At 70.6% G+C, this 113,129-nt stretch carries 105 protein-coding genes and 2 tRNA genes (2 of these 107 running past the window's edge); 54 read left to right on the top strand and 53 right to left on the bottom strand.

The window, feature by feature from the left end; genetic code table 11:
• Both ASE01_RS00835 and ASE01_RS00830 read right to left on the bottom strand, forming a co-directional pair.
• Positions 1-435: the 5' portion of a beta-propeller domain-containing protein gene (locus tag ASE01_RS00835; protein ID WP_056747845.1), read on the bottom strand. 1,608 nt of this gene lie to the left of the window's left edge; only the first 435 of its 2,043 coding nucleotides appear in the window; its start codon is at positions 433-435; its stop codon lies off the left edge, out of view.
• Positions 432-956, bottom strand: a complete 525-nt coding sequence (locus ASE01_RS00830; RefSeq protein WP_056747843.1) for a sigma-70 family RNA polymerase sigma factor — start codon at positions 954-956, stop codon at positions 432-434. The genes ASE01_RS00835 and ASE01_RS00830 overlap by 4 nt, the downstream gene beginning before the upstream one ends.
• 96 nt (positions 957-1,052) lie before the next feature.
• Between ASE01_RS00830 and ASE01_RS00825 the strand changes: the two genes are divergently transcribed.
• The gene (locus ASE01_RS00825) at positions 1,053-2,243 is read left to right on the top strand and encodes a saccharopine dehydrogenase family protein (RefSeq protein WP_056747840.1); all 1,191 of its coding nucleotides are present in this window, start codon (positions 1,053-1,055) and stop codon (positions 2,241-2,243) included.
• Positions 2,244-2,396: 153 nt separating this feature from the next.
• Here ASE01_RS00825 and ASE01_RS00820 read toward each other — a convergent pair whose 3' ends face one another.
• The 3 genes from ASE01_RS00820 to ASE01_RS00810 all read right to left on the bottom strand — a co-directional run bounded on the left by ASE01_RS00820 (position 2,397) and on the right by ASE01_RS00810 (position 5,821).
• Positions 2,397-3,065, bottom strand: a complete 669-nt coding sequence (locus ASE01_RS00820) for a hypothetical protein (protein WP_056747838.1) — start codon at positions 3,063-3,065, stop codon at positions 2,397-2,399.
• A 355-nt stretch (positions 3,066-3,420) separates the two neighbouring features.
• Positions 3,421-4,068 (bottom strand): sortase domain-bontaining protein, encoded by a 648-nt coding sequence (locus ASE01_RS00815; RefSeq protein ID WP_056747836.1) that lies wholly within the window; start codon positions 4,066-4,068, stop codon positions 3,421-3,423.
• Positions 4,069-4,144: 76 nt separating this feature from the next.
• The gene (locus ASE01_RS00810) at positions 4,145-5,821 is read right to left on the bottom strand and encodes a sigma-70 family RNA polymerase sigma factor (protein ID WP_056747834.1); all 1,677 of its coding nucleotides are present in this window, start codon (positions 5,819-5,821) and stop codon (positions 4,145-4,147) included.
• Positions 5,822-6,046: 225 nt separating this feature from the next.
• Here ASE01_RS00810 and ASE01_RS00805 point away from each other — a divergent pair, with 225 nt between their 5' ends.
• The 3 genes from ASE01_RS00805 (at position 6,047) to ASE01_RS00795 (ending at position 8,565) form a co-directional block, all read left to right on the top strand.
• Positions 6,047-7,480 carry an NtaA/DmoA family FMN-dependent monooxygenase gene (locus ASE01_RS00805; RefSeq protein ID WP_056747832.1) on the top strand — a complete coding sequence of 478 codons (1,434 nt, stop codon included), beginning with the start codon at positions 6,047-6,049 and terminating at the stop codon, positions 7,478-7,480.
• A gap of 39 nt (positions 7,481-7,519) precedes the next feature.
• Complete coding sequence (locus tag ASE01_RS00800; protein ID WP_056747830.1) at positions 7,520-7,975, top strand: nuclear transport factor 2 family protein; 456 nt, start codon at positions 7,520-7,522, stop codon at positions 7,973-7,975.
• 101 nt (positions 7,976-8,076) lie between these two features.
• Positions 8,077-8,565 (top strand): beta-class carbonic anhydrase, encoded by a 489-nt coding sequence (locus ASE01_RS00795; protein ID WP_056747828.1) that lies wholly within the window; start codon positions 8,077-8,079, stop codon positions 8,563-8,565.
• 287 nt (positions 8,566-8,852) lie between these two features.
• Here the strand turns inward: ASE01_RS00795 and ASE01_RS00790 are convergent, their stop codons facing one another.
• Positions 8,853-10,106 (bottom strand): hypothetical protein, encoded by a 1,254-nt coding sequence (locus ASE01_RS00790; protein WP_056747826.1) that lies wholly within the window; start codon positions 10,104-10,106, stop codon positions 8,853-8,855.
• On the bottom strand, positions 10,103-10,951 hold the full coding sequence (locus ASE01_RS00785; protein WP_056747823.1) for an LLM class F420-dependent oxidoreductase: 849 nt from the start codon (positions 10,949-10,951) through the stop codon (positions 10,103-10,105). The genes ASE01_RS00790 and ASE01_RS00785 overlap by 4 nt, the downstream gene beginning before the upstream one ends.
• Before the next feature lie 68 nt (positions 10,952-11,019).
• On the opposite strand from ASE01_RS00785, the gene ASE01_RS00780 reads away from it, so the two are divergent.
• From ASE01_RS00780 to ASE01_RS00720, 13 genes are all read left to right on the top strand, one after another.
• Complete coding sequence (locus ASE01_RS00780; protein ID WP_056747822.1) at positions 11,020-11,610, top strand: TetR/AcrR family transcriptional regulator; 591 nt, start codon at positions 11,020-11,022, stop codon at positions 11,608-11,610.
• A 1-nt stretch (position 11,611) separates the two neighbouring features.
• Positions 11,612-12,856, top strand: coding sequence for a cytochrome P450 (locus ASE01_RS00775; RefSeq protein ID WP_056747820.1), 1,245 nt, complete (start codon positions 11,612-11,614; stop codon positions 12,854-12,856).
• Positions 12,856-13,641: an SDR family oxidoreductase gene (locus ASE01_RS00770; RefSeq protein WP_056747818.1), complete on the top strand. Its 786-nt coding sequence runs from the start codon at positions 12,856-12,858 to the stop codon at positions 13,639-13,641. Before ASE01_RS00775 ends, ASE01_RS00770 begins: the two co-directional genes overlap by 1 nt.
• A complete protein-coding gene (locus ASE01_RS00765) occupies positions 13,638-15,002 on the top strand; it encodes a cytochrome P450 (RefSeq protein WP_056747815.1) in 1,365 nt (454 codons plus the stop codon). Before ASE01_RS00770 ends, ASE01_RS00765 begins: the two co-directional genes overlap by 4 nt.
• Positions 14,999-15,211, top strand: a complete 213-nt coding sequence (locus ASE01_RS00760) for a ferredoxin (protein WP_056747812.1) — start codon at positions 14,999-15,001, stop codon at positions 15,209-15,211. Before ASE01_RS00765 ends, ASE01_RS00760 begins: the two co-directional genes overlap by 4 nt.
• Positions 15,212-15,214: 3 nt before the next feature.
• Positions 15,215-15,868, top strand: coding sequence for a hypothetical protein (locus ASE01_RS00755; RefSeq protein WP_056747811.1), 654 nt, complete (start codon positions 15,215-15,217; stop codon positions 15,866-15,868).
• On the top strand, positions 15,865-17,325 hold the full coding sequence (locus ASE01_RS00750) for an aldehyde dehydrogenase (RefSeq protein ID WP_056747809.1): 1,461 nt from the start codon (positions 15,865-15,867) through the stop codon (positions 17,323-17,325). The genes ASE01_RS00755 and ASE01_RS00750 overlap by 4 nt, the downstream gene beginning before the upstream one ends.
• A 119-nt stretch (positions 17,326-17,444) precedes the next feature.
• Positions 17,445-18,194 carry an SDR family oxidoreductase gene (locus ASE01_RS00745; RefSeq protein ID WP_056747807.1) on the top strand — a complete coding sequence of 250 codons (750 nt, stop codon included), beginning with the start codon at positions 17,445-17,447 and terminating at the stop codon, positions 18,192-18,194.
• Between the two features lie 19 nt (positions 18,195-18,213).
• Positions 18,214-19,077: an NAD(P)-dependent oxidoreductase gene (locus ASE01_RS00740; protein ID WP_056747806.1), complete on the top strand. Its 864-nt coding sequence runs from the start codon at positions 18,214-18,216 to the stop codon at positions 19,075-19,077.
• Positions 19,077-19,487 (top strand): carboxymuconolactone decarboxylase family protein, encoded by a 411-nt coding sequence (locus tag ASE01_RS00735; RefSeq protein WP_056747804.1) that lies wholly within the window; start codon positions 19,077-19,079, stop codon positions 19,485-19,487. Before ASE01_RS00740 ends, ASE01_RS00735 begins: the two co-directional genes overlap by 1 nt.
• A 62-nt stretch (positions 19,488-19,549) precedes the next feature.
• The gene (locus tag ASE01_RS00730; protein WP_056747803.1) at positions 19,550-20,287 is read left to right on the top strand and encodes a 4'-phosphopantetheinyl transferase family protein; all 738 of its coding nucleotides are present in this window, start codon (positions 19,550-19,552) and stop codon (positions 20,285-20,287) included.
• Between the two features lie 16 nt (positions 20,288-20,303).
• Positions 20,304-20,573 carry a hypothetical protein gene (locus tag ASE01_RS00725; protein ID WP_056747801.1) on the top strand — a complete coding sequence of 90 codons (270 nt, stop codon included), beginning with the start codon at positions 20,304-20,306 and terminating at the stop codon, positions 20,571-20,573.
• Positions 20,570-20,851 carry a PQ-loop repeat-containing protein gene (locus tag ASE01_RS00720; RefSeq protein ID WP_056747799.1) on the top strand — a complete coding sequence of 94 codons (282 nt, stop codon included), beginning with the start codon at positions 20,570-20,572 and terminating at the stop codon, positions 20,849-20,851. The genes ASE01_RS00725 and ASE01_RS00720 overlap by 4 nt, the downstream gene beginning before the upstream one ends.
• Positions 20,852-20,964: 113 nt before the next feature.
• On the opposite strand, the gene ASE01_RS00715 is transcribed toward ASE01_RS00720, so the two are convergent.
• Positions 20,965-21,040 (bottom strand) — tRNA-Arg (locus ASE01_RS00715).
• Positions 21,041-21,331: 291 nt separating this feature from the next.
• Here ASE01_RS00715 and ASE01_RS00710 point away from each other — a divergent pair.
• Genes ASE01_RS00710 through ASE01_RS00705 form a run of 3 tightly spaced genes read left to right on the top strand, consistent with a single transcriptional unit; the run spans position 21,332 to position 24,177 of the window.
• Complete coding sequence (locus ASE01_RS00710; RefSeq protein ID WP_082605693.1) at positions 21,332-22,672, top strand: LCP family protein; 1,341 nt, start codon at positions 21,332-21,334, stop codon at positions 22,670-22,672.
• A 19-nt stretch (positions 22,673-22,691) separates the two neighbouring features.
• Complete coding sequence (locus tag ASE01_RS24890; RefSeq protein ID WP_200958707.1) at positions 22,692-22,862, top strand: hypothetical protein; 171 nt, start codon at positions 22,692-22,694, stop codon at positions 22,860-22,862.
• Positions 22,863-22,899: 37 nt separating this feature from the next.
• Positions 22,900-24,177: an LCP family protein gene (locus tag ASE01_RS00705; protein ID WP_235535817.1), complete on the top strand. Its 1,278-nt coding sequence runs from the start codon at positions 22,900-22,902 to the stop codon at positions 24,175-24,177.
• A gap of 81 nt (positions 24,178-24,258) precedes the next feature.
• Here the strand turns inward: ASE01_RS00705 and ASE01_RS00700 are convergent, their stop codons facing one another.
• Genes ASE01_RS00700 through ASE01_RS25480 form a run of 3 tightly spaced genes read right to left on the bottom strand, consistent with a single transcriptional unit; the run spans position 24,259 to position 25,740 of the window.
• Positions 24,259-24,600, bottom strand: a complete 342-nt coding sequence (locus ASE01_RS00700; RefSeq protein WP_056747792.1) for an MscL family protein — start codon at positions 24,598-24,600, stop codon at positions 24,259-24,261.
• A gap of 58 nt (positions 24,601-24,658) precedes the next feature.
• Positions 24,659-25,318, bottom strand: a complete 660-nt coding sequence (locus ASE01_RS00695; protein ID WP_082605692.1) for an SAF domain-containing protein — start codon at positions 25,316-25,318, stop codon at positions 24,659-24,661.
• Positions 25,319-25,377: 59 nt separating this feature from the next.
• Entirely contained in the window at positions 25,378-25,740 is a 363-nt protein-coding gene (locus ASE01_RS25480) for an FmdB family zinc ribbon protein (protein ID WP_082605691.1), read from the bottom strand.
• 73 nt (positions 25,741-25,813) lie between these two features.
• Here ASE01_RS25480 and ASE01_RS00685 point away from each other — a divergent pair, with 73 nt between their 5' ends.
• The gene (locus ASE01_RS00685) at positions 25,814-28,543 is read left to right on the top strand and encodes a penicillin acylase family protein (protein ID WP_235535816.1); all 2,730 of its coding nucleotides are present in this window, start codon (positions 25,814-25,816) and stop codon (positions 28,541-28,543) included.
• 162 nt (positions 28,544-28,705) lie between these two features.
• Here the strand turns inward: ASE01_RS00685 and ASE01_RS00680 are convergent, their stop codons facing one another.
• A complete protein-coding gene (locus ASE01_RS00680; RefSeq protein WP_157537024.1) occupies positions 28,706-29,299 on the bottom strand; it encodes a 5-formyltetrahydrofolate cyclo-ligase in 594 nt (197 codons plus the stop codon).
• 29 nt (positions 29,300-29,328) lie between these two features.
• Between ASE01_RS00680 and ASE01_RS00675 the strand changes: the two genes are divergently transcribed.
• The 9 genes from ASE01_RS00675 (at position 29,329) to ASE01_RS00635 (ending at position 38,080) form a co-directional block, all read left to right on the top strand.
• Positions 29,329-30,729, top strand: coding sequence for a UTP--glucose-1-phosphate uridylyltransferase (locus ASE01_RS00675; RefSeq protein WP_056748551.1), 1,401 nt, complete (start codon positions 29,329-29,331; stop codon positions 30,727-30,729).
• Positions 30,722-31,915 (top strand): gephyrin-like molybdotransferase Glp, encoded by a 1,194-nt coding sequence (glp, locus tag ASE01_RS00670; RefSeq protein WP_056747780.1) that lies wholly within the window; start codon positions 30,722-30,724, stop codon positions 31,913-31,915. The genes ASE01_RS00675 and glp overlap by 8 nt, the downstream gene beginning before the upstream one ends.
• A gap of 1 nt (position 31,916) precedes the next feature.
• On the top strand, positions 31,917-32,393 hold the full coding sequence (gene moaC / locus ASE01_RS00665) for a cyclic pyranopterin monophosphate synthase MoaC (protein ID WP_056747777.1): 477 nt from the start codon (positions 31,917-31,919) through the stop codon (positions 32,391-32,393).
• Entirely contained in the window at positions 32,390-32,869 is a 480-nt protein-coding gene (locus ASE01_RS00660) for a molybdenum cofactor biosynthesis protein B (RefSeq protein WP_056747775.1), read from the top strand. Before moaC ends, ASE01_RS00660 begins: the two co-directional genes overlap by 4 nt.
• Entirely contained in the window at positions 32,866-33,510 is a 645-nt protein-coding gene (locus tag ASE01_RS00655) for a GNAT family N-acetyltransferase (RefSeq protein WP_235535815.1), read from the top strand. Before ASE01_RS00660 ends, ASE01_RS00655 begins: the two co-directional genes overlap by 4 nt.
• 236 nt (positions 33,511-33,746) lie before the next feature.
• A complete protein-coding gene (locus tag ASE01_RS00650) occupies positions 33,747-34,667 on the top strand; it encodes a hypothetical protein (protein WP_056747771.1) in 921 nt (306 codons plus the stop codon).
• Between the two features lie 37 nt (positions 34,668-34,704).
• Positions 34,705-35,133: a hypothetical protein gene (locus ASE01_RS00645; RefSeq protein ID WP_056747769.1), complete on the top strand. Its 429-nt coding sequence runs from the start codon at positions 34,705-34,707 to the stop codon at positions 35,131-35,133.
• Positions 35,134-35,204: 71 nt separating this feature from the next.
• Positions 35,205-35,280, top strand: a tRNA-Ala gene (locus tag ASE01_RS00640).
• 196 nt (positions 35,281-35,476) lie between these two features.
• A complete protein-coding gene (locus tag ASE01_RS00635) occupies positions 35,477-38,080 on the top strand; it encodes an EAL domain-containing protein (protein WP_082605689.1) in 2,604 nt (867 codons plus the stop codon).
• A 94-nt stretch (positions 38,081-38,174) separates the two neighbouring features.
• Here the strand turns inward: ASE01_RS00635 and ASE01_RS00630 are convergent, their stop codons facing one another.
• The 6 genes from ASE01_RS00630 to ASE01_RS00605 all read right to left on the bottom strand — a co-directional run bounded on the left by ASE01_RS00630 (position 38,175) and on the right by ASE01_RS00605 (position 45,632).
• On the bottom strand, positions 38,175-38,777 hold the full coding sequence (locus tag ASE01_RS00630; protein WP_056747765.1) for a hypothetical protein: 603 nt from the start codon (positions 38,775-38,777) through the stop codon (positions 38,175-38,177).
• A 168-nt stretch (positions 38,778-38,945) separates the two neighbouring features.
• Positions 38,946-39,791 carry a universal stress protein gene (locus ASE01_RS00625; protein WP_082605688.1) on the bottom strand — a complete coding sequence of 282 codons (846 nt, stop codon included), beginning with the start codon at positions 39,789-39,791 and terminating at the stop codon, positions 38,946-38,948.
• Positions 39,788-41,431, bottom strand: coding sequence for an AAA family ATPase (locus ASE01_RS00620; RefSeq protein WP_082605762.1), 1,644 nt, complete (start codon positions 41,429-41,431; stop codon positions 39,788-39,790). The genes ASE01_RS00625 and ASE01_RS00620 overlap by 4 nt, the downstream gene beginning before the upstream one ends.
• A gap of 140 nt (positions 41,432-41,571) precedes the next feature.
• The gene (locus ASE01_RS00615; protein ID WP_157537023.1) at positions 41,572-42,618 is read right to left on the bottom strand and encodes a hypothetical protein; all 1,047 of its coding nucleotides are present in this window, start codon (positions 42,616-42,618) and stop codon (positions 41,572-41,574) included.
• A 541-nt stretch (positions 42,619-43,159) separates the two neighbouring features.
• Positions 43,160-44,071, bottom strand: a complete 912-nt coding sequence (locus ASE01_RS00610; RefSeq protein ID WP_056747758.1) for an ATP-binding cassette domain-containing protein — start codon at positions 44,069-44,071, stop codon at positions 43,160-43,162.
• Between the two features lie 19 nt (positions 44,072-44,090).
• The gene (locus tag ASE01_RS00605) at positions 44,091-45,632 is read right to left on the bottom strand and encodes a YfcC family protein (protein WP_056747756.1); all 1,542 of its coding nucleotides are present in this window, start codon (positions 45,630-45,632) and stop codon (positions 44,091-44,093) included.
• 155 nt (positions 45,633-45,787) lie between these two features.
• Between ASE01_RS00605 and ASE01_RS00600 the strand changes: the two genes are divergently transcribed.
• The 3 genes from ASE01_RS00600 to ASE01_RS00590 are packed head-to-tail and all read left to right on the top strand — an operon-like array spanning position 45,788 to position 48,953.
• Positions 45,788-47,011, top strand: coding sequence for an arginine deiminase (locus ASE01_RS00600; RefSeq protein ID WP_056747754.1), 1,224 nt, complete (start codon positions 45,788-45,790; stop codon positions 47,009-47,011).
• A 3-nt stretch (positions 47,012-47,014) separates the two neighbouring features.
• Entirely contained in the window at positions 47,015-48,016 is a 1,002-nt protein-coding gene (argF, locus tag ASE01_RS00595; RefSeq protein WP_056747751.1) for an ornithine carbamoyltransferase, read from the top strand.
• A 1-nt stretch (position 48,017) separates the two neighbouring features.
• Positions 48,018-48,953 carry a carbamate kinase gene (locus tag ASE01_RS00590; protein ID WP_056747749.1) on the top strand — a complete coding sequence of 312 codons (936 nt, stop codon included), beginning with the start codon at positions 48,018-48,020 and terminating at the stop codon, positions 48,951-48,953.
• A 16-nt stretch (positions 48,954-48,969) separates the two neighbouring features.
• Here ASE01_RS00590 and ASE01_RS00585 read toward each other — a convergent pair whose 3' ends face one another.
• The 8 genes from ASE01_RS00585 to ASE01_RS25120 form a co-directional block, all read right to left on the bottom strand.
• Positions 48,970-49,461, bottom strand: a complete 492-nt coding sequence (locus ASE01_RS00585) for an OsmC family protein (RefSeq protein WP_157537022.1) — start codon at positions 49,459-49,461, stop codon at positions 48,970-48,972.
• A gap of 77 nt (positions 49,462-49,538) precedes the next feature.
• Positions 49,539-50,093 (bottom strand): flavodoxin family protein, encoded by a 555-nt coding sequence (locus ASE01_RS00580; protein ID WP_056747745.1) that lies wholly within the window; start codon positions 50,091-50,093, stop codon positions 49,539-49,541.
• Positions 50,090-50,935, bottom strand: a complete 846-nt coding sequence (locus ASE01_RS00575; protein ID WP_056747742.1) for a universal stress protein — start codon at positions 50,933-50,935, stop codon at positions 50,090-50,092. The genes ASE01_RS00580 and ASE01_RS00575 overlap by 4 nt, the downstream gene beginning before the upstream one ends.
• Before the next feature lie 11 nt (positions 50,936-50,946).
• Entirely contained in the window at positions 50,947-51,852 is a 906-nt protein-coding gene (locus tag ASE01_RS00570) for a universal stress protein (protein ID WP_056747740.1), read from the bottom strand.
• A gap of 4 nt (positions 51,853-51,856) precedes the next feature.
• A complete protein-coding gene (cydD, locus tag ASE01_RS00565; RefSeq protein ID WP_082605686.1) occupies positions 51,857-55,249 on the bottom strand; it encodes a thiol reductant ABC exporter subunit CydD in 3,393 nt (1,130 codons plus the stop codon).
• A complete protein-coding gene (gene cydB / locus ASE01_RS00560) occupies positions 55,249-56,271 on the bottom strand; it encodes a cytochrome d ubiquinol oxidase subunit II (protein WP_056747739.1) in 1,023 nt (340 codons plus the stop codon). Before cydB ends, cydD begins: the two co-directional genes overlap by 1 nt.
• Positions 56,272-56,286: 15 nt before the next feature.
• Positions 56,287-57,717, bottom strand: a complete 1,431-nt coding sequence (locus ASE01_RS00555) for a cytochrome ubiquinol oxidase subunit I (protein WP_056747737.1) — start codon at positions 57,715-57,717, stop codon at positions 56,287-56,289.
• Positions 57,718-57,873: 156 nt separating this feature from the next.
• Complete coding sequence (locus ASE01_RS25120; RefSeq protein ID WP_414858521.1) at positions 57,874-58,869, bottom strand: Acg family FMN-binding oxidoreductase; 996 nt, start codon at positions 58,867-58,869, stop codon at positions 57,874-57,876.
• Positions 58,870-58,989: 120 nt separating this feature from the next.
• Here ASE01_RS25120 and ASE01_RS25115 point away from each other — a divergent pair, with 120 nt between their 5' ends.
• Positions 58,990-59,667, top strand: coding sequence for a response regulator (locus ASE01_RS25115; RefSeq protein WP_268788641.1), 678 nt, complete (start codon positions 58,990-58,992; stop codon positions 59,665-59,667).
• A gap of 12 nt (positions 59,668-59,679) precedes the next feature.
• Here ASE01_RS25115 and ASE01_RS00540 read toward each other — a convergent pair whose 3' ends face one another.
• Positions 59,680-60,087, bottom strand: a complete 408-nt coding sequence (locus ASE01_RS00540; RefSeq protein ID WP_082605683.1) for a pyridoxamine 5'-phosphate oxidase family protein — start codon at positions 60,085-60,087, stop codon at positions 59,680-59,682.
• A gap of 157 nt (positions 60,088-60,244) precedes the next feature.
• Here ASE01_RS00540 and ASE01_RS00535 point away from each other — a divergent pair, with 157 nt between their 5' ends.
• The 3 genes from ASE01_RS00535 to ASE01_RS00525 all read left to right on the top strand — a co-directional run bounded on the left by ASE01_RS00535 (position 60,245) and on the right by ASE01_RS00525 (position 65,217).
• On the top strand, positions 60,245-61,966 hold the full coding sequence (locus tag ASE01_RS00535) for a GAF domain-containing sensor histidine kinase (protein WP_056747731.1): 1,722 nt from the start codon (positions 60,245-60,247) through the stop codon (positions 61,964-61,966).
• Between the two features lie 156 nt (positions 61,967-62,122).
• A complete protein-coding gene (locus ASE01_RS00530; RefSeq protein ID WP_056747729.1) occupies positions 62,123-62,575 on the top strand; it encodes a pyridoxamine 5'-phosphate oxidase family protein in 453 nt (150 codons plus the stop codon).
• Entirely contained in the window at positions 62,575-65,217 is a 2,643-nt protein-coding gene (locus tag ASE01_RS00525) for a bifunctional GNAT family N-acetyltransferase/acetate--CoA ligase family protein (RefSeq protein ID WP_157537021.1), read from the top strand. The genes ASE01_RS00530 and ASE01_RS00525 overlap by 1 nt, the downstream gene beginning before the upstream one ends.
• 228 nt (positions 65,218-65,445) lie before the next feature.
• Here ASE01_RS00525 and ASE01_RS00520 read toward each other — a convergent pair whose 3' ends face one another.
• Both ASE01_RS00520 and ASE01_RS00515 read right to left on the bottom strand, forming a co-directional pair.
• Entirely contained in the window at positions 65,446-66,285 is an 840-nt protein-coding gene (locus tag ASE01_RS00520; RefSeq protein WP_200958705.1) for an alpha/beta hydrolase, read from the bottom strand.
• A gap of 53 nt (positions 66,286-66,338) precedes the next feature.
• Complete coding sequence (locus ASE01_RS00515) at positions 66,339-66,626, bottom strand: putative quinol monooxygenase (RefSeq protein ID WP_056747726.1); 288 nt, start codon at positions 66,624-66,626, stop codon at positions 66,339-66,341.
• A gap of 77 nt (positions 66,627-66,703) precedes the next feature.
• Here ASE01_RS00515 and ASE01_RS00510 point away from each other — a divergent pair, with 77 nt between their 5' ends.
• Positions 66,704-67,306: an ABATE domain-containing protein gene (locus ASE01_RS00510; RefSeq protein WP_056747724.1), complete on the top strand. Its 603-nt coding sequence runs from the start codon at positions 66,704-66,706 to the stop codon at positions 67,304-67,306.
• Complete coding sequence (locus tag ASE01_RS00505; protein ID WP_056747722.1) at positions 67,306-67,947, top strand: pyridoxamine 5'-phosphate oxidase family protein; 642 nt, start codon at positions 67,306-67,308, stop codon at positions 67,945-67,947. Before ASE01_RS00510 ends, ASE01_RS00505 begins: the two co-directional genes overlap by 1 nt.
• A gap of 106 nt (positions 67,948-68,053) precedes the next feature.
• Here ASE01_RS00505 and ASE01_RS00500 read toward each other — a convergent pair whose 3' ends face one another.
• From ASE01_RS00500 to ASE01_RS00480, 5 genes are all read right to left on the bottom strand, one after another.
• A complete protein-coding gene (locus ASE01_RS00500; RefSeq protein ID WP_162260253.1) occupies positions 68,054-68,716 on the bottom strand; it encodes a helix-turn-helix transcriptional regulator in 663 nt (220 codons plus the stop codon).
• Positions 68,717-68,988: 272 nt separating this feature from the next.
• A complete protein-coding gene (locus tag ASE01_RS00495; protein WP_056747719.1) occupies positions 68,989-69,711 on the bottom strand; it encodes a GAF and ANTAR domain-containing protein in 723 nt (240 codons plus the stop codon).
• Between the two features lie 51 nt (positions 69,712-69,762).
• Positions 69,763-70,467 (bottom strand): GAF and ANTAR domain-containing protein, encoded by a 705-nt coding sequence (locus ASE01_RS00490; RefSeq protein WP_157537020.1) that lies wholly within the window; start codon positions 70,465-70,467, stop codon positions 69,763-69,765.
• Between the two features lie 250 nt (positions 70,468-70,717).
• Positions 70,718-70,984: a metal-sensitive transcriptional regulator gene (locus ASE01_RS00485; RefSeq protein WP_414858523.1), complete on the bottom strand. Its 267-nt coding sequence runs from the start codon at positions 70,982-70,984 to the stop codon at positions 70,718-70,720.
• A complete protein-coding gene (locus ASE01_RS00480; protein WP_235535813.1) occupies positions 70,981-71,367 on the bottom strand; it encodes a DUF302 domain-containing protein in 387 nt (128 codons plus the stop codon). Before ASE01_RS00480 ends, ASE01_RS00485 begins: the two co-directional genes overlap by 4 nt.
• Before the next feature lie 131 nt (positions 71,368-71,498).
• On the opposite strand from ASE01_RS00480, the gene ASE01_RS00475 reads away from it, so the two are divergent.
• The 4 genes from ASE01_RS00475 (at position 71,499) to ASE01_RS00460 (ending at position 79,463) form a co-directional block, all read left to right on the top strand.
• A complete protein-coding gene (locus ASE01_RS00475; protein ID WP_056747709.1) occupies positions 71,499-73,664 on the top strand; it encodes an MMPL family transporter in 2,166 nt (721 codons plus the stop codon).
• 42 nt (positions 73,665-73,706) lie between these two features.
• On the top strand, positions 73,707-74,093 hold the full coding sequence (locus tag ASE01_RS00470) for a carboxymuconolactone decarboxylase family protein (protein ID WP_056747707.1): 387 nt from the start codon (positions 73,707-73,709) through the stop codon (positions 74,091-74,093).
• Between the two features lie 192 nt (positions 74,094-74,285).
• Positions 74,286-76,862 (top strand): LuxR C-terminal-related transcriptional regulator, encoded by a 2,577-nt coding sequence (locus tag ASE01_RS00465; protein WP_082605680.1) that lies wholly within the window; start codon positions 74,286-74,288, stop codon positions 76,860-76,862.
• 87 nt (positions 76,863-76,949) lie between these two features.
• The gene (locus ASE01_RS00460) at positions 76,950-79,463 is read left to right on the top strand and encodes a helix-turn-helix transcriptional regulator (RefSeq protein ID WP_157537019.1); all 2,514 of its coding nucleotides are present in this window, start codon (positions 76,950-76,952) and stop codon (positions 79,461-79,463) included.
• Positions 79,464-79,482: 19 nt separating this feature from the next.
• Here the strand turns inward: ASE01_RS00460 and ASE01_RS00455 are convergent, their stop codons facing one another.
• The 3 genes from ASE01_RS00455 to ASE01_RS00445 are packed head-to-tail and all read right to left on the bottom strand — an operon-like array spanning position 79,483 to position 80,989.
• Positions 79,483-79,947, bottom strand: a complete 465-nt coding sequence (locus ASE01_RS00455) for a hypothetical protein (protein ID WP_157537018.1) — start codon at positions 79,945-79,947, stop codon at positions 79,483-79,485.
• 8 nt (positions 79,948-79,955) lie between these two features.
• Positions 79,956-80,558 carry a hypothetical protein gene (locus tag ASE01_RS00450; protein ID WP_056747698.1) on the bottom strand — a complete coding sequence of 201 codons (603 nt, stop codon included), beginning with the start codon at positions 80,556-80,558 and terminating at the stop codon, positions 79,956-79,958.
• Positions 80,555-80,989, bottom strand: coding sequence for a hypothetical protein (locus ASE01_RS00445; protein WP_056747695.1), 435 nt, complete (start codon positions 80,987-80,989; stop codon positions 80,555-80,557). Before ASE01_RS00445 ends, ASE01_RS00450 begins: the two co-directional genes overlap by 4 nt.
• A 171-nt stretch (positions 80,990-81,160) precedes the next feature.
• Here ASE01_RS00445 and ASE01_RS00440 point away from each other — a divergent pair, with 171 nt between their 5' ends.
• Positions 81,161-81,814 carry a DUF6629 family protein gene (locus ASE01_RS00440; RefSeq protein ID WP_157537017.1) on the top strand — a complete coding sequence of 218 codons (654 nt, stop codon included), beginning with the start codon at positions 81,161-81,163 and terminating at the stop codon, positions 81,812-81,814.
• Here ASE01_RS00440 and ASE01_RS00435 read toward each other — a convergent pair.
• From ASE01_RS00435 to ASE01_RS00410, 6 genes are all read right to left on the bottom strand, one after another.
• Complete coding sequence (locus tag ASE01_RS00435; RefSeq protein WP_082605679.1) at positions 81,808-83,238, bottom strand: sugar transferase; 1,431 nt, start codon at positions 83,236-83,238, stop codon at positions 81,808-81,810. The genes ASE01_RS00440 and ASE01_RS00435 overlap by 7 nt on opposite strands.
• Positions 83,235-83,735, bottom strand: coding sequence for a glycosyltransferase (locus ASE01_RS00430; RefSeq protein WP_157537016.1), 501 nt, complete (start codon positions 83,733-83,735; stop codon positions 83,235-83,237). The genes ASE01_RS00435 and ASE01_RS00430 overlap by 4 nt, the downstream gene beginning before the upstream one ends.
• Positions 83,735-84,184 (bottom strand): polysaccharide biosynthesis protein, encoded by a 450-nt coding sequence (locus ASE01_RS00425; protein WP_056747686.1) that lies wholly within the window; start codon positions 84,182-84,184, stop codon positions 83,735-83,737. Before ASE01_RS00425 ends, ASE01_RS00430 begins: the two co-directional genes overlap by 1 nt.
• Positions 84,185-84,294: 110 nt before the next feature.
• Positions 84,295-84,981 (bottom strand): response regulator, encoded by a 687-nt coding sequence (locus ASE01_RS00420; protein ID WP_056747684.1) that lies wholly within the window; start codon positions 84,979-84,981, stop codon positions 84,295-84,297.
• Positions 84,978-86,420: a sensor histidine kinase gene (locus ASE01_RS00415; RefSeq protein ID WP_056747681.1), complete on the bottom strand. Its 1,443-nt coding sequence runs from the start codon at positions 86,418-86,420 to the stop codon at positions 84,978-84,980. Before ASE01_RS00415 ends, ASE01_RS00420 begins: the two co-directional genes overlap by 4 nt.
• Before the next feature lie 259 nt (positions 86,421-86,679).
• Positions 86,680-92,142, bottom strand: a complete 5,463-nt coding sequence (locus ASE01_RS00410) for a PKD domain-containing protein (RefSeq protein ID WP_056747679.1) — start codon at positions 92,140-92,142, stop codon at positions 86,680-86,682.
• A gap of 251 nt (positions 92,143-92,393) precedes the next feature.
• Here ASE01_RS00410 and ASE01_RS00405 point away from each other — a divergent pair, with 251 nt between their 5' ends.
• From ASE01_RS00405 to ASE01_RS24200, 5 genes are read left to right on the top strand one after another with little or no spacing between them, the layout of a single operon-like run.
• Positions 92,394-93,854, top strand: coding sequence for a hypothetical protein (locus tag ASE01_RS00405; RefSeq protein WP_157537015.1), 1,461 nt, complete (start codon positions 92,394-92,396; stop codon positions 93,852-93,854).
• Complete coding sequence (locus ASE01_RS00400; protein ID WP_056747673.1) at positions 93,841-95,352, top strand: polysaccharide biosynthesis C-terminal domain-containing protein; 1,512 nt, start codon at positions 93,841-93,843, stop codon at positions 95,350-95,352. Before ASE01_RS00405 ends, ASE01_RS00400 begins: the two co-directional genes overlap by 14 nt.
• Positions 95,349-96,224, top strand: a complete 876-nt coding sequence (locus tag ASE01_RS00395) for a sulfotransferase family protein (RefSeq protein WP_056747671.1) — start codon at positions 95,349-95,351, stop codon at positions 96,222-96,224. Before ASE01_RS00400 ends, ASE01_RS00395 begins: the two co-directional genes overlap by 4 nt.
• Complete coding sequence (locus ASE01_RS00390) at positions 96,221-97,462, top strand: hypothetical protein (protein ID WP_056747669.1); 1,242 nt, start codon at positions 96,221-96,223, stop codon at positions 97,460-97,462. The genes ASE01_RS00395 and ASE01_RS00390 overlap by 4 nt, the downstream gene beginning before the upstream one ends.
• Before the next feature lie 9 nt (positions 97,463-97,471).
• A complete protein-coding gene (locus ASE01_RS24200) occupies positions 97,472-98,644 on the top strand; it encodes a hypothetical protein (protein WP_056747667.1) in 1,173 nt (390 codons plus the stop codon).
• A 27-nt stretch (positions 98,645-98,671) separates the two neighbouring features.
• Here the strand turns inward: ASE01_RS24200 and ASE01_RS00380 are convergent, their stop codons facing one another.
• The 4 genes from ASE01_RS00380 to ASE01_RS00365 form a co-directional block, all read right to left on the bottom strand.
• Complete coding sequence (locus ASE01_RS00380; protein WP_056747663.1) at positions 98,672-100,105, bottom strand: cellulase family glycosylhydrolase; 1,434 nt, start codon at positions 100,103-100,105, stop codon at positions 98,672-98,674.
• A gap of 170 nt (positions 100,106-100,275) precedes the next feature.
• Positions 100,276-101,184 (bottom strand): glycosyltransferase family 2 protein, encoded by a 909-nt coding sequence (locus tag ASE01_RS00375; RefSeq protein ID WP_056747661.1) that lies wholly within the window; start codon positions 101,182-101,184, stop codon positions 100,276-100,278.
• Entirely contained in the window at positions 101,181-101,933 is a 753-nt protein-coding gene (locus ASE01_RS00370; protein WP_056747659.1) for a CDP-alcohol phosphatidyltransferase family protein, read from the bottom strand. The genes ASE01_RS00375 and ASE01_RS00370 overlap by 4 nt, the downstream gene beginning before the upstream one ends.
• Positions 101,930-103,969, bottom strand: coding sequence for a hypothetical protein (locus ASE01_RS00365; RefSeq protein ID WP_157537014.1), 2,040 nt, complete (start codon positions 103,967-103,969; stop codon positions 101,930-101,932). Before ASE01_RS00365 ends, ASE01_RS00370 begins: the two co-directional genes overlap by 4 nt.
• A 137-nt stretch (positions 103,970-104,106) precedes the next feature.
• Here ASE01_RS00365 and ASE01_RS00360 point away from each other — a divergent pair, with 137 nt between their 5' ends.
• Positions 104,107-104,961: a hypothetical protein gene (locus ASE01_RS00360; protein ID WP_056747656.1), complete on the top strand. Its 855-nt coding sequence runs from the start codon at positions 104,107-104,109 to the stop codon at positions 104,959-104,961.
• Entirely contained in the window at positions 104,939-105,637 is a 699-nt protein-coding gene (locus tag ASE01_RS00355) for a response regulator transcription factor (RefSeq protein WP_157537013.1), read from the top strand. Before ASE01_RS00360 ends, ASE01_RS00355 begins: the two co-directional genes overlap by 23 nt.
• A 20-nt stretch (positions 105,638-105,657) precedes the next feature.
• Here the strand turns inward: ASE01_RS00355 and ASE01_RS00350 are convergent, their stop codons facing one another.
• Together ASE01_RS00350 and ASE01_RS23745 are read right to left on the bottom strand one after the other, a co-directional pair.
• A complete protein-coding gene (locus ASE01_RS00350; protein ID WP_056747654.1) occupies positions 105,658-108,306 on the bottom strand; it encodes a hypothetical protein in 2,649 nt (882 codons plus the stop codon).
• A 145-nt stretch (positions 108,307-108,451) separates the two neighbouring features.
• The gene (locus tag ASE01_RS23745; RefSeq protein ID WP_056747652.1) at positions 108,452-109,153 is read right to left on the bottom strand and encodes a TetR/AcrR family transcriptional regulator; all 702 of its coding nucleotides are present in this window, start codon (positions 109,151-109,153) and stop codon (positions 108,452-108,454) included.
• A gap of 109 nt (positions 109,154-109,262) precedes the next feature.
• On the opposite strand from ASE01_RS23745, the gene ASE01_RS24195 reads away from it, so the two are divergent.
• Together ASE01_RS24195 and ASE01_RS00335 are read left to right on the top strand one after the other, a co-directional pair.
• Positions 109,263-109,754 (top strand): hypothetical protein, encoded by a 492-nt coding sequence (locus ASE01_RS24195; protein WP_056747650.1) that lies wholly within the window; start codon positions 109,263-109,265, stop codon positions 109,752-109,754.
• 67 nt (positions 109,755-109,821) lie between these two features.
• Complete coding sequence (locus ASE01_RS00335; RefSeq protein ID WP_056747648.1) at positions 109,822-110,490, top strand: RsmD family RNA methyltransferase; 669 nt, start codon at positions 109,822-109,824, stop codon at positions 110,488-110,490.
• On the opposite strand, the gene ASE01_RS00330 is transcribed toward ASE01_RS00335, so the two are convergent.
• Complete coding sequence (locus ASE01_RS00330; protein WP_056748548.1) at positions 110,474-111,049, bottom strand: class I SAM-dependent methyltransferase; 576 nt, start codon at positions 111,047-111,049, stop codon at positions 110,474-110,476. The genes ASE01_RS00335 and ASE01_RS00330 overlap by 17 nt on opposite strands.
• Before the next feature lie 259 nt (positions 111,050-111,308).
• Here ASE01_RS00330 and ASE01_RS00325 point away from each other — a divergent pair, with 259 nt between their 5' ends.
• Positions 111,309-111,773 (top strand): nuclear transport factor 2 family protein, encoded by a 465-nt coding sequence (locus tag ASE01_RS00325; protein WP_056747646.1) that lies wholly within the window; start codon positions 111,309-111,311, stop codon positions 111,771-111,773.
• 9 nt (positions 111,774-111,782) lie between these two features.
• Here the strand turns inward: ASE01_RS00325 and ASE01_RS00320 are convergent, their stop codons facing one another.
• The 3 genes in view from ASE01_RS00320 to ASE01_RS00310 are tightly spaced (each overlapping or abutting the next) and all read right to left on the bottom strand, a layout consistent with a single transcriptional unit that may run on beyond the window.
• Positions 111,783-112,562: an SDR family NAD(P)-dependent oxidoreductase gene (locus tag ASE01_RS00320; RefSeq protein WP_056747644.1), complete on the bottom strand. Its 780-nt coding sequence runs from the start codon at positions 112,560-112,562 to the stop codon at positions 111,783-111,785.
• Entirely contained in the window at positions 112,559-113,041 is a 483-nt protein-coding gene (locus tag ASE01_RS00315; protein ID WP_056747642.1) for a nuclear transport factor 2 family protein, read from the bottom strand. The genes ASE01_RS00320 and ASE01_RS00315 overlap by 4 nt, the downstream gene beginning before the upstream one ends.
• A protein-coding gene (locus ASE01_RS00310; protein ID WP_056747640.1) for a TIGR03619 family F420-dependent LLM class oxidoreductase crosses the window boundary here: on the bottom strand, positions 113,038-113,129 show its end. 763 nt of this gene lie beyond the right edge of the window; the window shows 92 of its 855 coding nt (coding positions 764-855); its start codon lies off the right edge, out of view; its stop codon occupies positions 113,038-113,040. Before ASE01_RS00310 ends, ASE01_RS00315 begins: the two co-directional genes overlap by 4 nt.

Raw genomic sequence — 113,129 nt, 5'->3', positions numbered from 1 at the left:
GCTGTCGAAGGCCTGGTCGCGCAGTGAGTTCCTGGCGGCTCCGCTCAACTCCGAGGAGTCACGGATGACGTCGCCGGACTCGAGGTGGGCGTACTCGATCGGCCCGCCGCCCCAGCCGTACGGCCCGACCAGCTCCTTGCCACGCTCGACGTACGTCGTCAGCAGCTCGTCACACGACTTCGCCGGCTCCAGGTCGGCCTGGAAGGCGGCGTGGCGGGGCAGCTCGTCGGCTCCGGGTGTGCCGGGACCGCCGCCGTTGACCAGCGTGCCGGCGACGAAGGCGCCCGCCAGTCCAGTGACGGCGCCAGCGGTGAGGACGGGCCGGAGGAACAGCCGACGGCGGCGTCGCTTCTCGCCCGCCGCGGCGGCGAGGATCGCCGTCACCGGTGCGCGATCGACGGGGTAGTCGTCCCAGAGGTTCTCGAGGTCGGTCACTTGGTACCTCCGGTGAGGTCGAGGAGATGGTCGTCGGCGGCGAGGTGGGCCAGCGCGCGGGACAGGCGGCTCTTGACCGTCCCGGCAGGCACCCCGAGTGCTTCAGCGGTCTGCTTCTCCGTCAGCTGGACGAAGTAGCGCAGCACGACCACGTCGCGGTTGGGCTTGGTGAGGGAGCCGAGGGCGCGATGGACGGCGTCCGCGACGGCGACCCGCTCACTGGCGTCGCCCGCGACCGGTGCGCGCCGCTCGAGGATCGCCGGGTCGTCGTACTGCCGGTCCTTCCACCACCGCGTGCGTCGCACGTCGCGCAGGCAGTTGAGGAGCATCCGGTAGACGTAGGCATCGCGGTTCTCGGCGTTGTTCACCCGCTCCCAGCCGGTGTAGCAGCGCACCAGCGTCGTCTGCGCCAGGTCCTCGGCCTCGTGCGGCCGGGCGCCCAGGAAGACGGCGGCGCGCACCAGCGTCGGCCAGCTCTGCTCGACGTAGTCGGCGTAGGCCGACTCGTGCTGTGGTTCCACTGGTGCTCCGTCGTCAGGTGTCGTGTGCTGAACCTATGACGGGGTCACACGGCCGTGAGGTTCCATCGGTTCGCCACCTTTGCAAGAGTGGCACCCATGGTTGACACTCCGCGTCCGTACGACATCGTCCTGTTCGGTGCCACCGGCTTCACCGGTGGCCTGACCGCCGACTACCTCGCAGCTGCCGGGGAGAAGGACCTGAAGTGGGCGATCGCGGGGCGCAACGAGCAGAAGCTCGAGACCGTCCGCCGACGTCTGGCCGACATCAACCCGGCCCTCTCCGACCTGCCGCTCCTGGTCGCCGACGCCGGTGACGCCACCGCGTTGGCGGAGGTGGTCGCCACGACCGAGGTGGTGGCGACCACCGTCGGTCCCTACATCGAGTACGGCGGCCCGCTGGTCGCCGCGTGCGCTGCGGCCGGCACGGACTACGTCGACCTGACCGGGGAGCCCGAGTTCGTCGACCGGTCCTACGTCGAGCACAACGCGACTGCCGAGGGTTCCGGTGCGCGGATCGTGCACTCCTGCGGCTTCGACTCCATCCCGCACGACCTCGGCGCCTACTTCACCATCCGCGAGCTGGCCAACGAGCTCGGGGGCGAGATCACCGCGCCGGTCACGATGCGCGGCGTCGTGCGATCGAAGGCCGGCTTCTCGGGCGGCACCTTCCACTCCGCGCTCACCGCGTTCTCCCGGGCCCGCCAGATGAAGGAGGCCGCCGGTGCACGGCGCAAGCTGGAGCCCCGTCCCGAGGGCCGCCGGTCCCGGGCCTCGGTCGGCAGGCCCGGCCGCGACGGCGACCTGGGCTACTGGCTGCTGCCGCTCCCGACGATCGACCCGTTCGTGGTCGCCCGCAGCGGAGCCGCGCTGCCGTCGTACGGCCCGGCGTTCACCTACTCCCACTACGCCGGGATGAAGACGCTGAGGTACGCCGCGGGCGGCGCCGTCGGCGTCACCGGACTGACCCTGGCCTCGCAGGTGCCGCCGGTGCGCAACGCGCTGCTGAAGCGGGTGCCGCAGGGCGAGGGCCCTTCGGAGAGCCGCCGCGAGAAGTCCTGGTTCACCGTCGACTTCGTCGCCGAGTCCGCCGGCACCAAGGTCCACACGCGGGTGTCCGGCGGCGACCCGGGCTACTCCGAGACCGCGAAGATGCTGGCGGAGTCGGCACTCTGCCTGGCGCGGGACGAGAACCCCAACGTCTCGGGCCAGGTCACGACCGCGACCGCCATGGGCGACGCGCTTCTCGCCCGGCTGCAGCGGGCGGGGATGAGCTTCGAGCGGCGCTGAGCGCAAGCATCGGCCAGGAAGTCGCGCCCTGAGAGCCCGACCTGGCCGACACGAAACTGACGACGGCCGACCGGGAGTCCCGGTCGGCCGTCGCCCTGTGATGCTGCGCCCCACTCGCAGCTCACGTCTCCTCGGACGAGGAGCGCGGGCTGATCAGCCCTGCGCCTTCGTCATCCGGCGACGAGCGAGCACGGAGCCCGCAGCAGTGACCACGCCGCCGCCAGCCAGCACCCAGAGCAGGCTCATGCCCTGCTCGTCGTCAGCCGCGTCGGACGCCGTACCAGCGTCGATCCGGTTCGGGACCTCGACGTCGCCGGCGACCTCGCCGCGGACCTCGTCGGACGGGACCTCGTCGGCGGGCGCGTCGGCCGGGACCTCGTCGGCCGGAACGTCCTCGGGTGCGTCCTCGGGGGTGTCGCCCGGGTTCGGGCCGGCCTTGTCGTCCGGGCCCTGCGGGTCGTCGTCGCCCTCGGGGTTGGTGATGTCGTCGGGGCCGTGCGGCTTCGGGTCGTCACCCTTCGGGTTGGCGATGTCGTCGGGACCCTGGGGCTTGGGGTCCTGGTCGTCCTTCGGGTTGGCGATGTCGCCGGGACCCTGCGGCTTCGGGTCAGGCTTCGGCTCCGGCTGGGCGATCTCGCCGGGGCCCTGGGGCTTCGGCTCGGTCGGCTCGGGGGTGGCGATGATCAGGCCCGGGTTGGGGTCGTGGACCGGGCTGTCGGCCTGGGCCACACCGAAGCCGGCGAGGACGATCGCGCTGGCCGCGAGCGGGCCGGCGACGATCAGGCGGAGGGCGGTGCTGGTGCGGGTGCTGGTGGCGTTCATGTCTGCTCCTTGGTTGGTGGGCCGGTGGTGACCCGTTTGCTTCGTTGTGGGTAGGAGCAGCCCGCACGGCGTACCTTGCAGTTTTCTCGGAAAGTTCGTGGAATCTTTTTCGGGGGCGGCGGTGGGGTCCTCGGCAGCGCTGCAACACGCTGTCCACCTGACTGCCCGACGGTTGACGCCGAAAAAGGGTCGTTGCAGCGGCGTGGGAGATACGGGAAGCGCTGGGTGGTACGGCGGACAGCGTGTTGCAGCGGGCGCGGAGCCGGGAACAGCGTGTGACAGCGCGCCTGAGCTCCGCGCCGCACCAGAGCAGTGCGGCCGGGAGACGAGCCGATCGCGCCGCCGACGCCGGCCGTCAGCGCACGGAAACGCCCGGCAGGGCGACCAGGTGTGCGTAGACGACCGTGTTGTCGGGGTAGCCGCCCTGCGGGAGGCGCTTGCCGCCGCAGGTGATGAGGCGCAGCAGCGGCTCGGAGGTCGCGGGCCAGATCCGGTCGTAGGGCAGGGCTTCCTTGGGGACGTCCTCGACGGCATCGACCACGAAGGTCGCCACGTCGTCGGTGCGGTGCACGCGGATGGTGTCGCCGACCTCGAGCCGGGCGAGGTCCCAGAAGACGTCGGGGCCGTCGGGGCCGTGGACGTGGGCGACGACGACGGCACCGCCGGGCTCGCCGGGGCGCGGGCCGGGGGAGTACCACGCGGCCTTGCCGTAGTCGGGGGTGTCGAGCGATCCGTCGGCCTTGAGCCCGCGACCGGTGAGCCGCTCGTCGACCCCGATGGCGGGGACCTCGATCCGGGTGGGGGCGGCCACGCGCTCGACGGGGGTCGGCGCGGCTGGCACCGGCGGTGCCGGCTCGAGCTGGAGGGGTACGGCGGGGGCGGTGACCGGAGCCACCGGCGGGGTGTCCTGCTGGAGCCCGACGATGCCCGCCGTACCGAAGGCCAGGCCGATCAGTACGCCGAGCGCCGCGGTTGCGTTCGCCAGCTTTGCCGTGATGCCCATCGTGTCCTCCTGCGGGGTGGTGTCACAGGTAGGAGCAGCCGGGGCGGGCGATCTTGCAGGTTTTCGCTCGCGGGCCTCAGCCGGGGCAGGGATCGAAGGCGAAGGTCCGCGAACGGGTGGTGCGCAGGCCGCCGGAGTCGGTGGCCGTGAAGGTGACCTTCACGTTGCCGCCGACGGCGACCGGGATGGTCAGCCGCCAGCGACCACCGGACAGTGACGCCGAGCCCTGGCCGCTCACGGCCCCGGACCAGGTGACCCGGACGGACCGCACGCCGGTGCCGTCGGTGATGGCGGCCGACACGGGCACGCTGCAGCTGCTCGCACCGGCAGTGATGGTGCCCACCGACGGTGCCCGGTTGACGTTCAGCCGGACGGTGATCACAACGGTGCCGCCCGACGAGCTCACCGCGACCTGACCGCTGTGGCGGCCCTCGGCAAGCGCGCTGCGGTTGGCGCTGATCCTCAGTCCGGAGGACGCGCCGGCGTCGAGGGTGACCGCCTTGCGGGACACCGACAGCCAACCGGCCCGGGACCTCGCCGTGACGTCGAGGGGACTGCCGCCGACGTTGCTCAGCTGGACCGACCCCGAGGAGCGGCTGGCGCCGATGTCGAGGGTGCGGGTGGAGACCTGCAGCTCGCCCGGCGCGGCGATCGTCACGTCCGTGGTGGCGGTCGTCGCGGAGTCGGTGGGTTCGGCCGGCGCGGACGCGGACTCGGTGGCGCTCGGCTCCGGGATGCTCGGCGTCGCCGCCGAGGTGGGTACGGCGGAGGTCGGGGCGTCGACGGCCTGGAGGTCGTCCTCGCCGTCGGGCCACAGGGCCGCGGCGCCGATGCCGGCGATGAGCAGGAGGACGGCGGCGACGGCGACGAGGAGGCCACGGCGGCGTCGTACGTCGTCGCCGGCGGGCGCCGGAGCCGGCGCGGCCGGGGTGACGGGGGAGTCGACGTAGTAGGAGACGAGGCGCTCGTCGTCGAGCACCCGGCCCTTGAGGGCGGCCGGTGCGGCGAAGGCCGGGACGGCGCCGAGCAGGGCCAGCGGGCTGACCATCAGCTTGCGGCGGCGCTCGCAGATGTCGCACCCGTCGATGTGCCGGGCCACGCGCTTGCGGATCAGCGGCGAGAACGAGCCGTCCCAGTCCTGGAGCAGGACACCCAGATCGTCGCACTCGTCGCTGCCCCTGCGGGCGATGAGGAGGGCGCCGAGGGCGCGCTCGACCTGGTCGCGTGCGCGGCTGAGCATCACGTAGGAGTTCGCCGTGGTGACGTCCATCGCGGCGGCCAGGTCGGCTCCCTCAAGCCCCTGGCGGAGGTGGAGGTCGAGCAGCGAGCGGTCCCGGTCGTTGAGCCCGTCGATCGCGGCCCAGACCAGCTCGCGCAGCTCCTCGGCCACGGCGTCCTGCTCGACCTGCTGCTCGGGTCCGTTGCCCTGGTCAGGCATGGCTTCCAGCCATTCGTCGTCGTGGGCCACCCGCGCCCGCCCGCGCAGGGTGCGCAGGCACTCGTTGCGCACGACGGAGTACAACCACGGTCGCAGTGCCGCGGGATCGCGCAGCTGTCCGAGCTTCTCCGCCATCACCACGAACGAGTCCGCGACGCAGTCGGAGGCCTCCTCGCGGTTGCGGAGCATCGAGAAGCCGAAGTCGTAGAGCCGGTCGGCGTACTTCTCGTACACGCCCGCGAAGGCCTGACGGTTCCCGGCGAGGACGCCGGCCACCAGGGCCGCGTCGTCGGGGAACGCGTCCGAGGCAGTCATGGCGTGATCGTAGGGACATATGGGTACGAGCGCCCAGCGAACCCGACCTTGCACTTTTTCTCCGCGCGGCCGTTCGGCTCCGGACACCGTGATCGGCAATGTCGATGGGTCGTCAGGCGCGGGCTTCTTCCCAAGTAACTCGACTGACTTTATCTTGTTAGGCGTGGACGCAGGACCGTACGTCGAGTGCGCCACCTTCTCGCCCCCTGCCTCCAGGAGTGACCGATGGCCACCGACCGCAAGCGTCTGATCTTCAACGCCTTCGTGATGAACACGACCAGCCACATCCACCACGGACAGTGGCGTCGTCCTGACGCGCACCAACACGACTTCAACGACGTCGAGACGTGGATCGACCTGGCCAGGCTCCTCGAGGATGCGAAGTTCGACTCGATCTTCTTCGCCGACGTCTCGGGCCTGTACGGCGATGCCGAGGCCGACTACTCCGTCTATGTGCGCGAGGGTCTGCAGATCCCCAGCAACGACCCGTCGGTCCTGGTGGGCGCGCTGGCCTCGCACACGCGCCACATCGGGCTCGCGGTGACCTCGAACGTGTTCCAGCAGCACCCGACCAACTTCGCCCGGCAGATCGCGACCCTCGACCACATCAGCAAGGGCCGCATCGCCTGGAACATCGTGACCGGGACACAGGACAACGGCTACCGCAACTTCGGGTACGAGGCGCTCGCGGACCATGGCGAGCGCTACCGCTGGGCCGACGAGTACGTCGAGGTGGTCTACAAGCTGTGGGAGGGCTCGTGGGACGAGGGCGCGCTCCTGCGGGACAAGGACGGCAGCGTGCACGCCGACCCGTCGAAGATCCACAAGATCTTCCACTCCGGGGACCGCTACCGCGTCGAGGGCCCGTTCCTCCCGTCCCCGTCGCCGCAGCGCACGCCGCTGCTCTTCCAGGCCGGCTCCTCGGGACCGGGGCGCGCGTTCGCGGCACGCAATGCGGAGGCGGTCTTCATTGTCGCGCCGACGCCCGAGATCGCCCGCCAGCAGATCGAGGAGACGCGGGCGCTCGCGCAGCAGCACGGCCGCCGTCCCGAGGACATCACCTTCCACCAGGGCCTGTCCTTCGTGATCGGCGACACCGAGGAGGAGGCGCGGGCGACCTTCGAGGAGTACCAGCGCTACGCCTCCTCGGACGGCTACACCGCGCACGCGGCGATCGTCGATCCCGACGGTCGCGTCTACCCGCCGGAGACCCGGATCAAGGACGTGCGGACCAACACGGCGCGCGGCTTCCTCCAGCAGATCACCGCGCACATCACCGACCGCGAGCCCCTGGTCGGCGACTTCACCGTCGAGCGGTTGAAGAACACCGTCGTGGTCGGCACGCCGGAGCAGATCGCCGACGAGATCGAGCGGTGGCACGACGCGGGCGTCGACGGCATCAACGTGATCAACTGGGTGATCCCCGGGTCCTTCCAGGAGTTCGCCGACCGGGTGCTGCCGGTGCTCCGCGAGCGCGGCCTGGCCCAGAGCGAGTACGGCGACGAGCCGACCCTGCGCGGCAAGCTCTTCGGCGCCGCCAGGCTCCCCGAGCGCCACCCGGCAGCGGGTTACCGCGGTGCCTTCGTCGGAGCTCCGCGCACGTGGGCCGAGGCGGACGCGGCGCGCGAGGGCGATCTGGAGGACCAGCAGTCGGCGTGACCCGCGACAGGTGAGTGGAACACGTTCTACCATCCGGCCATGGACATCACCCGCACCCCCGCTGACGCCGTCCGAGGCCTCTGGCAGACGTTGTCGGCCCGCGACTGGGACGGCATCGCCGACTGGGTCACCGACGACTGCATCTACGTCGACATGCCGGTCGGCCCCACGCTCGCCGCCCGCGGGCCGGTGGACATCGTCAAGCGCCTGCAGGTCGGCCTGCGCGACCTGGCGGCGTACGAGAACCACGAGGGTCGCCTCGTCTCGGAGGGCGACCTCGTCATGTACGAGCACTCCGAGACGTGGACCTTTGCCACCGGCGAGGTGGTCGAGCTGCCGTTCGTGACGGTGCACCGCGTGGAGGGCGGGCGGGTGTCGCTGTGGAAGGACTACTGGGACTTCGGCGGCGTCGTGAACAGTGCGCCGCCGGGATGGCTGGAAGGGCTCGGGAGCGCCGACACCTCCTGGATCTTCGACGCCACCGGCCAGATCTGAGGGCCTTGCACGCTGCGCGCGGATTCCTGCCGTCGTACCTCTATAAGTGAGTCGATCGAATAAGTAGTCTTTAGTCGTTCCCTCCGACGAAAGGCTCCGCCATGTCCGTCACCGACGAGCTGCTGCGCAACAACGAGACGTACGCCGCCAGCTTCTCCGGGCCCCTGCCCCTCCCGCCCGCGAAGCAGGTCGCCGTCGTCGCCTGCATGGACGCGCGGATCAACGTCTACGGCGTGCTCGGCCTCCAGGAGGGCGAGGCGCACGTCATCCGCAACGCGGGTGGGGTCGTGACCGAGGACGAGATCCGGTCGCTCACGATCAGCCAGCGGCTGCTCGGGACCAAGGAGATCATCCTGATCCACCACACCGACTGCGGCATGGTGACCTTCACCGACGACGCCTTCAAGGCCGACATCGAGAAGGACACCGGCATCAAACCGGCGTGGGAGAGCGAGGCGTTCCCCGATGCCGCGGCCGACGTGCGCCAGTCGATCAACCGGATCAAGGCCTCGCCGTTCATCCCGGTCAAGGACAGCATCCGTGGGTTCGTGTTCGACGTCGCGAGTGGGCGGTTGGACGAGGTCGCCTGAGGGTCGTCGCTCGAACCCACGCCGCCGTTGGTCGAGGAGGCCGCCCGCGGCGCCGTTGGTCGAGGAGGCCGCCCGCGCCGCCGTTGGTCGAGGAGGCCGCCCGCGGCCGTCTCGAGACCTCCGGGCACGGTGCAGGGACCGCGGGTGCACCGGCTCACCGGGTCTCGAGACGGTCGCTGCGCGACCTCCTCGACCAACGGGCCGCCGGTCGCTGCGCGACCTCCTCGACCGACGGCGGCGCCGGTCGCTGCGCGACCTCCTCGACCAACGGCGGCGACGGGTGGGGCTCAGATCGGCGTGATCGGCAGCGACATCCGCGGCTGGAAGGTGAAGGTCGCGCCGGTGCTGAACTTGGTGACGGCGACCTCGGATGCCTCGGGGGCGGGGTCGGAGCGCAGGACGACGGTGGCCTCCCACTCGAGGTCCGTGCCGATCACCTCCACGTCGAGGCGCGGGTCGAGCCCGCGGACGGCGGCCTGCAGGGCCTCGGTCCAGGCCGGGCCGCACAGCGAGATCCAGGCGGCGTCGTCGTGGGCGACGGACTGTCGGACGGTGACGGTTCCGGCGCGGACGTCGGCGGCGACGTACGCCGCGGGGTTGAGCAAGGGGTGGACAGCGAGCAGGCGCGTGGCGGCAGCCACCGGGTCGCTGTCGCGGTCCAGGCCGAGCGCGCGGCTGAGGCGTTCGGCGGCGATCCCGGCGACACCGACGAGCTGCTTGCGGCGGATGCGCTCGAGCTCGCCGTCGGTCTCGGTCCGCTCGGCGACGGCGAGCGCGAAGGCCCGGTCGAGCAGGTGCATCTGGAGGCAGACCTCGTCGGCGATGCGGACGAGTGCGGACTTCGAGAACGCACCGAAGTCGACGTCGGCCAGCAGGGGGCCGGAGTAGTCCGCGAGCCCCTCGTCGGTCACGTCGATCGGTGCGAGCTCGAGGGTCGCGGCCCGTGAGCGCTGGTTGACGGCGAGGGCCGGGTACGGCTCCGGCTCCGGGTAGGACTCGTCGATGATCACGGTCCACGCGCAGTGCGGGTTGCGGTCCACGGGCACCCGCGGCGGACGGTGGATCGGGCGAACCTGCGCGTGCGGGTTGGTCGCGAGCGCGGTCGCGTCGAAGGTCGGGTCCTCGATGTCGTGGCACATCCCGCGGACGTAGTCCTCGCCCATCGGTTCCACGTCCATCAGTGCGCCGCAGTGGTCGAGCCGGAACTCGCCGTGCCAGGGGTCGTGCACCGTGTAGCGGAAGTCCATGAACTGCGGCGGTGCGCCGATGTCGAGCTGGAGGCCCTTGAAGATGGTGACCACGTCGCCCTTGCCGACGACGGCAGGCTGGTAGCCGAGGGCCACCTGCATCCGGCGGGTGTAGATCGGGCTCGCTGCAGCCCACTCCTCGATCGCGATCTGCAGCATCTCCTCGCGTCCGAAGGCGGAGATGCACCACGCCATGCCGGAGCGGTCGATGAGCTGACCGATCAGGAGGAGCTCGGGGACGAGGGTCGCCAGCTCGTCACGGGAGAGGTCGGCGTACCGGCTCACCTCGCTCACCCGGCCAGACCCAGCCGGCCCGCCATCTTGTCGAGGTAGGCGATGACCTTGTCCTCGTCACTGTCCGGGACGCCCCAGATCAGCTCGGTCGCGCCGGCGGCCATCCAATCAGCGAAGTCCTCCTCGGTGGGGCGCTTCGCGACCAGGATCCGGATGTCCGGCTGGCCCTCGCGGCCCGCGTCGGCCCAGGCCTTGCGCAGCTTGTCGGCGTTGGCGGCGACGTCGCTGGTGGTCGGCGTGGTCATCCAGCCGTCGGCGTTGGCGGCGATCCACTCGAAGGTCTTGGGCCCGGCGCCCGCGCCGATGATGACGGGGATCCGGCCCTGCGGGGGCTTGGGGTAGGCCCAGCTCGGCCCGAACGAGACGAACTCGCCGTCGTACGACGCCTCCTCCTGGGTCCACAGCGCCCGCATCGCCTCGAGGTACTCCTTGAGCACGGTGCGGCGCTTGCCCGCGGGGACGTGGTGGTCGGTGAGCTCGTCGGTGTTCCAGCCGAAGCCGGCGCCGATCGTGACCCGGCCGCCGGAGAGGTGGTCGAGGGTGGCGAGCGTCTTGGCGAGCGTGATCGGGTCGGACTCGACCGGCAGGCACACTGCGGTGGACAGGCCGATCCGCTCGGTGACCGCTGCGCAGGTCGCGAGCGAGACCCACGGGTCGAGGGTGCGGAGGTAGCGGTCGTCCGGGAGTTCCTCACCGCCCGTCGGGTGGAGGGCGTCGCGGCGCACCGGGATGTGGGTGTGCTCGGGCACGTAGAACGTGTCGAACCCGCGGTCCTCGGCCGCCTTCGCGAGACGGGCCGGCGTGATGCCGCGGTCGGAGGTGAAGAGCACGATGCCATTGCGCATGCCCCGAGAGTAGAACGTGTTCTAGGGAAATGCTTGCGCCCGACGAAAACGTCTCCTATGTTGGACACATGTCCAGTCAGGTGTTTGAAACGCCCCGCCAGGGTCTGAACCCGCGCCAGGCCGAGACGGTGGAGAAGCTCCTCGTCGGAGGTCTGGAGGAGCTGAGGGCCGTGGGCCACGAGACCCTCACGGTGCGCACGGTCGCCCAGCGGGCAGGGGTGTCGCCCGCGACGGCCTACACCTACCTCGCCTCCAAGAACCACCTGTTCGCCGAGCTCTTCTGGCGTCACCTCGCCACCAGTCAGCCCGAGCGCCCGCTCGCTGCGGGGAGCTCTCCGCTCGAGCGGCTCCAGGCGACGATGCGCGCGCTGACCACCCGCATCGTCGAGGAGCCCGAGCTCGCAGCGGCGGTCACCCCCGCCCTGCTCGGCACCGACCCCGACGTCGCGCGCCTGCGGCTCAAGATCGGCAGCGAGTTCCTCGCCCGGTTCGAGGCGGCGCTCACCACGCCCGACCGACCGGCCGACCCGGCCGTGCTCGAGGTCCTGGTGCTCACCTTCTCCGGCGCGCTCCTCCAGGCCGGCATGGGCCTGATGACCTACGACCAGATCGCCGAGCGGCTCGTCTCCGCCGCGGCCGTCATCCTGCGGGGCAACTGACATGACCGCCACGACGACCGGGGCACCGCTGGTGTTCGACCCGTACGACTACCACTTCCACGAGGACCCCTACCCGACGTACCAGCGCCTGCGCGACGAGGCACCCGTCCACCACGCCACCGGCGACGACATCTGGGTGATCTCGCGGCACGCCGACGTCTTCGAGGCGCTGCGCGACGACGAGGTCTTCTCCAACCGGATGGGGGTCTCGCTCGACGCCACCGCGTGGAGCCCTGACGCCCACCGGGTGATGTCCTTCCTCGGCCTCGACGGCGCCGAGCAGTCGAGGGTCCGCAAGCTCGTGTCCGCGGCCTTCACCCCGCGACGGGTGCGCGAGCTGACGCCCGAGGTCGAGTCCCTGACCGAGCGCTACCTCGCCTCCGCCCTGGCCATCAACGCCGAGCAGGGGGAGGCCGACTGGATCAAGGACTTCGCCGGCAAGCTCCCGATGGACGTCATCTCCGAGATGATGGGCGTCCCGGTGCCCGACCGTGACGAGGTACGCCGTCTCGCCGACCTGGTCGTCCACCGCGAGGACGGCGTCCGTGACGTGCCGCAGGCCGGCATGGAGGCCTCCGTCGAGCTGATGACCTACTACGCGGAGATGGTCAAGCAGCGTCGGGCGAACACCACCGACGACCTGACCTCCGCGCTGATCGCGGCCGAGCTCGACGGCGAGAAGCTGCGCGACGGCGAGATCATGGCGTTCCTCTTCCTGATGGTCGTGGCCGGCAACGAGACCACCACCAAGCTGCTCGGCAACGCGCTCTTCCACCTGTCGGCCAACCCCGCGCAGCGTGATGCCGTGCTCGGCGCCCCGCAGGACCCGGACGCCCTGGTGGTGCCGTGGATCGAGGAGACCCTGCGCCACGACACGTCGAGCCAGATGCTGGCGAGGTACGTCGTGGAGGAGACCAGCATCGGCGGCGTCACCATCCCCGGCGGCGCGAAGGCGCTGGTGCTGCTCGGCTCCGCCAACCGCGACGAGCGCGTCTTCACCCACCCCACCGTGTTCGACATCCACCGCGACCGCTCGGAGCTCTCGCAGATCCTGAGCTTCGGCACCGGACGCCACTTCTGCCTCGGGGCCAACCTCGCCCGGCTCGAGGCCAAGGTCGTGCTCAACGGCCTGGTCCGCCACGTCGAGCACTTCGAGGTCCATGCCGAACGAGCGGTGCGAGTGCACTCGACGAGCGTGCGCGGATTCGCGTCGCTGCCGGTCACCTTCCGCGAGCGGAGCGCCTGATGGCCGCCTCGAGGAAGCCCGTCCATCCTGACCGCCGCCCCGCGGTCATCGCCGGTGCGTCCTCCGGGATCGGTGCCGAGACGGCGAAGTCCCTTGCTGCGGCGGGGTTCCCGGTCGCGCTCGGTGCGCGTCGGGTCGACAAGCTCGAGGACCTGGCCACGGAGATCCGCGAGGCCGGGGGCGAGGCATTCGTGCATCCGCTCGACGTCGCGTCGACGGAGTCGGTCGACAAGTTCGCCGCCGCGGTCGCGACCGAGCTCGGTGAGGCGGAGGTCGTCGTCTGCAACGCGGGACTGCTGGCGCCGGGAGGAGTCATCGACGCCACCACCGAGCAGCTCGCCGCCGAGTTCGACGTCAACGTCCTCGGCGCCCACCGCCTGATCCGGGCCTTCGGTGCGGGGATGGTGGAGCGGCAGCGCGGCGACCTCGTGTTCGTCTCCTCCGACACCGCCGTGCGTGCCCGCCCCTTCATGCGCGGCTACAGCGCCACCAAGTCGGGCCTCGAGGGACTCGTCGAGGCGTTGCAGATGGAGCTCGAGGGCTCCGGGGTGCGCGCGTCCGTCGTACGGCCCGGGCCGACCTGGTCGGAGATGGGCTCCGACTGGGACGCCGAGGCCGGGGCGAAGGTCCTCACCGAGTGGATCAAGTGGGGTCACGCCCGGCATTCCCACTTCCTCAAGGCCACCGCGATCGCCGACGCGATCGTCACGGTCGTCAGCGCGCCGCGAGGCGTGCACATCAGTCCGGTCGACGTGAATCCCGAAGCACCCGTGGAGAAGAAATGACACTCGCTGCGATACCCGAGGTCTCGACCGTCCTGGACGACCGCGACCCCTCCGTCCCGGAGATCATCCAGGGCACCGGCCACCTCCCCGAGATGCGCGTGGACCCGATCGCGCTGTTCCACCGCGTGCGCGAGGAGTGCGGCGACATCGGCCGCTTCCGGCTCGCCGACAAGGACGTCGTGCTCGTCACCGGCGCCGAGGCCAACGAGGCGTTCTTCCGGGCGCCCGAGAGCGTGCTCGACCAAGCGGCGGCGTACCCCTTCATGACCCCGATCTTCGGCAAGGGCGTCGTCTTCGACGCCTCGCCCGAGGAACGCCAGCAGATGCTGAAGAACCAGGCCCTGCGCGGTGACATGATGCGGGGGCACGCGCAGACCATCGAGGCGGAGATCCGTCGGATGGTGGCGGGCTGGGGCGACGAGGGCGAGATCGACCTGCTCGACTTCTTCGCCGAGCTCACGATCTACACGACGTCCTCGTGCCTGATCGGCAAGCCGTTCCGTGACCAGCTCGACAGCTCGTTCGCCGAGATCTACCACCGTCTCGAGCACGGCACCGACGCGATCGCGTACGTCGACCCGTACGCCGACATCGAGAACTTCCGCGTCCGCGACGAGGCCCGCGAGCAGCTGGTCGCGAAGGTCCAGGCCATCCTCGACGCCCGCATCGCGCGGGGTGAGGTCGCCAAGGAGGAGCGCGACCTGCTCGACGTCCTCATCGCGGTGGGCATGGACGCCGACTACATCACCGGCATCTTCATCTCGATGATGTTCGCCGGGCACCACACCTCCTCGGGCACCGCCTCCTGGGCGATGATCGAGCTGCTGCGCAACCCGTCGGTCATGACCGACGTGGTCGCCGAGCTGGACGCGCTCTACGCCGACGGCTCGGAGGTGTCCTTCCAGGCGCTGCGCTCCATCCCGGTGCTCGAGGCCGCGCTGAAGGAGACCCTGCGACTGCACCCGCCGCTGGTGATCCTGATGCGCCAGGTCCAGGAGGACTTCGAGCTGCTCGGCCACACGATCCCCGCCGGTACCGTCGTGGCGGCCTCGCCGCGGGTGTCGAACCGGATCGAGGACGACTTCCCGAAGGCCGAGGAGTTCGACCCGGGCCGCTACGTCGACCCGCGCCAGGAGGACCTGCAGAACCGCTGGACGTGGATCCCGTTCGGCGCCGGCAAGCACCGCTGCGTCGGCAACGCGTTCGCGATGATGCAGATGAAGGCGATCTTCTCGGTGATCCTGCGCGACTTCTCGTTCGAGCCCGTCCAGGACCTCGACTCCTACCGCGACGACGTCTCCAAGATGGTGATCCAGCTCGCGCAGCCCGCGAAGGTCCGCTACCGGAGGCGGTCGCGATGAGCTCCGGAGGCTTCCGCGTCGTCGCCGACACCGGCATCTGCCAGGGCCACCAGCTGTGCCAGGGCGAGGCGCCCGACGTCTTCGGCTTCGACGAGGACGCCGACGTGGTCACCCTGCTCGAGGAGCGCCCCGACGAGTCCCGCCGCGCCGACATCACCACCGCCGTGAAGTACTGCCCCGCTTTCGCCCTTTCCATCGAAGAGGACTGAGAAATGACCGACCCGACCACCGCACTCACCAGGGCCGAGATCGAGGAGTTCTGGGAGTCCTGGCTCGACATCAACCGCCAGGCGGAGCGCACCGGTGACTGGCGCGTGATGGCGGACCATTACGCCGAGGACGCGAACTACGGCTGGATGTACAGCCACGACGAGCACTTCATGGCCGTCGGTCGCGACCAGATCCGGGACTGGGCGATCGGCATCGAGATGGACGGCTTCGACGGCTGGCACTACGACTACGTCTGCACGATGATCGACGAGAAGAAGTCGATGGTGCTGGGCTTCTGGAAGCAGCGCTCCGGGATCCTCAAGGACGACACCGACCCGTCCCGCGGCGAGTACGAGATCCTCGGCATCGGCGGCTCGTGGTTCGGCGTCGAGCGGCAGACGTCCGGTGCGGACGCCGGTCAGATCAAGATCGCCTGGCAGCGCGACTGGTTCGACATGCCGTCGACCACCCACACGTTCATGGAGATCCTCAAGGCCGACAAGGCCTCCGAGACCCTGCTCAAGCGGATGTCGGTCTTCGGCCACGAGGTGCCCGGGCACTACCACCTCGACGACATCCCTTCGCCGGTGTGGCCGCCGCCGGTCGAGGCCGGCCAGTACGTCACGCAGGCGCCCGCCCCCGAGGTGGCCCCGTGACCGCCCTGCCCCCCGCGGCGCAGCAGCTGATCGACGGCAAGCTCGTCGCGGCGAGCGACGGGTCGTCGTACCCGATCCTCAACCCGGCCAACGGCGAGGAGATCGGCCAGGCGCCCGACGGCACCGCCGCCGACGTCGACGCCGCGATCACCGCCGCACGCCGGGCCTTCGACGACACGGCGTGGTCCACCGACCACGCGTTCCGGGTGCACTGCCTGCGCCAGCTGCACACGGCGCTGCTGGAGAACGCCGACGCGTTCCGCGAGCTGACGACGGTGGAGGTCGGCATGCCCGGCTTCATGATGGGTGCGGCCGGCTTCGACGTCCCCGTCGACGGCCTGAAGTGGGTCACCGACCTCGCCGAGGGCTACGAGTTCGAGTCCGACCTCGGAGTTGCTGCGCCGATGGGGATCCGCTCACGGCGTACCGTCCGCCGCGAAGCCGTCGGCGTCGTCGCGGCGATCACCCCGTGGAACGTCCCGACGCAGATCAACCTCGCGAAGGTCGGTCCGGCGCTCGCCGCCGGCTGCACGGTCGTCCTCAAGCCCGCGCCGGACACCCCGTGGGTGGCGGCCGAGCTGGGCCGCCTGGTCGCCGAGCACACCGACATCCCGGCCGGCGTCTTCAACGTCGTCACGCCGCGCTCCAACGAGGTCGCCTCGGTCCTGTCCACCGACCCGCGCATCGACATGGTGTCCTTCACCGGCTCCACCTCGGTGGGCAAGGCGATCATGGCGGCGGCAGCGCCGACGCTGAAGAAGGTCTTCCTCGAGCTCGGCGGCAAGTCCGCCGCGATCGCCCTCGACGACGCCGACGTGGCCGCGGTGGCCGGCGGAACCGCCTTCGCCGCCTGCATCCACGCTGGCCAGGGCTGTGCCATCACGACCCGCCTGATCGTCCCGCGGGAGAAGTACGACGAGGCCGTCGCCGTCGCTGCGCAGACGATGGAGTCGATCGGTGCCAAGGATCCTGCCGACCCCGGCGCGATCTGCGGTCCGGTGATCTCGCCGTTGCAGCGCGAGCGGGTGGCGGCGTACTTCGCGGTGGCGCTCGAGGAGGGCGGGACCTTCGCCACCGGCGGCGCTGTCATCGACAAGCCCGGCAACTGGATCCAGCCCACCGTGGTGGCCGGCCTCGACAACTCCTCCCGCCTCGCGCAGGAGGAGATCTTCGGACCCGTCCTCGTCGTGATCCCGCACGACGGTGACGACGACGCCGTCCGGATCGCCAACGACTCGGCGTACGGCTTGTCCGGCTCCGTCGACTCCGGCTCGCTCGAGCGCGCCAAGGGCGTCGCCGCCCGGATCCGCACCGGCACCCTTGCCGTCAACGGAGGCGTCTGGTTCAGCCCCGACGCGCCGTTCGGTGGCTACAAGCAGTCCGGGATCGGGCGCGAGATGGGTGTCGCGGGGTTCGAGGAGTACTTGGAGATGAAAACCATCGCTGAGCCGGCATGAGGGGTGCAGGGATCCCCGCTTCAGAGGGGATCCCTGCACTTCCTGACGGTTGCAACGGCCAGTAAGTGCAGGTTTCCCCGCTGCAGAGGGGATCCCTGCAGCACACACAGGAGCAGAGAATGAGCTTTGAGAACAAGGTCGTCGTCGTCACCGGCGCCGCCCAGGGCATCGGCGAGGCCTACGCCCGCGCACTCGCCACGCACGGCGCCTCCGTCGTCGTCGCCGACCTCAACGAGGAGGCGGGCGCCAAGGTCGCCGCCAGCATCAACGAGGACGGCGGCAAGGCGATCTTCGTCAGCTGCGACGTCTCCTCCGCGGAGTCCGCGCAGGCACTCGTGACGCACACCGTCGCGGAGTTCGGCGGGATCGACCACCTGGTCAACAACGCCGCGATCTACGGTGCAATGGAGTTCAACCTGTTGATCTCGGTCGACTGGGACTACTACAAAAAGTTCATGTCGGTGAACCTCGACGGTGCGCTCGTGATGACCCGCGCGGTCTACCCCGAGATCGCCAAGCGCGGCGGGGGAGCGATCGTCAACCAGTCGAGCACGGCGGCGTACCTCTACTCCGGCTTCTACGGTCTCGCCAAGGCGGCGACCAACAGCCTCACCCAGCAGCTCGCCCACGAGCTCGGCGGGCAGGGGATCCGGGTCAACGCGATCGCGCCCGGCCCGACCGACACCGAGGCCACCCGCACCCAGGCGGGCGACGCGGCCAAGGACATCGTGCGCAACTCGCTCGCCATCAAGCGGATGGGTTCGGTCGACGACATGGTCGGTGCGCTGCTCTACCTGCTGTCCGACAGTGCGTCGTGGGTGACCGGTCAGGTGCTCGCGGTCGACGGCGGCCAGACGTTCCGGCTCTGAGGGCCTGGAGGTCAGCGGCATGACGACGATCGTCGGATTCATCGGGCTCGGCAACATCGGCAAGCCGATGGCGCTGCGCCTCGCGCAGCAGCAGGAGGCCGCGGACCTCGAGGTCTGGGTGTACGACGTCGCGCCGGATCCGCTGGCCGAGGCGGAGCGGGCCGGTGCCCGGATCGCCGGGAGCGTGGCCGCGATGGCGGCGAAGTGTGACGTGCTCTGCGTGATGGTGCGTGACGACGGCCAGGTGCGTGACGTGCTGGGGGAGGTGCTCGGTGTCGCGGGCGACCGCCTCACCGTGGTCATCCACTCGACCGTCGCGCCGTCGACACCGGCCGAGCTCGAGTCCACCGCCACCAGGCACGGAGTGAAGGTCCTCGACGCGCCGGTCTCCGGCGGCGCGATGGGTGCCGTCGACGGGAGTCTCGCGCTGATGGTGGGCGGCGACGCCGCCGCCTTCACGGCAGCCGAGCCGGTCCTGCGCGCCCTGGGCAGCAAGGTCGTCCACGCGGGGCCGATCGGCGCCGGGACGAAGTTCAAGCTGGCCCGCAACATGATGCACTTCATCGCCTTCACCGCCGCGACCGAGGCCCAGCGTCTCGCCGAGGCGGCCGGGTTGAGCCTGAAGGACCTCGGGGACGTCGTACGCCACACCGACGCGATCACCGGGGGACCGGGCGCGATCATGCACCGGGAGACGACTGCGACCCTCGACCCGGCCGACTTCTGGCACGGCGTGTTCAGCAACGTCACCTCGCTCGGGGTCAAGGACCTCGGCTTCGCCATCCAGCTGGCACACGACCTGGGTGTCGACGTACCCCTCGCGGAGCTCGCGATCGAACGACTCGGCCCCGGTCTCGGGCTGCCGGACGACAAGGAGAACTGATGGGCAAGTTCGACGACCTCCCCGAGGCCCGACGCCGCGGCCTGGAGAAGATGGAGGAGGTCTACGGCTTCGACATGACCGACGGCGACGGCGACTTCTTCCGCTACACCGCCGAGCACCTGTTCGGCGACATCTGGCAGCGCCCGGGCCTGAGCACGCGGGACCGGCGCCTGTTCCTCATCGGCATGCTCGTCGGCCAGCGCGCCAACGACGTCCTCGGCATCCAGATCCCGGCGGCACTCGCCAACGAGGAGCTCGACGAGGAGGCGCTGCGCGAGCTCGTCATCCTCGCCTGCCACTACGACGGCTGGCCGAACGGCTCGCGGATGAACTCGGTCGTCGAGGACACGATCGCCAAGGCCGCCCGGGCACGGGCGAAGGCGGCGCGGGACGAGGGCGACCCGGCCTGAGGCGACGGGGTGGGGTGGGGCCCACCATCACCTTGTTAGCCTCGTCTGCGATGAGTCGCGACGTGGCAGAGGCAGTACCGGATCGATCGGCGATCCCGGTCGATCCCTGGACCCTCGGGTCCTTCCTCGACACCCCGGCGCCCCGCGCCGAGGCAGGTGTCGGTCTCGGGGTCTGGCGCATGGAGATCGCCGACTTCGGTGACGACGAGCACGACGTGGGCGCGGCCTGGCTCGACGACGCCGAGCGTGATCAGGCGTCGGCGTACGTCCGGGCCGAGCTTCGCCGCGCCTACGTCCTCGCCCACGCGGCCGCCCGTCTGGTCGTGGGTACGGCGACGGACACGCCTCCCGAGAAGGTCGTCTGGGGTCGTCACGACTGCCCCGGTTGCGGCGAGCCGCACGGCCGTCCGCGCGCCGAGGGTGCCGGTCTCGAGTTCTCCCTCTCGCACACGCCCGGCCAGGTGCTGATCGGGATCGCCGACGTCGCGGTCGGTGTGGACGTCGAGCGCCACCCCGAGGACCCGGTGGCCCTCGCGAACCTGCTGCACCCCCGGGAGACGAGCGAGATCCAGGCCGCCGCCAACGGCACCCTGGACGGTGGCCGCGCCACGGTCCGGTTCACCCGCGCCTGGTCGCGCACCGAGGCCTACCTCAAGGGCATCGGGATCGGCCTGGGCCGCGACCCGCACCTCGACTACCTCGGCACCGACGACGCCGCGGGTCGGGTGATCGGCGGGTGGTCGGTCCGCGACGTGATCGTCCCCGAGGGGTACGGCGCCGCCGTCGCCGTCCTCGGCTGAGATCCGGGGACTGGTCGTGATCGAGGCCGTCGGCTACGTCGGCACGGCCGGCGCCGCCACCATGTGGATCCCGCAGGCCGTCCGCGCCGTCCGGCACCGCGCCGACCCGGAGGCGCTGGCCGCGCTGAGCCGGGGCACCTACCTGGTGGCGATCGTCTTCAACGTCCTGCTGATCACCTACGGCACCTCGATGCACGCCCGCCCGGTCGTGCTGGCCGGGGTCGTCAACCTCGTCTGTGCGAGCGTGATCGTCGCCGCGGTGACCGCGGGCCGGAGGCAGCGGTGACGGCCGCGCTCGGCTGGCTCGTCGGGGTGGTGGACGTGGCGCAGTTCCTGCCGCAGGCGCGTCGTACCCACCGGCGTCGCCACGACCCCGTCGCCATGGGCGGCCTCAGCGTGTGGACCTGGGCCATCGCGACCGTCCAGGGCGCGGCCTGGATCGTCTACGGGTTCGCCAACGAGCTGTGGGCGATCGCTATCCCGAACCTGGTGATCACGCCCGTCTGCGCGCTGATCCTGCTCGCCCGGCTACGGCACGCTGGGCCGCCGGCGCGCCCTGTCTGAGCCTCAGCGGCGCGCGATCGCCACGCCCGCCAGCATCAGCACGAGCGACCACATCACGAGAGCAGCAATCCAGATCACGACAGGAAGACGCGTCAGGTGGGGGATTGGTTGCATGGTGCCCCAGGCAAGAGTCGAACTTGCGACCTTTCGCTTAGGAGGCGGCTGCTCTATCCACTGAGCTACTGGGGCGGGCCGCGCACGTCGTCGGGACTCCGCGCGCAGGCGGTACACATCTTGTCAGGTTCGGGTGGCGAGGCAGAAATGACCCCCGGTCGACCGGACCGGTCCGGATTGGGATCAGGACGTGCCAGCGGTGAGAATGAGCGTCGTACCACTGATGCGGCACTCCGAGCCCACCGGGCTTGGCCGATTCCGTACGGTGGGCGTGGCGCCCCGGCGTCGCACGGCCGCTGACTCGGCAGCGCTGCAAGGACCCGTACTCACGATCCGCCCCGAGGCGGCCGCACGACCAGGTGACCGATGACTGACGATGCCCCGACCGGGTCCCGCCCGGGTGGAAACAGCGAGCCCGGCAGCCGGGCCCGCCGAGTGTCGTCCTCCCGCGCCGTGCCCCGCAGCCGTGGTTCACGCTCGCGCGGGCGCCGCAAGGCGCCGCAGCCCGGCAAGACCGTCGTCAAGGTCATCCTCTCGAGCCTGCTCAGCCTCTCGCTGTTCACCGGCGTCGGCGTCGTGCTGCTGTACAACAACTGGAACAACAACCTCGTCCGTGAGGACCTGGACCCCCTGCTCGGCGACGATCGCCCGGTCAAGGAGGAGGTCGTCGGCCCCCAGGAGCCGCTCAACATCCTGGTGATGGGCTCCGACACCCGCTCCGGCAAGGGCAACGGCATCGACGGCGAGTCCGGTGGCGGCCTGTCCGACACCACGATCCTGTTCCACGTCTCGGCCGACCGCACCTTCGCCTACGGCATCTCGATCCCGCGCGACACCGCCGTGATGCGTCCCGTCTGCTACCGCGAGGACGGTTCCGAGATCGCGGCGGCGACGAGCTATTCCAAGTGGAACGCCGCGTTCGCGACCGGTGGACCGGCGTGCACCATCCGCCAGCTCGAGCAGCTCAGCGGGATCCGGGTCGACAATTACGTCGTCGTTGACTTCAACGGGTTCAGGGACATGGTCAACGCCCTCGACGGCGTCGAGGTCTGCATCCCCGAGGACATCAACGACGAGGTGCGCAACATCTACCTCAAGGCCGGCACGCGCGAGGTCCGGGGCAAGGAGGCGCTGACCTACGTCCGTGCCCGCTACCGGATCGGCGACGGCACCGACACCAACCGGACCCGGCGTCAGCAGGCGTTCATCGGGTCGATGATCAACAAGGCGCTCACCGCCGGGATGCTCGCTCGGCCGGACCGGTTGATCTCCTTCATCAACGCCGCGACGTCCTCGCTGCAGACCGACTTCAAGAACATCTCGCAGATGGCCAACCTCGCGGCGACCGCGCAGGGCATCGGCGCCGACAACATCAAGTTCATCACCACGCCCTGGGGTGGCACCGACAAGGTCAGCGGCGGCGTGGAGTGGACCCCGGAGATCAACAAGCTCTGGCGCCTGGTCCGTCGCGACAAGCCACTGACCGCCGAGTTCCTCAAGGACGCGCTGAGCGCTGGCGACAACCCCGACGGCACGCCGTCGGTGAGCGGATCGCCGGGCACCTCCCCGTCGGGTACGGCGAGCGACCGGGCCAGCGAGACGGCCAGCGGCAACGCCTCCGACGGCGCGAGCGAGGGAGCCAGCAACGGCACCGAGGAGTCCGGTGGACTCTCGGACGAGGGTCGCGCGGCCGCAGGTCTGTGCTGAGCCGGACGGAGCAGACCTGATGGGCGACAGCACCGAACCGGAGTGGAAGCGCAAGCAGCGCCTCGCCGCGATCTTCGGTGACTCGCTGCCCGACGTCACCTCCGACGAGAAGGACGAGAAGGTCCCGTCGAGCGGCGAGCCGGCGTCCGAGAAGTGGCTCAAGGAGCAGGTTCCGCCGCACCACGGCTGATCTGCCTGGCCTCCCGTGGCGGGGTTCGCGACGTACGGTGTCCTCCAGCGCGTCGTACGTCGCCGACGCCACGGACGGAGCCGGGAGAGTCATGTCGGACGAGGTCACGCCGAAGGACACGAGTCAACCGCGCCGCGGTCGGCGTCGGCGGCGTCGTTCACCCAACCCGAAGCGCGCGGTGGTCCGCGTCATCGTGGCGAGCCTGGCCAGCCTCGGACTCCTGACCGGTGTCGGCGTCGCGCTCCTGTACGACCACTGGAACGGCAACCTGAACTTCCGCGAGGTCGACAAGCAGGTGAAGAACCGTCCGGAGAAGGTGGTCCAGGGACCGCTCAACATCCTCGTGATGGGCTCCGACACCCGCGACTGCGACGGTTGCAAGGTCGACGGCGAGGCGGGCGGCGGCCTGTCGGACACGACGATCCTGATCCACCTCTCCGCGGACCGTGACCTCGCCTACGGCATCTCCGTGCCGCGCGACACCCTCGTCGACCGGCCGGACTGCTACGAGGAGGACGGCACGACCGTCATCCCGGGTGAGCAGGACGCACAGTGGAACGAGGCCTACAAGGTCGGCGGCCCGGCCTGCACGATCACCCAGCTCGAGCAACTGAGCGGGATCCGCGTCGACAAGTACGTCGTGGTGAACTTCGCCGGGTTCAAGGGCATGGTCGACGCGCTCGGCGGTGTCGAGGTCTGCATCCCCGAGGACATCGAGGACGAGGAACACGGCATCACCTTGAAGGCTGGCACGAGGGAGCTCGACGGCGACGAGTCGCTCGCCTACGTCCGCGTGCGCCACAACGTGGCCGACGGCTCCGACACCCAGCGGATCAAGCGCCAGCAGGAGTTCATGGCAGCGATGATCGGCAAGGTGTTGAGCACCGGGAGCCTGGCGCGTCCCGACCAGCTGATCGGCTTCATGAACGCCGCGTCGGACTCGATCACCACGGACTTCCGCAACATCGCCCGGATCGCCCGGATCGCCAAGTCCTTCACCGGCATCGGGCTCGACGACATCGCCTTCGTCACGACTCCCTGGGAGGAGTCGACGACCGACCCCGGCCGGATCGTGTGGACGCCGCGGGTACGGGCGTTGTGGCGCCTGGTCATCAACGACAAGCCGCTGAGCGCCGCCTTCCTGGAGGGCTCGATCACGGCTGGCTCCACCGGCGAGGACCCGGCCGGCGGGAGTGGCGGAGACGCCGATGAGTCCGACCCGGCTGATCCGTCGAGCACGTCGACCGAGACGGGTGGCGGTGCGGACACGCCGGGCCTGAGCGAGGACGAGCGGGAGCGCGCCGGGCTCTGTTGAGCACTGCGCGTCGCCGGCCGCACATGACAGGTGCCGCCCCACCTGTGGTGGGACGGCACCGGGCCGATCAGCTGCTCGCGGTCAGCGGGCGGCGAGCGAGTCGCGGATCTGGGTGAGGAGGACGATGTCGGGCGCCTGGGCCTCGGGGGCGTCGGGGAAGAAGCGCTCCTTGGCCTTCGTGTACGGCGTCACGATCAGGAAGTAGACGATCGCGGCCAGGATCACGAACGAGATGGTCGCGTTGAGGAAGGCACCGAAGGACTTCTCGTCGTTGCTGAAGATCTCGCTGGTGGAATCGGGCATCTGGGCGGTGAGCCACGCAACGAAGGTCGTCACGACGGCACCGAAGGCGGTGGCGATGATGAAGGCGACGGCGATGTCGATCAGGTTGCCCTGGAGGATGAATTTCTTGAACCCGGACATTTGTTTCTCCTCAGTTCCGAGACGGATGGTGGCGGGGTGTGGTGCTCAACAGACAAACCTATCCGCGACGCCATGTATAAGTCACGTACGACGCCACTGACGCTTCCGTGACCTGATGAGCGTCGTTCGCGCTCAAGCCCATCACGACCAGCCGCCCCGGCAGCGCACCGTCCTCGGCGTGCCGGGCGTCGGGGATCGCGAGCACGATCGCCCCCTCGGTCAGCGATCGCACGGTGCCGGCCTGCGGGTCGCTGGCGACCAGGTCCACCGCGTCACCGACCGTCAGCAGCGCCGCCTGACCGGCATCGGAGAGTCGCACCGGGACCGCGACCATCCCGGGCAGCAGGCTCGAGGCCAGGTCGGGACCGACGAGACGTACGTCGGTCACCGGCTCGCCCGAGCGCAGCGGAGCGGCGAGGAGCCGCCCCTCGGGGGAGTCCACCACCCCCACGGGTACGACGCCCGGTGGCACCTCCACGTCGACGAGGTCCGCGCTCGTCAGCACGCGGCCGGCCGGCAGGTCCCGGGCGGCGACCCGCACGGTGGTCGACGCCGGCGGCGGCGGGGCGAGGACGTGCAGGGACGCGGCGACCCCGGCCGCGACGAGCAGGACCGCGAGCGGCCTGCGTCGGCGCAGCACCCGGCGGCGTACCCGGGTCAGGAGGTCGGCGGCACGCTCGAGGCGCGGCCGCGAGGAGGCAGGTCCGAGGGAGTCCATGGCCGCGACGGTAGGTCGCGCGCGGCGCGGGTGCCGGCGTCATCCACAGGCAGCGAGGATCAGGAGGAGGAAGCGGCCGAGCCCGAGCTCGAGGAACTGGACGAGGTCGAGGTGCTCGACGAGGAACCGGCGCTCGAGGAGCTGGACGAGGAGTCCGAGGACGTCGTCGTGGAGCTGGACGAGCTGCCCGACGAGCCGGTCGAGGAGTCCGACGAACTCGCCGCGGGCGTCGTCGCAGAGGTCGAGGAGCGGCTGTCGGTCTTGTAGAAGCCGGAGCCCTTGAAGACCACGCCGACCGAGTTGAAGACCTTGCGCAGCTTGCCGCTGCACTCCGGGCAGACACTCAGCGCGTCATCGCTGAAACGCTGCACCTGCTCGAAGGCGTGGCCGCACTCGGTGCAGAGGTACTGGTAGGTCGGCATCTGGCGAACTCCTGCGTTGGCACTCTCGACTTTCGAGTGCCAATGCTACGTCACGGCACCACCAGGCGGCACAATGACGACCACCATGGTGGAGGGAAGCAGCAGCTCGGAGGCAGCGCCGGCAACGGCGGACGACGAGGCAACCCATCGCGCGCCGGGTTCCGGGAGCAGGGCGTTGCGGTGGGTGGCGGGGATCGCGGTCCTGGTGGCCGTGGCCCTGGTGGCGGGTCTGGTGACCTCGGTCGTCCTCGTGCGCCGGCCGTGGCCGCAGACGTCCGGCGAGCTCGAGCTGAGCGGGCTCGAGGGCGAGGTCCAGGTGATCCGCGACGACGCCGGGATCCCGCAGATCTACGCCGACTCGATGCACGACCTGATGATGGCCCAGGGGTTCGTGCACGCCCAGGACCGGTTCTTCGAGATGGACGTACGACGCCACGCGACCGCTGGCCGGCTCTCGGAGCTCTTCGGTGAGGACGCCCTGGAGAGCGACCTCGTGGTCCGTACCCTCGGCTGGCGCGAGGTCGCCGAGCAGGAGCTGACGATGCTGCGCCCCGCGACCCGCAGTGCGCTGGATGCCTACGCCGAGGGCGTCAACGGCTACCTGGCCGGCCGGTCCAGCTCGGACACGGCCCTGGAGTACACGCTGCTCGACGTCTCCGGCCTCGACTACACCCCCGAGAAGTGGACCGCTGTCGACTCCATCGCCTGGCTCAAGGCGATGGCGTGGGACCTGCGCGGCAACCTCGAGGAGGAGATCGGACGCGCCCTGACCACGGCCGCGGTCGGTCAGGAGGCGAGCGACACGCTCTACCCCGAACCCGATCTCGACGCCCGCCGGCCGATCGTCGAGCAGGGTGGCCTGGTCGGCAAGGAGTTCGACCAGGACATCAGCCCCGAGCGCAGGGGCCTGCTCCAGCGGCCCGCGCCGCGCGGCCGGGCGACGCGCGAGGCGCTCTCCGACGTCCGTGCGGCCCTGGCGGCCGTCCCCGCCCTCCTGGGCGAGGGCGACGGCATCGGCAGCAACGCGTGGGTGGTCGACGGTGAGCACACCAGCACCGGCGCACCGATCCTCGCCAACGACCCGCACCTGGGCATCTCGCTGCCGGGGGTGTGGACGCAGGTGGGCCTGCACTGCCGCGAGGTGTCCAGCACGTGCCCGCTCGACGTGTCCGGGTTCAGCTTCTCCGGTGTCCCCGGCGTGGTGATCGGACGCAATGCCGACATCGCCTGGGGATTCACCAACCTCGGACCTGACGTGACCGACCTGTTCGTCGAGCGCGTCAGCGGGGACACCTGGCAGTACGCCGGGGAGACCCGCCCGCTCCTCACCCGGCAGGAGACGATCGAGGTCCGTGACGGCGACCCGGTGGAGTTCACCGTCCGCTCGACCGACCACGGTCCGCTCCTGTCCGACCTCGCCGCCCTCGACGAGGACCTGGACGAGGTCGACCTCACCGAGGACGGCCTGCTCGACCAGGTCAGCGAGATCGAGGAGGGCGGGCTGGACGCGGTCGAGGAGGTGGACGACGTCGTCGACGACACCGGCTCCGGTGGGCTCTGGGACGCCGGGGTGTCCCTGGCCTGGACGGCCCTCGACCCGCAGCCGACCGCCGACGCCCTCTTCGCGCTCAACCTCGCGCACGACTGGACGTCCTTCCGGGCCGCGCTCAGCGACTTCGCCGTCCCCGGCCAGAACGTCGTGTACGCCGACCGGGAGGGCCACATCGGCTACCAGGCCACTGGCCGGGTCCCCATCCGCCGGGCTGGCAACGACGGCCGGGCGCCCGCCGCCGGTTGGCGCGCCGACACGAGCTGGACCGGCCGCTACGTCGAGTACGACGCGATGCCCCACGTCCTCGACCCGGAGTCCGGGATCATCGCGACCGCCAACCAGGCCGTCATCGACCCCCGGCGCTACGCCCCGCACCTCACCGACGACTGGGACCAGGGCTACCGCTCGAGCCGGATCAACGACCTCCTCGCCGCCGACGACGAGCTCAGCGTCGAACGGATGGGAGCCATCCAGCTCGACGACTGGAGCGCGATCGGCGAGATCCTGACGCCGTACCTCCTCGACGTCACGCTGCCCCGCGGCTACTACTCCGACGGCCAGAGGCTGCTGCGGTCGTGGAACTTCCGGCAGGGACCGGACAGCGGCGCGGCCGCCTACTTCAACGTGGTCTGGCGTGAGGTGCTCGAGCGCACCTTCGCCGACGAGCTGCCCGAGGGACTCGAACCCGACGGCAGCGACCGCTGGTTCGCCGTGATGGCGCAGGTGCTGCCGCGCTCCGCCGACCGCTGGTGGGACGACGTCGAGACCGACGGTGTGGTCGAGAGCCGCGACGACATCCTGCGTGCCTCGATGAAGGCCGCCCGCGACGTGCTCACCGCGCGGCAGTCGCCCAACGCGGAGGAGTGGACCTGGGGTGCGCTGCACCGCCTCGACCTCCGTTCCGCGACCCTGGGCGAGTCCGGCGTCGGGCCGATCGAGTGGTTGTTCAACCGCGGTGGCTGGAAGGTCGGCGGTGGCGGTTCACTGGTCAACGCGACCGGCTGGGACGCGCGCGAGGGGTACGGCGTCGTGACCGCGCCGTCGATGAGGATGGTCGTGCCGATGGACGACCCGGACGCCGCGCGCTGGATCAACCTCACCGGGGTCTCCGGGCACGCCTTCCACCCGCACTACACCGACCAGACCGACCTCTGGGCGCGCGGCGAGACGCTGCCGTGGGTGTTCACCGCCGATGCGGTCCGGGACGCCGCCGACGACGTGCTGACGCTCACGCCGTCCTCCGGTGGCTGACTCCCACGTTGGTCGAGGAGGTCGCCCGGAGGTCTCGAGACGGCCGCGGGCGGCCTCCTCGACCAACGGGTGCACCGTGCCCGGAGGTCTCGAGACGGCCGCGGGCGGCCTCCTCGACCAACGAGACGACGGCCGCGGGCGGCCTCCTCGACCAACGAGCGGTCAGAAGTGGTGGAGCCCGGACGGGGTGGCCACGGCGGTGACGGGGCGGTCGTGGGGTTCGGCGGGGACGACGGGGAGCACCTCGTCGTCGTACACGAGCACGCACGTGAAGGTCCCGACGGGCACCCGGGCGAGCGCGCGGTCGTAGGAGCCGCCGCCGCGGCCCAGGCGCATCCCGTCCGCACCGACCCCGAGCCCGGGCACCAGGACGACGTCGGTGCCGGCGATCGCCTCGACGCCGAGACCGGGGGCGGTGGGCTCCAGGAGGCCCCGCCGGGCGGGAGCCAGGGAGCCGGGGCCGGCGTACGGCGCCCAGTCGAGGTCGTTGTCGGGCAGGAGCAGGGGGAGGAGCACCCGCTTGCCGGCGGCCACGAGCCGGTCGAGCAGCTCGGTGGTGCCGGGCTCGTTCCCGACGGAGACGTAGCAGGCGACGGTGGCGGCGCGTCGTACCTCCGGAGCGGCGAGGAGTACGTCGGCAATGGCCCTCGCCGAGGTGCCCACCTCGGTCAGTCGTCGCCGTCGACGCCCCGCCAGGAGCTGGTCGCGCACGGCGACCTTGTTGCCCGAGGCATGGCTCGGTTGCCCATCCGTCACGAGACAAGCCTACGATCGGAAACATGGGCATGAGTGGTCGTAGCGGTGGCCTCGAGAAGGCGCGGGCGAAGATGGTCGACGCAGGCGTCGATCCGGTGGCGGTCGACACCTTCGCGCACTACTACCGGCTCCTCGAGCACGGGGAGACCGGGATGATCCCGGAGGCGAGCATCGAGCCGGTCGACATGGAGAGCCTCGCGGACGCCGAGGTGTCCGACGAGGTCGCTGCGGACGCGATCGGCAAGACCGTCGCGATCAAGCTCAACGGCGGGCTCGGCACCTCGATGGGCATGGAGCGGGCGAAGTCCCTGCTGTGCGTGCGCCGCGGGCTGTCCTTCCTCGACATCATCGCGCGGCAGGCGCTGCACCTGCGCACGGCGTACGACGCCCGGCTGCCGATCATCTTCATGAACTCCTTCCGGACCTCGGCCGACACCCTGCACGCGTTGGGGCGGTACGACGACCTCGCCGTCGAGGGCCTGCCCATCGAGTTCCTGCAGAACAAGGAGCCCAAGCTCCTCGCCAAGGACCTCAAGCCCGTCGAGTGGCCCAAGGAGCCGGACCTCGAGTGGTGTCCGCCCGGCCACGGCGACATCTACACCGCCCTGCGTGGCACCGGCCTCCTCGACCAGCTGATCGAGCAGGGCTACCACTACGCGTTCGTCTCCAACTCCGACAACCTCGGCGCGGTGCCGGCCCCGAAGGTCGCGGGCTGGTTCGCCGCGAGTGGTGCGCCGTTCGCGATCGAGGCCGTGCGTCGTACCCCCTCCGACCGCAAGGGCGGCCACTTCGCGCGCCGCAAGGCCGACGGCCGGATCGTGCTGCGCGAGACCGCCCAGACCGCGCCCGAGGACCTCGAGGCCCTCGCCGACCTGTCCCGCCACCAGTTCTGCTCGACCAACAACCTCTGGTTCGACCTGCGGGCGATGAAGGCCAAGCTCGACGAGCGCGACGGGATCCTGGGCCTCCCGCTCATCCGCAACGAGAAGAACGTCGACCCGGCCGACCCGGACAGCCCGAAGGTCATCCAGGTGGAGACCGCCATGGGCGCGGCGATCGAGGTGTTCGAGGGGGCCCGGCTGATCGAGGTCGGTCGCGACCGGTTCATCCCGGTCAAGACCACCAACGACCTGCTGGTCCTGCGCTCCGACGTGTACGAGATCGGCACCGACTTCGCGCTCACCCAGGTCGCGGCGGACGTGCCGTACGTCGAGCTCGACGCCGACCACTACAAGGTCGTCGGCGAGTTCGACAAGCGCTTCCCCGAAGGGGCGCCGTCCCTGGCGAAGGCCTCCTCCCTCACGGTCGACGGCGACTGGACCTTCGGCCACGGCGTGCAGGTCGTGGGCGCGGTCGCGCTCGACGGCAAGGGCGCCCAGCGCGTCGCCGCCGGCGAAGTGCTCACCGGGAGTGCCGCCGGGGATGCCTGACCCCTCGGTCGCCGAGCATCGGGCTCGGGTCCTGGCAGGTCTGAGCGCCCTGGGGCGCACCGAGGTGCTTCCCGTCGTCGACGCCTTCGGCCGGGTCCTCGCCGAGGACGTCACCGCAGTGCTGGCCGTGCCGCCGTTCGACCACTCGGCGATGGACGGCTTCGCCGTGCGCGCCGTGGACGTGGCCAGCGTGCCGACCGTCCTGCCGGTGATCGGTGTGATCGCGGCAGGCGACCCGGCGATCCCGCTGACCGACGGCACCGCCATCCGGATCATGACGGGCGCGATCGTCCCGCCCGGTGCCGATCTCGTGGTGCCGTTCGAGTGGACCACCGGCGCCGAGACCGGCACCGAACCCGTCACCGTCACCCGGACCGCTCCCGCCGGGTGGCACATCCGCCGTGAGGGTGAGGACGTCGCCGCTGGTGCGGTCGCGCTGCGGGCCGGACGTCGCCTGGGGCCTGCCCAGGTCGGGCTCCTGACCTCCATCGGCCGTCCCGAGGTCGTGCTCACGGCCCGACCGCGCCTCGGCGTGATCTCGACCGGGGCCGAGCTCGTCGACGGGCTGGTGCCCGACAGCAACACTGCGACGTTGCTGGCCGCCGGGCATGCGGCGGGTGCCGAGGCCACCGGATTCGGGCCCGTGCCCGACGACCCGGCCGCCCTGCGCGAGCAGCTGGCACACGCCGCCGAGCTCTGCGACATCGTCGTCACCACCGGCGGCATCTCGGCCGGCGACCACGACGTCGTGAAGGCCGCGCTGCGCGACGAGCCCGGCTTCTGGTTCGGCCCGGTCGCGATGAAGCCCGGCCGGCCGCAGGGCCACGGCACCGTCACCACCGCCGACGGACGCCGGGTTCCGGTCGTGACGTTGCCGGGCACGCCGGTCGCCGCCTACGCCTCCTTCCTCCTGTACGTCGTGCCGGCGCTGCGCGTCCTCGCCGGGCTCCCCGCACAGTCGCGGACAGCAGTCCTGGCGGCCCCGGTGGAAGCGGGGGACCGGACGGTCCTGCTGCCGGGTCGTTACGACGACGACGGTCGCATTCGCCCCCTGCCCGGGCACGCCGGCCACTCCCAGGGACTCCTGGCGACGGCCGATGCGTTGCTCGTCGTACCTCCAACCGGGAGGCTGGTCACCGAGGGCGAGAGCATCGAGGTGCTCGCGCTGCACCCGGAGGAGGACTGACATGGCTGAACAGACGCGGTTGACCCACGTGGACGAGACGGGCGCTGCCCGGATGGTCGACGTGTCTGCCAAGGACGTGACCCGGCGGGTTGCGCAGGCCTCCGGACGGGTCCTCGTCTCCGCCGAGGTGGTCGGACTGCTGCGCGGGGAGGGCGTGCCGAAGGGCGACGCGCTCGCCGTCGCGCGGATCGCCGGCATCATGGCCGCCAAGCAGACACCTGCGCTGATCCCGTTGTGCCACCCGCTGTCGATCTCCGGTGTCACCGTCGAGCTGTCCGTTGCCGACGACGCCGTCGAGATCACTGCGACCGTCAAGACCACCGACCGCACGGGCGTGGAGATGGAGGCGCTCACCGCTGTCGCAGTGGCCGGGCTGACCGTTGTCGACATGGTCAAGGCCGTCGACAAGGGAGCCGTGATCACCGACGTACGCGTCGAGTCCAAGTCCGGAGGCAAGTCGGGGGACTGGGCCCGATGACCGGTCATCCCGCCGTCGTCGTGGTGGCCTCGAACCGGGCCGCCGCCGGCGTGTACGACGACACGACCGGTCCGCTGATCGTCGCGGCCCTCCAGACCCTGGGGTTCACGGTCGGCGAGCCTGTGGTGTGCCCGGACGGCGAGCCGGTCGGCCTCGCCATCGCCGCGGCCGTCGACGGCGGCGCCCGCGTCGTGCTGACCACCGGCGGCACCGGCCTCACGCCCACGGACCTCACTCCCGAGGTCACCCGCCCGTTGCTCGATCGTGAGGTCCCCGGCCTGGCCGAGGCGATCCGCGCCGCCGGTGTCGCCAAGGGCGTGCCGACCGCGGTCCTGTCCCGCGGTGTCGCCGGCGTGGCCGGCCAGGCGCTCGTCGTGAACCTGCCCGGCTCCCGTGGTGGCGTGAAGGACGCCCTCGCTGTCCTCGAGCCGGTGCTCGTGCACGCGGTCGAACAGATCGTGGGGAGCGACCATTGAGCAGTGCGCGACGTGAGCGGATGGTCGTCAGCGTCCCCGGTCGGGCCTGGCCCAACGAGCTGTCCTCCGGCACCGACCCGGTCGTCCGGCTCCGCCCGATCCGGCGCAGCGACGCCCGCGCCTGGCGCTCCGCGCGCCGCCGCAACGCGCTGTGGCTCGGTCGCTGGGACGCGACCGCCCCGCCCGGCGCCGACGCCCGACCGATGTCCTTCCGGGCGTTGGTCTCGAGGTTGTCGAAGTCGGCCCGGCAGGGGACGACGTACCCCTTCGTGGTGGAGGTCGACGGCCAGTTCGCCGGCCAGGTCAGCGTCAACAACATCGTGCGCGGCTCCGCGCAGTTCGCCTCGGTCGGCTACTGGATCGACCAGGACTTCGCCGGTCGCGGTGTCATCCCGCGCGCTGTCGCGATGGTCATTGACCACTGCTTCTTCATCGGTGGCCTGCACCGGATCGAGATCTGCATCCGTCCCGAGAACACCAACTCGTTGCGGGTGGTCGAGAAGCTGCAGATCCGCGAGATCGGCTATGCGCCGCTGTTCCTGCACATCGACGGGGACTGGCGCGACCACCGGATCTTCGCGGTGACGCGGGAGGAGGCGCCGCGTGGGGTGCTGGTGCGGCTGGAGGAGCCGGCGGGCTGAGCTGGGCCGGGGTTGCGCTGCTGCGGCTCATGGTGGATGGCGGATGGCGGCTGCTGCGGCGGCTTCATCACGGTATGTAGGTGGGCGAGCCCTTCCCCAGCGGAGTTCCGCACGGGAAGCTCCCGTTCGGCTACATACCGTGATGAAGCCTCACATCACATCCGTCACACGAATCAATCTGTGACACACCGATGGACATGCGCCCCACCCTGCGCTATCGCTCCTAACCTCTCGGTGTGGACCTGAGCGCACTCATCTTCGTCGCACTGGCGGTGGCGTGGGCCGTCTACCTCGTCCCGAAGGCGCTCAAGTACCACGAGGAGGACGACGTCAACCGCTCGGTCGACGGCTTCTCCGACCGGTTGCGGGTGCTCGCGCGGCGGGAGGCGGTGTCGAAGACCGAGGCCGAGTTCGTGCCTGCCGGTCGTACGGCCCCGGCCGTGAGCCTCGAGAAGAAGGAGTCCGCGGCGCCCACCCCTGCACCGCGTGCCCCCCGCTCTGCTGCCGCTCCCGCTCCCGCTCCCGCTGCCGGTCCGGTGACGCCCGACGCCGAGGAGCGTCGCCGTCGCCGCGCCCGCCAGGCCGCTGCGCGTCGCGCGGCCGAGAAGCGTCGCCGGGTCTTCAACCTGCTCCTGCTCGCGATCGTCGTCGTCGCCGCCCTGGTGATCGGCAAGGTCGTCGCCGCAGCCTGGATCGCGGTCCCGGCCGGCGTGATGGTGGCCTGGCTGGTCGCGTGCCGGCTCATGGTCAAGCGCGAGCGTGCGGTCCGTTCCGCCGATGTGCGCAAGCGCCGTCGTACCCTCGCCGACGAGGTCATCGAGGCCGAGGACAGCGACGTCGCCGAGGACCGGGCCGAGGAGTCCGACGAGGACGTGCGCGACAACACCGAGGAGATCCCGGTGATCACCGCCGAGGTGCTCGGCGACGAGGTCGTCGCTGACGGCTGGACGCCCGTTCCGGTCCCGCTGCCGACGTACGTCGCCAAGGCGCCCGCCGGTCGTACGGTCCGCACGATCGACCTGGACTCCACCGGTGTGTGGAGCTCGGGCCGCAACGAGGCCGACTCGCAGCTCGCCCGCGAGGCCGACGCCCAGCGCGCGCAGACCGACGCCCAGTCGGACGCCCAGTCCGACGAGCGTCGCGCCTCCGGCTCCTGAGCCGTCTGGACCCGGCGGGGGCGGGTACCCCTCCTGCATGACTGAGGAGAGTGCCGCCGACCGTCAGGCCGCCCAGCAGACGCGCGAGCAGGAGAAGAAGTACGCCGACTCCGCAACCGCCGTCACGCCGGACACCCAGCGTGCTGACCCGTCCGACGCCACCGATGGTGCGTCGTTCAGCGGGGAGTCCGGGAAGGGCACCTCGACCGTGTTCGGTGAGCCCAGCGCCGCCGAGACCGCCGCCCACGGCGAGTCGCCGGCGTCGCGCGACCCGGACGCCGACCCACCTGCTTCGGGCTACGGCGAGGAGCCCGAGGAGGTCGACGGACGCGCCACCGAGCCGGACCCCGACCGGACCGCGGGCCACCCCGCGGACCCGGACGCGGCGCCCGCTGCCACCGGTCACGGGGAGCAGAGGATCATCACCTCGGACGGGTCACCCGGCGAGCAGCGTCCGGGCTCCTGACGGCGGCGGGAGCCGACCCCCACCCGGATTGGGAGCCGCTCGCGGGGTGGTGCTAGCGTTTCCCATCGCTTGGGGCTGTGGCGCAGTTGGTAGCGCGTCTCGTTCGCAATGAGAAGGTCAGGGGTTCGAATCCCCTCAGCTCCACCAGAGCAACAAGAACCGGTAGGTCGCCTCTGACCTGCCGGTTCTTGCGTTCTCGGCTTGGCGGAGCGGGACTCTCGCGGACTGGAGCAATCGGCGCGGGCTGCTACGACCAGGCTCGTCCGGTCGACGGACCGGGACCTTGGTCCTGAATTGAAACCACCTCGGCTCCGCTCGAGTGACGGGACGTCATAGTTGAAGCATGACGAGCACCCTCGCCGGTGTTCCGGGGCACGAGCGGCGTCTCTTCCTGGCGACGACAATGGGATTCGCCCTGCTCTACGCGTTCGCGATGTACGCCGGCAGGCTGACGCGCGTCGCTCCGTCGGAACTGGCGCTGGCGTGGCCGGCCGGAGCGGTGACGGTGGTGTGGATGTTGACGTGTCGTCGCTCCGGGCATCGCCTGGTCGTCATTGTCGTGATCGCGATCGTGAGTGGCGCCATCAATCAGGCCACCGCGGTCGAACCGGTCGGATCATGGTTGTTCGGGTTCGTGAACGCTTCCCAGGGTTGGGTCGGCGCTCTTGTGCTCCACCGCGTCGCACACTGGACCGGTGCTGTGAACGTTCGCACGGCGCGGCAGGCATTCGACCTCGCCCTCGCCTCGGTTGCTGGCGGATCGGTGAGCGCAGTCGCGGGTGGGGTGACCGCGTGGGCCCGTTTCGACACCGGACTGTGGGACGGGATGTGGCTGATCGGCGTCCGCAACTCGCTCAGCGCCTTCGTGCTCACAGGAGCGCTTCTGGCGGTCCCCTCGGCATTCGCGAGAGTGCGTCGGCAGCCTCGAGTCGCACTTCTCCCGACGACAGCGACGCTGTTGACGACCGCTCTTGTCATGACAGTGAGCTGGCCGGTGGTCTTCGTGTTGATTCCGCCACTGCTGTGGGTGGCGCTGCGTTGTGGCCCCGCCGTCGTCAGCGTCGTGGTCGCGGCTCAGGGGGTGATCGTCGTCGCTGCCACCACTCGCGGTGTCGGTGCCTTCGGTGACATGGCGTCGGCTGAGCAACGCGTGCTGCTGGCGCAGGGACTCATCCTGGTCCTCGCGATCGTCGGCCTGGTCGTCTCGCTTGCCCAGGACGGGAAGGAGGAGGCCCTCGCCGAGAGCAGGCGCGACCGTGACCGGTTGCACGGGTTCATGGAGGCGGCGCTGGTGGCAGCCGCACATGTCGCGGTGTCCGCTGACAGGACGATCGGCACTCTGGAGGTGAACAGTGCACTCGCGTCGCTCACGGGCCGCCGCCGCGAGAACTTGATCGGGACCGATCCTGCCACGTGGTTCACAGCCGCCGACGCAGTGCGTCTTCGGGAGGGCATCACGAGCCTGCACCCCGATGGAACGGTTGGTTGGCGTGCGCAGCTCCGGCTCTCGCCCAGCCACGGCGGTGGCTGGGTCGACGCAGGGCTGGCGTTCGTCGACGGCGTCGGCGACGGAAGTCTCTCGTCGCAGCAACGTGATCAGACGGACTGGCTCAAACTGCAGATGGTGGACATCACGGCGCAGAAGCACGCCGAGCAGGAGCTCGCCCGCATCGCCCTCCACGATGAGCTGACCGGGCTCGCGAACCGCACCCTGTGGGCTGATCGCGTGGAACAGGCCCTCCAGCAGGCAGTGAGGACCGGAGAGCTCGTCGCCGTCCTCTACGTCGACGTGGACCACTTCAAGCAGATCAACGACACCTATGGCCACGACATCGGCGACGAGGTGTTGAAGGAAGTGGCGAGCCGGATCTCGGGGATCGTGCGCCCCCTCGACATCGTGGCCCGGATCGGGGGAGACGAGTTCGTCGTTCTGTGTCCTGCGCTGAGCGACGGGGCGGACGGACGACGCCTTGCCGCCCGCATCCTAGAAACCTTCCGCGCTCCCGTCGAGGTGGGCCGGCGGGTGATCACGGTGTCGGCGAGCATCGGCGTGGCCTTCGCCACTGACGGAGACGCACGTTCCCTGCTTCGCCGCGCGGACTCCGCCCTGTACGCCGCCAAGGATGGCGGACGGGCCCGATTCGAGGTCTACAGCTCAGGGGAGCACGACGGGATCGAGCACCCCGCGCAGCTGCTCCTCGACCTGGAACGAGGACATCGGCGAGGTGAGTTCGAGCTGGAGTACCAACCGATCGTCGACGCCGAATCCGGCCGAACGGTCGCGCTCGAGGCGCTCCTGCGATGGAACCACCCGGATCGCGGACGACTGCTCCCCTCCAGCTTCCTCGACGTGCTGGAGGCCAGCGAGCTGATCCACCCGGTCGGTGACTGGATCCTTCGCCAAGCGTGCGCGGACGGGGCCGAGCTCCTCGCGCGGGGCAACCGCATCACCATGCACGTCAACATCAGCCCACGAGAGCTGTCGCGCCCCCACGTCGTCCATCGGGTCTCATCGGCCCTCGCCGACGCGGGACTGCCGGCGGGTTTCCTCGTGCTCGAGATCACCGAGACCCGACTGTTCACCGTCAACGGCTCGCTGCTCCGTGAGCTGGAACAACTGAGGGATCTGGGCGTGCGACTGGCCGTGGACGACTTCGGCACGGGGTTCGGCACGCTGAGCCACCTCGTCGACCTCCCCGTCAGCATCGCGAAGCTCGACCGCAGCTTCGTCGTCGACATCGTCGACCGGCCCAATGCCCGGTCCGTGAGCAACGCGGTCCGGTCGCTGGCGGACGGTCTCTGCATCGACGCCATCGCCGAAGGCGTCGAGACCGAGGCGCAGGCAGCCGTGCTGAGGGAGCTCGGCTACCGCTACCTGCAGGGCTTCCTGTTCGGGCGATCGGCTCCGGTGGCTGCAGTTCACGAGCGCTTGGACCGCGTCAGCTGAGGCGGGGCCCACCAGATCACCCAACCGGTGACGTCAGGACGCACGCCCACGACCCACCGACTCGATCGTCGGTGGGTCGTGGGCGAGCGCCTCGTCAGCGCAGGACGGGGAACCGTCGAACCAACGTGCTGGAAGCCCACACCCGGCCGAGGCCCCAGGTGTCGCCGGCGAGGGTTGCCGCCAGGACCAGCAGGGTCACGCCGCCCAACAGGTGGTCGTCGAGCACCGGGTTGTTCTCGAGCGGGAACGACGCGGCGTACATCAGCAGGTAGAGGAGCCCCCCGGCGAGGGCCGCCATCCGGATGCCGACCCCGAGGAGAAGAGCGGTCCCGATGCCCGCGAGGCCCAGCATGAACAGCCAGTCCGCCCAGGCGTCACCGGCGATGCCGGTGAAGATGCCGTGGAACCAGTTGTCCTCGGACACTCCGAAGCTCAGGAAGCCGAAGGTCGGGCTGCCCTCGTTGAGCCAGGCGTCGGGACCGAACCGGTCCACCGCGCCGGTCTCGGCGTTCGTGCCGGTGGCGTAGCCCAACGCGAGCAGCTTGTCGAAGAAGGCCCAGAGGAACGTGAGGCCGAACCCGATCCGCAGCGCGGCGAGGGCCCGCCTCGCCGTGGCGTGAGTGACGATGTCGCGCTCGACGAGGACGTCGGTGGCGGCGTCGGCGTCGGCGTGGGTGTCGCGGTGCAGGGCGGTCATGTGTTCCTCCAAAGTCGAGGAGCCGGGTTGGGCTCCGATCTTCCTGATGGCTCCACTCTGCTCTCGGGGAGTCCCGCAGGTGAGAGGACTAGGTCTGGTGAGGGGGTGCCATAGGTCCCGACCTGTCAGCCGACAGCTCCGCCTCCACCGTGCCGCGGCGGCCCTCCGTCAACGAACAACCGCGACGGGACACTCAGCGTGATGCAGCACGTGTTGGCTGACGGATCCCATCATGAGCTCGGTGAACGCGTCCCTGCCCCGAGAGCCCACGACGACCAGCGAGGCACCCGCACTGGCCGCCACGAGAACCTGACCGGGCCTCTGGCTCTGGATCGCTACTGGCTCGACCCTGACGTCCGCAAACTCCGCGGACACCTCGACAGCGAGGTCATTGACGAGAATCTCTGCTGCCGCAGAGGCGTCCGTGGCTGGCTTGGCCGCAATGCCGTCAATCGCCACCATGCGGTTGCTCAGCGTGTCGTAGCCGTGGACGGCAATGACGGGCTCGCCTGAGACAGCTGCTCGCTCGCATGCGAACCGCAGAGCGCGCGCGGACTCGACGGAGCCGTCGACGCCCACCACGATTCGGCGTGCATGGGGTGATCGCTGGGGTCGCACGACGACCACCGGACAAGTCGCGTGACGCGCGACATGCTGACTGACCGAGCCGGTCAAGGTGCCACTCGTGAGCCCGTGCCCGGAGCTGCCCACCGCGAGAATCGCTGCTCCGATGGACGCGTCGAGCAAGCCTGGAACGATCGGTCCGTAGCGGATCTCGACCTCGCCGTCAGCGACTGCCAGTTCGGTGAGCCGACTCAACGCCGATGTCCGCCACGCGTCGACCGGCTCCTCGAGATGGGCTCGGTGCCGCCGTTCGTCGCCATCGATCCGGGACGCCACGATGACCACCTCGAGGGGAAGGTGACAGGAACGGGCGGTCTCGGCACCCCACGCGAGGGCGGCTTCGGCGTCCGCCGATCCGTCGAAACCGACCACGACGCCACGTTGAGTCATGACTGCACCTTCTGCTCGTCGCGGTTCGGCGTGCAGGGTGAAAGGACCAATGACACTGGGCCGTTGCTCCGTTCCTTGGCACCCCCGTGGCTCCCGTCGGCGTCCGGCCCCGGCCGTACCGATGTGTGCTGCGCCTGGACCGATGGGCGGATCAGGGCAGATGCCTGATCCGTGCACTCGGCGACGGGGAGAGCGGTGTCGATGAGGTGACTGGACGGCCACGGCTGGGCCGCTCGGCGCAACGCCCCGGCGACGTCGCCGTCGGCATCCGAGACGTCGTGGCGCGCAGCGATCCGGCGGGCAGCCGTGACCGGGTCGACGTCGCAGCGGAGCTCGACGAGCTCGGCCCGCGCCGCTGTTGCGAGTGCGCGGGCCCGGTCGCGGTCCGATGCGAGTGTCCAGGAGGCGTCGAGGACCACTGACTCCCCCTGGTGCAACAGCAACTCGGCACGATGTAGGAGCTCGTCGTACGTCGCCGATGTGTGCCGGTTGTCGTAGAGGCCCTGACCGAGCGGCGCCGCCGCTGACGACCACGGGTCGATGCCGGCGATCTCCTTGCGCAGGCGGTCACTGCTGAGCGACACCATGCCGAGGCGGTCTGCAACGGCGCCGGCGAGGGTGGACTTTCCGCACCCTGGGGCACCACCGACCAGAACCAGCTTCACGGCGGCGGCCCGGAGATGGGTCAGGGTGAGCTGCACGAGACTGTCGACCTCAGGTGAGTGATCGGCTCCGGTCTGCGCAGCGCGCACGCAGGCCACCTTGGCGCGCACGAACGCGCGGTAGGCGATGAAGTGGTGGAGGAGCGACGGGGGAGCCGGCTCGCCCAGGTACTCGATCCATGCCGCCACGAGTGTTTCGGCAGCAGGCTCGGCGCCCAAGGCCTCCAGACCCATGGCCAGGAAGGCGACGTCGTCGAGCCGGTCGACGTGTCGGAGACGGTCGTCGAACTCCAGGCAGTCCAGCAGCCGCGGACCGTCCGGGAGGCAGAAGACGTCGTCGGGGGTGAGATCACCGTGCCCGTCCACGATGGCGCCGCGCGCGATGCGATCGTCGAAGAGGTCGGCGCGGCCGTCGAGATAGGCCGTGACGAGGTGGGTCACCTCGGCCAGGTCGTCATGGGAGATGAACCGTCCGGCGTAGGCGCCCGACTCGCTGAGGTTGGCCTCCCATCGCTGCCGGAGCGCGGCGCGAGTGCCGCTCGTCTGGATGCCGGGGTCGGTGGCGGCGGCGGCGTGGAAGGTCGCGAGCGTTCGGGCGATCCGTCGGACGTCCTCCCGGATGTCGGCCCCGCTGCGGACGAGAGCGGAGAGCCGGTGCTGGTCGGGCAGCCGCCTCATGACGACGACCGGTTCCGACTCGCCGTCGGGACCGACGAAGTTGCCGACGCCGAGGTAGACATCCGGCGCCAGACGGCGGTTCAGCTCCACCTCGCGTTCGCAGACAACTCGCCGCCGTCGCACGTCACGGAAGTCGAGGAAGCCGAGGTCCACCGGCTTCTTGATCTTGAGGGCCTTGTCGCCGACGAAGATGACGACGCCCGAGTGCGTCTCGGCCATGGTGCACCACGGCGTCCAGCGCGGGTCGACGTCATGCTGCTGCGTGGCGCCGTGCCGTGCCCTCGCGGTACTGATGCTCATGACGACAGCGTTGCCTGTCGGGAGTCGGGTGACGACGGGCGTGGGACCTGACGGCACAGGACCTTCGGCCCCTCGATGCAGCACGCTCGACGCGGCGCAGGGATGCCCTGCCTCTGCGGGGGCGGTGCGCCTCGTGGACGTCATCGGATGTCTCGGCGGCCGAAGATCACCGTGGACACGGCAACCAGACCGACGGTGACGGCGGCAAGCCCGAGCTCCACCTCCCAGTCCCAACGCGCGGCCGGCATGGCAGGCACGTGGGAGTAGGGCGAGAGCCGGCCGAGCCATCCTGGAAGGTCGAGCAGGTCCACGAGCAGCGTGAGGGCCAGGAAGCCAGCGGGCCATGCCCACGCGGCGGCCGCTGCGGCCGGGCGGACAGCGAGGCCGAGACCCGACAGGCCCACGACGACCCAGACCGCGGGCGCCCAGCCGAGTGCCGCCACCCAGATGTTGCCGACGCCAGGACCGCCGGCGACGACGTACCCTGCCCACATCGACGCACCCGTGACCGAGAGCAGCCAGCCGGTGCCGACAAGCGCGAGGGTCATCGTCGCCAGGAACCAGCGAGCGCGGCTCACCGCGGTCGACAGCACCATCTCCGCGCGTCCTCGGTCCTCGTCGGAGCCAGCATGGTTGATGACGGTGGATGCGAAGTAGGTGACCACCACCGCCATGACCGAGAGGATCGCCGCCACCAGTGCACCGCCCAGCTGGTCGATGACGGCCCGGGCGGGCGTGGAGTCGAGCAGGTCGCCGATCCCGGGGGTGATCATGCCGAACAGAGCACCCAGGGTGGCGCAGGCGACGGTCCACAGGACGAGCGATGTCGCGTGCACCCGGAGCGCCAGGGAGATGGCTCCCTCGAGCCGCGGTGAGCCGGTCGCCGGGCCGGCGCGGGCGACGACCAGGCCAGCGGCCAGGTCGCGTCGCGTGCGCAGCGACCACGCCACGGTGAGCAGGGCTGCGCCGAGCAGCGGGTAGAGGAGGAGCAGCCACCAGCGCGGCCCCGAGTAGGAGCTCACCTGGGTGTTCCAGCCCAGCGGCGAGAGCCAGCTGACCCAGTCCGGGCCGGTGTCACCGACGGCGCGGAGCACGAAGAAGGCGCCCACGGTGGCGGCGGCGTACGCCGCGCACGTCCTGGCGCTCGCCGCGAGCTGGGCGGTGACGGCGCCGACCCCGACGGCCACCAGCGCAGTGCCTGCCCACACGCCACCGAAGACGATCGATCCCCTGGGGCCAGCCCGCCGACGGTGTTCGCAGCTGCGGTCAGGACACCGAGGATCGCGGCGAGCAGGCAGCCCTCCAGCACACCGGCTGCCAGCGGCGCGTAGCGACCGACGCCGGCTGAGGCGACGAGATCGCTGCGTCCGCTCTCCTCCTCGACGCGCGTGTGCCGACGGACGAGGGCGATGAAGAGGACGGAGACGAAGACCGCGTAGAGCACGGTCATCTTGGTCATCGCGAGCTCGCCCACGCTGCTGGTGTCGAGCACCGGACCGTAGAGCGCCACGATCGCCGGGCTCGCGTTGAGTGCCTCAGCCGCTCGGACCCGCACGCCTTCGTCGGGGTAGAGGCCCGGCGTGGCCGCGGCGGACGCCCAGCACACGAGCAGCAGGGCGGCCATCCACAGCGGCGCGAAGAGATGGTCCCGTCGCAGTGCCAGCCGCATCAGCAGAAGGGTTCCTGCGGTGGGGCCGTCGATCGTCAGCGCCCGCCCCGTTGGGCGGGTCATCGGGACTCGTCCGAGCCGCGGTAGGCGCCGAGGAAGAGCTCCTCCAGCGTGGGTGGTCCGCTGACCAGCGACTCCACCCCACACACGGCGAGTCCTTCCAGGAGCTTGGAGATCATCTCCTGCTCCACGGTGCAGGTGATCTCGGTCCCGTCTACGGAGAGGTCGTGCACCCCTGGAAGTGCCGAGAGGTCAGGGACCTGCCCACTGACACGGGCGGTGATCCTCGTGCGCTGGAGGTGGCGCAGCGCCGCCAGGTCGCCCGACTCGACCACGCGACCGTCACGGATGATGGTGACGCGGTCCGCGATGCGCTCGACCTCGCTGAGGATGTGGCTGGAGAGCAGCACCGTGGCGCCGCGGGCGGTGTGCTCAGCGAGGCACTCGTTGAACAGCTGCTCCATGAGCGGGTCGAGCCCGGAGGTGGGCTCGTCGAGGACGAGGAGCTCGCAGTCGGCCGCGAAGGCCGCGACCAACGCCACCTTCTGCCGGTTGCCCTTGGAATAGGCGCGACCACGCTTGGTGGGGTCGAGCCCGAACCGCTCGACCAGGTCGTCGCGGCGTGATCGAGCGGGATCGACCCCACGCATGCGCAGCAGCAGGTCGATGGTCTCGCCGCCGGTGAGGTTCGGCCACAGGCTGACGTCGCCCGGGACGTAGGCGAGTCGGCGGTGGAGTGCCGTCGCCTCCGCCCACGGGTCGCCGCCCAGCAGCATCAGGTCGCCCTCGTCCTTGCGCAGCAGCCCGAGCAGGACCCGGATCGCCGTCGACTTGCCGGCGCCGTTGGGTCCGAGGAACCCGTGGACCTCCCCGCGCCGGACGGTCAGGTCGAGGCCGTCCAGCGCTCTGAAGGATCCGAACGTCTTCACGAGACCACGGATGCCTACCACGGGCTCCGACGCGAGGGTCATCTCGACTGTCCATGTGCCACTAGGAGAGAGCGGCGCCGGCTGCGACGAACGCCGTGCCCAGCACCAACAGGATTCCGACGAGCGGCAGGACGAACCGCAGGTACTGGTCGTAGCGGACCTTGGCCAGCGCGAGCCCGCCCATCACCACCGCCGAGGTGGGGGTGATCAGGTTGACCACGCCGGACGCGGACTGGAAGGCGGTGACCACCATCGCCCGCTCCACCCCGGCGAAGTCCGCGAGAGGCGCGAGGATCGGCATGGCGAGTGCCGCATGCCCGGACGTCGAGGGAACGAGGAGGGCCAGGGGGACGTTGATCAGGAACATGAGTGCACCGAAGACACCGGAGGACGTTCCGTCCACCGTGTTCTCCATCGCGTGCAGGACCGTTCCGGTGATCTCGGAGTTGTTCATGATGACGGTGACGCCACGCGCCAGCACGATGATGAGGCCGACTCCGATGAAGTCGCCGGCGCCGCGGACGACGGCATCGGTGACGCCCTTCTCGCCGAGTCCGCCGACCAGGCCCACCACCAGTGCCATCACCAGGAACAGCGCGGCCAGCTCGGGGAAGTACCAGTCGAGCTGCCAGGCGAAGCTCGCGGCCTCGGGCCCGTTGACCACCTGTGCCCACGGGACGATCGCGAAGATCATGAACGCGAAGGTCACGCCGACGATGCCGAGGACAGTCTTCTCGCGACCCGTCAGCCGGACGGCGTCGCGCAGCCCGTGGGCGCGCATCTCGTCGTCACCGGCCACGTCTGCAGCCAGGGAGCGGGAGGGGTCGGCCTTCACGCGGCGCGCGTAGCGCAGGACCCACCACACTGCGACCGGGACGAGCACGAGGTACATCGCGAAGCGGAAGGCGATGCCGTCGCCGATCGAGATGCCCGCGGAGTCCGAGGCGACGCCCGTCGCGAACGGGTTCACCGTCGATGCCAGCACCCCGATCCCCGCTCCCACCAGGATGGTCGCGGCGGCCACCATGCGGTCGTAGCCCAGTGCGAGCATCAGGGGGATCACCAGGGCATAGAAGCCCAGGGTCTCCTCCGCCATGCCCTCCGTCGTGCCGCCGATCGAGAAGAGCACCATCAACACCGCGATCAGCGCCGTGCCTCGCGTGCTCATCCGCTGCGCGACCCGCGCCACGCCGTTATCGATGGCGCCCGTCTTCATCGCCATCGTGATGAACACCCCGATGGCGATGACGAAGAGGAAGACGCCGGCTGCGCCGTACAGCTCACCCGACTCGTAGGGGCCGATCCTGCCCTCCGGGTTGATGACGCCGTAGAGACCGTTGACCGGCGCAAGGAAGAGCTCCATCAGCCGGTCCCCGAAGGAGAGGCCGGTGTCCGTGCCGCCATAGGTTCCCGGCACGGGACGGCCGGTGTCGGCGTCGGTCTCGTACACCCCGGTCGGGACGACGAAGGTCAGCAGCCACACCGCGACGGTGACCCCGAACAGCACGGTGAACGCGCTGGGGAAGCGGAAGCGCGACTCGCGCTCTGCCGTCGGCGCCGGCTTGCCGGCTATCAGACGTGCTGCCTTCTGGGAGGTGGTCATGGGAGGCCCCTTTCTCGGGCTAGGACCTCACCGAACCACTGCAGCGCCCCTCGGGAGAGGTGCCGATGTTCCCCTCCGCCCGGGACCTAGGACCCTCTTCTCTCCGGCGCCCGGCGCCCGACGATCGAGAGGTGATGACGAGCGAGGAAACGACCATGAAGCTGCATGTCGACTCCGAGGTGGGCAGGTTGAGGCAGGCGATCCTGCACCGACCCGGCCTGGAGCTGAAGCGCCTGACACCGACCAACAAGGATGACTACCTGTTCGACGACGTGCTCTGGGTCAAGCGCGCCAAGCAGGAGCACGACGCCTTCGCGGAGGCCCTTCGCGACCAGGGAGTGCAGGTGCACCTGCTGGACCAGTTGCTCTCCGAGACCCTCGCCGTGCCGGAGGCCAGGAAGCACGTCCTCGAGGGAACGCTGGACGAGCGGGTCTACGGACCTACGGCGGTCGATGCGATGTTCGACCTGTTCTCGTCCTTGCCCGCGGAGGAGCTCACGGCCCACCTGATCGGCGGGATGACCAAGGGGGAGCTGCTCGAACGGATCCCGGAGCCGGGCTCGGTGCTGATCAAGGCGCTGGCGGTCGACGACCTGCTGCTCCCACCGCTTCCCAACCACCTCTTCACCCGTGACACGTCGGCGTGGATCTTCGACGGGGTGTCGGTGAACTCCATGCGCAAGCGGGCTCGCATGCGCGAGACGGTGCACTACGAGGCCATCTACCGCTGGCACCCCCACTTCGGCGGGGAGGACTTCCGTTGGTGGGCCGAGGGATCTTCAGGCGGAGCCGCCACCACCGAGGGTGGGGACATCCTCGTGCTCGGGCGGGGTGCCGTCCTGGTCGGGATGAGTGAGCGCACCACACCGCAGGGTGTCGAGCGGCTGGCTCGACGGCTCTTCGCCTCCGGCAGCGCACAGCGGATCGTAGCGCTGTCCATGCCGCAGAAGCGGGCCTTCATGCACCTGGACACCGTGATGACGATGGTCGACGACCACACCTTCACCCAGTACGCCGGGCTGGGGATGCTGCCGTCGTACACCATCGAGCCCGGGGCCGACGAGCAGGACCTGCGCGTCACCGCGCATCCCGCCGAAGGTATGCACGAGACGATCGCGGCCGCCCTCGGCCTGGATCGCATCACGGTGCTGACACCGACCCAGGACGTGCGTGCCGCCGAGCGGGAGCAGTGGGACGACGGGTGCAACGTCCTGGCCGTCCGCCCCGGCGTGGTGCTGGCCTACGAGCGGAACGTCACGACGAACACGCACCTGCGCAAGCACGGGGTCGAGGTCGTCACGATCGAGGGCAGCGAGCTCGGACGTGGACGCGGCGGCCCACGCTGCATGACGTGCCCCGTCGAGCGGGACGGGATCTGAGGCATGGCCTTCAACCTCCGCAACCGCAGCTTCGTCAAGGAGATCGACTTCACGCCGAAGGAGTGGCGCTTCCTGCTCGACCTCGCGGCCGAGCTCAAGCTGGCGAAGTACGCCGGCTCGGAGCAACCGCGGCTGAGCCGGAAGAACATCGCTCTCATCTTCGAGAAGACCTCGACCCGCACCCGCTGCGCCTTCGAGGTCGCGGCGTTCGACCAGGGCGCCCGGGTCACGTACCTGGACCCGGCCGGCTCGCAGATCGGTCACAAGGAGTCGATGGAAGACACCGCCCGTGTCCTCGGCCGGATGTACGACGGCATCGAGTACCGCGGGTCGAGCCAGGCGAACGTCGAGACACTCGCCGCGCACGCGGGCGTCCCCGTGTGGAACGGGCTGACGGACGAGTGGCACCCCACCCAGATGCTCTGCGACATGCTCACGATGCGCGAGCACGCCGGGAAGCACGACGAGGAAATCGCCTTCGCCTACCTCGGCGACGCACGCAACAACGTGGGCAACTCGCTGCTGATCGCTGGCGCAATGATGGGGATGGACGTCCGGATCGTCGCCCCGCGAGAGCTCTGGAACCACGACGACGTCGCCGCCAAGGCGCACGCCATCGCGGAGGAGACCGGAGCTCGCATGCTCCAGACCGAGGACGTCGCCGAGGGCGTCGCCGGCGTCGACTTCCTCTACACCGACGTGTGGGTGTCGATGGGCGAGCCGAAGGAGCGATGGCTCGATCGGATCGAGCTGCTGCGGGACTACCAGGTCACGATGGACGTGGTCCGGGCCACCGGAAATGCGAAGGTGAGGTTCATGCACTGCCTCCCCGGTTTCCATGACCGCCACACCGAGGTGGGCGAGGAGCTCTTCCAGCAGACCGGCATGGACGCGCTCGAGGTCACCGACGAGGTGTTCGAGTCGCGCCATTCGATCGTCTTCGACCAGGCCGAGAACCGCATGCACACCATCAAGGCCGTGCTCGTCGCGACCTTGGGGGGCTGAGGTGCGCATCGTCGCTGCCCTGGGAGGCAATGCACTGCTCCAGCGCGGGCAGAAGCCGGACGCCAGCGTCCAGGAGACGAACGTACGACGCGCGGTCGCGGCTCTTGCGCCCTTGGCGGCAGAGCACGAGCTCGTGGTGACGCACGGCAACGGCCCCCAGGTCGGGGTGCTGGCCCTGCAGAGTGCGTCCGATCCACACCTGAGCACGCCGTACCCCTTCGACGTGCTGGGCGCGCAGACCCAGGGCATGATCGGCTACTGGCTCCTGCAGGCGCTGGAGAACGCCGTTCAGGGCCGACAGGTGGCGGCGATCATCAACCAGACCCTCGTCGAGGCCGCTGACCCCGCCTTCGAGAACCCCACGAAGTTCGTCGGCGAGATGTACGGGCGCGAGGAGGCAGGACGACTCGCCGAGCAGCGGGGGTGGACCGTGCGACCCGACGGCGACGGGTGGCGTCGTGTGGTGGGCTCGCCCCGACCGCAGCGGGTCGTCGAGACGCCCCTGATCAGACGACTGCTCGAGAGCGGTGCGATCGTCGTGTGTGCCGGCGGCGGTGGCGTTCCGGTGATCCGCGACGGCGGCGGGGACCTGCGCGGGGTCGAGGCCGTCGTCGACAAGGACCTCACCAGTGCTGTGCTGGCCGAGGCGCTCGATGCCGACCTGCTACTCGTCCTGACCGATGTGCCTGCTGTCATGCGTGACTTCAACGAGCCGGGGCAGACCGAGATCCGGAACGAGACGCCGTCGGGTCTGCGCGCCCTGGACCTGCCGGCCGGGTCGATGGGCCCGAAGGTCGACGCTGCCTGTCGCTTCGTCGAGCTGACGGGCGGGACGGCAGCCATCGGTGCGCTGGATGACGTCGAGTCGATCCTCGCCGGTGTCGCCGGCACGATCGTGACGCCGTCCGGGACCTACGAACCGCGCCAGCACCCCTAGTGCGAGTGTTCCGGGTTCAGTCTTCCCCATCCTGCGAGAGACAGTGGACGTGACGCGTCGCAACGCGGGCGGAGAGCTCGCCGTGGACGTCACACACCGCCGCGAGTGTGTTGTAGACCGTGCCGAATTTGCGCAGGTTCCGATGCACCAGCTCGAGCCGATGCGGTGACTCGGCAGTGCTCAGGACGAGGGAATAACTGACATCGACGAAGCGAGGAGGACTGTCTTGTCGGCGAGCGATGACCTCCACCGTGGCGTCGTCGTAGTCGAAGCCGATGAGATCTCGGGTTCGGGCGAGGTTCTTGAGAAGGCACGCGGCGACGGCAGACGCGAGGAGCTCGGCCGGTCCGGGTTCGCCCGTGGGCGCCTGACCCCAGTCGACGTCGAGGGCGACCTCGCTGGAGCCGGCACGGACGGACGCCGAACCGTGGGCAGGGGCGTGGGCTCGTACTCGGTAGGTCAGAGGGGAACTGGACATGTCATCACGGTAGGACGCCGCCGCATCCACGGTCAGGTACGAGAGTCACCCGTTCGAAGGGGCTTCCGGCCCTGCCGGTCCCGTTGTCTCCGGCTCGCTCGAGGTGGTCACTGGGGCCCGGTTCGCTCGGCCATCTCGCCGCGACAGGCGGCGCCCATCATCTGGCCCCAGCGCTCTGCGCGCTCCTGCTCGCCCTTGCACAGCGGTCCCGGCGTGCCCTCGACGAGGAAGGCGACCGGTTTGCGCAGAAGGCGAAAGCCGCGCCGCCGCAGCAGGCGGGCTGCGGTGACACCGGCGGCTGAGGGGAGTCGTCGTACCCGAGCGACGCGGGTGTCGAAGACCACGAGGCGTTCCGTCCCGAAGCGCTTCGGCGTCGCGCCCGGGATCCAGTCGCGCATCCCCAGCTTCGCACGATTCTCGGGGGCTCCTTGGCGGACGGCGTCCTCGCGGGTCCGGGCCCTGCTCAGGGAGAAGGCATGGGTCGGCGCGCCCACGACGAGCAGATCGACGGCGAACGGCCCAGTCGATGCGAGCGACGTCACCGGGATCGCATGGGCCTCGAGTCCACCTCGCCGCAACCCGCGGGCGACCGCCTCCGCAACGCGGGCAGTGTTGTCGAACATGGACTCGTAGACGACGAGAGCTGAAGCCGGCTCCTTCATCTCGGCGTCCCTCCGACGGGCACGGGCACGACGGCAGCCGTGGTGTGGGCACGTTCGACCACCGCGACGGCGATCGAACCCGTCACCAGCCTGTTGACGGTGTCCGGCGGGTGGCGACCGACGACCACCAGGTCCCATGCCGAGGAACGGCCCCCCAGTACGTCGTCGACCAGGCCGTGCGTGACGCGCAGGGTCGTGGGGACGTCGGGATACTTCTCCCCGAATCCAGCGAGAGTCTCGGCGAGAAGGACATGTGCCTCGTCGCCTGCTCCCAGGTCGACGTCGTTCACCGACACGTTGCGTAGACCGGCCACGGCCGCGATCACGTCCCAGACGCAGTGCACGACCGTGAGCGGCAACTGGTTCAGGGAGGCGAAGGCAAAGGCGAACTCGATGATCGGGAGCGATTCGCGCGTTCCGTCCACGCCCACAAGAACGCCCAGTCCGGCATGGTCCTCGTGGGGACGGCACACGACGACGGGACAGGAAGCGAGCTTGCACACTGCGGCGCTGACGGAGCCCAGCACCAGGCTGCGTACGGCCCCTCGCCCCCGGGATCCCATCACCAGCAGGCGAGCCTCGGTCGAGAGGTCCACCAGTGCCGCGCGCGGATCATCTGCTGCGACCAGGCCGACCACATCGGTACCCGGGGTGACCAAGGAGGACGCGCGTTGTGCCGCCTCATGGTTGATCCGCTGAGCGTTGCCTTCGGCTGCGGTGAGGACGACGAGAGGGCGGTGCTCGAGGGAGGCCTGGGTCGCGGCCCAGCAGAGCGCCCGGTCAGCGTGCTTGGAGCCGTCGGCAGCGACGACGATGCTCCCGGAGGGAATGTGCTGTGCCACGACGCGAGCCCTCAGGTCCGGGGGTCGGCTTGGGGAACGACGATGACGTTCGTGTGGGCGCGCTCGACGACGGCCGTCGCCACGGCGCCGGTGACGAGGCGGAAGAGCGTGTCCACCGGGTGACGACCGACGACGATCAGGTCCCACGTCCCGCTCCGGTCCGACAAGCACTCTTCAGCGAGTCCGCGTGCCAGCACCAGATCGGTCTCGACCTCGGGGTACTTGGGGCGGAGGCCCGCCACGCTCTCGGACAGGAGGAGGCGGTGCTCCTCGAGGCCCGGCTCTCCCGCGGAGATCATGCCCGGGCCCCGGAAGCCGACGTGTTCGTCCAGGAGGGTGTGCATGACGGTCAGTGGGCGACCGAGCAGCGATGCCTGGGCAAAGGCGAGCTCGAGGACCGGGACTGACTCGGCGGTTCCGTCCGCCCCGACGAGGACGCCTGCGCCGTCGGCCGAGGCCCGACCGCGCGGGCGGCACACGACGACGGGACACTCCGCGTCACGGCTGACGGCGGCGCTCACCGATCCGAGCACCTTGCTGCGGAAGGCACCGCGGCCGCGTGATCCGAGCACCAGCATGTGAGTGTCGCGCGAGACGTCGGTCAGGACGACGCGCGGATCTCCGAGGATCGCCGTCGCCGTCACTTCGAGCGCCGGATACAGGTGAAGAGCGATGGCCAGCGCCTCGTCGGCCACCGCCTGCCCACGAGCCAGCAGCTCCTGGGGCTGGTAGACGTAGGCGGCGGCCATGCCGCCCCAGGCGATCGCCGGCACGTCGACAGCACCGGTTGCGGTCACGACCAACAGTGGACGGCGCTCGCGGTGGGCCTGCTCGGCGGCCCAGTGGACAGCGCGGTGGGAGTCGTCGGAGCCGTCGACTGCGACGACGATGCTGCTCGGATTGATGGTCTTCGTCATGTCCTCAGCCTCCGCTGCTGGTGGTGTCCGGGCCACGGGCCGAGGCCCTCGAAATCACGGGACCTTGGGCCCTCGCGACGCTCGCGACCTCCAGCGCGATCGTCCGGTCGACGAGGTCGAGGCCGGCCGTTCCGTGAGTGATCCAGATGACCGACCGACCCCGATCCGTTCCGAGGAGCTCGCGGGCGAGAGCGGTGGCCGTCGCATGGTCGAGGTGGGCGGTGGGCTCGTCGAGGACGAGGACGGGGTGGTCCGCCAACAGGGTGCGGGCGATGCCGAGGCGGGCGCGCTCCCCGCCCGAGACCGCGGAGTGTCCTGCGCCCAGCCAGGTGTGCAGACCGTCGGGCAGGGCGTCGAGCCAGGGCCCGAGGCGGGCGTCGCGCAGCGCGGCGTCGACCTCGGCGTCGCTCGCGTCGGGGCGGGCCAGCCGCACGTTCTCCGCCACGGTCGTGGCGAAGACGTGGGGGTGGTCGTCGACGAGGCCCACGATCCGACGTACGTCGTCCGGGCCGACATCTGGCAAGGACGCGCCCCCGATGCTGACCCTTCCCGAGCACGGGTCCAGGAAGCGCATCAGCACGGCAGCGAGGGTGCTCTTGCCCGAGCCTGATGGACCCACGACGGCAACGCGGTCGCCCTGCTCGATCAGCAGGCAGACCGGTGCTGTCGTCGGAGCGCGCAGGGACCATCGCGCCGAGACTTGGTCGAGCTCCACCCGGTGGCCGGACGGCGTCGCGCTGCCCGGCACGTCCGCGACTGCCGCGGGGATGCGCTCGAGCTCCATCAGGCGCCGGTCCGCTGCGGCGGCGCGCACCGCGACCACGCCGGCGTCGGCGCAGGGGAGGGCGACATCGGCCAGCGCGAGGGGGAGGAGGACGAGCAGCGCCATCACGGGGCCTGACAGGTCGCCTCGTTCGACGGGCCCCGCTGCCACGAGCGCGATGCCGGCCATGGCCCCGCCGCACACGACGAGGACGGTCGCGCGAGCCGCCGCGAGCCACCCGGCGGCGACCCGTGCCGCGGCGCCCATGCGCGCACTCGTCGCGGCGATGCGGTCGGCAGCCGGGATCGTCTGCTGCCACATGACCAGCTCGTCGGCGAGCTGGACCGCCTCGACGACGTCGATCGACAGGCTGGCCCGCAGACTGATCAAGTCATTCTCCGCCCTGCGGGCTCCGTGGCGAGCGAGGAGGTACGCCGCCCCACCGACGAGAGTCGCCGCCGCGACGAAGACAGAGCTCGGGGGGTGCAGGTACGCGGCAACGGCGGTGGCCAGCACGGCGACCATCGCGAGCTGGGCCAGCGGCATCCTGACCCGAAGCCTGCTGTCGATGACGCTGTCAACGTCGTCGACGATGGAGGAAAGCACGTCCCCCCGACGGCGGTCCAGGCCTCCTGGGACCAGCGGGACGAGGACGTCGTACACCTCGACCCGCCTCCGTGCCAGCAGCCGGAGCGCTGCGTCGTGGCCGAGCAGGCGCTCGACGTAGCGAAGGACCGGACGTGCCAGCCCGAAGGCACGGACACCCACGACAGCCACCAGGAGGGTGAGGACTGCGGGACGGGTAGAGGCCTGGACGATCAACCAGCCGGCGGTTGCGGTCAGGGCGACCCCGGAGGCGCTCGCCAGCGCTCCGACGACGGTCGCGCTGGCGAGCGCCCGGCCGGTGTGGCCGGGTCGGTCCTGCCCCATGGGGGCGACGATTGGATTGGCGTGGGCGACGGGCTCGCGTCCACGAGCAGGACCGTCGGGTCGCGTCGAGGTGGAGGTGGTCTCTGCGACGGGGGGCCGCAGCACGACGGTTCGGTCGGCGGCCTCCACCAGACGCGGGCTGTGCGCGACGACGACCACGCCCGAGCGACGCCCGAGCGCGACGACCGTGTCGGCGATGACTTGTTCGGTGAGGTCGTCGAGGTGGGCGGTCGGCTCGTCGAGCAGTACCCAGGGACGATCGGCCAGCACCACGCGCGCCAGTGCGAGTCGTGCGCGCTCGCCGGCGGACAGGGTCGCGCCGTCCTCGCCGAGTGGTGTGTCCAGTCCCGCAGGCAGGTCACGGACCCGCTCCTCCAGGGCCACCTCGCGCAGCGCCGCCCACAACTGGGCCTCCGCGGCTGCCGCGCGCGCGAGTCGGAGGTTGTCGGCGATGGTTCCTCCGACGAACTGCGGTTGCTGGGGAAGTCGTGCGACCTGTGACTGCCAGGAGACACCGCCGACCTGCTGACCACCGGAGCTGATCGAGCCGCTGCTGAGGGGTACAAGACCTGCGATGGCGGACAGCATGGTCGACTTCCCGCAGCCCGACGGCCCGGTGATCGCGGTGACGCCGCGAGCCGGGAGGACCACGTCGACCAGGTCCAGGGCCGGGACGGTGCGACCGGGATGGATCACGCGGACGCGGTCGAGAACCAGTGGTGCACCGACAGGGGCGGGGCGGTCGATGGCCTCGACCGGTCCGGCCGTCGTGAGCAGGTCGTGCGCGGCGGTGAAGGTAGCTGCTCCTTCGGCCGCGGCGTGGAACTCGGCGCCGACGCGGCGCAGGGGCCAGTAGGCCTCGGGAGCGAGCAGCAGCACGAGCAGTGCGGTGTGCAGGTCCAGGGAGCCACCGGCGAGGCGGACGCCCACGGTGACGGCGACCAGGGCGACGGAGAGGGTGGCGACGAGCTCGAGCACGGCGGAGGAGGCGAAGGCGATCCGGAGGGTGCGCATCGTCGCGCGACGGTAGTGGTCGGTGACCTCGGCGATGCGTGCTGACTGCGCACGTGCCCGACGGTGAGCCACCAGCGTCGGCAGCCCTCGTACGACGTCCAGGAAGTGGCCGGACAGGGCGGTCATCGCGCGCCACTGCTCCTCGGCGCGGTCCCGGGTGGCCAGACCCACGAGTGCCCCGAAGATCGGGACGAGCGGCAGCGTCGACACGACGATCGCTGCGCTGAGCAGGTCCTGCGTCGCGATCGCGACCACGGTGAGGGGTGGTAGGAGGACCGCCAGCACCAGCGCCGGGAGGTAGCGGGTCAGGTAGGGCTCGGCGGCCGTGACCCCGCGAGTCGCGAGCACTGCCGCGTCGCTCGCCGTGGTGGTCGAGACGGCCGTGGCCCGTTGCTCGGTCGCTGCACGGACCAGGCGATGACGCAGCACCGTGCCCACGTTCGCGGCGGCCCTGGTGGCAGAGAGGTCCCCTGCCGCACTTGTGAGGCCGCGCAGGGCGAGCACGCCGACCACCGCGGTCACCCACGGGAGGAGTGCATTGCCGCGGAGGACGGCAACCACGAGTCCGGTGACGGTCCACGCCTGGGCGAGGACGAGGAGTCCGCTGAGTCCGCCGGCGACGAGGACGCCCAGCAGACTGGTGCGCGCGGGGCGCAGCATGCTGCGCAGACGGGGGTCGCCGGGTCTCATCACGCGCTCGTGTCCACCGGAGCAGGGGCGAGCGGGATGTGGTGGACGGCGATGCGCTTGCGGAACACCCAGTAGGTCCACCCCTGGTAGGCGAGCACTAGAGGCGTGAAGAGGGCAGCGACCACCGTCATGATCCGCAACGTGTAGGAGGTGGCCGCTGCGTTGGTCGTCGTCAGGCTGGTGCCGTCGACCAGCGTGGTCGGCATGACGTCCGGGAAGAGCGCGAGGAACAGGCCGGCGACGGCGAGCGCGATGGTCGCGAAGGTGCCGGCGAAGGCCCAGCCCTCCCTCCCGGCCCAGGCTGCGGCACCGGCACCGAGGAGGGCCGCCGCGGCGACGGTGAAGCTGACGGCCGAGGCGACCGTCCCGCTCTGCTCCTGGGTCCAGGCGAGGAAGGCGACCGCGATGACCGCGGTGACGGCGGCGGTGGGTACGGCGAGCCTGCGGGCCCGGTGGCGGATCTCGCCGTCGGTCTTCAGCGCGATGAAGAGGGCGCCGTGGGTGAGGAACAGGCCGAGCGTGGTGAATCCGCCGAGCAGCGCGTACGGGTTGAGCAGGTTGAAGAAGCCGCCGACGTACTCGAGGTCGTGGTCGATCGGGACGCCCCGCAGGATGTTCGCGAAGGCGACACCCCACAGCACAGAGGGCAGGAGGGACCCGATGATGATCGACAGGTCCCAGCGGGCCCGCCAGCGTGCGTCGTCGCGCTTCGCGCGGTACTCGAAGGCGAGGCCGCGCACGATGAGGGCGACCAGGATGATCAGCAGGGGCAGGTAGAACCCGCTGAAGAGCGTGGCGTACCACTCGGGGAATGCGGCGAACGTGGCGCCGCCCGCGACGAGCAACCAGACCTCGTTGCCGTCCCAGACGGGACCGATCGTGTTGATCATGACGCGACGCTCGGTGTCGTTGCGGGCCAGGACGGGCAGCAGCATGCCGACCCCGAAGTCGAAGCCCTCCAGGGCGAAGTAGCCGATCCACAGGACGGCGATCAGGATGAACCAGACGGTGGTGAGCTCCATGGTGGAAGTCCTCGGTCAGTAGGCGAAGGCGAGCGGGCGGTCGTCGCCCGAGGTGGGATCGTCCGCGGGCAGCTCGTCCGCGCCGCGTCGGATCCAGGTCAGGAGGAGGCGGACCTCGACGACGGCGAGGACGCCGTACACGGCGCTCAGGGTGAGCAGTGAGATCCACGCCTCGGTCGTCGTCAAACCCGGCGAGACCGAGTGCTCGGTCGTCATCAGGCCGAACACCGCCCACGGCTGGCGCCCCATCTCCGTGAAGATCCAGCCGAAGGAGTTGGCGAGGAGCGGGAGGAAGGGCAGCGCGATCGCCGCCGCCAGGACTGAGCGGCCGCCCGAGGTGCTGCCGCGGCGGGTCGCCCAGAGGATCCACGCTGCGACGGCGGCGCCGGCCATGCCGAGCCCCATCATCAGGCGGAAGGTCCAGTAGGTCAGTGGGATGACGGGGGTGTAGTCGCCGGGGGAGTAGTACGCCGCACCCGGGTCGGCGCCGTACGTCTCGCGGTACTGCTCGCGCAGGTCGTTGATCCCCTGGACCTCACCCCCCGGTGTGCCGGTCGCGAGGTAGGAGAGCATCCCCGGGACCTTGAAGGAGAAGGTCTCCTGCTCGCCGTCGAGGGTGCCGAGCTGGAAGAGGGAGAAGTCGGCGGGCTTCTCGGTCTCGTAGAGGCCTTCGGCCGCGGCCATCTTCATCGGCTGGACCTCGGTCATGATCTTGCCCTGCACGTCACCGGTGATGACGACGCCGAGAGCCGCGACGAGGACGATCCAGGCGCCGCTGCGCACCGCTGGGCCGAACAGCGCTTCGTCGCGCTCGGCGCGGCTGCGTCGCAGGTGCCACAGGGCGATGCCGACGACGAAGGCGGCTCCTGTCATGTAGGCGGAGAGGATGACGTGGGGAAAGGTCGCCAGCTGCACCTTGTTGAGCATCACCGCGGCGAAGTCGTTCATCTCCGCCCGTCCGGTGTCGGGGTTGTAGGCGAAGCCGACCGGGTTCTGCATCCAGGAGTTCGCGGCGAGGATGAAGTAGGCCGAGAAGAGGGTGCCGAGGTGGACGAGCACCATGCACGCGGCGTGGAGCCTGCCGGAAAGCCGGTCCCAGCCGAAGATCCACAGCCCCAGGAAGGTCGACTCGAGGAAGAAGGCGAGCAGTCCCTCGATGGCCAGGGGTGCGCCGAAGACGTCCCCGACGAACCGTGAGTAGTCGCTCCAGTTCATGCCGAACTGGAACTCCTGCACGATGCCGGTCACCACGCCGATTGCGAAGTTGATGAGGAAGAGCTTTCCGAAGAACTTGGTGAGGCGGAGCCAGCGCTCGTCGCGGGTGCGGAGCCAGGTGATCTCGTAGCCGGCGATGATGGCCGAGAGGCCGATCGTGATGGGGACGAAGAGGAAGTGGTAGACGGTCGTGATGGCGAACTGCCACCGCGCGATGTCGGTCGGGTCCACGAGGGCGCTCCTGGCGTCGTGAGGGGCTTGACGTGACCACGCTAGGAATCCGGGTACCTCCCGGCCCATGGCCAGACTGCCCGGACCATCGGGACCTTCGGCCCCCGAAACGGACGCAAGGCATGCACGGGGCCTGCCACTGCGTCCGTACGCGCCTCAGTCGGAACGGGCGTCGAGCACTTCTTCGACAGGACGACGGGGCGTGCGCGGCAGCTCTCGGCGTCCGATTGCCTGGAGCCCGATCTGGAGGAGGATGTGGGGCTGGAACGCGTTGCCGAGGACCGACTTCGCGATCTCCCGCCGAATGCTCTCCACCTCGATGGGCTGGCTCATCGGCACGACGGACAACCCTCCTCGGGCAGCTTCCAGCCAGACTGCGCTGAGCGCCTGCCCGGCGCGGAGCCAACTGGTCCGGTCATCGGTCGCTGCACCGATGGCGATCACCCGGTCGCCGCCGTGGATGACCAGGCGTGTGTCCTCGAGCAGACCCGGACGAAAGCGGGTTCGTGCCTGCAAGGGGTTCGGCGCGTCGGGCAGATGGTCCAGCGGAATGCCGTCGACCGGACCGTGGTCGATCCATCCGTCCTGTTCGACGCGGCGCTCCGCCTCGAGGTCCAGGAAGGTCAGCGCACGGTTGGCGAGCAGCTCGAGGCGGATGCGGTCGCGGTCGCTGAGAACCGCGGCGGCCCTCACGCCCCAGGGTTCGGCGACCTGACAGAGCTGCAGCATCCGGTGATCGGGCACCGGCCAGGCGGTGAATCGGCGCCGGTCGGTGCAACGAGACCGGATGAGCTCGATGTCCTCGCCGACGACCGGTCGTCCCGGCACACGGTGGATCCGGATCCGGGCGAGCTCGCCGTCGGGGGCGTGATCAGGGGCAAGGGTGACGAAGGCATCGCACGCCAGCGCGCGCGCCGCGAACTGCAGGTGGTGCAGCGCGGCGCCGCAGCTGATCGTCAGGTTGCGACCGCTGGGATCGGAGCTGGTCAGTCGACGGTCCTCGTCGGCAAGGAGTGTCAGGACGAGGCCGTCGTACCTCCACCGCCAGGGTTGGGTGTTGTGCACGCTGGGAGCCAGGCAAGCGAACTGCACCAGACGCCGGACGAGCACCGCCGGTGCCGCGTCCGTCCTGGGTTGGGACGTTGTCGTCATGGGTGGTCCTCCGCTCCTGTGCCTCCGACGAGTCTCGGCGCCGTTCCCTCGTGTGCGGCAGGGCCGAAAGTCCTCTCCGATCGGGCAGTGTGGGCCGCGCTGTCGGGCTACGGTGGGCGGGTGAGTGAGCACTCGACCGACGGTGATCGTCAGCCTGTCCGCGTCTACCTTCTCGACGACCACGAGATGATCCGACGCGGGATCCGCGACCTCCTCGAGAGCGAGGGCGACATCGTCGTGGTGGGCGAGTCCGACTCGGCGCAGGAGGCCACGCGACGCATCCCCGCGCTCCGCCCCGATGTCGCGATCCTCGACGGTCGGCTGCCGGACGGGTCGGGAATCGACGTGTGCCGCGACATCCGGTCCCAGGATCCGTCGATCAAGGCGCTCATCCTGACGTCGTACGACGACGACGACGCGCTGTTCTCGGCCATCATGGCCGGAGCGTCCGGTTACGTGCTCAAGCAGGTGCGCGGCAACGACCTGCTCGACATCGTGCGGCGCGTCGCAGCGGGTCAGTCGACCCTCGACCCGTCGGTCACGGCGCAGGTTCTGGAGAGGATCCGGTCCGGGCCGAAGGTCGACAAGGAACTGGAGTCCCTGACCGACCAGGAGTTGCGGGTCCTCGACCTGATCGGGAAGGGGCTCACGAACCGGCAGATCGCCCGGGAGATCCACCTGGCCGAGAAGACGGTCAAGAACTACGTCTCGTCGCTGCTCGCCAAGCTCGGGATGTCGAGCCGGACGCAGGCGGCGATCTACTCGGTCAAGCACACGCCTCCGGTCGCTCCCGACTGACGGACCCAGCCGTCAGTCCTTGTCAGGCTGCAGGATCCGGCGCCCGCTGATCGACTGGACCTCGATGCGCATCCCCAGGATCCTCGGGCCGGTGACCCACGGGCCCGGAGTGTCGGGTGATCTGTGCAGGCGGGTACACCTGCCTCGCGCGAGGACGCTCCAACCGGAGTGGTGCTCATCGTCGATGAGGTCGACCTCGAAGGCCACCTGACGATCGGCGCTGTCGCGCGCCATCATCGAGTACGGCGTGGTGCGCAGGACGATCGCATTGTCGGCGACCTCGAAGTTGACCGGGATCACGGACACTCCTTGGAGCCCGAACCAAGCGATGCGCCCGACGGGACGTGACTGGAGCAGCTCCCAGCACTCGATGTCGTTGAGCACCACGAGTCTGCCGGGATGAACGTCTTGTGTGGGCATGGGACTCCGCCTCCTTGGTTGGGCAACGAGTCCAGTCTGGTCACCCTGGAGCTGTCGCTGCAGGGTCGAGCGGTCCTCGTCGAGCGGGCCTTTCGGCCCCTCTGGACTGCGCTCGACTGTTAGCGTTCAGCACGTTGGGGAGAGGGGCGTGAGCGCAATGGGCGCAGCCGACGACGATCACGTGATCCGCACTCGAACACCTGGTCTCGACGGCGTCGAGTTCGAGGACCTGGTCCATGCGGTCCTGGACCGGATGCACGGGGCGCTGGACCAGCAGGCGCGGCTGCAGCTCCTCCTGGATGCCGTGGTCACCATCTCGGCCGACCTCAGCCTCGACGGCGTGCTCGCTCGGATCGTCGCGATCGCGAGTCGCCTGGTCGATGCGGAGTACGCGGCACTCGGCGTGCTCAGCGCGGGCAGGCGACGTCGTCTGCGGACCTTCGTCCACCATGGCATCTCGGACGACATCGCGGCTGAGATCGGTGACCTGCCAACGGGCCACGGCCTGCTGGGGCTGATCATCGACCGTCCCGAGCCGCTTCGTCTGCACGACATCGCCGAGCATGCCGCCTCGTACGGATTCCCCGCCAATCATCCGCCGATGAGCTCGTTCCTGGGCGTTCCGGTCAGGATCAGGGATCGTGTCTTCGGCAACCTCTACCTGACCGAGAAGGTCGGTGGTGGAGATTTCACGGTCGAGGACGAGGAAGTGGTCGTGGCCCTCGCGGCCGCGGCTGGTGTGGCCATCGAGAACGCGCGACTGTACGAAGAGACGACGGCCCGCGAGGCCTGGGCCCGAGCCTCTGCTGAGATCGGCTCGGCTCTGGGGACGCACAAGTCGACGCAGGAGTCCTATGCCGCTGTCGCCGAAGGAGCGCGACGCGTGTGCTCTGCCGACGCGGCGTGGATCCTCGTCGGTGAACCCGATGCCGACGACCTGCAGGTCGTCGCCCTCGCGGGTCGGCCCTGGACCGAGGACACGGTTGAGGCGCTGACCTCCGACGATGCATCCCGCGGCGCGCTCGAGAAGGGCGAGCCATGTGCGGTGGAGGACCTTCACGGTTCCCGGACGGTCGTCGACGCGGCCCCGGGCCTCGCCGAGATCGGACCCGTGCTCGCGGTGCCGTTCACGCCCACGGGGCACTCCAGGGGAACGTTGTCGCTGGCCTGGACCAGCGACAACGAGGACCGCTACTACACGTTGGACGCGCAGCTCGTGGCGTCGTACGCCGAGCAGGCATCCCTCGCCATGCAGCTCACCGAGGCAAGGGAGGACCAGCGCAGGCTTGCCGTCTTCGAGGACCGTGACCGGATCGGTCGCGACCTGCACGACCTCGTCATCCAACGGCTCTTCGCCGTCGGCCTCGGCCTCCAGGGAGCGACGCGCATGGTGGACCGACCCGAGGTCGTTGCCCGTCTCGACCAGGCGGTCGATGACCTCGACGCGACGATCAAGGACATCCGGCGCGCCATCTTCGGACTGAGCTCGCTCGAGACCGCCGGTGACGTCCAGGCCGAGGTGACGCGTCTCGTCGAGCGCGCGGCGGCGACGCTCAAGTTCCGGCCGGTCCTACGTTTCGAGGGACCGGTGCGGACCTTGGTGGACCCGGGACTGGCACCGGACCTGCTCGCTGTCCTCGCCGAGGGGCTGTCCAACGCCAGCCGCCACGCCGAGGCCACCGCCATCGAGGTGGTCCTCGAGGCAGGGGAGGTCATCGTCCTGACCGTGCGCGACGATGGTCGCGGGATCACCGGTGAGGGCGCGGAGAGCGGGCTGGCGAACATCAGGACGCGAGCCGAGCGACGCGGCGGGTCGCTGACCATCAGGACCCAGCAGGGTGAGGGCACCACCATCGTCTGGTCCGTTCCCCGGAGCTGAGGACGTCGGTCTCCGGAGCGGGGGACCTTCGACCCTGTGGTCGAGCGTGCCGGCCGTCGATGATCGAGAGGTGACCGCGAACTCCTCTGCTCATGCACCTGGCGTCCCCGCCCCCTCGGCGATGCCTGACAGCGGACCAGGACCGTGGCGCGGCGGGTGCGGCTCGTGAGCGCCGTCGCCGACCTCGACCAGGAGGAGTGCCTGACCCTGCTCCGCGCCGGGGTGTTCGGCCGACTGGTCCTCGACGTCGGCGCGGACCGGATCGAAGTGCTGCCGGTCAACTACGTGACTGTCGAAGGTTCGGTCCTGGTGCGGACGGCTCCCGGCTCCCTGATCGACCGGTGTGCCGACGGGGCGCGCGTGCTCCTCGAGGTCGATCACGTCAATCACGAGCGCCACCATGGTTGGTCGGTGGTGGCGCGGGGGACCGGCGAGCGGGTGACCCCGGAGGAGCTCACCGAGGCGGAGAGGCACACGCCCGGCCCACCGCGCTGGGCACGCATCCAGGACGCGACCTGGTTCCGTCTCCGGTGGGACGAGATCACAGGTCGTCGGATCGGCACCGGCTGGAGCTGCACCGACGAGCTGCCCGTGCGGAGGGTGTGGTGATGACGACTGCCGACGTGCTCCTCGCGGACGGCGCCGTGGCCACCATCCGTACGATCCGGCCCGGGGACGGCGCCGCGCTGGACGACCTTCACCAGCGGGCGTCGCGGACCTCGCTCTGGCTCCGGTTCTTCACCGGAGGCAGCGTGCCCGCCCATGCCTACGTGGAGCACGTCCTCTCCTCATCGAGCACCATCGCACGCGTCGCCTGGTCGGGAGATCGGGCCATCGGCCTGGCGACGGCAGAACCCGTCGACGGCACTTCCGCCGAGGTTGCGTTCCTCGTCGATGACGAGCTGCGCGGCCATGGGCTCGGCACCCTGCTGCTGGAGCATCTCGCCGCCGCGGCACGGGACCGTGGGATCCACCGATTCACCGCACTCGTCCTTGCCGAGAACGCGCGCATGCTCGAGGTCTTCGCCGACGCGGGGTTCCACACCACCACGCACCGCGACGGCGGCGAGGTCGAGCTGCGGCTGGACATCACCGTCACGGCGGTGGCGCAGACGGCTGCTGACCGTCGCGAGTTCTCCTCCGAGGCACGATCCTTGCGGCCCTTGCTGACGCCACGATCGGTTGCGCTGTACGGCGTACGGCGCGACGGATCGGGACTGGGAGCAGCGATCCTGGCCGCCATCGTGCGAGGCGGATTCGCCGGGTCGCTCGTGGTGGTTCATCCCAGAGGTGAACCTGTCGGTGGGGTGCCGACGCGAGCCTCCCTGGCTGGTGCGCCGCTCTGCGACCTGGCTGTCATCGCTGTGCCGGCGTCCGGTGTGCTGCACGCGCTGGACGACGCCACCGCTCACGGCGTCGGCGCGGCGGTGGTGATCGCTTCGGGCTTCGGAGAGATGGGCGAGGAGGGCACGCGGCTGCAGGCAGAGCTCGGCGCGTTGGCCCGGCGCCGCGGCGTCCGTCTCGTCGGGCCCAACTGCCTGGGCGTGCTCTGCAACGACCCGGATGTCCGGTTGAACGCGACCTTCGGGCTCGGCGCGATCCCGTCCGGGGGCCTTGCGGTCGCAAGCCAGTCCGGCGGAGTCGGCATCGCGTTGATGGAGCTCCTCGCCAAGGCGGAGGTGGGCGTTCGCTCGTTCGTCTCCTTGGGCAACAAGGTCGACGTCTCGGGCAACGACCTGCTCGCTGCGTGGTACGACGACCCGGACGTCACCTGCGCGGCGCTCTACCTGGAGTCCTTCGGGAATGCCCGGAAATTCGCGCGCTTCGCCCGCGCCTTCGCGGAACGCAAGCCCCTTGTTGCGGTGGTCGGTGGCCGGTCGACGAGCGGTCGACGCGCTGGTCAGTCCCACACGGCCGCGGCGGCCTCGCCCGATGCCGGCGTCCGGGCCCTGTTCGCGCAGTCGGGGGTCATCGACTGCCATGACGCCGAGAGCCTGGCCGAGACGGTGACCGTCCTGACCAGTGAGCCGCTGCCCGCAGGTCCGCGGCTCGCCGTCATCAGCAACGCCGGCGGGCTCGGCATCCTGGCCGCGGACGCCGCCGAAGAGGCTGGCCTGGTCGTGACCGAGCTGTCCCCACAGCTGCAGTCACAGGTCCAGATAGTGGTGGCGAACACTTCGGGCGCGACCAATCCGGTCGACGTCGGAGCGGGCGCTGACGCCGAGCAGCTCGGTGCGGTGGTTGAGAGGGTCCTCTCCTCAGGAGAGGTCGACTCGGTCGTGGTCGTGCTGGTGGCGACCGACACCAACGATGTCGACGCAGCGCATGCGGTGCTGTCCGACGTCCGTGCGCGGCACGCCGACCGTCCACTCCTCGTCGTGCTCGTGGGCGGCAGTGCTGCTGCGCCTCCCGGCGTCACGACGATGCCCTCCGCGAGGGCTGCCGTGGACGCCTTGGGCAGAGTTGCCCGCTACGTCCAGTGGCGGCGTGTGCCGGTGGGTCTCGCTCCTGCCCCCGACGCCCGGCGCGCCCTCAGCGCCCGGGCGGATGCGCGCTCGTTGGTGGAGGCCGGCACCGCCGACGGGTGGGCGTCACCTGAGCAGGCGTCCTCGCTGCTCCAGCGATACGGGTTGGGCCTGATCGGCGTGGTCGTCGGTGGTGAGGATGCTCCGCGTGCCGCTGCCGGCCTGGGCTTCCCAGTCGCGGTCAAGGTCGTGTCAGCCGACGTCGTGCACCGGACCGAGCGGCGGTTGGTCGCGACGGGCCTTGTCAGCGGCTCCCAGGTCGCCGACGCGGTCGCTCGCTTCGCCGCCGAGGGCGCCGCGGGCCGGGTCGTCGTGCAGCCGATGGTCCGCGGCACCGAGGTCGCCCTCGGGCTCGTGCGCGACCCCTCGCTCGGCCCACTGGTGATGATCGCGCCCGGCGGGATCACGACCGAGCTGGCGACCGACCGAGTGCTCCTCGTTCCCCCCTTCAGCGCGGACGAGGTGATGCGGGCGCTGAGGAGCATGACGACATGGCCCCTGCTCGACGGGTTCCGGGGTGCGGCCCCGTTGGCGACCGAGGACCTGGCCGAAACCGTCACGCGGATCGGGCAGCTCGCGATCGACGTGCCGGAGTTGGTGGAGCTCGACCTCAATCCGGTGATCGTGACTCCCGACGGTGTCCATCTCGTCGACGTGAAGGCGCGTTTCCACAGCGCTCTCGCGGGAGGCGAGGCTCGACAGCTTCGCCCGCTGTCGGTGACATGAGATGGGTACAGGGGTATCCGGTTCGGACGGGTAGAACGCTTTGGGCGTTCTGGCGCCTGACGGCGTGGACTGGCCACTCGCGGTGGCCAACTGGAACTTCCTCATTCACCAGTACGACGAGATCAGCCGATCGATCACCTGGCAGACGTAGAGGCGCGCCGGGCGCAGGCGGCCGAGTCCGACGGATCTGCACCACCGCAGCGCGACTGACGCGCCGGTTGGGAACCCTCACCCGGACAGCCGCTCTCGCACCTGCGCCGCGACCATCGCCATCGTCCGACGAGCCCGGTCCGGGTCCTCGGTGAGGAAGTAGTGGTCGACTCCAGGCGTGACGTCGTGGATAACCTCGACGCCGGCGTCACGCAGACGCTCGGCGTACCGGTCGCCGTCGCGTCGCAACGTGTCGCGCTCCGCGGTGAGCACGATCGCCGGCGGCAGGCCGGTCAGGTCCTCGGCGAGCACGGGGGAGGCGTAGGGCTCGTGCCGGCTGGCGGGGTCAGGGAAGTAGACCCGGCGTACCAGTCCCCGCAGCGACGCGGAGATCATTCCGGGGCCCGGTGGCAGGTCGGAGGCGAGGTCGAGGGCGGGTACGCCGAGCACCTGGAGTCGTGGGGTGAAGGAGCCGAGATCGCGTGCCTGCAGCGCCACGGACGCGGCGAGTCCGCCGCCGCTGGAGAATCCGCCGACGGCCACCGGTGCGCCCTGCTCGGCCACGGCCGCGGCGACGTCGTGGCACTGGTGCTGGGCGACGGGATAGGCGACGAAGGGGCCGGCGCGGAAGTCGACGTTGACCACCCGCACCCCCGCCTCCGCGGCCAGGTAGCGACACCACCAGTCGTCCATCTGGGGGTAGCGCATCAGCCAGGCGCCGCCATGGAAGTGCACGAGCGCGGGCGTCCCTGGATCGCCGTACTCCAGGGTCGAGACCCGGCCGTGGCGGGTCGCGTAGCGGCGGCGCGTGGGCCGGGGCAGGTCTCGGCCTGCGAAGCGCAGCTCCCGGCCGTAGCGCACCGTGAAGCGGGCGCTGGCGTGCAGGGTGGCGGCGCGGAGCCGGTCGGAGGGGCGCACGCCGGTGATTCGTTCCCCGCCTCCGCCCGGATGGGTCTGCGGAGGGGAAGAGCTCAGAGAGCGCCGAGAACGTGGATGACGACCTCGCCGGCCAGCAGCGGGCCGGCGACCTCGAAGGCCTTGGCCACGTGGGGCTGGCTCATGTGGGCGTCCAGGTCCTCCTGGGCACGCCACTCCTCGATCGTCACGTAGGTGCCGGGCACGGACGCGGACGGGTACACGTCGTAGCGCAGGCACCCCTCGTCCTCGGCGGAGGCGGCGGCCAGCTCGGCGAGAGCGGGCCCGGCCTCGGCTGCGCGGGCGGGGTCGAGCGGGATGGTCGCGACAACGTTGATCGTCATGGGGCGACCCTACTGGTCGCGCCAGACCTGCTAATGAATAAGTTGATTAGAAAGCATTAGGCACCTATGCTCGAGTCATGCGCAGCCCCGCGGCCCCCTTCGCCCACGACGACGTCGCTGCCGCGGGCCTGCTCCTCGCCGGCGAGCCGCTCGCCGTCGACCTGGCCAACACGGTGACCGTGGCGACGGACCCGGCGGTGGAGCTGCTCGTCGACGACGAACGGCACGCCGCGTTCTGGGCGCTGCAGGCGCACCGGCTGCCCCCCGGTGCCACGGCGCCCTCGCCGGGGCAGACCGCCGACCTGCGCAGCGCCGTCCGCTCGGTTCTGCTGAGCCACCTCGACAACCTCCCCTTCGACCGTTCCGCGGTGTCAGCGGTCAATGCCGCAGCCGCCGACGCGCCGTCTGCCCCGCAGCTCGCGATCGTCACCGCGGGCGCCGGGCTTCGTACGTCGTGGGGGACGCAGGACTCGGTGGCGCTCACCGTCGGCGCCGTCGCCCGGTCGGCGATCGACGTCGTGACGGGGTCGTCGGCGGACCGGCTCCGGGTCTGCGCGTCCGACGCCTGCAGCCTGCTGTTCGTCGCCACCCACGCCAAGCGGCAGTGGTGCTCGTCGGCCGTCTGCGGCAACCGCGCACGAGTCGCCCGCCATGCCCGCCGCCAACGACAGGAGCTGTGATGAACAAGCACTACGCCGCGATCGCGTTCACCGACACGGTCCAGCAGGTCCAGGAGCGTCACGGCAGCCGGGACTTCTACGGCGCCAAGGCGGCGCGCGGGATCGCGGACCGCTCCGGGCCGGACCCGCTCGGCCCGCACGAGCGGGACTACCTCGAGGAGCGGGACGCCTTCTTCCTTGCGTCCGTGAGCGAGACCGGGTGGCCCTACGTCCAGCACCGCGGCGGGCCTCCCGGCTTCCTGCGCGTCCTCGACGACCACATGATCGGCTGGGCCGACTTCAAGGGCAACCTGCAGTACGTCAGCGTCGGCAACCTCGCCCACGACGACCGGGTCTCGCTCATCGCCATGGACCACGCCGGCCGGCAGCGCCTGAAGGTCTTCGGCCGCGCCCGGGTGGTGACACTCGCCGACGAGCCGGAGCTGGTGGAGAGGCTCGCTGATCCGAGCTCCGATGCCGTCGTCGAGCGCGCGATCGTCGTCGCCGTCGAGGCCTTCGAATGGAACTGCCCGCAGCACATCACGCCGCGCTACAGCGCTGCCGAGCTCGAGCCGGTGCATGCCGCGATGCGCGAGCGCCTGGCCGCCGCCGAGGCGGAGATCGCCGCGCTGCGCGAGGAGCTGGCGACCCGCGCCGGGTAGCGGCTCAGGCGGTCAGGTCGGCGATGAGCAAGTCAGCGAGGGTGAACCGCTGCTCGCCGTCGCCGACCCGGCCGAACCATCAGTACTACGGACAGGTAGTCCACGGTCAGCGCAGTGGTGGCTCCCAGGCGACCCGATGTGCGGCGCCCACTGCTGCGAGCTGTGAGGTGACCTCGAGCTTCGCGAGGATCGACTTGATCTGGCTTCGCACGGTCTCCTTGGTCGTCAGCCGCGTTCGCGCGATGTCCAGCGCCGACGCGCCTTTCATCAGTGCTCCGAGCACCGCCATCTCGGGTTCGGTGAGGCGATCCAACCTGGCCCGGAACGTGCGTGCTTCTTCTCGATCGGTGACGGCAGTGTGGACCAGCGTGGCCCGCTCATCGCGAGACATCAGCGGCAGGCCGTCACGCACCCGTTGGGCGATGGTCACCACGTCCTTGAGCGAGCGCGACTTGTGGAGGACGTCCTTGGCGCCCTGCTGGATGGCTTCGCCCCAATGGACCTGGTTCCGCGACTCGGTGATGAGGACGACCGTCGCCCCCGCCGTGGTCAGCGGTGCGATCAGGCGCATTCCGTTGCCGATGTGACCAAGGTCGTGTTCCAGCAGTACCAACCGCCCCATGCTGCGGAGCGCGGCGGCGAGAGCCGTGGCCAGGGACGACTGCGGGTGGGAGAAGTCGACCGTCGCGACGAGATGTCCCTCTCGCTCCAGCGTCACCGCGATCGAGTCCGCCAGCAGGGTGTGGTGGCCGATGATGGTGATCCGCATCGCGCGACTCGGCGCGCCCGAGCGTTGCGTGCGAGCGTGCGGGAACTCGCCGCCCATCGGGTGTGTCTCGGTGTGGTGGAGCGGAGGGATCCCTTCGCTCGCGGAATTCCCGTCCGGTGGTTCGTTGACCCTCGCCATGGCCCAGTCCGTTCGTTCGTGATGAACGTGGACTCGCGGGGTCCGGGCGGGTCGATCGATACCTGACCATGTCTACACCGAGGATCGGCGGCGCGCCAGAGACCTTTCGGTTCGAGTGCGACCGGTCACGATGGTCAGCTCTGTCTCAGCTGATCGACGCTCAGAGAACGTTCTGCCACCCGGCGTGCGGTTTCCCTGACGGACACGTTGTTGCGGCGGCTGTAGGTGCGCATGAGCTGGAAGGCCTGGTCGACGTCGAGACCGGCGCTCGCCATCAGGGAGCCCTTCGCCTGCTCGATCAGCACGCGGTTGTCGAGTGCTGCCTGGAGCTGCTCGGCGATGAGACCGGACTGCCGGACCGCCCGTTCCTGGAGCAAGCCGATGGTGGCGATGTCTGCCAACGCCTGTCCCACGGCGACGTCGTCGTCACTCAAGCGGGACTCGGTGGTGCAGAACAGGTTCATCGCCCCGACGACCGAGTCCCGAAGGCGCAGCGGGATGGCATGGGCGGACTGGAATCCGCCGTCGGCCAGCGCGCGGGTGAAGGCCGGCCACCGTTCCTGAGCCTCGGCGAGCCCGACGTTGACGACCGCTCGACCGGTCGCCAGGCAGTCGAGACAAGGGCCTTCCTCGTTCTGCAGCTCGAGGAGCTCGAGGAGCTGCGCCTGGTCACTCGTCGATGCGACGACGTGCATGACGCCGTGCGGGTCGAGGAGGATGACGCCAGCCGCATCGGCATTCAGCAGCCCGACACTTCTGTCAGTCAGGACTGACAGGAAGTCGAGCACGTCGAACTCGTCGATCAAGGTGTCCGCGAGCTCAACGAAGACTCGGGTCAGTCGCAGTTCATTCGTCATGGCCATCTCCTCCAGCCGAGCGCCCCGTGGGGAGCAGCGGGCGTCCGTTCCTCAATCATCCTCTTTTTCCTCCGGGTGGAGCCGCAGCTGGCCCGAGAGCACGTCGTGGGCGACGTCGACGAGCGGCCGGTCAGCGGCGAACGCGTTCGCGCGCAGCAGCAACAGCGCTTCGGACATCTCCAGCGATGCCTTGACCGACAGAAAGCCGGTCGCTTGGTGGATCACGGCCCGGTAGGCCATGGGCGCGGCGAGATCGGGGTGGAGCGCGGTCTCTGTCGCCTCGCCCTGGAGGCCGACCAGCACGGCGACGGCGGCGGCCGCATAGGTTTCGGCCGTGTCGCTCTGGGCGTCGTCCAGGTGTCCGGGGCTCGACCGATAGAGCCCGAGACTGCCGAGCCTGACCCCGCCGACCCGCAGCGGAAGCGCGCTCACCCCCCGGATGCCCGCGGCAACGGCGGCAGGCGCGAAGATCGGCCACCTGGCGCCGGAGTCGATCATGAGGTCGTCGTGGATGACGCTCCGGCTGGCCAGCGACGCATCGACGCTCGGGCCTTCTCCCACGTCCGACTGCAGTTCCTCGACCCGCGAGGCGATGAGCCCTGACGCCCCGACGACCGTCCTGTGCCCGGCGGTGTTCGTGAGAGTCATGCCCACGGCCGTCAGGCGGAGGGTCTGGGCGCAGTCCATGCAGAGGAGGTCGGGGAGTGACGTCCCGCCGCCGGACTGGCCATGGATGGTCGCAAGGATCTGCGTCACCGTCGTCACATTCATGTCCCCGGGTAGCAGGAGCAACCCCGGATCCGGGGCCACATCGGGTCCGGCGTCTCCGTCGAGGAGGTACCGGAATCCCACCACCGATCCTGGGAACCCGGCATCACGCGTTGAGTACGGCAGATTGCGCGGCGTGAGGCCGTCGTCGGGGGTTTTCTCATCGTAGCCCGCACCGCAGCGTTGCTGACGCGCCAGACGATCCTCGTCCGCCGGACCTGTGAAGTGTGGCGCGCCCTCATGCCAGGGACAGGAACAACTTCTCCATCTTCTTGACGTCCAGGCTGTCGGCGCCGCCCTCGGTGATGCACTGCTGGAGCCCTGTGGCGACGATCGCGAAGCCGGCCCGGTCGAGGGCCTTGGAGACCGCTGCCAGCTGGGTGACGACGTCTTCGCAGTCGCGGCCCTCCTCGAGCATCTTCACAACGCCGGCGAGTTGACCCTGGGCGCGTTTGATCCGGTTCACCACTGGCTTCATGGCCACGGCGTCGAGCTGCATTGTCAGTTCTCCTTCTCGAGAGACTCGAGGACTCTGGTCAACCGCTCTCGAGCATCGGCTGCCACGGTGCGGACCTCCTCGCTGTCGACCATCCCGGCCAAGAATGCAGGATCGAACGCCTCGACGGTGGTGGATGTCGTTCGCGCGCTGCGAACTACCACGTTGCAGGGAAGCAGTGTCGCGATGGACGGGTCGGCCAGCAGGGCCTGATGGGCCAGTGCCGGGCGACATGCCCCGAGGATGACCTGGGGAGGCATCTCGACATCGAGCTTGGCCTTCAGTGTCGCGCTCATGTCGATCTCGGTGATGATCCCGAAACCTTCCGCGGCCAGGGCGCCGCGGACGAGTTCGAGGGTCTCCGGGAAACCCCGTTCCACGGTCGCGGTCATCGTGTAGCTGCTCATCGGGCTGCCTCCTGTGGCGGGTACTGGATTGCATTGGACGATACCCCGGGGGGTGTTTGACTCCAGTTCAATATACCCCCTAGGGTATGTCGCATTCCCCAAGGAGAGAGTGATCCATGACCGCCACCGCGTCGCACCCGTCCCGTACCGACCTCGACCCGGAGATTGGTTTCCGTCCCGGTCCGCTGGGTCGGCTGGGCGTGTGGGTGACCCGCCGACGTCGTACGACGGCCGCGGTCTGGGTGCTCCTGATCGTCGGGCTCGGCGCTTTCGCACCACGAGTGGAGAGCGACCTCTCTGGTGCTGGATGGCAGGCCGACGGATCGCAGTCAGTCGCTGCCCGCGAGCTGGCCCGCGATCACTTCGGCGGCAACGCGAGCTCGGCCATCCAGGTGGTTGTCCGTTCCGCCGAGGGGCCGGTCACCGAAGGAGTCGGCGCCGAAGTGCTGGCGCGGGCGACCGCGATGCTCGACACGGATCCGCGAATCGCCGAGGTGGTCCAGCCACAGGCCGGAGCAACCCTGAGCCAGGACGGCACGACAGCCGTGCTGCTGGCCGGCGCAGGGGCTGACACCAACGAGATGGTCCGGGTGGCCGATGACGTCAAGGGGCCACTCGAGGAGCTGTCTGGCGACGGAGTGACGGTGAACCCGACGGGTGCGTCGCTGCTGTGGTCGGACTTCAACGAGGCCAATCTGAGCGCGATGTTGAAGTCGGAGTTGTTCTCCTGGCCGGTGACGTTGGCGATCCTGGTGCTCGCGTTCGGTGCCCTCGTGGCGGCCGGCCTCCCGCTGCTCCTGACCATCTCCGGCTTGGTTGCCTCGGCTGGTTCGTTGGTGCTCATCAACCAATTCGTCCCGGTGTCCATCTGGGCAATGAACTTCGCGATGATGTTCGCGCTCGCGCTGGGCATCGACTACGCCCTGTTCCTGGTCGTTCGCTACCGCGCCGCGCGGATGGCTGCGCATGGATCGCCGCGGGCGGCGATCGCGGAGACCATGGACACCGCCGGCAAGGCTGTGCTCCTCTCCGGCGCCACGGTGCTGATCTCGCTGTCCGCGGTGATGTTGGTGCCCTCCCCGTCATTCCGATCGATGGCTGGCGGGATCATGCTGGCGGTCCTGTTCGTCCTCGGCGCGACCCTGACGCTGTTGCCGTTGGTGCTCTTCGAGCTCGACGACCGGATCAACAAGTTCTCCCTTCCCTGGGCCCGCGAGGGAGAGCACCGCTCCGCCCGCTTCGCGGCGTGGGGAGAGCGCCTGTGGAAGCGGCCGTTGGTCTGGGGGCTGGGTTCCCTCGTCGTCCTGGGCGTCCTGGCAGCGCCGATCGTCGGCGTGACGACGGCGATGCCGTCGATCAAGGTGCTGCCGGACGATGCTTCGGCCCGGATCGGCTACGACCTCGTTCAGGAGAGCTTCGGTCCCGGCGCCCCCGGAACCCTGCAGGTCATCGTCGATCAGGCCCAGGCCGTGGAGGCCGCCGCTGTGGTGGCCGATGATCCCGGGATTGCCGGTTCCGTGCCCGCATCGCCGGCACCGGATGGCTCTGGTCTGTCGCTGATCCAGGCCGTCCCCACGGTCGACCCGTCCGATCCGGCCCTGGCCGCGACGGTCGACCGGCTGCGTGCCGACCTTCCCTCCACGGCCCTGGTCGGGGGTGCGGCGGTGGAGAACCTCGACCTGAAGACCCAGCTCGATGACTCGACCCCACTGGTGGTCGGAGTGATCCTGGCGCTCGGCTTCCTCTTGCTTCTCGTCGCACTCCAGGCGCCACTGATCGCCTTGCTGGGCACCTTGGTGAGCCTGCTCTCGACTGCCGCGGCCTTCGGGGTGGCCAGGCTGATCTTCCAGGAAGGCTGGGGCGCGGGGTTCTTCGGATTCGAGTCCCAAGGGTTCCTGGATGCCTGGGCTCCGGTGTTCTTCTTCGCCATGATCTTCGCCATCGCGATGGACTACACGGTCTTCCTGCTCGCCTCGGCCAAGGAGCACCACGAACGAAGCGGCGACCCACATGACGCCATGGTCGGCGCGGTCGCCCACTCCGGGAGGTTGATCTTCGCCGCCGGTGCGGTCATGGTCGCGGTCTTCTTCACCTTCGCGCTCTCGGGCCCCCTGCCGCCCAAGGAGATGGGCATCATCCTCGGCATCGCCGTGCTTCTCGACGCCTTCCTCGTCCGGCTGGTCCTGCTGCCGGTGCTGCTTCGCCTGACCGGACGCGCGGCCTGGTGGGCGCCTCGCTGGCTGACCCGGATCCTCCCCGACATCCGCTTCGCCCACGGCTGACCATCGCCGCCCCTGATCACTCGTCCGACGGAAGGAACCACCATGAGCACCACGACCACCCATGCCCAGCACGGCAAGGAAGTTCTGGCCGATCTTGCGCCGCTGCACCGCGAGCTACGACGTGCGATCCCAGCGGTCTACAAGGGTTTCGGTGAACTCCACAAGGCGGCCTTCACCGCCGGTGAGCTCGACGTGAAGACCAAGGAGCTGATCGCCCTGGCCATCGGGGTGGTCGAAGGCTGCGACGGATGCATCGCATCGCACGCCCAGGCTGCCGCACGCGCCGGAGCCAGCCGACAGGAAGCTGCCGAGGCCATCGGCGTCACCTTCTTGATGAAGGGCGGCCCCGCCACCATCCACGGCCCCCGCGCCTATGACGCATTCTGCGATTTCGCAGACGACGTCGAGTCCGACGCCGCACCGGTCTGAAGGAGCCCACCATGTGCAGAGCAGTCCGATGCTGAACCTGCGTAACGACCAGCACCAACGAGCGCGCCACGACCCAGTCGATTCCTGAGACGTCGAGGCTGGTCGGGTGCACCGTCCCCGCTGCATGCGAAGGAGGCGCGCCAGGAGCGGATCTGGGACACGGCGCTGCTGCCGATCTCCTATGCTCCGGCCATGCCGTGGCCCATCCTCGACCGTCCTGAGGCTGAAGGTCGGCTCGAGGAATCACTCACCTCGACACCGCCGCGCCCGGTGCTGCTGCGCGGCACTTCCGGGATCGGCAAGACGACCATGGCCCGTCGGTCGGCCGCACGGTGGTCGGGCACGGGTACGACGGTGCTGTCGGTCGTCGGACTGGCCGAGCTCCACGACGCCCCGCTGGCGCCCTTCGTCCCCTTGCTGCGCGAGCTCGGCCTGCGCTACCGCGAGCCAGCGGGGCTGACCGCACGTGACCTGATCGCCGCGATCGGGACCCGAGCTCGAGAAGTCCTCCTCGTCGTCGACGACGCGCCCCTCCTCGACGGCGCCTCCGGCGCCGTCCTCCACCAGTTGGTGCGGGCCTTCGGCGTGCCGGTCATCATGACCGGGCGTACCGAGCACGGCCTCACCGGGCCGTTGGAACGACTCGTCATCGAGGACGCTCTCGACATGATCGATCTCGAGCCGATGAGCCGCGGCGACGTCGATCACCTCCTCCGAGGCCGACTCGGGGCGAGTGTCCGACCCGACGACGTCACCCGGCTCCACCAGCAGACGGGCGGAAACCCCCTGCACCTGCGTGAGCTGGTCGACCTCGCCGAGCGGCGGGGTCTGCTGCGCCGCGTCGGCGCCGGCGTCGAGATCGACGGTGTGGCGCTGCCACGCGACCTGCACACCACGATCGCCGACCGCTTGAACGAGCTGGCTCCGGACGAGATGGCCGTTGTGCAGCTCGTCGCCCTCGGGGCATCGGCGCCGCGGGCGGTGCTGCTGCCTGTCCCCGGCGAACAGCGAATCGCCGACGACCTGATCGGTCGCGGGTTCATCGAGGATCATGACGACGTCCTGCGCGTCGCCCACCCGACCTTCGGCGAAGTCGTCCTCGAGAGCATGGATCCTCCTCAGCGCGATGCTGTGGTCCACCGGGTCGCCGGCAGGCTCGAGGACGGCGACGACGAGGACCTGCGGTTCACGGCTGTCCGGCTGCGGTGCGACACGGCCCTGGGCGCCGACCTGGACGACATCGCATGGGCCGTCCGACGCGCCTACTCCATGGGGGCGCATCTGATGGCCCACGAGCTCGCCGATCGGTTGCGCGCCGCAGGACAGGACGAGCCGACCGCCTTCGGGACGGCCGTCGACGAGGCCAGCGCGCTGTCGTTCCTCGGTCGTCTGGACCGCGCCGATGCTGCGTTCGTCCTCGCCGAGACGGTCGCGACAACGTCCGCCGACCTGGCCCTGCTGGTCTCCCGCTGCGGCAGCCACCACGCCTACCGCCGGTTCGACGTCCGTTCCGCGCTCGCGCTCGCGACCCGCCTCGCACCGCGCATCGAGGCGAAGGATCGCGGACTGCTCGATCCAGAGATCCGGACGTGGCGGATCCTCAATGGCGAGCTGCCGGACGAGGCCGAGAGTGTCCTCGCGCCGGCCGACGACTCCGCGCCCGAGGTGGCTGTCCGGGGGGCGATCTCTGCGGTCATGCTCGACTCGATGGGCGGCCGGTTGGGCGGTGAGGCCGCCGACGTCCTGACCCGCATCGAGCGCGAGCAGGGCATCCTCGATCCGTTCGCAGCTGCGATGGTGCACATCCAGCGCTACTTCCTTCTGCTCTCCCAGGGCCGCGGGGAGGAGGCTGCCGGGGTGTGCGAGGAGCAGCGGGTCGTCTGCAACCCGGACTCGGTCGGGATGTGGTCACTGACCCTCGGCATCCATCGCATGTACGGCGGCCGGCTGGCCGATGCGCTGGCTCTGGCCGAGCTGGCCGTCGAGCAGCTGGGGTGGCGTGATCCGCTCGGATTCCACGGATTCGCTGTGGCGCTCCAGGCCAACGTGGAGGCACAGCTCGGCCGCGGCGAGGTGGCGATGGCCCGCCTCGCGACACTTCGTCCGTCCCAGATCGCCGATCCCAAGACCGCGATGCAGCGCTCCGAGGCCCTGGCCTGGGTGGCGGCGCTGGCGGGCGACCCCGCAGTGGCGGCACGCACCGTCCTCGCGGCCGCGCGGGTCGCCGCTGACGCCGGGCACGACCTCGTCGCAGCGATCTCGCTCTCGGTGTGCTTCCGTCTCGACCAGGCCACGCAGGCAGCTGACCTGCTGGCCCACATCCACCACCGGGTCGGCCCCGGCCTCGGGCTGTACGACGCGCTGACAGCAGTGGGCAACGCGCTCGGGGCGGGCCAGCCGGAGGCTGTTCACTCCGCAGCGGGACGTCTCGCACAGGCAGGCATGGAGGCGACCTCCGTCGACGTCCTGCGCGTTGCCGAGGCGATGCCTGCTGCGCGGACCCGGCCGGAGCTGCTGCGACGGCTCCAGCGGACTCGTCGCGAGCTGGAGCTGCGCACCGACGTCCGGCCGTGGCAGATCGGCGACGCCGATCTTCTGACCGATCGTGAGTGGGAGGTCGTCGACCTTGCATGCGACCGGCTGTCGAGCCGAGAGATCGCCGAACGGTTGGTGCTCTCAGTGCGCACGGTCGACAACCACCTGGCCCGGATCTACCGCAAGCTCGGCGTCTCCGGCAGGACCGAGCTGCGGACGCTCTTCGCGTCGTAGTCGAGGGCCGTCCGAGCGTGAGTAGGTTCTACTCAACTTGCGCCGAACGGGAGTGCGCGGGTCGGCATCGCCCGCAGAATCCTCTCCGTGGACCAACGGGAGGCCGTGACGAGGGCGGCCGCGGCCGCGACGGGCGGACGCCCGGTGGTGATCCGGGTGGCTCGCGGTGGCGGACGCACCCACACCGCGCGGCTGGTCGCCGAAGCGCTGCGCGCTGCTGGGCGCGTGATCGTGGAGGTTCTCGGCGCTGACGGCACCACTGGGCTTCCCCTCGCTCCCTTCGCGCCGGTGCTGTCGTCGTACCAGCTCGACGGTGCGGTCGGAGCCGCCGACCCCTCGCTCGCCCTGCTCGCCTACACCCGGCTCCCACGCCTGCTCGCGGATCCACAGGCCGCGGCCTGTGTCGTGGTCGACGACGCCGACGACCTCGACAGTGCCTCAGGTGTGCTCGTCTCCCACCTGGCGCGGGCCGGAGCCAGCGTCGTGCTGGTCGCCGCCGACCTCGTGAGCCTGCCGCGAGCGATTCGGGACGGCATCGCCGACGGCCGCTGGGAGCTGATCGAGGTCGCCCCCGCCAGCCCGGACGAGATCCTGGCCCTCGCCACCGCCCGCGTGGGTGGCGAGCTCTCCGCTGGTGCCGCCGCCTCCTTGCTGGCCCGGTGCGAGGGACGGCCTGCCGTGGCGGTGGCGCTGCTCGAGTACGCCGTGCCCGAGCCCACCCCCGGAGGAGTGGAGCTGCGCTGGACGCAGCCAGGAGCGGCCGAGCTGGGCCGGTGGTTCCTCGACCCCGCGCTGCTTGCCCCGGATGTGCGCCGAGCCGCCGAGGTCGTGGCCGTCGCTGGCGACGTCCCGGCGGACGCGGTCCGGCAGGTGGGGGGCATGGACCGCCTGCTCAGCGACGGTGTGTTGCGGGAGGACGCGGGCATGATCGGGTTCGCCCGGCACCTGGACCGTGACCTCGTCCTCGCCGCGACGCCGCCGTCTCTCGGCAGGCTGCGCGCAGCGGAGGCGCTCTCCGTGTTCTCGGCCGTCTCCGGCGACGACAGCGGGCGGGCACGCTCGGCGTTGTTGGCGGTGCGCGCTGGGTCCCCACCGCCGGCGGGCGCGATCCTCGCTGCTGCCCAACAGCCTGCGCTGACCACGCCGGAACGGGCCGAATTGCTCGCGGCAGCCCCGAACGACTTCGCCGCCACCCAGTTGCTGCGCGGTGCGGAGGCGTCGGCGGCCGGGCAGCTCGAGGCCGCCGGTGCGTGCCTCGACCGCGCGCGAGCACTCCTGGCGGGCGACCGGACTCGCCCGGACCACGACGACCTGCTGGTCCGCCTGGCCCACGAGCTGGGCGTCCTGCACGCCGTTCGACACGGCGACGCGGCGGTCGCGGTCGCCGCCGTGACCTCGCTGTTGTCCGAACCCGTCGGGAGCCGGACCAAGGATCTGATCGCCACGGGCCTGGTCAAGTGGCGGCTGATGGCCGGGGAGACCGACGTCGCAGCCCCCGACGTCGATGCCGCGGACGTGGACGCTGCTGGAGCCGTCGGCGCCGCCGTGATCGGTGCGATGATCGCCAGTCTCGACGGCAGCAGGAGCGCTGCAGAGCAGGAGGTCGCAGCCGGATTTCGGGCACTCGCACGCACCACCGTCGCTCCGGCGAGCTCCGGGCATCTCCTGGAGCTCTCGCGTTTTCTCGCGCTCGTGTTCGACGGCGAGCTGGCGAGGGCGCAGGAGTTGTCCACGTCGAGGCGCGATGCCGCCGCTCGGGCGGCTGGATACGAGCTCGGGATGTGGGAGTACGCCGCGGCCGAGCTCGCGTTGCACACCGGACGCCTCGACGATGCCGCCGTACTGGGCGGGCGCGCGGTGCGCCACCTCGCGTGGCACGACTTCACCGGCCTGCGTACGACGGCCGAGGCTCTCGTGCTCGCGGTGGCGGCGCGGCGTGGGCAGACCGGTCTGGAACCACCGGATCCAGCGGACGAACCCGATGTGAAGGTTGCCCTGCACCTGGCCCGCGTTGCGGCCACCAGGTCAGGACCGGACGTTCTCGTCGTCGCCGCTCGCCGCGCCCTCGCTGAAAGTCACGGCCACCTCGGCGTGCTCGCTCTCGACGAGGCATGGATGATGTGCCGCTCTCCAGGTCTCGCCGACGAGCTGCTCGAGCTCGGTGGCCGGGGAGGCGTTGCCCGGCTGCTGGCCACCCGGGCCTCGGCCCAGGTCGACGGATCGGCGCAGCGCCTGTCGGCTGCGGCCGTCGCCCTCGAGGAGACGGGCCTCGTGGGCCGTGCTGCCGACTCCTGGGAGCAGGCAGCACGCCTGCACCAGGAGTCGGGGCGCCACGACGCGGCCGTCCGGGACCGGCGTACGGCTGCGGTGCTGCGTTCGGTTCACCTGCTCGGTTCGTGGCCCGAGTCGGGTGTCCTCCTCAGCCGGCGGGAGATCGAGATCGCCCACCTCGCGGCTCAACGGGTGCGCAGCAAGGAGATCGGCGAGCAGCTCGGACTCTCGGTCCGCACGGTCGACAACCACCTCGCGAAGGTCTACCGCAAGCTCGGCGTGTCCGGGAGGACCGAGCTGCGCTCCGCGCTCGAGGAGCAGCCCGGCTGATGGCCGCGGCCGGCGTCCGTCACGACAGCTCGGCGTCGGGAGCACGTTCGCCGGACCAGGCGCTCTCCTGCGCGCCGTCGCAGTAGCCCCACGTGCCCTCGAAGGTGTTGCCGTCGGCGGAGAACGCGAAGGTGAAGGTTCCCCAGTGGGCGGTCCCGCCACGCTCCTCCTCGCACGCCACGGAGTTCAACGACTCGAACCACTCGCCCGCCACCTGCGCGCCGTCGACGGTCCCGGCGATCGTGTTCTCCCCGTCGTAGGTGCCGCTGAACTCTTGATCCGTCACCGTGAACCTCAGCGGCCCGTACGACGTCTCCCAGTCCCCGGCGGAGGGCAGGGACGATCCCGAGCCGGACGTCGAGGGAGACGCCGGGGAAGCCGACGGGGGAGAGACGGGCGTGGTCTCCGAGGTGGCGTCATCGGCGCCGCATCCGGCGAGGAGGACCAGCACGACGACGCCGAGCACCACCGGTCGCGTCGACACGTTCGCCATCATCGGTTGGTGTCTCCCACGGTGTAGATGACCGCCGTGTTCCCGGCATCCGGGTCGCTGTACGCAGCGAGGACGACGTCCCACGTCCCGTTGTCGAGCTGGCCGCCGTACAGGCCTGCCTGCAGCTCGGTCGCCAGCTCGAATCCGGCACCTTCCAGCAGCCGGACGGCCTCGTCGAACGCTTCCTGGGCGTCGCCGGCGACCTGGACGGTCACCGTCCAGACGGCGCTGTCGTTCTCCTTCACCGCCGCTCCCGTCAGGATCTCTCCTTCGATGAGCGGAACCTCGGCGGGGAAGTCCTCCGGCAGCTGGGTGCCGCTGATGTAGGAGCTGCCGCTCCCGTCGTCGATGCGGACCTCTCCACTGCCCGTGTCGACATCGACCTCGGCGCCGTCGCCGATCTGCTCCTCGGCGATCTTCTCGGCCACCTTCTCCCCGATGTCCTCGGAGCACGCGCCCAGGGTGAGCACCAGGGCCAACAGGCCCCCCGACCAGATCGTGGCAGTGAGTCCGCGATGGCGACTCCGGGCAGGGGGTCTGGTCAGGGGACCGAGCATCGCGAGGACCAGGGCGACCCCACGAAGCCACAGGCGGGTGATCACGGCTCAGTCACCGTGACGGTCAGCGTCGTCGTGTCGCCTGCGTCGGCGGCGGTGGTGCTGACCGAGCGATCGCCCGAGGTCCATGCTCCGGAGATCACGCTGCCGGGCTCGCCGCCCGTGGCGGACCAGTCCGCCAACAGGTCCGCATAGAACGCGTGCGCGTCCTCGGGAGACAGCAGGGTCTTCGCATTGACCGTACGACGAGTGCGACCCTCGGACGCCTCCTCGACGAGGTTCGCCGTGATCTGCGTCTGTGGGGGGAGAGTGATGTCGTCGGGCCAGCCGTCCGGCTTCTGTGCCAGGTCGGGCCCCAACGACGTCCCGGCATCGGCCGACCCTCCCGGCCCGGAGGCGCCACCCCCGTCGTCCCCACAACCCGACGCGGACACCAGGACAACGCTGAGCACGACGGCTCCGACGAAACTGCGCACGGTTCATCTCCTCGATCCCGCCGGACCGGACCGGCGACGTGGAGGACAGCGTGGCGGGGTCTGGACGAGGGTGCGCTGCGTAGGAATTACTCAGGTGCCAGTCGCCACGGGGCGGGGTCCGGTGGTGACCCACCCGAGGCGGTTGCTGCTCCGGAGTGGAGACTGACGTCCGTGTGCTTCGCCCCTGAGATGGATCTCGCCGTCGGAGCGGTCATCACCGTGGTCGGCATCGACGCCCTGCGACACGTCAGTGACCGGCGCCAGCTGCCGATCGCGGCGCTCCCGGTGCTGTTCGGCGTGCACCAGCTGATCGAGACGCTGGTGTGGTGGGACCTGCAGGGCAAGGTGTCGTCCTGCACGGGCGACGTGGCGGCCTGGATCTATGTCCTGATCGCGCTGACCCTGGTCCCGATCGTCGTCCCCATCGCATTCCTGGTGCTGGGCACCGGACGATCCCGGCGGCTCGGGACAGCCCTCGTCCTCGCGGGTACGGCGGCAGGTCTGTCGCACTTCGCGTCGTTGGTCGAGGGGCCCGTGGGCAAGCGGATCGAGGGGCACCACATCGTCTACAACGTGGGGTTGCCCTACGTCGAGATCACTCTCGCGCTCTACGTGCTCGCCTGTTGCGTCCCGGGCCTGATCGCCAGGCCGACGTCGCTGCAGGTCTTCGGCGTCGCGAACATCGCGGCCGCGGCCCTGCTGGTGTGGCTCGACCAGACGGCCGTCATCTCGCTGTGGTGCGTGTGGGCAGCGATCTCGAGCGTGCTGCTCAACGTCTACTTGCGGAGGACCGACCACCGCGAGGTGGCGGCCAGCTCTCAGTAGGCTCCGCGCCCCAGGCAGACGGTGTGGATCGTGCGGAGCAGGATCCTGATGTCGAGCAGGAACGACCAGTTGTCGACGTACTCCTGGTCGAGGCGGATGGCCTCGTTCCAAGGTAGGTCCGAGCGTCCCGAGACCTGCCACAGGCCGGTGATGCCCGGCTCGACCACGAGCCTGTGCCGGACGTCGGGTGGGTACTGGTCGACCTCAGAGGGCAGGGCAGGTCGCGGGCCGACGAGCGACATCTGGCCGAGCGCGACATTGATCAGCTGGGGGAGCTCGTCCAGCGAGGTGCGCCGCAACCAGCGCCCCAGACGGGTGATCCGCGGATCCTGGTGCACCTTGAACAGCAGCCCGGAGGCCTCGTTCTGCGCGACGAGCTCGCTGCGTCGGGCCTCGGCGTCGAAGCACATCGTGCGCAGCTTCCAGATCGAGAAGCGGCTGTCGTCGCGCCCGACCCTGGTCTGCCGGAAGAAGGCAGGCCCCGGCGAGTCGAGTCGTACGGCGACGGCGAGCCCGACGAGCAGCGGACTGAGCAGCAGCAGGGCGGTGACGGCGGCCACCCGGTCGAAGAGCCGCTTCACGGCGAAGGACGGGCGAAGGCGCCGGGGTGCGCGCAGGTGCAGCATGGCGAGGTCGTCGGTCACGTCGAGCGCAGTACGTCCTGTCGGCGCGTCGTGCAGCCCTGTCCAGACGAAGATCCGGATGCCCACCTCCTCGAGCGCCCAGCAGAGTCGGCGGAAGTCAGCGGCCGGAATGGCAGGGTCGGGTGCGATGACGGCTGCATCGGCGCCGCATCCGCGAACGACTTCGGCACACCGGTCCAGGCCTGCGCCGATGACGACGTCACCCGGATCCCAGACGGCGTCGCCGGCCACGCAGGCGCCGACAACCTGGAACCGGTGCCGGCGCTCGCTCTCGAGCCGGGCCCGGATCAGCGGGAGACTGGGCCCGCTTCCGGCGAGGACGACGCGGTGGGTGACGTCGCTGACCCGGAAGCCGTGTCGGGCGCTGGCGACCACCAGGGCCCGGGCGAGCATTCCGAGGATCGCGGCCAGGACGCACACGGCGAGGACGGTGCTGGCCGACAGCGGGTAGCCGAGGACGTCCGTTCCGGCCAGGACCGCGGTGGGGAGCATGATCGAGACGAAGGCGAGCCGGCGGGTCCGGGCGGCCAGGATGCCGGGCTGGCTGTACTCGCCGACGGCGGTGACCGCTCCCAGCCAGGCGGGCACGAAGAGCAGCGCCTCGGCGCCGCGCTCGACGCCTCCGGGGATCAGCATGGCGACGACGACGGCGACGGTCGCGGCGACCGTGTCCACCAGGAGGAGGAGTCGGCCGAGCCGTCGCTCCACCCTGGCGACCCGGGGCTTCGGCGCCGACTCGCGCCGCCGCGCAGCGGGCGCCCACGTCGGCAGCACACTCATCGTCGGACGAGCCTGTCGATCAGCTGCTCGAACCGGTCCAGCGTCGCGGTGGGTCGCACCACCGCCGTCCTGGGGCGACCGACGAGGACGGACATGCGCACCCGCGCCGCCAGCTCGTCCTCGTCGTACGCCGTCATGATCGCTCCCGAGCGTGCGATGAACCGGGCGAACCGGAGCTGGTGGTCGTCGACGTGCTCGCCGAGGTGCGGATCGCGGGGCACCACGATCGGGACGTGGCCGTGGTCGCGGGCATCCATGATCGATCCCGGCCCGGCATGCGTGATGACCGCGCTCGCGCGGTGCAGCAGGTCGTCCATCGGTTCGGGCGCCAGCATCGACGCCCCGGGGAGACCCGGCGGGAGTGTGGTGGATCCGTGCTGGACGTGGACGCTGACACCGGCTCGTTCCTCCAGCCCTGCCGCCCAGCGCACCAGACGGTCGAAGGGATGGTGGTCGGTTCCGAGGAACACGGCGACCAGGGGCCTCGGGTCGTCCATCACCACAACTCACCGACCAGGACCGAGGACCGGTAGAGCCGTTGCTGCTCTGCCCACTGCACGAGGAAGAGATCGGTGGCAGGGCGGCACAGCCGGCCGGTGAGTGTGCGGGTCTGGATGCGGTCGTAGACCTCGAGGTAGACCGTCGAGGTCCGGCGGCGCTCGCGCAGCCAGAAGTACGGCACGGCCACCGCGGCGCCGGTCGAGACGATCAGGTCCGGCCGGTAGCCGGCAAGCACCTTCCGGGCCTGTGCGGAGTTGCGGGCCAGGTTGGCTGCGTTGCGCGTCGTCGGGTGGTGTGCCCAGGTGACGTCCTCGCCCGCGAGCTTGGCGACGGCGTCCTCGGTGTCGAAGGTGACCCAGTGGCGATCGTGCTTCTCCCACCAGCCCTTCAGGCACATCAGCTGGGCCAGGTGCCCGCCGGAGGAGCAGACCAGGAGGAGCCGCATCGCGATGTCTCCTAGAGGTTCGAGTGAGAGGGGAGCGCTCTCGACCCTAGGGACGCCGCAGCGGCGCGACATGCCTCAAATGGTGCAAAGATCCGGGGGTCTGAGTGATCTCAGTCGCCCGGAGGGCGCCAGCCGACCTGATAGGCCGCGCCGACCGCGGCGATCTGCGAGCTGGTCTCGAGCTTCGCCAGGATGGACTTCACCTGGGTGCGGACGGTGGCTTCCGAGACCACGCAGGTCCGCGCGATCTCCTTGACCGGGTGCCCGTGCATCAGGTCGCCGAGGATCTCCATCTCGCGCCTGGTCAGTCGTTCGAGCCGGGTCCGGATGGCGCGGAGCTCGCGGTCCTCGGCAATCGCCATCTCGATCAGCAGGGTCCGTTCCTCCGGCGGCATCAGGGGCAGCCCGTCCCCGGCCCGTCGCACCCTGGTCACGACGTGGTCGAGCGGACAGGTCTTCGTCAGTACCGTCTTCGCACCGCGCCGGAGGCACTCACCCCACCGCACCCGGTCGGAGCTCCCTGTCATGACGATGACCGACGCGCCCGTGGCGGTGATCGGGTCGACGAGGCGCGTGCCGTCGCCGATCCGGCCGAGGTCGAGGTCGAGGAGGACCACCCGCGGGGAGGTGCGGACGACCGCAGCCAGGACGCTCGCGAGCGAGGTGTGGTCGAGGGTCAGGTCGATCCGGCGTACGGCGTAGCCCTCCGCCTCCAGCGTGATGGCGAGCGACTCCGCGAAGAGCGCGTGGTCGTCGACGATCGTGACGCGCGTCGAGCCCTGGGCGGCGCCGATCATCCGGGCCAGCCCTGCAGGCTCTTCTCGAGCTCTCCGGCATCCGCCGCCCGGAGCGCGAACACGAAGGCGGCACCCTGCTCGTTCAACGTCTCCATGCGGAGGTGGCCGCCGTGTTCCTGCGCCAGCCGGTGGGCGCGCTGCAGCCCGATGCCCTCGCCGGGGGAGTCGGGGCCGCGCGCGCCCCACTGGAACAGGTGGTCGCGTACCTCGGTGGCGACACCCGGCCCGCGGTCGGACACCCGGATCTCGACGTGGTCCTCGACGTTGGTCGCGGCGACCCGGGTGTCCCGGGACCCCCCGTGCCGGGCGGCGTTGTTGAGCAGCACGTTCACGACCTCGGCCAGGTCGTCGCGCCGCACGACCACGGCGTGACCGGACGGTTCCCACGAGACCTCGTGGCCCTGCGCGCGCTGTGCCACGACGAGAGGGCCGATGACGTCGTCGATGGCGACCGGTCCGGAGGGGGCCGCCAAGGGGCCGAGGCTGCGGCCCAGACGGGCGGCCTCGACGTCCACCATGTGCTCGATGGCGTCACGCCGTGGTCCTTCGGGAATCCGGCCGCTCGCGAGCAGGCGGGCTCCGGCGACGACGCCGGCCGTTGCGGCGCGGACCTCGTGCGCGAGCTCCTGGTCGTGACGGACGGTCGCCTCTGCTTCGGCCGCGCGGTCGGCGTACCCACGCGAGAGCGTCGCCGACTCGGCGAAGGTGCGGCGCAGGAGCGCCGCGGCCGTCGTGGCACAGAGTGCGCTGAAGACGACGATGCCCGCGACCGCAGGCAACTGGGGCTCTGTCGCGTCGGTGACGGTGGCGTAGAGGCGGGCGCCGAAGATCGCCAGCACAGCGACGCCGAGACGGTTCGCGACCCAGAGCGGCAGGCCGGAGCGGCGCAGCTGGACGAAGAGCGCACACACGCCGACGGCGGCGACCACCACGACGACGAGATCGCCTGCTCGGTCGACGTCGAGCTCGAGGGTGCCGGGCACGGTCGCGGACAGGGCGATGCTCATGCCCAGCAGGACAGTCCCGAGCGCGAACCCGAGGACCAGCGGACTGCTCCGCGGAGGGAGCACCGCGCGACGTCCCGCGATGAGCACCACCAGGCCGAACAGCACGGCCGCCAGATGGCCGATGTGCAGGCGGTAGGAGTGCGCACCGACCTCGGGGTCGACCATCGCGAGGATCGCCACCGGTGCGTCCTGGACGGCGACCAGGACCAGGCAGGTCGCCATGCTGGCGCGCAGGGCGCTGCCGCCCAAGCGGGAGTCGAGGGTGAGCAACAGCGCCGCGCACACGATCGTGAGGTCGGCGACCAGGGTGCAGAGCTCGCCCACCAGGGCGAGGCGTCGCTGGTCGGTTCCCATCAGGACGTACACGACGGCGTAGGGGTGGAGGATGAGCAGGGTGAGGCCGAAGGCCCACCACAGCGACGAGCGCTCCATGGCAGGGGCCTTGGTGCTGTTCGGCCGTCCTGTTTCCACCCGAGGAACCGCCCTGGGGGAGCGGCTGGACCGAGGGGCCTTGGGGGTCCCGGTCATCTGGTCAGTATCTGTGACTAGCGCAATTGTGGGTAGAAATCCTGCGAACGTACCCAATATTGTCCGTCATTCCTGACCGTTCGGACCCTTTCGGGTAAAGAATCTCCTCCCGGACTGGATTTCTGGTGGACGATCGCCGGATTCTGAGAGGTTGTCCGGTGGCTCAGGGCCCGCCGACGGTCACGCTCCGGTTGACCGTGGTGGCCGTCCCCCATCCGTCCGTCACCGTCAGCTCCACCAGGTAGGTCCCGGCAGCCGGGAAGGTGTGGCTCGGCGAGGTCGACGTCGAGCTCGCCGTACCGTCGGCCCACACCCACCGATAGCTGATCGTGTCGCCGGCGTTCGGGTCGCTCGACCCGACGGCGGAGAAGTTGCAGGAGAGGTTCGCGCAGGCAGGTGGGTTGAGCACGGGCGCGGGGGCCTGGTTGCCGGCCGGGACCGCGATCGTGACGGTCTGCGAGGTGGCCGCGGTGACTCCCCACTCGTCGCGGGCGGTGAGGGTGACGGTGTAGGTCGCTGCGCTGGTGTAGGTCCGGGTCACCACGGCCCCCGAGCCCGAGCCGTTGCCGAACGACCACGAGTAGGTGAGGGCCGCGGGCGCCTCGTCGGTCGAGGTCCGCGCGTCGTAGGTGCAGACGTTCTCCGCGCACGAGAAGGTGAAGGACGGTACGGGCGGCTCGTTGGGCGGATGGGTGACGCTGGCGTGCCGTTCGTAGATGGTGCTGATGAAGCCGTGCTGGTCGATCGCACGGACCCGGACCGTGTAGGCGCCCGGCGGGATCACCGGTGTCGTGTACGAGAAGTTGGAACCGGGCGTCCCGGGGCTGTTGAGGAACGCGGTGCGCCAGCTGGCGTTCGTGCTGGTGAAGGTGCCCGACGAGCTCATGTACTGGCCGGCGGCGTTCACGACCGCGACCTGCACCTCCGACATGGCCTGGTCGTCCTCGGCCCGCCCACTGGTGAAGATCTTGCCGTCGGGGAAGACCGTGCCCTCGGTGGGGTTGAGCAGGCTCTCGTTGAGCACGGGGGGCTGGTCGCCCGGGTAGATCGGGTACCGCGCCGTCGCCCCCGAGGTCGACGGGTCCTGCTGTCCTGCGGTGTCGAACGCGTACGCCGTGACCGACCAGTCGCCCTGGGTGGGCAGCGGCACGTACAGGCTCCACCGGGTGCTGGTGGCGCCGCGGCTCACCAGGGTGGCGTCGATCGTCGCGAAGGTCGCGGACAGGGTGCCGTTGGGTTGCAGGTAGCGGCTGGTGTCACGGTGGAGCACGGCGATGCCCACGCGGTCGACCCCTCGGTCGTCGGTGGCGGAACCGGCGAGGTCGAGTGCGAGGACCTGGCCGCCGTTGACGGTGCCGGTGACGTCGAGCAGCCCGTTGGGTGGGGTGTCGCCCGGGATCTGGGCGTTGAGGGTCAGTCGACCCTGGTTGTTCGACGACGTGCTGAGCCCGATCCGGTCCGAGGCGCCGACGGTGAAGCTGTACGTGCCGGGGCTGAGGTCGAACGGGGTCGTGTAGGTCCAGCCGTAGCTGGTCTGGTTCAGGTTCACCGGCGAGATCCGGTACGACCCGGCGATCACCCCGGTGCCCCAGGAGCCGTCGGATGCGAGACGTTCCCCGGTCGAGTTGTTGCGCAGCGTGATCCACACCTCGCTCAGCGCCTCGTCGTCGTTCGCCGACCCGGAGAAGGTCAGCGGCTGGCCCGGAGTGACCACGACGGTCTGCGTCGAGGTGGGGGGCACCATCAGCGCCGGCTGGGTGATCGACACCGTCGGTGGCTGACCGTTCTCGGTGACGATCCAGCGGCGGTCCGCGGTGTCCAGGTCGGACTGGCCGGTCGTGTCGGAGGCCCTGGCCTGCAGCCACCACTCGTCCTCGTAGGGAACGGTGACTTCCTGGGACCACGTCGTACTGGTGCCGCCGACCACGTCGGGCTCGACCTGGAAGGTGTTGTAGGTGGCCGAGACGGTTCCGTCGTCCTGGAGGTAGCGGTTCTGGCTGTCACGCAGGGTGAAGGAGATCCCGTTGACCCCGAAGTCGTCGGTGGCCGAACCGGTCACCGTGAACGTCAGCGCACTGACCGGGCTGCCGGGACCGTTGACGCTCGTGTCGGGTGGCTGGTCGGACAGGCCGAACGTCTCGAACTTCTTGGCGGCCTTCGTGCTGTCGGCCGTGCCGTTCACGGCGATCGCGCGGGCGCGCACCAGCAGCTCGCGGTTGGCCGTCATGAGCAGGGGGAGACGCCAGGTCCGCGCGGCACCGGTGCCGGGATCGATGGTCGCGTTGATGGTGTTGGAGGTGGTCGACCCCCATGTGGTCAGGTCGTCGGCGAGGTAGCGGCCCGACGAGCGGTCCATGACCTCGATCTCGACCCGCTGCACGCCGGTCGCCGCAGTGGCGGTTCCGGTGATCTCGAACTGCTCGTCGACCGGCTCGATCCTGCCCTCGATCGGGGAGGTGATCTCGGTCTGGGTGCCGTTCTGGGCGGTCACGTTGGTGAAGTCGAAGAAGGCGACGCGGCCGACGTTGTAGCTGCCCTTGGTGTTGCCGTCGCCGCCGACGAACAGGCCTCGGGGGGTCGCCTCGATGTGCTTGTCGCCCTCGTAGGAGTTCGACGGCGCGAACCATTCGAGGGCGTGGCCGTCGGTGGGGTCCAGGGCAGCGAGGTGGAACCTCTTCACGACGGCATCGCCGAGGGCGTAGGCCGAGAGTCCCTGGCCGGTGCCGTAGCCGACGTCGTCGAGCCCCGGCCACGGAACGGGCGCCGTCGCGGACTCGGCCCACTGGAAGTGTCCGCCGATGTAGATGCCGGACTCGGTCGCAGCGACCGAGTAGACGGAGTCGAAGTGCCGCGAGATCCAGAGCGGTTGCGCGTCGGGGTCGGCGTCGAGCTTGAAGGCGATCACCGTGTCGTTGATCGGCGGCCGGTCCCCGCCTGATCCGCTGGTGACGACGAAGTAGGAGTCGTCGGGACCGATGTCGCCGCCGTAGATGCGCTGGATGCCCCCGACGAACTGGAGGTTGTCGGTCCACAGCGAGGACTTCCATGCCGTGAGCCGGTTGGTCCGGGTGTTGATGATCGCGATGCCGTAGCGGTCCTGACCGTTCACCTGGCGCCCGGTGTGGACGACGAGGAGTCGACCCTCGTCATGGGTCAGCTTGAGCCGTTGGACCGCGAGCTCACCGTTGGTGCCGATGCCGCCAGTGATGTTGTTGACGAAGTCGGTCCGGACGGCACCGGTGAGGCCGTCGAGTGCCACCAACGCACTGCGGGGCACGTTGTTGATGGTGGTGAAGCGACCGCCCGCATAGACGGTGGAGTTGGTGACGGCCAGCTCGTTCGCCTTGCCGTTGGCATTGGCCGTGAAGGCCGCGATCGGCGCGCCCGTTGCGGGATCCAGCCGGGCGATCGCCTTGCGGCTGACACCGTTGACGGCTCCGAAGTTGCCCGCGACGTAGAGCCGCGTCCCGTCCGGTGAGGCCTCGACCGCATCGACCCTGCCGTCGGTGAAGACCGGACGGAACTGGGTGTCGACCTGGCCCGTGCTCCAGTTGTACGCCGCGAGGAAGGACTGGTTGACGACGGCCCCGTTGTTGGGCTGGCGGATCGAGGTGAAGCCCCCGGCGACGTACACCCGGTTGCCGACCACCTCGATGTCCCAGATCTCGCCCGTGGTGATCGTCGGCTGGTTGGTCCGCGGCGCGTCGGGCACGAGACGGGCGTGGCCCGGCGGCGGGCTGGGCAGCACCGTGACGGAGGTGCCGCTCGCCTGGTCCGTGTGTCCGTGGCCGTCGCCGACGGTGAGGGTGACCGAGCGGATGCCCGGAGTGGCGTAGGTGTGCTCCGGGTTCACGCCGGTCCCGGTCTGCCCGTCCCCGAAGGTCCACTGGTAGGTGAGGTCGTCGTGGTCGAGGTCGAAGGACAGCGACGCGTCGTACTCGCAGGTCAGCCCGGCGCACCCGGTGGAGAACTCCGCCACCGGGGCCTCGTTGCTGGCCGTGGCGTCGATGCCGGGGTCGACGACGACCGAGAAGAGCATCGACCGCGACACCGAGGTGCTGGTGGTGGCAGTGCGTGCTGGCGCAGGGCCGACCAGGAGGCCGGCGTTCGAGTCGCCGACGGCCATGCTGACCTTGCCGGTGCCGGTCGATGCCGCCTGGCCGCGCAGCGTCGCAGAGCCGGGCAGCGTCCAGGTCGTGTCCGTGCTCGACTTCTCACCCCACGCGCTGACCACCCATGATCCCGTGCTGAGAACGGAGACCGACGGGGCGGTGTGGTTGGTCGCCGGCGAGTCGGATCCTCCGACCACGGACGCCGAGATCACGGCAGGACCGGTGCTCCGGTAGGCCGTGAGGGTCATGGCGGACTTGATGTAGCTGTCGCTGGTCACCGTGACGGTCCGACCCGCGTCCGCTGCCGTGGCCGCGCGGGTCCAGGCGCGGCCGCGGATGCCGTTGCCGTTCCTCGACTCCAGCAGGGTCCAGCCGGCGAGGTCGTCGGCCAGCACTCCGGACGTCGTGTTGGTGACGAGGAAGAGGACGAGTCGGTCGCCGGGCAGCACCGCGCTGGGGACGGTCACCGAGTGCGCCGGACGGTTGCCGGCGGTGCTCGCCGATCCCACGTGGGTCAGGCTGCCGACCGTCGTCGACGGCGTCGGACTGACCTGCCGGGTCGCCTGGTCCGTGTCCTGGCCGTCACTGACGTCGAGGGTGACCGTGCGCTGTCCTGCGGAGGAGTAGGTGTGCTGGGCGGTGCGTCCGGCTCCTGTCGTCCCGTCCCCGAAGGACCAGGCGTAGGTGAGGTCGTCGCCGTCGGGGTCGCTGGAGCCCGAGGCGTCGTACGAGCAGACGAGACCGTCGCAGCTGGCGGTGAAGGAGGCGTCGGGCTCGGCGTTGACGAGCACGCCGGGGCTGACGACCACCGAGAACGTCACCGTCCGTGACGCAGCTGCGCTGGTGGTCGCGGCGAGGCCGGGCCTCGCTCCGGTCGGGACGGGGCCTGCTGAGTCGCCCCAGACCGCGCTGACCTTCCCGCTCCCGGTCGCGGCGGCGGCCTGGCGTTGCTGCACGGCGGCGGGCAGGGTCCAGGTCAGGTCGGTCGACGACTTCTCGGACCAGACGCTCACCAACCAGGAGCCGGCGTCCGCCACCGTGGTGGCGGGAGTCGCGTGGGAGGTGCCGCTCAGGTCAGAGCCACCGGCGGTGGCCGTGATCGTCGGTGCCTGCCCCGTGCTGCGGTAGGCGCCGACACTCATGACGGACTTCGTGGCGGCGCTGGTCGCGACGGTGAGGACGGAGTCCGCGTCGGTGGCACCTGCGGTGCGGGTCCAGAGTCGACCCCGCATGCCGTTGCCGTCGCGGGTGGCCGCCAGGGACCAGCCTGCCGGCGCGGTGCCGATGGTCGTCGTCGTCGAGTTCGTCGACAGGACCAGCATCAGGACGTCACCGGGCTCGACGGCGGCCGGGACCCGGACCGTGTGGCTCGTGCGGTTGCCGGCGGTGCTCGCAGCGCCGACGAAGCTCACCTCGCCCGGGGCCGAGGCCGCGGGTGGCGCGAGTACGGGGACGGACAGCAAGGAGGCGACGACGAGGATGGGGATCGCCGCCCAGGCACCTCGCCTTCCCAACCGTGCATGGGGACTCCGTCGGGATCTTGCTGCAGCCATCTGTTCACGCCCCCGCACTCGCATGGCCCCCGGATTTCCGAGGGCCCTGCGATCGTGCCCGTGCCGGGCGACCTGCGGCATGACCGATATTGGGCAGGTTGCTCGGGGCGCCACAACGTCCCACAAATTGGGGGTATCCGTCGGCGGCACCCTCACAGCACCCGACCGCGCTCCATGATGTGGCCTTCGGCGGCCCGGACATGGAGGTGGGCATGGGCGGCGATGACAGAGGTGGTCGGCGGGCGTGGGTGCCGGCGGCGCGATCAGTCGCGCTGCTGTTCATCCTCGTGGTCGTCGTGGCATCGGCGGGCGCGGCCTGGTCCCTGCAGCGCAAGGGGGAGAACAGCGCGACGGCAGTGGTGATGTTGCACCCGCTGACCGGCAATGCCTACAGCCCGGGCGGGCGCGGGGACGAGCTGGTCAACCTCGAGACCGAGGCACAGGTCCTCAGGTCCGAGGCGGTCGCTCGCGCCGTCCTCGACCGCCTCGACAGTGCAGGCGACTCCGCCGATCTGTTGGCGGTCGTCCAGGTCAGCGTCCCGCCCAACACGCAGCTGCTCGAGATCACGACCACGGGACCTGATGCAGAAACGGCACTGGCCCGGGTGTCCGCCTTCGCCGAGGTCTACCTTGCCTTCCGGCGCGCACGGACGGAGTCGGCGGTCTTCGAGCAGACCTCGCGGCTCGACGAGCTCGTCGATGCCCGTGCCGACGAGCGCACGGCGGCCATCGACAAGCTCGAGCGGTTGACCTCGGGCAGCTCGCAGCGACCCGTGCTGGAACAGCAGATCGAGGAGCTCACCCTCCAGATCAGCTCCCTGCGCGCCCAGCTGGTGACAGCGGAGTCCGAGAGCCTGGACCCGGGCCAGGTGGTCCGGCCCGGCCGCGTCAACGCGCCGGGCCTCCTCCACCAGCCGGCGCTCGTCGGAGCGTCGGCCGGACTGGCGGTCCTGCTGGTCGCCGGTGGGTGGGTGGGTGTGCGCAGCGGTCGGGTACGGACCTTCACGATCAGGTCCCTGGACGACCTCACCGACCTTCCCCCGCCGGCCTTCGGCGCGGTGCGGGCGCCGGTTCGTCCCGACGACGGTGTCGTGGCGGCGGTGCGCTCCTCCGTCCTCGCGGTGGCACCGGCCAGACCGCGAGTGGTCGCGGTCGCCCGCGCCGACCGGGCCTCGAGCGTCCTCCACCGATCGCTGGTGACCTCCCTCGGCAACGCGCGCTACCAGGTCGTCAGCGTCGACCTGGGCCGGCCCGAGGACGTCGCTGCCGTGGCGCAGCTCGTCCTCGAGGAGGTCGAGGTCGACGAGGTGCTCTCCGACCAGCAGCACTTCGTCACCCGGCTGCAGCCGACCGCGGTGGACCGGGAGCGGACGGAGTCCGAGCTGGCCGACCTCGTCACCGCCGCAGGAATGGCGCGGAGCCTGCACGACCTGGCCAAGCGCGCCGACGTCGTCGTGGTGAGGTGCCCCGGCCTGACGACGCCCGTGGGCCGAGCCGTCCTGACGGCCGCGTCTGCCGTGGTGGTGGAGGTGAGCCCGTTCCACACCACCCGCAACGACGTGGAGCGTGCACTGGAGGAGGCCGATCGCGGCGACTGCGACGTCCTCGGACTGGTCGAGGTCCGCGGGATCGGCGTCGGGACTTCGGAAGGGGAGCCGGATGCGCAGCGCTGAGGCCACCGCCGACGACGTACGACGCCACCTGGGTGCTGTTGCCCGGGGGAGCGCCGGCAGCCTCGTCGGCGCGACGGTCAGCACGATCGTCACCTTCGGCCTGGTGCTGGTGATCACCAGGAACCTGTCACCGGATGCCGCAGGCCGCTTCTTCGCAGCCACCTCCCTCTTCCTCATGGCGGCCGCGACCGCCGGCCTGGGAACCGAGACGGGGCTGGCCCGGTTCGTGCTCCGCTCGGGGCAGCCAACCGACATCCGCCCACTGCTGCGGGTGGTGGCCCCACCCGTTCTCCTCACCTCCGTGGGCCTCGCGCTCCTGCTCGCGCTCGTTGCACCGGTCACCCGGCCCCTCGTCTGGGCGCTGCCCTTCGCGACGGCGGCGGACCTCTGCCTCGGCGCCGTCCGGGCCCACGCCAGCTTCCGCTCGACCGTCCTGGTGGAGCGGCTGGTGCGCCCCGGCGTCCAGCTCGCGCTGGTGGCAGCAGTGCTGGCGACCGGGCGTCCGCACAGTGAGCTGGCACTGGTCTGGGCCAGCGCGTACGTCCTGACCTCGGTGCTCGCCGCGCGATCCTTGCGTGCTCGCGTCGGCCAGCCGCCGGTGGAACGCCCGTCCGTGAATCCTGGGGGGATCAGCGGGCGGGCGTTCTGGGCGTTCACCTGGCCACGGGCGACGGCACGGATTGCGCAGATCGCGATCCAGAAGCTCGACATCGTGCTCGTCGCGTGGCTGCTCTCGCCGGCTCACGCGGCGGCGTACACCGTGGCGACCCGCTTCGTCGTGTTCGGCCAGCTCGCGAACCAGGCGGTCTCCTCGGTCGTCCAGCCCAGGTTCACCCTGATCCTTGCCGGGAGCGATGACGGCGACCGCGATCGCGACGCCCTGTCCCGCGTCTTCAGCACGACGACCTGCTGGAGCGTGCTGCTGTCCTGGCCCGTCTACCTGTGCGTGGTCGCTGCGCCGGCGGCCTACCTCGGCTGGTTCGGCGATGCCTATGTCACGACCGAGAACGCCGTCGTTGCGGTCGTCATGGTTGTCGGGATGCTGGTCGCCGTCGCGTCGGGCCCGGTCGACACCCTCCTGCTGATGCTGGGGCGCAGCGGACGCAGCCTGGCCAACACCCTCGTCGCCCTCGCCGTCGACGTGGCCCTCTGCCTGGTCCTGGTGCCGCGGATGGGAATCGTGGGGGCGGGCCTGGCCTGGGTGGCCGCCGTCGTCGTGCGGTGCCTGCTGGCGATCGTCCAGCTGCGGTCCGACCTGCGGATGCACGCCGACATCCGGGCGACGGTCCTTGCCGGCGCCCTCGCACTCCTGTGCGTGGCCGGCCCGTTGCTCGCCGCGGACCGGATTGTCGGCCTGGGACCAGCGTCCTGGCTGGCGACGAGCGCGGTCGTGATGCTCGGCTACCTCGCCGTGGTGTGGCGGTTCCGTGAGCGGCTCGACGTGGACATCGCGATCAGTGGTCTGCGTCGTACCCGCTCCCGGCTGGTGGCGTCGTGATCCGCGCACTCGCCGGACGGCTTCGTCAGCGGTTGCCGCGACCCGTGCTCAACGGAGCCCGCAAAGCCTTGCTGGGCTGGGGATTCCTCACTGCGGACCTGCGACCGCCACCGGAGATCATCGTCGTCGGGGCGCAGCGAGCGGGCACGACCACGTTGTTCCGGCTGCTCAGTGAGCACCCGAGGCTGCGTCGTCCGACGATCAACAAGGGCACGGGCTACTTCGACGACGACTACTCCCGCGGGACCCGTTGGTACCGCGCCCACTTCCCCATCCGTCTGCGTCGCGGCGCGACGCTGGCCTTCGAGTGCAGTGGCTACTACCTCTTCCACCCGCTCGCGGCCGCTCGCATCGCTCGCGACCTGCCCGGCTGCCAGGTGGTCGTGATGGTCCGGGACCCCGTCGAGCGCGCCTACTCCTCCTACCGCCACGAGTTCGCCCGCGGCTTCGAGACGCTGTCCTTCGCCGACGCCGTCACCCAGGAGGCCGAACGCACCAGGGGGCTGGGCGCCGCGGTCGCCGCCGACAGTGGCGTGCCCAGCTTCGGCCACCGCCACCACTGCTACCTCCAGCGCAGCCAGTACGCCGAGCAGATCGCGCGCTTCGTCGCCGAGCTCGGCCGCGACCGGGTCCATGTCGTGGATGCGAACCGGCTGTTCGCGGACCCGGTGACGACGTACCTCGATCTGCAGCGGAGCCTCGGGCTCCCGTCCCACCGGCCGGCGGAGGTCGGTCGCTGGAACGAACGCCCCGGGGCACCGCTGCCCGACGACCTCAGGAACCACCTGCAGGACCACTTCGAGCCGCACGACGCCGCGCTGGCGTTGCTGCTCGGCGACACCCCCAGCTGGAGGAAGGAACCATCACGATGATCGACGCCCACCCGCAACGAGGCCAGGGAGCGGTGCTCACCGCGCCCACCCGCCATCGACTCGCCCGGGTCACCCGATGGCACGCCGGGACGCGTGAGGTGCCTCTCGACCGGCTCCTCCTCGGCGGCCAGAACGGCATGACGGCCGCCCAGTTCGCCACGGTCTACGGCGACCCGCTGTGGCCCTCGCGCCAGATCGCCGACAGTCCGCACGTCGAGCTGCTCGACCGCGCCGACCTCGGTCCACTCAGCGACCAGGACATCCTCGAGTCGTCCTACGGACGGATGGCGATGGCGTGCATCCGCCACACCGGCCGCTACTTCGCGGCCGCCGACCACGCCGGGATCCTCGCCCAGGCACGACAGTTCATCGAGTACGCCGCCACCGGCGGCCGCGGGCCAGCGGTCACCGGCGACCACCACTCCGCGCCGGGCATGCCGGTGCTGACCGTGCCGATCGCCGACTCCGACTGCCACCAGCTGCTGGACGGCCACCACCGTGTCGCGCAACTGGTGCGTGAGGGCGTCTCCACGGTGCGCGTCCGGGTGCGCCGGGGACACGTGGACACCCCGCTGCAGCAGCTGCTCCGCCGGATGTCGTGGCTGGACGGTGGGCGTGAGCTCTACCAGCCGGTGTCCTCGCCGGAGCTCGAGGCGCAGTGGCCGACGGTGCGACGGTGCACGGACCGCCTCGACCTGATGACGTCCTTCCTCGCCGATCGGGGCCTCGACGCGCCCGGTACGTCCTACCTCGACGTCGCCAGCTGCTACGGCTGGTTCGTCGACCAGATGGGGATCCGGGGCTACGCCGCGGAGGGCCTCGAGCGGGACCCGCTGGGCGCGGAGCTCGGTCGTGTCGTCTACGACCTCGACCCGACCCGGATCCGGATCGGCGACGCCGAGCAGATCCTGGCCACGACGTCGCGTCGGTGGGATGTCGTGTCCTGCTTCAGCCTGCTCCACCACTTCGTGCTCGGACGCGGTGGCTGCAGTGCGGTGGAGCTCGCCCGCCGGCTGGACGCCTCGACCCGGCGGGTCCTCTTCCTCGACACGGGGCAGGAGCACGAGCGTTGGTTCCGCACCTCGCTCGGTGGCTGGGACACCGGCCACGTCGAGGCCTTCCTGCGCCAGCACACGACCTTCGACGAGGTGATCGACCTCGGTCCCGACCAGGACGCCGTGGCGCCGTACGAGGACAACTACGGACGCCACCTCTTCGCCTGCATCCGTACGTCGTGAGGTCCTCCCGTGACCTCTGAGCTCCTGTCGACGGCAGCCGAGCTGTGGCCGGGCGCGGACGTGGTTCCTGCGGACGCGGCTGCCGACGGGCGGCCCGTCCGCGCGCGGTACGCCGTCCTCGGGCGCGGCGCGGGTGCGACCGTTCTCGTCCCCGTCGATCCCCGCGCCGCCGCCGGCGCGTCGCTGCGCCGGACCAGCAGTGCGACCAGCTGGTGGAGCTCGATGGCCCGCAACGCCGCCAGCGTTGCCGTCCGGGCGGCGCCGGCACTGATGCGGCAACGGGTGGAGGTGCGTGGCGGGGAGCCGGGGCTGGCCGAGCACATCGGGGAGGTCCTCGGGAAGCCGGTGTGCTTCACGATCAGCATCGGCACCGCGCGGGTCAACCGCAAGCCGGTGCTGCAGGTGTTCGACATGGACGGTCGTTGCCTGGCCTTCGGCAAGATCGGGTGGTCCGCCCACACCAGCGCCGATGTCTCGGCCGAGGGGCGAGCCCTGGCCGCGGTCGGAGCCCGCCACCTGGAGCGGGTCGTCCCACCCGCGCTGCTGGCCCGGACCAGGTGGCAGGGCCGTCCGGTGATCCTCACCGAGCCGTTGCGCCCGCATGGCTGGCCGTCCGCCCGGCGTCGTACGTGGGAACCGCCGCTCGAGGCCATGGCCGAGCTGGCCTCCCTCTTCCGCCAGGAGCCGGGGCCGCTGACGGAGTCGTCGTGGTGGGCGCGCCAGTGGGAGCAGGTGGGCGGGCTCACCGATCCGGTCTCCCGCGGCCGACTGGCCCGGGCCATGGAGGAGGTGGCGCGAGGAGCGGGCGGTCGTCCCCTGGAGTGGGGGGCCTGGCACGGCGACTGGACGCCGTGGAACATGGCCGCCGACGGGGACCGCACGCTCCTGTGGGACTGGGAGCGGTTCGAGACCGGTGTGCCGGTCGGTTTCGACGCGATCCACCACGTCGTCAACGTCGTCGCGGCCGGCACCCCGGCCGGGGCCGAGAGTGTGCTGCGCGGGATCGAGCTGGCGCTCCGGAGCACGTCGTGGCCGGAGGGCGACCGGGAGCTGACGGCCCGGCTCTACCTGGTCGCGATCCTGGTGCGCTACCTGTGCCTGATCGAGGTGCCCGGCGGGAAGCACATCGCACCACGTGCGCGTCAGGTCCTGATCGCGCTCGAGCGGATGTGCTTCCCGTGACGGGGACTCCGGCCGGTCCCGGGTTCGTCAGTCCAGCTTCGGCGAGCTGCTCAGCGCCGACTTGAACGCGTTGACCTTGGCCGTGGTCGACAGGCTCCAGTCCGCGACGCTGTTGAGCGTCGTGTCGAAGTAGCTGTAGCCGATCCCGCCGTAGCTCTGCATGAGCTTCACGGTGTCCGCGATCGAGGTGGGTCGCGCCGCGATCGCCGCCTGGGTGACTCCGGTCTCGCCGAGCGCCCAGTCGACACCGGCAGTGCGCGCCCAGGTAGAGATCATCCGGAAGTACTGCTCGAAGTCGGTCCACTTCGTCGTGGTCTTGCCGTCCTTGACCACGCCGTAGTTCTGGTAGATGTCGAAGCCGGCGACGTCGATCTCGACTCCGCGGGGCCAGATCTCCGCGAGGCTGTACTTCGCCTCTCCGTAGAACTGGTTCCAGCCGGTCATCACCACGGTGAAGGCGACGTTGGGTGCGGCGGACCGCACGATGGGAGCGAGCCGCTCCTGCATCCGGCGCCACAGCTGGATGTCGCCGTCACCCTCGGGCTCGTGATGGAAGGCCACCCACACGGGTCCGTCCAGCGCCGAGAGCTGCTTGGCGAGGTCGCGGGCCCACGCGTCCCCCTTGCCGGCCACCATGTCCGCCCAGCTGTGGGGCAGCTTGAAGCTGATCCAGGGGAGTCGCCCCGCGGCCAGGTCGGCACGAGCGGTCGAGACCGCCTTGGCGACGCCGGTCGCGGTGAAGTAGGTGCGTCGGACGCCGAGCTGGCCGCCGAGGTTGCCCTCGAAGGTGCTGGGCTCGGTGTTGGAGCCGTGCGCCGCGCCCACGTAGGTCCCGCAGGAGGGGATGCCGCGAACGGTGTGGCTGCACTTGTTGGTCAGCATGCCGCCGGCGGGGTCACCCGACGGCTGGTCGACGGGGGCCTTGACCGGTGCGGTGATCCGCAGGTCGTCGACGAAGTAGCGGTCCGTCGTACGCATCCCGGCCTGGAACTTCAGCGTCAGCGTCGATCCGGAGGCGGCCGAGGTGACCTTGAGGTTCAGGGGGGTCCAGGTCCGCGCCTTCAGCACGGGCCGGGTGAGGGCGGTACGGACCACGCGTCCCCGGGACACCTCGCTGACCCGCATCGCGACCCTGCGCTTCTGGTTGACCCGGACCCACGCGCGAACGGTGTAGGTCGTGCCGGCGGAGTGGGCGGCTCCCAGCGGCCACTGGTTGGTGGCGATGGCCGGGCCGTTGGCGAGGGTCCGCACCGACATGGCGCGCGAGCCGTTGCGTCCGATCCCGAGGCTGGACCGTCCGAGCCGGGTCTTGCCGACCCCCTTGAAGCCGTCGACATGGGACTCGAAGCTCCCGACCGGTCCGACGATCGCGGTGGGTGCCGCGGAGACGGTCGGCGGAACTGCCGCCAGGCCTCCGAGTACCAGTCCGAGCAGGACCGCGGGGCGGCCTGTCCATCTCATGCATGCTCGCAGCACGCTTTCTCCTTCATGTCCGGGCCGCTGGGAGCTGGGCACGACCGACTTGTCAGTACCGGTCGGACACTTTCACGCAGACCTGAACCACCCGGCAGATCGCTACCCCAAATGAGGTAGGCCTCGAAATGAGGTGGGCCGAGCGGGAGGAGGGTTCTTCAGATGCCGTGACCCCGGCGGTGGGCGATGTCGAGCAGACGCTCGGCGGTGGTCAACCGCAGCAGGATCGCCAGTGCGAGGTAGGAGCGGGGTTCGAGGGGACGGGTCCGGATGGTCCGGGCGAGCGTGGGCAGTGCTTCCCGGTCGCGCAGGGCGGCCAGGGCGAACGCGCGTCGACCGAGCAGTCGGGCATGGGCGTGCCGGTCGGCGCTGAAGGCCGGGTGCTTCGCGAGGCCGTAGTCGATCGCCTCGACGATCGTGCGCCACTTGCGGGAGAACTGCGATCCACCCCAGCGCACCCGGACCAGCGGGGCGGCGACCAGGTGGAAGCCGCCCGCGGCCGCGGCCCGGAGCATCCAGTCGAAGTCCTCGCCGTAGGAGCCCGGGATCTGTTCGTCGACCAGGCCGATCACATCGAGCAGATCGGTGCGCCGCACCACGACGCTGGACGGGTGGGCCTCCATCACCCGGCGCCGCACGAGGGTGGGGAGCTCGAGGTCGGCGGGCGCGGGGACACGGGGGGTGCTGGTGCCGTCGTACACGACCTCGATCCCGGTCACGCACGTCGGCGGCCCGCCGCGGACCAGCTCTGCGACCTGACGGCGCAGCTTCCCCGGGAGCCACACGTCGTCGTCGTCGCAGAAGGCGACCAGCTCGCTGTCGCCCGCGAGGATCCCCGTGTTGCGGGCACCCGCCAGACCGGGGGAGCGGTCGTTGCCCAGCACCCTGACCTCGCGCCCGGGGGCGGAAAGGTTGAGGTCCGCGTCGGGCGTCGTCCGGTCGTGCACCACCAGGCAGCGCACCGGGCCCTCGTAGTCCTGGTCGAGGACGGCAGCGATCGCCTCCCGCACCATCTCGGGACGGTCGTGGGTGGCGATCACCACGTCGACGGTGGGCAGGCGGGTCATGGCAGCAGCCGGGTCGGGGTCGAGGTGACGGAGCGCGCGTCGAGGGCCGCTGCGATCCGCGCCATCCGGGCGAGGTTGACCACCGTCGCGCCGCCGTAGAAGAGGAGTGCGAGGTGGAGTCCGGGTACGGCGAAGCCGGGCCCGAGCAGAGGAAGGAGCCCGAGCACCAGCGTCTCCACCTCCACCGCCCACGGCACGGGCCGCATGTGGAGGCGCCGGCACAACCCGAGCCACGCACCCCAGGGGCCCGATCCCTCCTGGTCGACCAGTCGTGAGCTGCCGTCCCCCACACCGGCGAGGGCGGCCAGGTGCTTGCGGTGGGCCAGGGCCCAGCCGTACCAGCCGAGGACCGCCATGAGCGCGCCCGCCCACAGGGGGTCGAGGTGGCCCTCGGTGACGGCCCATGCCGTCAGGGCGGCGTACGCCCCGACGACACAGACGACGTCGGTGGCCACGTCGAGCAGGGCACCGCGGGCGCTGCCACTGCCCTGGGCGCGGGCGACCTTGCCGTCGACGCAGTCGGCGAAGAACCGGAGCAGGGACAGCAGGCCGCCCGCCGCCAGGTGCCCCGTCGCGAGGCAGGCGATCGCGGCGACGCCGAGCAGGCCGGACACCGTCGTCACGCGGTTGGGGGTGACCACCCGGTGCCGGGACAGCACGAGGGCCACCGGGTCGGCCAACGGGTCGACGGCCAGCCGGGTCCAGATGTCCCGCAGCGGTGGTGCGCTGGAGGGTGCGTGGCCGCTCATCGCGACCGGGCCCTTCCGCGCCGCAGCCGGACCAGCGTCAGTCCGGCCAGGATGCCGCAGCCGGCGCCGCTGGCCAGACCGATCATCGGTCCCTGCGTCGCGTCGACGACCGGGCTGGTGCGCAGCACCTCGCCGGCCGCCACGGGACGTGAGGCCAGGCGGTCGATGGCCGTGCGGAGGTAGGCGCGGGTGCCGGCCCAGGCCGGGTCGTTGCGGTCGGTCCTGGCGAGCTCGGCCGCCAAGCGGCCCTTGAGCTCGTCACGCAGGGCGGTCAGCAGGTCCCGACGCTGGACGAGGTACTGCTCGGCGAGGGTCCTGGCGACCTCGTCCGCATCCCGCACCGCGGGCAGCGTCACGGTCAGGACCAGGACCGTCGTGTGCGGCGGTGCGGTGATGCTGATCGCGTCGTCGAGCTCCCGGACCGGGACGTGCGTCAGGGCGCCGGCGCGGGCCACCACCGGCGCGGACCGGAGCACCGCCGCCTCGGTGTCGACGGTCGCCGGCTCTGCTGTCGTCACGTCGACACGCGGCGCCCCGCCCCAGGTCGGGAGGTCCCGTGCGTCCAGGTGCGACGCGGCCGGCTCGAGCACCATCGTCACCGAGCTGGAGCGCAGGTCCTCGGCGTGCCGCGTGGTGATCACCGCGCCGGAGGTGAGACCGATGCCGCTCAGCGCGGCGACCGTCACCAGGTCCCGGGGCCGTGGCGTGCGGGCGTAGGACCCCGGCGGTCCCTCGCGGGCGACCAGGCCCAGGGCCACCATCACCACCAGCATCGGGAGTCCGAGGGTGTCGTACACCGTGAGCTGGAGCAGGAAGATCGCGAGGACGAAGGTCGCCACCGTCTCGTTGGTCGTCCGGCAGCGAAAGGTGCGACGGAGCCCGAGGGCGAAGAACGCGAGGAAGAAGCCCGCTCCCACCCAGCCCTGGGTGAACAGCACCAGCCAGAGCTGGCCCTGTGTGCCGAGCGGGGGGACGCCGCAGGCGGGGCAGTCCGGGGTCGCGCCGCCGGCGATGGAGGTGAAGGTCCCCTCGACGTTGCGGGTGCCGCCGAACCCGACGACCGGGGAACCCTCGGTCATGGAGGCGACCGTCGCCACCATGAGCTGCGAGCGGCGATCGTTGCTGTGCGGGTTGTCGAGTCGTTCGCCGATCGTCGAGCCGAGGGGCGTTCCGGTGAGCAGGACGCCGGCCACCAGCAGCGCGACGATGAGACCGATCAGTGCCCCGGCACGTCGGTGCAGGGCCATCAGCACGAGCACGCCGAGGGCGCCCGCGGCGAGGGCGAGCCACAGTCCACGGTTGAGGCTCGCGACGACCGGGACGGCAGCGGCGGCGAGGATCGGCGCCGCGAGCCACCGCTGGCGCGGGGTGGCCTCGCGCAGCATGGCGAGGAAGAAGACCAGGGTCAGCGAGATGACGCTGCCCCACGTGTTCGTGAACGGGAACGGTGCCTTCGGACGGGGCTCGGGATGCCCGAGCACGTGCTGCACGTCGGAGGCCTCCGCGGACACCAGCGTGGCCACGAACCCGTTGCTGCGCAGGCCGCCGGGCAGGACCCGCTCCGCCAGGGTCGTGAAGGCGAAGTCAGGGGCCAGGATCCCGAGCAGGCCTCCGGTGACCGCGACGACGAACACCACCGCGATCACCCGGCGCACGACCTGGTCCGGGAGCTGCCGTGGCGTCGTGTTGACCAGCCACACCAGGACGATCGTGCAGGCGACGTACCACCCGAAGCGGTAGCCGAAGACGAGAGCGCGACCGCTGCCGCCGTCGTCCACCGCGCCCGGGGCCTGCTGCCACAGGGTGATCGCCCCCAGGAGGACCCACACCAGGAACAGCAGCCACCAGCCGAGGTACGCCGGCAGCATGATCCGGCGACGGGTCCACAGGTCCCACGCGAGGACGGCCGCGAGCAGCAGCGGCACCACCGTCGCGAGACCCAGGAGCCACCAGACCGGCAGCCCGACGAGCGCGATCACCCAGCACCGCCGCGCCACACGGGCTGCGGCACGCTCCGGATTCCCACTCGTCGGCATGGCTGAAGCAAACCCGCCGCGGGGGGATGGGCGGGTCATCAATTTTGGGTGACTCTGACATCGGCGTCGCGCGGCTCGCACGCATCGTCCTACGCTCGCAGGGATCCTGCTGTGCTGGGCCCGAGGAGGGAGTCCCGATGCGCGAGTCAGGGCTCGTGCGCCCGTGCGGAGGGCCGCCCGCAAGGACCTGGAGCATCATCGTCGGCCTCATCACGGCGACGCTCCTTGCGTCGTGTGCGGTGGCCTGCTCGGTGGGTGACGACCCGGTCGTCACGGACCCACGGCGTGCCGGTGAGCCGAGCAACGCCGAGCTGCTGCTGCAGTTCGACGAGGTCGCCGTGCCGGGCGACGCCGTGCCCAGTGCCGTCAACGACGGCCGTGTCGAGGCCTCCGTCTCCGTGGTGACCTGGGCCGGCGGACGCCTCGCCTGGGACCGGGGCTGGGAGGGCGGCGGTGTCCGGACGCCGGCGTTCGGCGCCGCGCAGCGCACCCCGACCGCAGCGCTGGTGGTCGTCCCGACCGTCGAGCGCGAGCTGGAGCCGGGCACGCGGGACTTCGTCATCGGGGTCGACTTCGCTGCCGATGCCCCGGAGAGCGGCCGCCCCGGAGACAACGGCGACAACCTGCTGCAACGCGGCCGCTTCGACGCCATGGCCCAGTTCAAGCTCCAGCTGGACCACGGTGTGCCCGGCTGCCGGCTCTCCGGCGACAAGGGGGCGGTGGTCGTCGTGGCCCCGGACCCGGTGCAACCCGGCCACTGGTACCGGCTGACCTGCCAGCGCACTGCGGGCCGGGTCGGACTGCAGCTGACGGACCTCGAGTCCGGGGTCACCGTCGGCGAGTGGTGGAAGAGGGCGGACCCGGGAGACATCCGCTTCACGGGGGTCCCGGTCTCCGTCGGCGCCAAGGTGTCCGACGCGGGTCGTATCGACCCCGCTGGATCCGACCAGTTCCACGGAGTGATCGATCGTGTCGTCGTCGACATCTCCTGAGCGCCGCACGGCCCGGGTGGCCCTGATCGCCGAACGCCGGCTGGTGGGCCAGGCGATCGCAGCCGCGCTCGTGAGCAAGGGACTGTTCCCCGTCCCGGTTCCCTGGCCGCGGCGCGGCAGCACGCGGGAGTTCCGCCAGAGCGTCGCGCGCAGCCAGGCGCCCGTCGGAGTGATCCTGTGCGACCTCGGCACGCCCGACCTGCTGCGGGACGTCGAACGGGTCGTCGGCCACGGTCCGGTGCGCTGGCTGGTCCTCACCGACAGCGGTCCCGGCCCCCGCTGGGGCACCGTCCTGGAAGCTGGTGCGACCGGCGTGCTCCCGACCACGATCAGCACGCTGGGCCTGGCTGTCGCAGTTCGCGAGGTCATGCAGGGGCGCTCGCCGACGCCCCCGGCGGTGCGCGACCAGGCGATCCGCGCGTGGCTCGACGTCGCAGAGGAGCAGCGCGACCTGGTCCGTCGCATGGAGCGCCTGACCCACCGTGAGTTCGAGGTCCTCGGCGAGCTGTACGACGGCTCGTCGGTGCGCCGGATCGCGACCGCGTCCGGGGTCTCCGAGGCGACCGTGCGCACCCAGGTGAAGTCGCTGCGCCGCAAGCTGGGCGTCGACTCCCAGCTCGCGGCCGTCGCGATGTACCGCAAGGCCCTGGTCGTCTTCCCCCGGGCCCGCGCCTGACGCCGTACGTCGTCAGGCGGTCAGGGCGTCAGCAGCACCGAGAAGGTGATCGCGGCCGATCCGTCACTGTCGGCCGTGGCCGTCAGGCCGCCCTGCGGTCCGGGGAGGACCGGTCCGTTGCTGTCGGCGAGCACGCCGGAGACGCGACCGGACCCGGTTCCCGACGCGCCCGACCGCTCGGTGGCACCGGGTGGCAGGGACCAGGCGGTGGTCGCGTTGCTCTTGTCGGACCAGAAGCTGATCAGCCAGCTGGTGGTTCCGGACGCGCTGAGCGAGGGCGTCACGTGCTGGGTCGCCGTGGTCGTCTCCGTGGCCACCGCGGACACGGCGTCGATGCTCCCGTCGTCGCTGCGATAGGCCGCGACCGTGAGGACACTCTTCGCGAAGGCACTCGACGTCACGGCGACGGAGGAGCCGGGATCGGCGGCCGTCGCGGTACGGCGGTACAGCCGCCCCGTGGCCTTGCTGCCCGCGACAGCGGCCTGGACCTCGTCCCATCCGGCCGGCCCGGTGTAGGTCGGCGCCGTGGTGTTGGCGACGAAGTGGAGCAGGAGCTGGTCGCCCGGCTGGACCGAGGAAGGGATCTGGACGGCGTGGGTCGTGCGGTTGCCGGCGGTCGTCGCCGCGCCGACGAAGGTGGCGACGGCGGGATCCGGGTCCGGAGGGGCGATCGGCGGCCCCTGGTACGGGAACAGCACCCGGGACGACCAGCCGCCGCCTGCCCCGGTGACGGCCGTGGCGGTCGAGGCGACGGCGCCGTGGGTGCCCCAGTCGGCCCGGCGGAGGACCCCGTCGAGGGAGCCGAAGTAGAACCCGCTGTCGACGAGGAAGGCGCCCCGCATCGACAGGTAGTTCACTCCGGTGACCGACGGCACCGAGAACCGCTGCTGCCCGACCACCCCCGACTCGGGGGAGAAGGCGCGCCGGAACAGCTGGCTGGAGAGCGACGTCGTGAAGTAGAGCCACCCGGCGTCGTAGAACATGCTCGTGACGCGGGGGAGGTCCGTGTTGTGCCAGTCGGTCTGGGCGGCGAGCTGGTCGGCGGCGTTCACCGTCACTGCGGAGCCGTAGGTCGTCCCGTCGAACGAGCGGCGCGTGAACGTCCCGTTGGAGTACGCCGTGTAGAGGTCGCCGTTGATCATGAAGGCTCCGACTGCCGACCCCCAGCCGGTGCCGTTGGGTGCATCGGACGATGCGGTCACCTGGGTGCCGTCGAAGCTGCGCCGCAGCAGCTGGGACTGCCCGCTGTTGACCCGGAAGATCTCGGCCGGGAGGTGGGGTGCCTGACGCGGCGGCAGGACGTCGCCGGTCGCCAGGGGGAGGAAGGCGACGCGGCGGTGGGTCTCGCCGGCGAACACGTCGGTGTCCGAGCCGACGAACAACCCTTCGGGGGTGGCGATCATGTCGCGGACCCCGGCACCGAGCGTCCTGGTCGGGTTCCACGAGTAGGGCATCCCGTTGACGGTGTCCAGGGCGGCGATCCCCGGCCGCGACACCGCACCCTGTCCCGCGGCGTCACCACGCCCGGGGTTGTTCTGCCAGCGCTGGTGACCCCCGGCGTAGACGACGTCCTGGGTCACCTCGATGGTCCACGTGGTGTCCCCGCCGGTGTAGGCCGTCCACGTCGGGCTGACCGTTCCCGTCGCGCCTGATTCGAAGCGGGCGACGACGTCGCACCCGCTGGTCCCGTTCATGCTGGCCGCGAGACCGCCATAGGCGCCTGTCGTCGAGACGACGAAGAAGGAGCCGTCCGGCGAGAACTGCGCGTCGGTCATGTAGGTCTCGAAGACGGGGTTGCAGGCCGACTCGAACAACGGTGCCCGGTAGTCGGCGACGGTCGCGTTGGTCCCCGAGATGTCCAGCACCGCGAGCTGGTGGCGAGGCAGGCCGTCCAGGGTGTCGAAGTTGCCGACGGCGACGAGCTGGTCGTTGTCGGGGCTGGTGGTGATCTCCTGCACGTTGGTCACCGAGCCGGCGCGGTGCGCTCCCGCCAGTACCCGGTCGTAGAACCCGTCGCGCCCACCGGTCGTCGCGTTGATCGTGGCGAGGGCCCGGCGGGCCTGTCCCTGGACGTGGGTGAACTTCCCGGCGATCCACAGGTGGTTGCCGACCACACTGAGGTCGCGGACCGTGCCGTTGAGGGTGCCCGCCTGGAACTGCGTGATCCGGGTGCCGGTCGCGGTGTCGACCCGGTACAGCTTGCTCACCGCGACCGTCGAGCCGCCGGAGCGCACCGAGCCGAAGGCCCCGCCGACGTACGCCGACGTACCGTCCGTGGCTGCTTCGATCGTGAAGACCGTGCCGTCCGGATCCGGTGCGAAGGTCGTGCTCACCTGGCCGGTCGTGGCGTCGAAGGCGAACAGGTTGCGGCGGGGGATGTCCGTCGAGGTGCCGGCGTTGCGCACCCGCGTGAAGGTGCCGCCGACGAGGACCAGGTTGCCGACGCGCACCATCGCCTCGACATCGCCCTCCATGATGTGGGGAGTGAAGGACGCCGGGTCGTCGTCGACGATGCGGCCCGGCTGTGCCGCTGAGTGACCGGTGTCGGCCACCGCGACGGTGGCCGCCGTGACCACCGGGGTGCTCGCTGCCGGCATGCCGGCGATGCAGAGGGCGACCGAGATGGCAGTGACGGCCAGCGTGGGGCCGAGGTTCGTGAACACGGACATCACCGGATTCCTGATGAAGGGCTGGATGGCCCCTCCATCTCACGCCGACTCGGGCCGAATCGGACCCCCAAAATGGGTGAACTGGGGAGTCGTGGCCATCAGGGAGCTCGACGAACCAGCCCGAGCCCGAGCTGGGCGGGTGCTGCTAGGAGGCGCCCGTCCTCCGCGCATCGAGCAACCGCTTCGTCTCGCCGTCGACAGGAGCGGTGAGGAGCCCGGCCACCAGGTCGACCAGCTCGGCGGAGAACAGCTCGAGGTCCGCGGTCGCGCCGGTGCGTGCGGTCCGGCCGATCTCGACGTGAGCGAAGCGGATCACCGCGAAACGCCGGTGCAGCGGGGGACCCACGGACTCCGGCGGCATGAACCGGGCCGCCAGCGTGGCCCACCGCTCCATGGACGAGAGGTGGTCGTGCAGGAGCGGGCCCGCCGGCGAGGTCGCGCTGATCGATCTCCGTGCGCCGTGCATCAGCTCTGCCGCGATCTGGAGGAAGGCGGCACCGCTGCCGCCCGCGTCGTCGTGGTGCAGCGAGGCGATCAGCGGTGTCACCAGGATCCGGGAGCAGTCACGAAGGGTGCAGTCGTCACGGTTCTCGAGGAGCTCGAGGAGAGCGGCGCGGCGTTCGGCGACGACGCTCACGTGCTTGCGGAGCACGGCGGCAACCAGACCGAGACGATCGCCGAAGTGGTACTGCAGCGCAGTGGAGTTGCGTTGCTCGGCCTCCCGGGTGATCTCGCGCAGGGACACGCCCTCGATGCCGCGTGCCGCGAAGAGGCGCTCGGCCGCGCTGATCAGCTGACCTGGGCCGTCGCCACGCTCGCCCCGGGGGGCCGCAGGGACGGACGCCATGTGCCGAGCATAGTTCGACGGACGTGCCGCAAGGCGATCGCAACCAGACCGCAAGCGCGGGCCCCGAGGCTTCTTCCCGACCACTCGACGAGAAGCAGAGGAACGACCCGTGACCCCCCAGACCCCCCGCCGGCTGCTGCTGGCGAGCATCACCCTCCTGGTGGCCGGAGGCCTCGCCGCGTGTGGCGGGACCGACGAGCCGGAGGCGTCGTCACCGGCCGGTGCCGACGACGTCATCGCCGACCTCCAGGACGAGGCCGGAGTGCCCGAGGAGTGCCGTGACGCGTTCCCGGCCGCCATCGGATCTCCCGACCTGTCGAGGATCCTGCTCGAGCCCGAGGGCTGGCCCGAGCCGCCGGTCGAGGCGACCCTGTGCCAGACCTCGACCACCCTGGACGACACGATCGAGATCGCGAGCTTTGCGACGGAGGAGCCGCCGGCCGAGGTCCTCGACGCCTACGAAGCAGCCCTCGAGGGGACGTTCGAGACGACCCGTGACGAGAACGGCCTCGGCGAGCTCATCAGCGGAGCCACCGACAGCGGCGGATTCGAGGTCGCGGCCGTCGACGGTTCGTTCACGCTGACCTTCAGCCAAGGCTGAGGAAGACCGCTTCGTCCGGTGCCTCCGGCGACCGGCTGACACCTGACGGAGCGGGTATCTCCTCGCCATGCACAGCGAGACCTCACCGGCTCCCGCGGTGGCGACGATCCGGTTCGGCTCGTTGACGATCGCGTACGACGACCGCGTCCTCCTGCCCCGTCCCTGGACCCTCCTGCAGTCGGAGTGGGCGCGCGAGCTGTTGGCCTCGGCACCCGCAGGTCCGGTGCTGGAGCTGTGCAGCGGCGCCGGCCACATCGGGCTGGCCGCCGTCGTGGGCACGGGTCGCCGACTCGTCTGCGTCGACCGGGACCCGGTCGCCTGCGCCTTCGCGGAGCACAACGCCCGGGCCGCCGGACTGCAGGACCTGGTCGAGGTGCGGGCGATGGATCTCGACCAGGTCGGGACCGACGGCGCCGTCGACGAGACCTACCCTCTGGTCATCGCGGACCCGCCGTGGGTCCCGAGCGGCCAGGTCGGTCGTCACCCGGAGGACCCGCTCGGGGCGATCGACGGTGGTCCCGACGGCCTGGAGCTCGCCCGCCAGTGTCTGCGTGTCCTGGAGCGGTGCCTGGCACCGGGTGGCGACGCGTTGGTCCAGCTCGGCTCGGTCGAGCAGGCCGTGGCGCTGGCCGGCGAGCTGACCGGGTCCCTGCGCATCGCGGAGACCCGCACCCGTCCGGACGGCGTCGTCGTCCGCGTCAGGTGCCACCGCACGACGATCAGCGAGTCGCAGTGAACCGGTAGGCGCCAGCGATCCCGAGCGGCTTCACCGCGACGTCGCGGAGACCGAGCCGGGTGAGCTCGGCGACGAGGTCCTCGGCGGAGATCATCCGCACGGTCGATCGGGTGAGGCGGTGGATCAGCCGGCTGCGGCGGGAGTCCGGGAGGTCGTAGCCCACCAGCCGTCCGCCCGGGCGCAGGACGCGGACGGCGTCGGCGAGCACCCGCTCCCAGGTGATCGTGTGGTGCAGCATCAGCCAGCTGCAGACGGTGTCGAAGGTGCCGTCGGCGAAGGGCAGCCCGGACGCGTCGACCACCTGTGCCTCGGCCCGGTCGGTGAAGCCGGCGAGCTGGCGGCGGGCGAGCTCGACCATGGCCGGGTCGACGTCGGTGGCGACGTACCTCGTGATGCCGGGGCGCGCCCGCAGCACCTCGGCCGCCATCGCGCCGCTGCCACAGCCGATCTCGAGCACCTCGTGCCCCTCGGCGTCGGACAGGACGCGGGGCACGACGAAGCGTCGCGCGAACGAACGCCACAGGGCTGTACGACAGAAGACCGATTCGAGGTCAGACATGGTGGCCACGTCCGAACCGTAGCGGGGCGCGTTCGGCGAATCCGTCGCCGTACCGGACCCCGCGTGGCACGCTGGCGCGATGAGCAGTGCTCCCACTCTCGAAGGAGGCCGACCGACCGTGGCGGGTGCCGGTCGGGAACCCCTGGGCACCACCACGCTGCTCGCCTTCTGGATGGTCGATGACCTGAGTTGATGCCGCAGTCCCGGACAGCGGCACGACCTCCGCGACGCAGGGCTGCGCCGACCTAGCCTCGCGGCCATGACGTACGACGACATCGCGGCCATCACCCGACTCAAGTACCGCTACCTCCGCTGCCTGGACACCAAGCAGTGGGAGGACTTCGCCTCCTGCTTCGCGCCGGACGCGACGGCCGACTACAACGGCCTGGCCTTCGAGGAGCCCGTCGCCCTGGTCGACTACATGCGCGCCAACATGGGCGAGGGCGTGCTGACGATGCACCAGGCACACCACCCGGAGATCGACGTCGACCTCGACGATCCCGACCGCGCCACGGCGACCTGGTACCTCCATGACAAGGTGATCGTCGACGCCTTCCGGTTCGCCCTCGAGGGTGGGGCCATCTACTCCGACCGCTACGTGCGCACCGACGACGAGTGGCGCATCCAGCACACCGGCTACCGACGCACCTTCGAGCTCACCTGGAACCTCGACGAGCCGGGCGGGATCAAGGTGCACGGACCTGAGGTGCGCTCGCGCTTCTGACGGGGGTGGTCAGTCCGGGAGCTCCGGAGCCCAGGCCACCCCGTTGATGTGGGCGCCTCCGTCGGCGTACAACGTGTTACCGGTCAGGTACCGACAGTCCTCGGAGGCGAGGAAGACCGCGACGGGGGCGATGTCGGTCAGCGGGTCGCCGAGCCGTCCCATCGGGTTGGCGGCGTCGGCGGTCGCCGCGATCTCCGGGTGGGTGGCGGTGATCCGGCGGAAGGCTGCGCTGCGCGCACCGGGACAGATGGCGTTGACGACCACGCCGGTCGGCGCCCATTCGCGGGCCGCCGTGCGCGTCATCGTGCGCAGCGCCTCCTTGGCGGCGTTGTACTCCAGTGTCCCGACGTGGGCGTTGACCCCGTTGAGGCTGCACATGTTGATCACGCGGCCCCAGCCGGCGGCCGACATGTGCGGGAAGGCCGCGCGCATCGCCCAGAACGGGCCGTAGAAGCCCATCGCCAGGCCGCGCTCGATCATCGCGTCGGTCTTGTTCTCGACCCGGCCGACGTTGCCGGAGCCCCACGCGTTGTTGACGAGGACGTCGATGCCGCCGAGGTCCTCGACAGCAGTACGCACCATCGTCTCGACCTGGGTGCGGTCGGTGACGTCGACGGACAGGAAGCTGCCGCCGATCTCCTCGGCCACCGCTCGCCCCTGCTCGACGTCGACGTCCGCGACGAGGACCGTGGCTCCCTCGGCGGCGAAGGCACGTGCCACCCCGGCTCCGATGCCGTCAGCGCCGCCGGTGACGACGGCCACGCGCCCGGCGAGCCGGCCGGTGCTCATGCGCTGCCGAGCCGGGCGAGCAGGGCGTGCGTCTCGGGGCTGCCGTCGAGGCCGCGGGTCGTACGACGGGTGGTGCGCCAGCCGTCGGGGGTGCGGACGAGCTCGAAGTGGTTGGCGCCGATCCGGGCCGGTAGGACCCGGCCGTTGTGACGCACGAGCAGCACGGACTCGCACACGGCGACGGCGCGATCGCCGTCGACGGTGACGTGGGCCGGGCCGAGGAAGTGACTGCAACCGGTGCCGATCAGGCCCTGGTGCGCGTCGGAGCGGACCATCGCCGCGACGTCGGCGCGGCTGGCCATGTGGAACTCCTCCACGTCGTACACGCCGTCCTCGGTCCAGAGGTCCGCGACCCGGTCGGCCTCGCCCGCATCGACGAGGGGGCCGTAGGACGCGACCAGCTGGGCGATGGCGTGCTCGTCCTCGAGGCGCGCGAGTCGGGCCTCCAGTGCTGCGATCCGGTTCGCGGTGTCGCTCATCGTTCCTCCTCCAGGGCAGCCAGGGCCTCGAGCTGCTCGACGTAGTGGGTGGCCGACTCGGCATGCACGTGCACGTTGACGACACTCG

The organism is Nocardioides sp. Root190 (assembly GCF_001428565.1).
Lineage (GTDB): Bacteria > Actinomycetota > Actinomycetes > Propionibacteriales > Nocardioidaceae > Nocardioides.
Note: the sequence above shows the minus strand (reverse complement) of the source record. Positions and strands in the feature narration are given on the sequence as shown.

Excerpts from the sequence above, each read along its gene's own strand:
- ASE01_RS00825 (WP_056747840.1), top strand. The coding sequence starts at position 1,053 with ATGGTTGACACTCCGCGTCCGTACGACATCGTCCTGTTCGGTGCCACC.
- ASE01_RS00820 (WP_056747838.1), bottom strand. The coding sequence starts at position 3,065 with ATGAACGCCACCAGCACCCGCACCAGCACCGCCCTCCGCCTGATCGTC.
- ASE01_RS00815 (WP_056747836.1), bottom strand. The coding sequence starts at position 4,068 with ATGGGCATCACGGCAAAGCTGGCGAACGCAACCGCGGCGCTCGGCGTA.
- ASE01_RS00810 (WP_056747834.1), bottom strand. The coding sequence starts at position 5,821 with ATGACTGCCTCGGACGCGTTCCCCGACGACGCGGCCCTGGTGGCCGGC.
- ASE01_RS00805 (WP_056747832.1), top strand. The coding sequence starts at position 6,047 with ATGGCCACCGACCGCAAGCGTCTGATCTTCAACGCCTTCGTGATGAAC.
- ASE01_RS00800 (WP_056747830.1), top strand. The coding sequence starts at position 7,520 with ATGGACATCACCCGCACCCCCGCTGACGCCGTCCGAGGCCTCTGGCAG.
- ASE01_RS00795 (WP_056747828.1), top strand. The coding sequence starts at position 8,077 with ATGTCCGTCACCGACGAGCTGCTGCGCAACAACGAGACGTACGCCGCC.
- ASE01_RS00785 (WP_056747823.1), bottom strand. The coding sequence starts at position 10,951 with ATGCGCAATGGCATCGTGCTCTTCACCTCCGACCGCGGCATCACGCCG.
- ASE01_RS00780 (WP_056747822.1), top strand. The coding sequence starts at position 11,020 with ATGTCCAGTCAGGTGTTTGAAACGCCCCGCCAGGGTCTGAACCCGCGC.
- ASE01_RS00775 (WP_056747820.1), top strand. The coding sequence starts at position 11,612 with ATGACCGCCACGACGACCGGGGCACCGCTGGTGTTCGACCCGTACGAC.
- ASE01_RS00770 (WP_056747818.1), top strand. The coding sequence starts at position 12,856 with ATGGCCGCCTCGAGGAAGCCCGTCCATCCTGACCGCCGCCCCGCGGTC.
- ASE01_RS00765 (WP_056747815.1), top strand. The coding sequence starts at position 13,638 with ATGACACTCGCTGCGATACCCGAGGTCTCGACCGTCCTGGACGACCGC.
- ASE01_RS00760 (WP_056747812.1), top strand. The coding sequence starts at position 14,999 with ATGAGCTCCGGAGGCTTCCGCGTCGTCGCCGACACCGGCATCTGCCAG.
- ASE01_RS00755 (WP_056747811.1), top strand. The coding sequence starts at position 15,215 with ATGACCGACCCGACCACCGCACTCACCAGGGCCGAGATCGAGGAGTTC.
- ASE01_RS00745 (WP_056747807.1), top strand. The coding sequence starts at position 17,445 with ATGAGCTTTGAGAACAAGGTCGTCGTCGTCACCGGCGCCGCCCAGGGC.
- ASE01_RS00740 (WP_056747806.1), top strand. The coding sequence starts at position 18,214 with ATGACGACGATCGTCGGATTCATCGGGCTCGGCAACATCGGCAAGCCG.
- ASE01_RS00735 (WP_056747804.1), top strand. The coding sequence starts at position 19,077 with ATGGGCAAGTTCGACGACCTCCCCGAGGCCCGACGCCGCGGCCTGGAG.
- ASE01_RS00710 (WP_082605693.1), top strand. The coding sequence starts at position 21,332 with ATGACTGACGATGCCCCGACCGGGTCCCGCCCGGGTGGAAACAGCGAG.
- ASE01_RS24890 (WP_200958707.1), top strand. The coding sequence starts at position 22,692 with ATGGGCGACAGCACCGAACCGGAGTGGAAGCGCAAGCAGCGCCTCGCC.
- ASE01_RS00700 (WP_056747792.1), bottom strand. The coding sequence starts at position 24,600 with ATGTCCGGGTTCAAGAAATTCATCCTCCAGGGCAACCTGATCGACATC.
- ASE01_RS00695 (WP_082605692.1), bottom strand. The coding sequence starts at position 25,318 with ATGGACTCCCTCGGACCTGCCTCCTCGCGGCCGCGCCTCGAGCGTGCC.
- ASE01_RS25480 (WP_082605691.1), bottom strand. The coding sequence starts at position 25,740 with ATGCCGACCTACCAGTACCTCTGCACCGAGTGCGGCCACGCCTTCGAG.
- ASE01_RS00685 (WP_235535816.1), top strand. The coding sequence starts at position 25,814 with ATGACGACCACCATGGTGGAGGGAAGCAGCAGCTCGGAGGCAGCGCCG.
- ASE01_RS00675 (WP_056748551.1), top strand. The coding sequence starts at position 29,329 with ATGAGTGGTCGTAGCGGTGGCCTCGAGAAGGCGCGGGCGAAGATGGTC.
- glp (WP_056747780.1), top strand. The coding sequence starts at position 30,722 with ATGCCTGACCCCTCGGTCGCCGAGCATCGGGCTCGGGTCCTGGCAGGT.
- moaC (WP_056747777.1), top strand. The coding sequence starts at position 31,917 with ATGGCTGAACAGACGCGGTTGACCCACGTGGACGAGACGGGCGCTGCC.
- ASE01_RS00660 (WP_056747775.1), top strand. The coding sequence starts at position 32,390 with ATGACCGGTCATCCCGCCGTCGTCGTGGTGGCCTCGAACCGGGCCGCC.
- ASE01_RS00645 (WP_056747769.1), top strand. The coding sequence starts at position 34,705 with ATGACTGAGGAGAGTGCCGCCGACCGTCAGGCCGCCCAGCAGACGCGC.
- ASE01_RS00635 (WP_082605689.1), top strand. The coding sequence starts at position 35,477 with ATGACGAGCACCCTCGCCGGTGTTCCGGGGCACGAGCGGCGTCTCTTC.
- ASE01_RS00630 (WP_056747765.1), bottom strand. The coding sequence starts at position 38,777 with ATGACCGCCCTGCACCGCGACACCCACGCCGACGCCGACGCCGCCACC.
- ASE01_RS00625 (WP_082605688.1), bottom strand. The coding sequence starts at position 39,791 with ATGACTCAACGTGGCGTCGTGGTCGGTTTCGACGGATCGGCGGACGCC.
- ASE01_RS00620 (WP_082605762.1), bottom strand. The coding sequence starts at position 41,431 with ATGAGCATCAGTACCGCGAGGGCACGGCACGGCGCCACGCAGCAGCAT.
- ASE01_RS00610 (WP_056747758.1), bottom strand. The coding sequence starts at position 44,071 with ATGACCCTCGCGTCGGAGCCCGTGGTAGGCATCCGTGGTCTCGTGAAG.
- ASE01_RS00605 (WP_056747756.1), bottom strand. The coding sequence starts at position 45,632 with ATGACCACCTCCCAGAAGGCAGCACGTCTGATAGCCGGCAAGCCGGCG.
- ASE01_RS00600 (WP_056747754.1), top strand. The coding sequence starts at position 45,788 with ATGAAGCTGCATGTCGACTCCGAGGTGGGCAGGTTGAGGCAGGCGATC.
- argF (WP_056747751.1), top strand. The coding sequence starts at position 47,015 with ATGGCCTTCAACCTCCGCAACCGCAGCTTCGTCAAGGAGATCGACTTC.
- ASE01_RS00580 (WP_056747745.1), bottom strand. The coding sequence starts at position 50,093 with ATGAAGGAGCCGGCTTCAGCTCTCGTCGTCTACGAGTCCATGTTCGAC.
- ASE01_RS00570 (WP_056747740.1), bottom strand. The coding sequence starts at position 51,852 with ATGACGAAGACCATCAATCCGAGCAGCATCGTCGTCGCAGTCGACGGC.
- cydD (WP_082605686.1), bottom strand. The coding sequence starts at position 55,249 with ATGAGACCCGGCGACCCCCGTCTGCGCAGCATGCTGCGCCCCGCGCGC.
- cydB (WP_056747739.1), bottom strand. The coding sequence starts at position 56,271 with ATGGAGCTCACCACCGTCTGGTTCATCCTGATCGCCGTCCTGTGGATC.
- ASE01_RS25120 (WP_414858521.1), bottom strand. The coding sequence starts at position 58,869 with ATGACGACAACGTCCCAACCCAGGACGGACGCGGCACCGGCGGTGCTC.
- ASE01_RS00540 (WP_082605683.1), bottom strand. The coding sequence starts at position 60,087 with ATGCCCACACAAGACGTTCATCCCGGCAGACTCGTGGTGCTCAACGAC.
- ASE01_RS00535 (WP_056747731.1), top strand. The coding sequence starts at position 60,245 with ATGGGCGCAGCCGACGACGATCACGTGATCCGCACTCGAACACCTGGT.
- ASE01_RS00525 (WP_157537021.1), top strand. The coding sequence starts at position 62,575 with ATGACGACTGCCGACGTGCTCCTCGCGGACGGCGCCGTGGCCACCATC.
- ASE01_RS00515 (WP_056747726.1), bottom strand. The coding sequence starts at position 66,626 with ATGACGATCAACGTTGTCGCGACCATCCCGCTCGACCCCGCCCGCGCA.
- ASE01_RS00510 (WP_056747724.1), top strand. The coding sequence starts at position 66,704 with ATGCGCAGCCCCGCGGCCCCCTTCGCCCACGACGACGTCGCTGCCGCG.
- ASE01_RS00505 (WP_056747722.1), top strand. The coding sequence starts at position 67,306 with ATGAACAAGCACTACGCCGCGATCGCGTTCACCGACACGGTCCAGCAG.
- ASE01_RS00500 (WP_162260253.1), bottom strand. The coding sequence starts at position 68,716 with ATGCGGATCACCATCATCGGCCACCACACCCTGCTGGCGGACTCGATC.
- ASE01_RS00495 (WP_056747719.1), bottom strand. The coding sequence starts at position 69,711 with ATGACGAATGAACTGCGACTGACCCGAGTCTTCGTTGAGCTCGCGGAC.
- ASE01_RS00480 (WP_235535813.1), bottom strand. The coding sequence starts at position 71,367 with ATGACCGCGACCGTGGAACGGGGTTTCCCGGAGACCCTCGAACTCGTC.
- ASE01_RS00475 (WP_056747709.1), top strand. The coding sequence starts at position 71,499 with ATGACCGCCACCGCGTCGCACCCGTCCCGTACCGACCTCGACCCGGAG.
- ASE01_RS00470 (WP_056747707.1), top strand. The coding sequence starts at position 73,707 with ATGAGCACCACGACCACCCATGCCCAGCACGGCAAGGAAGTTCTGGCC.
- ASE01_RS00465 (WP_082605680.1), top strand. The coding sequence starts at position 74,286 with ATGCCGTGGCCCATCCTCGACCGTCCTGAGGCTGAAGGTCGGCTCGAG.
- ASE01_RS00435 (WP_082605679.1), bottom strand. The coding sequence starts at position 83,238 with ATGAGTGTGCTGCCGACGTGGGCGCCCGCTGCGCGGCGGCGCGAGTCG.
- ASE01_RS00430 (WP_157537016.1), bottom strand. The coding sequence starts at position 83,735 with ATGGACGACCCGAGGCCCCTGGTCGCCGTGTTCCTCGGAACCGACCAC.
- ASE01_RS00425 (WP_056747686.1), bottom strand. The coding sequence starts at position 84,184 with ATGCGGCTCCTCCTGGTCTGCTCCTCCGGCGGGCACCTGGCCCAGCTG.
- ASE01_RS00420 (WP_056747684.1), bottom strand. The coding sequence starts at position 84,981 with ATGATCGGCGCCGCCCAGGGCTCGACGCGCGTCACGATCGTCGACGAC.
- ASE01_RS00415 (WP_056747681.1), bottom strand. The coding sequence starts at position 86,420 with ATGGAGCGCTCGTCGCTGTGGTGGGCCTTCGGCCTCACCCTGCTCATC.
- ASE01_RS00405 (WP_157537015.1), top strand. The coding sequence starts at position 92,394 with ATGGGCGGCGATGACAGAGGTGGTCGGCGGGCGTGGGTGCCGGCGGCG.
- ASE01_RS00400 (WP_056747673.1), top strand. The coding sequence starts at position 93,841 with ATGCGCAGCGCTGAGGCCACCGCCGACGACGTACGACGCCACCTGGGT.
- ASE01_RS00390 (WP_056747669.1), top strand. The coding sequence starts at position 96,221 with ATGATCGACGCCCACCCGCAACGAGGCCAGGGAGCGGTGCTCACCGCG.
- ASE01_RS00380 (WP_056747663.1), bottom strand. The coding sequence starts at position 100,105 with ATGAGATGGACAGGCCGCCCCGCGGTCCTGCTCGGACTGGTACTCGGA.
- ASE01_RS00375 (WP_056747661.1), bottom strand. The coding sequence starts at position 101,184 with ATGACCCGCCTGCCCACCGTCGACGTGGTGATCGCCACCCACGACCGT.
- ASE01_RS00370 (WP_056747659.1), bottom strand. The coding sequence starts at position 101,933 with ATGAGCGGCCACGCACCCTCCAGCGCACCACCGCTGCGGGACATCTGG.
- ASE01_RS00365 (WP_157537014.1), bottom strand. The coding sequence starts at position 103,969 with ATGCCGACGAGTGGGAATCCGGAGCGTGCCGCAGCCCGTGTGGCGCGG.
- ASE01_RS00360 (WP_056747656.1), top strand. The coding sequence starts at position 104,107 with ATGCGCGAGTCAGGGCTCGTGCGCCCGTGCGGAGGGCCGCCCGCAAGG.
- ASE01_RS00350 (WP_056747654.1), bottom strand. The coding sequence starts at position 108,306 with ATGTCCGTGTTCACGAACCTCGGCCCCACGCTGGCCGTCACTGCCATC.
- ASE01_RS23745 (WP_056747652.1), bottom strand. The coding sequence starts at position 109,153 with ATGGCGTCCGTCCCTGCGGCCCCCCGGGGCGAGCGTGGCGACGGCCCA.
- ASE01_RS00335 (WP_056747648.1), top strand. The coding sequence starts at position 109,822 with ATGCACAGCGAGACCTCACCGGCTCCCGCGGTGGCGACGATCCGGTTC.
- ASE01_RS00330 (WP_056748548.1), bottom strand. The coding sequence starts at position 111,049 with ATGTCTGACCTCGAATCGGTCTTCTGTCGTACAGCCCTGTGGCGTTCG.
- ASE01_RS00325 (WP_056747646.1), top strand. The coding sequence starts at position 111,309 with ATGACGTACGACGACATCGCGGCCATCACCCGACTCAAGTACCGCTAC.
- ASE01_RS00320 (WP_056747644.1), bottom strand. The coding sequence starts at position 112,562 with ATGAGCACCGGCCGGCTCGCCGGGCGCGTGGCCGTCGTCACCGGCGGC.
- ASE01_RS00315 (WP_056747642.1), bottom strand. The coding sequence starts at position 113,041 with ATGAGCGACACCGCGAACCGGATCGCAGCACTGGAGGCCCGACTCGCG.